Annotated in this window: 95 protein-coding genes, 5 tRNA genes and 3 pseudogenes (1 of these 103 cut by a window edge); 29 read left to right on the forward strand and 74 right to left on the reverse strand. The window is 34.9% G+C overall.

Annotated elements, in window-relative coordinates:
* The 23 genes and pseudogenes from flgK to fmt form a co-directional block, all read right to left on the reverse strand.
* A protein-coding gene (gene flgK / locus HCW_RS08410) for a flagellar hook-associated protein FlgK (RefSeq protein WP_014661787.1) crosses the window boundary here: on the reverse strand, window positions 1-1,673 show its 5' portion. 148 nt of this gene lie to the left of the window's left edge; only the first 1,673 of its 1,821 coding nucleotides appear in the window; the start codon lies at window positions 1,671-1,673; the stop codon falls past the left edge of the window.
* 1 nt (window position 1,674) lies between these two features.
* On the reverse strand, window positions 1,675-2,109 hold the full coding sequence (locus HCW_RS08415; protein ID WP_014661788.1) for a hypothetical protein: 435 nt from the start codon (window positions 2,107-2,109) through the stop codon (window positions 1,675-1,677).
* A 268-nt stretch (window positions 2,110-2,377) separates the two neighbouring features.
* Complete coding sequence (locus tag HCW_RS08425; RefSeq protein WP_014661790.1) at window positions 2,378-2,584, reverse strand: flagellar biosynthesis anti-sigma factor FlgM; 207 nt, start codon at window positions 2,582-2,584, stop codon at window positions 2,378-2,380.
* 62 nt (window positions 2,585-2,646) lie between these two features.
* Window positions 2,647-2,853 (reverse strand): hypothetical protein, encoded by a 207-nt coding sequence (locus tag HCW_RS08430; RefSeq protein ID WP_014661791.1) that lies wholly within the window; start codon window positions 2,851-2,853, stop codon window positions 2,647-2,649.
* Between the two features lie 41 nt (window positions 2,854-2,894).
* Window positions 2,895-3,452, reverse strand: coding sequence for an FKBP-type peptidyl-prolyl cis-trans isomerase (locus tag HCW_RS08435; protein WP_014661792.1), 558 nt, complete (start codon window positions 3,450-3,452; stop codon window positions 2,895-2,897).
* Window positions 3,439-3,969 (reverse strand): annotated as a pseudogene (locus tag HCW_RS10055) (tetratricopeptide repeat protein); the annotation flags it as partial. The gene HCW_RS08435 and the pseudogene HCW_RS10055, both read right to left, overlap by 14 nt.
* Before the next feature lie 159 nt (window positions 3,970-4,128).
* Window positions 4,129-4,614: pseudogene (locus HCW_RS10060) on the reverse strand (hypothetical protein); the annotation flags it as partial.
* A gap of 6 nt (window positions 4,615-4,620) precedes the next feature.
* On the reverse strand, window positions 4,621-5,220 hold the full coding sequence (locus HCW_RS08445) for an OmpA family protein (RefSeq protein ID WP_014661794.1): 600 nt from the start codon (window positions 5,218-5,220) through the stop codon (window positions 4,621-4,623).
* Window positions 5,221-5,285: 65 nt separating this feature from the next.
* The gene (tolB, locus tag HCW_RS08450) at window positions 5,286-6,542 is read right to left on the reverse strand and encodes a Tol-Pal system protein TolB (RefSeq protein WP_014661795.1); all 1,257 of its coding nucleotides are present in this window, start codon (window positions 6,540-6,542) and stop codon (window positions 5,286-5,288) included.
* Window positions 6,539-7,306 carry an energy transducer TonB gene (locus HCW_RS08455; protein WP_014661796.1) on the reverse strand — a complete coding sequence of 256 codons (768 nt, stop codon included), beginning with the start codon at window positions 7,304-7,306 and terminating at the stop codon, window positions 6,539-6,541. The genes tolB and HCW_RS08455 overlap by 4 nt, the downstream gene beginning before the upstream one ends.
* Window positions 7,307-7,336: 30 nt before the next feature.
* On the reverse strand, window positions 7,337-7,738 hold the full coding sequence (locus tag HCW_RS08460) for an ExbD/TolR family protein (protein WP_014661797.1): 402 nt from the start codon (window positions 7,736-7,738) through the stop codon (window positions 7,337-7,339).
* Window positions 7,739-7,773: 35 nt separating this feature from the next.
* A complete protein-coding gene (locus HCW_RS08465; RefSeq protein WP_014661798.1) occupies window positions 7,774-8,334 on the reverse strand; it encodes a MotA/TolQ/ExbB proton channel family protein in 561 nt (186 codons plus the stop codon).
* A gap of 25 nt (window positions 8,335-8,359) precedes the next feature.
* Window positions 8,360-8,731: an ATP synthase F1 subunit epsilon gene (gene atpC / locus HCW_RS08470; protein WP_014661799.1), complete on the reverse strand. Its 372-nt coding sequence runs from the start codon at window positions 8,729-8,731 to the stop codon at window positions 8,360-8,362.
* A gap of 13 nt (window positions 8,732-8,744) precedes the next feature.
* A complete protein-coding gene (gene atpD, locus HCW_RS08475) occupies window positions 8,745-10,145 on the reverse strand; it encodes a F0F1 ATP synthase subunit beta (RefSeq protein WP_014661800.1) in 1,401 nt (466 codons plus the stop codon).
* A gap of 37 nt (window positions 10,146-10,182) precedes the next feature.
* A complete protein-coding gene (gene atpG / locus HCW_RS08480) occupies window positions 10,183-11,088 on the reverse strand; it encodes an ATP synthase F1 subunit gamma (protein WP_014661801.1) in 906 nt (301 codons plus the stop codon).
* 14 nt (window positions 11,089-11,102) lie between these two features.
* Entirely contained in the window at window positions 11,103-12,614 is a 1,512-nt protein-coding gene (atpA, locus tag HCW_RS08485; protein WP_014661802.1) for a F0F1 ATP synthase subunit alpha, read from the reverse strand.
* Between the two features lie 19 nt (window positions 12,615-12,633).
* Window positions 12,634-13,188, reverse strand: a complete 555-nt coding sequence (locus HCW_RS08490; RefSeq protein ID WP_014661803.1) for a F0F1 ATP synthase subunit delta — start codon at window positions 13,186-13,188, stop codon at window positions 12,634-12,636.
* Between the two features lies 1 nt (window position 13,189).
* Window positions 13,190-13,705: a F0F1 ATP synthase subunit B gene (locus HCW_RS08495; RefSeq protein ID WP_014661804.1), complete on the reverse strand. Its 516-nt coding sequence runs from the start codon at window positions 13,703-13,705 to the stop codon at window positions 13,190-13,192.
* 14 nt (window positions 13,706-13,719) lie between these two features.
* Complete coding sequence (locus tag HCW_RS08500; protein ID WP_014661805.1) at window positions 13,720-14,142, reverse strand: F0F1 ATP synthase subunit B'; 423 nt, start codon at window positions 14,140-14,142, stop codon at window positions 13,720-13,722.
* A gap of 134 nt (window positions 14,143-14,276) precedes the next feature.
* Window positions 14,277-15,158 carry a ParB/RepB/Spo0J family partition protein gene (locus HCW_RS08505; protein WP_014661806.1) on the reverse strand — a complete coding sequence of 294 codons (882 nt, stop codon included), beginning with the start codon at window positions 15,156-15,158 and terminating at the stop codon, window positions 14,277-14,279.
* On the reverse strand, window positions 15,158-15,961 hold the full coding sequence (locus HCW_RS08510; RefSeq protein WP_014661807.1) for a ParA family protein: 804 nt from the start codon (window positions 15,959-15,961) through the stop codon (window positions 15,158-15,160). Before HCW_RS08510 ends, HCW_RS08505 begins: the two co-directional genes overlap by 1 nt.
* 5 nt (window positions 15,962-15,966) lie before the next feature.
* On the reverse strand, window positions 15,967-16,596 hold the full coding sequence (locus tag HCW_RS08515; RefSeq protein ID WP_014661808.1) for a biotin--[acetyl-CoA-carboxylase] ligase: 630 nt from the start codon (window positions 16,594-16,596) through the stop codon (window positions 15,967-15,969).
* Window positions 16,593-17,504, reverse strand: coding sequence for a methionyl-tRNA formyltransferase (fmt, locus tag HCW_RS08520; protein ID WP_014661809.1), 912 nt, complete (start codon window positions 17,502-17,504; stop codon window positions 16,593-16,595). Before fmt ends, HCW_RS08515 begins: the two co-directional genes overlap by 4 nt.
* A gap of 106 nt (window positions 17,505-17,610) precedes the next feature.
* Here fmt and HCW_RS08525 point away from each other — a divergent pair, with 106 nt between their 5' ends.
* Window positions 17,611-18,168 (forward strand): glycosyltransferase, encoded by a 558-nt coding sequence (locus tag HCW_RS08525; RefSeq protein ID WP_052306443.1) that lies wholly within the window; start codon window positions 17,611-17,613, stop codon window positions 18,166-18,168.
* A complete protein-coding gene (locus HCW_RS09800; protein WP_052306444.1) occupies window positions 18,165-18,407 on the forward strand; it encodes a galactosyltransferase-related protein in 243 nt (80 codons plus the stop codon). The genes HCW_RS08525 and HCW_RS09800 overlap by 4 nt, the downstream gene beginning before the upstream one ends.
* A 1-nt stretch (window position 18,408) precedes the next feature.
* Here the strand turns inward: HCW_RS09800 and HCW_RS08530 are convergent, their stop codons facing one another.
* Genes HCW_RS08530 through HCW_RS09175 form a run of 5 tightly spaced genes read right to left on the reverse strand, consistent with a single transcriptional unit; the run spans window position 18,409 to window position 24,986 of the window.
* Entirely contained in the window at window positions 18,409-21,348 is a 2,940-nt protein-coding gene (locus HCW_RS08530) for a type I restriction endonuclease subunit R (RefSeq protein WP_014661810.1), read from the reverse strand.
* A complete protein-coding gene (locus HCW_RS09315) occupies window positions 21,341-22,930 on the reverse strand; it encodes a restriction endonuclease subunit S (protein WP_014661811.1) in 1,590 nt (529 codons plus the stop codon). The genes HCW_RS08530 and HCW_RS09315 overlap by 8 nt, the downstream gene beginning before the upstream one ends.
* Complete coding sequence (locus HCW_RS08545; RefSeq protein ID WP_014661812.1) at window positions 22,927-23,328, reverse strand: hypothetical protein; 402 nt, start codon at window positions 23,326-23,328, stop codon at window positions 22,927-22,929. The genes HCW_RS09315 and HCW_RS08545 overlap by 4 nt, the downstream gene beginning before the upstream one ends.
* Before the next feature lie 3 nt (window positions 23,329-23,331).
* Complete coding sequence (locus HCW_RS09170; RefSeq protein WP_081478668.1) at window positions 23,332-24,411, reverse strand: type I restriction-modification system subunit M; 1,080 nt, start codon at window positions 24,409-24,411, stop codon at window positions 23,332-23,334.
* Between the two features lie 11 nt (window positions 24,412-24,422).
* The gene (locus HCW_RS09175) at window positions 24,423-24,986 is read right to left on the reverse strand and encodes a type I restriction-modification system subunit M N-terminal domain-containing protein (protein WP_014661814.1); all 564 of its coding nucleotides are present in this window, start codon (window positions 24,984-24,986) and stop codon (window positions 24,423-24,425) included.
* A 134-nt stretch (window positions 24,987-25,120) separates the two neighbouring features.
* On the opposite strand from HCW_RS09175, the gene HCW_RS08555 reads away from it, so the two are divergent.
* From HCW_RS08555 to HCW_RS08585, 7 genes are all read left to right on the forward strand, one after another.
* Window positions 25,121-25,780: an amino acid ABC transporter permease gene (locus HCW_RS08555; protein WP_014661815.1), complete on the forward strand. Its 660-nt coding sequence runs from the start codon at window positions 25,121-25,123 to the stop codon at window positions 25,778-25,780.
* 1 nt (window position 25,781) lies between these two features.
* Window positions 25,782-26,453, forward strand: coding sequence for an amino acid ABC transporter permease (locus tag HCW_RS08560; protein ID WP_014661816.1), 672 nt, complete (start codon window positions 25,782-25,784; stop codon window positions 26,451-26,453).
* Between the two features lies 1 nt (window position 26,454).
* Window positions 26,455-27,201, forward strand: coding sequence for an amino acid ABC transporter ATP-binding protein (locus HCW_RS08565; protein ID WP_014661817.1), 747 nt, complete (start codon window positions 26,455-26,457; stop codon window positions 27,199-27,201).
* 51 nt (window positions 27,202-27,252) lie between these two features.
* Window positions 27,253-28,077 (forward strand): cysteine ABC transporter substrate-binding protein, encoded by an 825-nt coding sequence (locus HCW_RS08570; protein ID WP_014661818.1) that lies wholly within the window; start codon window positions 27,253-27,255, stop codon window positions 28,075-28,077.
* 88 nt (window positions 28,078-28,165) lie between these two features.
* Entirely contained in the window at window positions 28,166-30,070 is a 1,905-nt protein-coding gene (locus tag HCW_RS08575) for a DUF262 domain-containing protein (protein WP_014661819.1), read from the forward strand.
* Window positions 30,060-32,318, forward strand: coding sequence for a DUF262 domain-containing protein (locus tag HCW_RS08580; protein ID WP_014661820.1), 2,259 nt, complete (start codon window positions 30,060-30,062; stop codon window positions 32,316-32,318). The genes HCW_RS08575 and HCW_RS08580 overlap by 11 nt, the downstream gene beginning before the upstream one ends.
* Window positions 32,319-32,443: 125 nt before the next feature.
* Window positions 32,444-33,211: a hypothetical protein gene (locus tag HCW_RS08585; protein WP_014661821.1), complete on the forward strand. Its 768-nt coding sequence runs from the start codon at window positions 32,444-32,446 to the stop codon at window positions 33,209-33,211.
* A 326-nt stretch (window positions 33,212-33,537) separates the two neighbouring features.
* On the opposite strand, the gene HCW_RS08590 is transcribed toward HCW_RS08585, so the two are convergent.
* The 18 genes from HCW_RS08590 to HCW_RS08675 all read right to left on the reverse strand — a co-directional run bounded on the left by HCW_RS08590 (window position 33,538) and on the right by HCW_RS08675 (window position 51,685).
* Window positions 33,538-33,987 (reverse strand): hypothetical protein, encoded by a 450-nt coding sequence (locus HCW_RS08590; RefSeq protein WP_014661822.1) that lies wholly within the window; start codon window positions 33,985-33,987, stop codon window positions 33,538-33,540.
* A 610-nt stretch (window positions 33,988-34,597) separates the two neighbouring features.
* Window positions 34,598-36,676, reverse strand: coding sequence for an elongation factor G (gene fusA / locus HCW_RS08595; RefSeq protein WP_014661823.1), 2,079 nt, complete (start codon window positions 36,674-36,676; stop codon window positions 34,598-34,600).
* 11 nt (window positions 36,677-36,687) lie between these two features.
* Window positions 36,688-37,155, reverse strand: a complete 468-nt coding sequence (gene rpsG / locus HCW_RS08600) for a 30S ribosomal protein S7 (protein ID WP_001254365.1) — start codon at window positions 37,153-37,155, stop codon at window positions 36,688-36,690.
* Window positions 37,156-37,167: 12 nt separating this feature from the next.
* Complete coding sequence (gene rpsL, locus HCW_RS08605) at window positions 37,168-37,557, reverse strand: 30S ribosomal protein S12 (protein ID WP_014661824.1); 390 nt, start codon at window positions 37,555-37,557, stop codon at window positions 37,168-37,170.
* 94 nt (window positions 37,558-37,651) lie between these two features.
* A complete protein-coding gene (locus HCW_RS08610) occupies window positions 37,652-46,327 on the reverse strand; it encodes a DNA-directed RNA polymerase subunit beta/beta' (RefSeq protein ID WP_014661825.1) in 8,676 nt (2,891 codons plus the stop codon).
* A gap of 249 nt (window positions 46,328-46,576) precedes the next feature.
* Complete coding sequence (gene rplL / locus HCW_RS08615; protein WP_014661826.1) at window positions 46,577-46,954, reverse strand: 50S ribosomal protein L7/L12; 378 nt, start codon at window positions 46,952-46,954, stop codon at window positions 46,577-46,579.
* A gap of 43 nt (window positions 46,955-46,997) precedes the next feature.
* A complete protein-coding gene (rplJ, locus tag HCW_RS08620; protein WP_014661827.1) occupies window positions 46,998-47,483 on the reverse strand; it encodes a 50S ribosomal protein L10 in 486 nt (161 codons plus the stop codon).
* A 109-nt stretch (window positions 47,484-47,592) separates the two neighbouring features.
* Entirely contained in the window at window positions 47,593-48,297 is a 705-nt protein-coding gene (gene rplA, locus HCW_RS08625; protein WP_014661828.1) for a 50S ribosomal protein L1, read from the reverse strand.
* Window positions 48,298-48,349: 52 nt separating this feature from the next.
* A complete protein-coding gene (rplK, locus tag HCW_RS08630; protein ID WP_014661829.1) occupies window positions 48,350-48,775 on the reverse strand; it encodes a 50S ribosomal protein L11 in 426 nt (141 codons plus the stop codon).
* Window positions 48,776-48,792: 17 nt separating this feature from the next.
* On the reverse strand, window positions 48,793-49,320 hold the full coding sequence (nusG, locus tag HCW_RS08635; RefSeq protein WP_014661830.1) for a transcription termination/antitermination protein NusG: 528 nt from the start codon (window positions 49,318-49,320) through the stop codon (window positions 48,793-48,795).
* Window positions 49,321-49,352: 32 nt separating this feature from the next.
* Window positions 49,353-49,532, reverse strand: a complete 180-nt coding sequence (gene secE, locus HCW_RS08640) for a preprotein translocase subunit SecE (protein ID WP_014661831.1) — start codon at window positions 49,530-49,532, stop codon at window positions 49,353-49,355.
* Between the two features lie 134 nt (window positions 49,533-49,666).
* A tRNA-Trp gene (locus tag HCW_RS08645) sits at window positions 49,667-49,742 on the reverse strand.
* A gap of 37 nt (window positions 49,743-49,779) precedes the next feature.
* Window positions 49,780-49,938 (reverse strand): 50S ribosomal protein L33, encoded by a 159-nt coding sequence (rpmG, locus tag HCW_RS08650; protein WP_000865160.1) that lies wholly within the window; start codon window positions 49,936-49,938, stop codon window positions 49,780-49,782.
* A 38-nt stretch (window positions 49,939-49,976) separates the two neighbouring features.
* Window positions 49,977-51,176, reverse strand: a complete 1,200-nt coding sequence (gene tuf / locus HCW_RS08655; protein ID WP_014661832.1) for an elongation factor Tu — start codon at window positions 51,174-51,176, stop codon at window positions 49,977-49,979.
* Window positions 51,177-51,302: 126 nt separating this feature from the next.
* A tRNA-Thr gene (locus HCW_RS08660) sits at window positions 51,303-51,377 on the reverse strand.
* Between the two features lie 26 nt (window positions 51,378-51,403).
* A tRNA-Gly gene (locus HCW_RS08665) sits at window positions 51,404-51,480 on the reverse strand.
* Between the two features lie 14 nt (window positions 51,481-51,494).
* Window positions 51,495-51,579: transfer RNA gene (locus HCW_RS08670), tRNA-Tyr, on the reverse strand.
* A gap of 30 nt (window positions 51,580-51,609) precedes the next feature.
* Window positions 51,610-51,685 (reverse strand) — tRNA-Thr (locus tag HCW_RS08675).
* Between the two features lie 334 nt (window positions 51,686-52,019).
* Here HCW_RS08675 and HCW_RS08680 point away from each other — a divergent pair.
* A complete protein-coding gene (locus HCW_RS08680) occupies window positions 52,020-53,735 on the forward strand; it encodes an ABC transporter ATP-binding protein (protein ID WP_014661833.1) in 1,716 nt (571 codons plus the stop codon).
* A 150-nt stretch (window positions 53,736-53,885) separates the two neighbouring features.
* On the opposite strand, the gene HCW_RS08685 is transcribed toward HCW_RS08680, so the two are convergent.
* The 4 genes from HCW_RS08685 to HCW_RS08700 form a co-directional block, all read right to left on the reverse strand.
* Window positions 53,886-54,545 carry an HAD family hydrolase gene (locus HCW_RS08685; protein WP_043902858.1) on the reverse strand — a complete coding sequence of 220 codons (660 nt, stop codon included), beginning with the start codon at window positions 54,543-54,545 and terminating at the stop codon, window positions 53,886-53,888.
* 93 nt (window positions 54,546-54,638) lie between these two features.
* A complete protein-coding gene (locus HCW_RS08690; RefSeq protein ID WP_014661835.1) occupies window positions 54,639-57,026 on the reverse strand; it encodes a membrane protein in 2,388 nt (795 codons plus the stop codon).
* A gap of 379 nt (window positions 57,027-57,405) precedes the next feature.
* Window positions 57,406-59,658 (reverse strand): ATP-binding protein, encoded by a 2,253-nt coding sequence (locus HCW_RS08695; RefSeq protein ID WP_014661836.1) that lies wholly within the window; start codon window positions 59,656-59,658, stop codon window positions 57,406-57,408.
* 60 nt (window positions 59,659-59,718) lie between these two features.
* Window positions 59,719-61,002 carry a DUF2130 domain-containing protein gene (locus HCW_RS08700; RefSeq protein ID WP_014661837.1) on the reverse strand — a complete coding sequence of 428 codons (1,284 nt, stop codon included), beginning with the start codon at window positions 61,000-61,002 and terminating at the stop codon, window positions 59,719-59,721.
* A gap of 69 nt (window positions 61,003-61,071) precedes the next feature.
* On the opposite strand from HCW_RS08700, the gene HCW_RS08705 reads away from it, so the two are divergent.
* On the forward strand, window positions 61,072-62,034 hold the full coding sequence (locus HCW_RS08705) for a type II restriction endonuclease (protein WP_014661838.1): 963 nt from the start codon (window positions 61,072-61,074) through the stop codon (window positions 62,032-62,034).
* A gap of 1 nt (window position 62,035) precedes the next feature.
* Window positions 62,036-62,584 carry a hypothetical protein gene (locus tag HCW_RS08710; protein WP_014661839.1) on the forward strand — a complete coding sequence of 183 codons (549 nt, stop codon included), beginning with the start codon at window positions 62,036-62,038 and terminating at the stop codon, window positions 62,582-62,584.
* On the opposite strand, the gene uvrB is transcribed toward HCW_RS08710, so the two are convergent.
* Window positions 62,581-64,563 carry an excinuclease ABC subunit UvrB gene (gene uvrB / locus HCW_RS08715; protein ID WP_014661840.1) on the reverse strand — a complete coding sequence of 661 codons (1,983 nt, stop codon included), beginning with the start codon at window positions 64,561-64,563 and terminating at the stop codon, window positions 62,581-62,583. The genes HCW_RS08710 and uvrB overlap by 4 nt on opposite strands.
* A gap of 69 nt (window positions 64,564-64,632) precedes the next feature.
* On the opposite strand from uvrB, the gene HCW_RS08720 reads away from it, so the two are divergent.
* Genes HCW_RS08720 through HCW_RS08730 form a run of 3 tightly spaced genes read left to right on the forward strand, consistent with a single transcriptional unit; the run spans window position 64,633 to window position 66,999 of the window.
* Window positions 64,633-64,887 carry a hypothetical protein gene (locus HCW_RS08720; RefSeq protein WP_014661841.1) on the forward strand — a complete coding sequence of 85 codons (255 nt, stop codon included), beginning with the start codon at window positions 64,633-64,635 and terminating at the stop codon, window positions 64,885-64,887.
* Window positions 64,880-65,140: a hypothetical protein gene (locus HCW_RS08725; RefSeq protein ID WP_014661842.1), complete on the forward strand. Its 261-nt coding sequence runs from the start codon at window positions 64,880-64,882 to the stop codon at window positions 65,138-65,140. Before HCW_RS08720 ends, HCW_RS08725 begins: the two co-directional genes overlap by 8 nt.
* Window positions 65,140-66,999 (forward strand): primosomal protein N', encoded by a 1,860-nt coding sequence (locus HCW_RS08730; RefSeq protein WP_014661843.1) that lies wholly within the window; start codon window positions 65,140-65,142, stop codon window positions 66,997-66,999. Before HCW_RS08725 ends, HCW_RS08730 begins: the two co-directional genes overlap by 1 nt.
* Window positions 67,000-67,002: 3 nt before the next feature.
* Here the strand turns inward: HCW_RS08730 and HCW_RS08735 are convergent, their stop codons facing one another.
* Window positions 67,003-67,626, reverse strand: a complete 624-nt coding sequence (locus HCW_RS08735; RefSeq protein WP_014661844.1) for a nitrate reductase cytochrome c-type subunit — start codon at window positions 67,624-67,626, stop codon at window positions 67,003-67,005.
* Window positions 67,627-67,793: 167 nt separating this feature from the next.
* Here HCW_RS08735 and HCW_RS08740 point away from each other — a divergent pair, with 167 nt between their 5' ends.
* Together HCW_RS08740 and HCW_RS08745 are read left to right on the forward strand one after the other, a co-directional pair.
* A complete protein-coding gene (locus HCW_RS08740; protein ID WP_014661845.1) occupies window positions 67,794-68,846 on the forward strand; it encodes an NAD(P)-dependent alcohol dehydrogenase in 1,053 nt (350 codons plus the stop codon).
* Window positions 68,847-69,088: 242 nt separating this feature from the next.
* Window positions 69,089-70,378, forward strand: a complete 1,290-nt coding sequence (locus HCW_RS08745; protein WP_014661846.1) for a hypothetical protein — start codon at window positions 69,089-69,091, stop codon at window positions 70,376-70,378.
* A gap of 39 nt (window positions 70,379-70,417) precedes the next feature.
* Here the strand turns inward: HCW_RS08745 and HCW_RS08750 are convergent, their stop codons facing one another.
* Window positions 70,418-71,086 (reverse strand): outer membrane protein, encoded by a 669-nt coding sequence (locus HCW_RS08750; protein WP_043902699.1) that lies wholly within the window; start codon window positions 71,084-71,086, stop codon window positions 70,418-70,420.
* A gap of 500 nt (window positions 71,087-71,586) precedes the next feature.
* Between HCW_RS08750 and HCW_RS08755 the strand changes: the two genes are divergently transcribed.
* The 5 genes from HCW_RS08755 (at window position 71,587) to purB (ending at window position 76,188) form a co-directional block, all read left to right on the forward strand.
* A complete protein-coding gene (locus HCW_RS08755; RefSeq protein ID WP_014661848.1) occupies window positions 71,587-72,147 on the forward strand; it encodes a pyruvate flavodoxin oxidoreductase subunit gamma in 561 nt (186 codons plus the stop codon).
* Window positions 72,148-72,163: 16 nt separating this feature from the next.
* Window positions 72,164-72,553 carry a 4Fe-4S dicluster-binding protein gene (locus HCW_RS08760; protein ID WP_014661849.1) on the forward strand — a complete coding sequence of 130 codons (390 nt, stop codon included), beginning with the start codon at window positions 72,164-72,166 and terminating at the stop codon, window positions 72,551-72,553.
* Between the two features lie 9 nt (window positions 72,554-72,562).
* Window positions 72,563-73,786: a 2-oxoacid:ferredoxin oxidoreductase subunit alpha gene (locus HCW_RS08765; RefSeq protein WP_014661850.1), complete on the forward strand. Its 1,224-nt coding sequence runs from the start codon at window positions 72,563-72,565 to the stop codon at window positions 73,784-73,786.
* 12 nt (window positions 73,787-73,798) lie between these two features.
* A complete protein-coding gene (locus HCW_RS08770; RefSeq protein ID WP_014661851.1) occupies window positions 73,799-74,743 on the forward strand; it encodes a thiamine pyrophosphate-dependent enzyme in 945 nt (314 codons plus the stop codon).
* 122 nt (window positions 74,744-74,865) lie between these two features.
* Window positions 74,866-76,188 (forward strand): adenylosuccinate lyase, encoded by a 1,323-nt coding sequence (purB, locus tag HCW_RS08775; protein WP_014661852.1) that lies wholly within the window; start codon window positions 74,866-74,868, stop codon window positions 76,186-76,188.
* Between the two features lie 25 nt (window positions 76,189-76,213).
* Here the strand turns inward: purB and HCW_RS08780 are convergent, their stop codons facing one another.
* The 15 genes from HCW_RS08780 to ccoN form a co-directional block, all read right to left on the reverse strand.
* Window positions 76,214-76,603 carry a hypothetical protein gene (locus HCW_RS08780; protein WP_014661853.1) on the reverse strand — a complete coding sequence of 130 codons (390 nt, stop codon included), beginning with the start codon at window positions 76,601-76,603 and terminating at the stop codon, window positions 76,214-76,216.
* Window positions 76,604-76,682: 79 nt separating this feature from the next.
* Window positions 76,683-79,208 carry an AAA family ATPase gene (locus tag HCW_RS08785; RefSeq protein WP_014661854.1) on the reverse strand — a complete coding sequence of 842 codons (2,526 nt, stop codon included), beginning with the start codon at window positions 79,206-79,208 and terminating at the stop codon, window positions 76,683-76,685.
* 50 nt (window positions 79,209-79,258) lie between these two features.
* Window positions 79,259-79,531 carry a YkgJ family cysteine cluster protein gene (locus HCW_RS08790; RefSeq protein WP_014661855.1) on the reverse strand — a complete coding sequence of 91 codons (273 nt, stop codon included), beginning with the start codon at window positions 79,529-79,531 and terminating at the stop codon, window positions 79,259-79,261.
* Window positions 79,524-80,171: a hypothetical protein gene (locus tag HCW_RS09180; RefSeq protein ID WP_014661856.1), complete on the reverse strand. Its 648-nt coding sequence runs from the start codon at window positions 80,169-80,171 to the stop codon at window positions 79,524-79,526. The genes HCW_RS08790 and HCW_RS09180 overlap by 8 nt, the downstream gene beginning before the upstream one ends.
* A 16-nt stretch (window positions 80,172-80,187) precedes the next feature.
* A complete protein-coding gene (locus HCW_RS08800; RefSeq protein WP_014661857.1) occupies window positions 80,188-81,750 on the reverse strand; it encodes a hypothetical protein in 1,563 nt (520 codons plus the stop codon).
* A 71-nt stretch (window positions 81,751-81,821) separates the two neighbouring features.
* Window positions 81,822-82,142: a hypothetical protein gene (locus HCW_RS08805; protein WP_014661858.1), complete on the reverse strand. Its 321-nt coding sequence runs from the start codon at window positions 82,140-82,142 to the stop codon at window positions 81,822-81,824.
* 18 nt (window positions 82,143-82,160) lie between these two features.
* Window positions 82,161-83,342, reverse strand: coding sequence for a hypothetical protein (locus HCW_RS08810; RefSeq protein WP_014661859.1), 1,182 nt, complete (start codon window positions 83,340-83,342; stop codon window positions 82,161-82,163).
* A 70-nt stretch (window positions 83,343-83,412) separates the two neighbouring features.
* Window positions 83,413-83,799 (reverse strand): TerB family tellurite resistance protein, encoded by a 387-nt coding sequence (locus HCW_RS08815; RefSeq protein WP_014661860.1) that lies wholly within the window; start codon window positions 83,797-83,799, stop codon window positions 83,413-83,415.
* A 232-nt stretch (window positions 83,800-84,031) separates the two neighbouring features.
* Window positions 84,032-84,625, reverse strand: coding sequence for a hypothetical protein (locus HCW_RS08820; RefSeq protein ID WP_014661861.1), 594 nt, complete (start codon window positions 84,623-84,625; stop codon window positions 84,032-84,034).
* A 14-nt stretch (window positions 84,626-84,639) separates the two neighbouring features.
* On the reverse strand, window positions 84,640-85,221 hold the full coding sequence (locus tag HCW_RS08825) for a hypothetical protein (RefSeq protein WP_155802269.1): 582 nt from the start codon (window positions 85,219-85,221) through the stop codon (window positions 84,640-84,642).
* 167 nt (window positions 85,222-85,388) lie between these two features.
* Window positions 85,389-85,580, reverse strand: a complete 192-nt coding sequence (locus HCW_RS08830) for a DUF4006 family protein (RefSeq protein WP_014661864.1) — start codon at window positions 85,578-85,580, stop codon at window positions 85,389-85,391.
* A gap of 15 nt (window positions 85,581-85,595) precedes the next feature.
* Window positions 85,596-86,474, reverse strand: coding sequence for a cytochrome-c oxidase, cbb3-type subunit III (gene ccoP, locus HCW_RS08835; RefSeq protein WP_014661865.1), 879 nt, complete (start codon window positions 86,472-86,474; stop codon window positions 85,596-85,598).
* 1 nt (window position 86,475) lies between these two features.
* Window positions 86,476-86,685, reverse strand: coding sequence for a cytochrome c oxidase, cbb3-type, CcoQ subunit (locus HCW_RS08840; RefSeq protein ID WP_014661866.1), 210 nt, complete (start codon window positions 86,683-86,685; stop codon window positions 86,476-86,478).
* Between the two features lie 10 nt (window positions 86,686-86,695).
* The gene (gene ccoO, locus HCW_RS08845) at window positions 86,696-87,385 is read right to left on the reverse strand and encodes a cytochrome-c oxidase, cbb3-type subunit II (protein WP_014661867.1); all 690 of its coding nucleotides are present in this window, start codon (window positions 87,383-87,385) and stop codon (window positions 86,696-86,698) included.
* Window positions 87,386-87,396: 11 nt separating this feature from the next.
* Window positions 87,397-88,863, reverse strand: coding sequence for a cytochrome-c oxidase, cbb3-type subunit I (gene ccoN, locus HCW_RS08850; RefSeq protein ID WP_014661868.1), 1,467 nt, complete (start codon window positions 88,861-88,863; stop codon window positions 87,397-87,399).
* A 173-nt stretch (window positions 88,864-89,036) separates the two neighbouring features.
* Here ccoN and HCW_RS08855 point away from each other — a divergent pair.
* Both HCW_RS08855 and HCW_RS08860 read left to right on the forward strand, forming a co-directional pair.
* A pseudogene (locus tag HCW_RS08855) lies at window positions 89,037-90,483 on the forward strand (DASS family sodium-coupled anion symporter).
* Window positions 90,484-91,470, forward strand: a complete 987-nt coding sequence (locus tag HCW_RS08860; protein WP_043902700.1) for an adenine-specific DNA glycosylase — start codon at window positions 90,484-90,486, stop codon at window positions 91,468-91,470. It begins immediately after the preceding pseudogene.
* A 101-nt stretch (window positions 91,471-91,571) separates the two neighbouring features.
* On the opposite strand, the gene HCW_RS08865 is transcribed toward HCW_RS08860, so the two are convergent.
* Window positions 91,572-93,242: an L-lactate permease gene (locus HCW_RS08865; protein WP_014661870.1), complete on the reverse strand. Its 1,671-nt coding sequence runs from the start codon at window positions 93,240-93,242 to the stop codon at window positions 91,572-91,574.
* Between the two features lie 495 nt (window positions 93,243-93,737).
* On the opposite strand from HCW_RS08865, the gene HCW_RS08870 reads away from it, so the two are divergent.
* The 4 genes from HCW_RS08870 to HCW_RS08885 are packed head-to-tail and all read left to right on the forward strand — an operon-like array spanning window position 93,738 to window position 97,027.
* Entirely contained in the window at window positions 93,738-94,466 is a 729-nt protein-coding gene (locus tag HCW_RS08870) for a (Fe-S)-binding protein (RefSeq protein WP_014661871.1), read from the forward strand.
* A 17-nt stretch (window positions 94,467-94,483) separates the two neighbouring features.
* Window positions 94,484-95,929, forward strand: a complete 1,446-nt coding sequence (locus HCW_RS08875; RefSeq protein WP_014661872.1) for a LutB/LldF family L-lactate oxidation iron-sulfur protein — start codon at window positions 94,484-94,486, stop codon at window positions 95,927-95,929.
* Entirely contained in the window at window positions 95,922-96,557 is a 636-nt protein-coding gene (locus HCW_RS08880) for a LutC/YkgG family protein (protein ID WP_014661873.1), read from the forward strand. Before HCW_RS08875 ends, HCW_RS08880 begins: the two co-directional genes overlap by 8 nt.
* Window positions 96,558-96,568: 11 nt before the next feature.
* Window positions 96,569-97,027: a peroxiredoxin gene (locus tag HCW_RS08885; RefSeq protein ID WP_014661874.1), complete on the forward strand. Its 459-nt coding sequence runs from the start codon at window positions 96,569-96,571 to the stop codon at window positions 97,025-97,027.
* A gap of 631 nt (window positions 97,028-97,658) precedes the next feature.
* Here HCW_RS08885 and HCW_RS08890 read toward each other — a convergent pair.
* The 3 genes from HCW_RS08890 to HCW_RS08900 form a co-directional block, all read right to left on the reverse strand.
* Window positions 97,659-98,402 carry an outer membrane beta-barrel protein gene (locus tag HCW_RS08890; RefSeq protein ID WP_014661875.1) on the reverse strand — a complete coding sequence of 248 codons (744 nt, stop codon included), beginning with the start codon at window positions 98,400-98,402 and terminating at the stop codon, window positions 97,659-97,661.
* A gap of 251 nt (window positions 98,403-98,653) precedes the next feature.
* Window positions 98,654-99,418 carry a glycosyltransferase family 2 protein gene (locus HCW_RS08895; protein ID WP_014661876.1) on the reverse strand — a complete coding sequence of 255 codons (765 nt, stop codon included), beginning with the start codon at window positions 99,416-99,418 and terminating at the stop codon, window positions 98,654-98,656.
* A 42-nt stretch (window positions 99,419-99,460) separates the two neighbouring features.
* Window positions 99,461-101,143, reverse strand: a complete 1,683-nt coding sequence (locus HCW_RS08900; protein WP_014661877.1) for a methyl-accepting chemotaxis protein — start codon at window positions 101,141-101,143, stop codon at window positions 99,461-99,463.
* A gap of 272 nt (window positions 101,144-101,415) precedes the next feature.
* Between HCW_RS08900 and flgG the strand changes: the two genes are divergently transcribed.
* Entirely contained in the window at window positions 101,416-102,204 is a 789-nt protein-coding gene (gene flgG / locus HCW_RS08905) for a flagellar basal-body rod protein FlgG (RefSeq protein WP_014661878.1), read from the forward strand.
* Window positions 102,205-102,515: 311 nt separating this feature from the next.
* On the opposite strand, the gene HCW_RS09900 is transcribed toward flgG, so the two are convergent.
* The gene (locus HCW_RS09900; RefSeq protein WP_014661879.1) at window positions 102,516-102,650 is read right to left on the reverse strand and encodes a hypothetical protein; all 135 of its coding nucleotides are present in this window, start codon (window positions 102,648-102,650) and stop codon (window positions 102,516-102,518) included.
* Window positions 102,651-102,752: 102 nt separating this feature from the next.
* A complete protein-coding gene (locus HCW_RS08910) occupies window positions 102,753-103,496 on the reverse strand; it encodes a DUF3944 domain-containing protein (RefSeq protein WP_014661880.1) in 744 nt (247 codons plus the stop codon).
* Between the last annotated feature and the right edge of the window lie 305 nt (window positions 103,497-103,801).

Consider the following 103,801-nt stretch of genomic DNA (forward strand, 5'->3'; position numbering starts at 1 on the left):
ATGGTCTCTAGCACGCTTTTTTTAGTGTCTAAAATGCGCCCTGATTTTTCAGCATCGGTATTAACTTTACCGGTTAGAAACTGATAAAACTCGCTAATTTTCATCTGCTTAATATCAAATTTATTATTGTAGAAATCCACATTATCATATTGTAATTGTTGCATCATGTTTGCCACATCAAAATTCCCGTTAATGGGAGTAAGCCAAGGTCTAATAGCGGTTGGCTCTTTTTTGTATTGCTTATTTAAGCTAATATTAGAAGCATCATCGCCTTGAAAGAAAGGGTTTAACTTGAGCGCACCGGTAAAATTCGTGCCATTATCTTTTAGAGAAACAAACAAGCCTTGTGAGGCGTTTTTAGGCTGGATAATAAATCGTTTTGTTTGATTGTTAAAGCTTGCTGTAAAATAATCGTCAAAATCATTTTCTGTATTGTTATCATGGTTGTCATCAGTGTTGGCATTGATAGCTTGGATAATGTCTTTCATGGTTGTAATAGGTGTGATTTTAATCGTTTTTCTAGCAATCTCTTTGCCATCGGTATTATATGCCACTAAGTCAAATGAGCCGTCTTTAATATTATAGTTTGTATCTTTAAATGCCTCATTGTCATTAAATTCTAATGGCTCACTTTCAATATTGTGGCTCGCACTTTGCGCATAAATCGCATTGCTAGATTCAATCAAACCTTTAGCAAAAGAATCTAACAAATCAATATAATTTTGCAATTTACCCTTTAAAGTGCCATTAGAGCCGTCATTATATACGCCTAGTAATGCGCCTGCTTTTCCTTGATTAAGCCTATCAGTAATATTAACTTCCTTAAAATCATCGCCTTGAAAATAGACTTGATTCAAGCTCCCTTTATTTTCTGATTCCCTAATCACAAGAGGGTGGAAAATCGTTCCATCAATGATATTAAAACCACGCCCAACATTAAGTGTATAACCCTCATCAAAATCGGCTGAATTTTTATCCACTAATGAGCTTGTTCTAATGCTACTTTTAAAAACATTCCCCCCTAAAAGCTCTCGCAAATGAAATTCTAATTCATCACGCTTATCCCTTAATTCATTAGCATGCTTTAGGCTTCTGTTGTTTTCTACTTCTTTCATGCGCTTATTAATATCTGCGATTTGAGAGCCTAAGTTATTCACTTCTTTAATCACGCTTTTTAATTCTTCGCTTGCTTTATGCTGTAAGGTCGTCAAACGCTCTCTGGTATCTTTAATGCTATTGGTGAGTGCCTCTGTTTTTTGTGCTAGAGCTTGCTTTTGGGCAGAATCTTTAGCATTTTTAGATAATTCTTTCCACGAATTAAAATAATCTTGCAAATCGGTGAAAATACTCGCCTCATCAATATCAGGAAAATATGCGCTTGCCTCTTGCAAGTGCGAAAATTCTGTATCATAATAGGTATTTTCATAATTAGCTTTAGTGTAGCGAGAGAATACAAATTCATCATGCACCCTTTCAATCGCTTGCACATCAACACCCATGTTGGCATTTTGACCACCATATATATAGGCATTTTGAGGCTTAGCAATAACTCGCTGACGGCTATAAAATTCATCGCTTGCATTAGAGATATTATTCCCGGTTACATCTACCATACTTTGATGAGCTTGTAAGCCGGTATAAGAAGTGTTAAGTGAAGATAAAATTCCGCCCATTTTACGCCTGCACTCTTAAAAAATGACTCCCCACATGTCTAGCCCCCTTATAATCGCAAGTATCATGGGGAATGATTTGTTGCATAAGTGAAGAGTAAAACTCAGAGACTGCAAACGCCATGCGTGAATAAGCGGTATTTTTTTCTTTCAAAGTTAAAAGTGTCTCTCTCATTTGTGAAAGCAAATTATTTGCATGCTCATCTAGTAATTCACTCATTTCTTTATGGGGGAATTGGTTTTTTAAATTAATCATTTGTGAATCAATGCCGACTTTTTCTTTTTCAAAAGCTTGAATAAAAACTTGTTTTTGAGAATTACGCTCAAAAATCTCTGTATGCTTAGCTAATTTAATATCCTCAATATCGCACTCGGTTAATTCAATTAGCTGTTGTAGTTGCTTTAATGCCATTTCTAAATGAGAATGTAAAACTTTCATAACAAATCCTTTTGTTCTTGTTTCATTCTTTTATCAAGCAAATTCTATGCCATTTTATACTTTCTTATTCTTAAGGGCAATCTTTTATTTGGAATTTTAACTCTAAATTGATTAATAAAATTATTTACAAAGTCTATAAAAAGCCTTTGCTTAAAAACTAAGCATTTTTTAAAACCAAGGAATAATAAAAAGAGAGGGATAAAAATTTGTTGTAATAAGAGAGTGTGAAACATCTGCAAGATTTCAAAAAAGCACTCTAAGCAAAAGCTTAGAACTGCCCTAATAAATCTTGCGCCATTTTTTGGGAGGTCTTGCTCAAGTTAAGCTTATATTGGTCATTTTCATAAGCTTGCTTGATTTCAGCCACCCTATTAGGTATGGCAACATCATTTTCTTGAACCTTTTCGCTCTTTTCCAAACGCTTGTAATTTCCCACAGACTGCACTGGAGCAAAAGAAGAAACTGCGTTAATCATTATAAGTCCTTATTTTAATATTCACCCTTGTAATTACCAAAATCGGCTAAAGCAAAAAAAAATCAATGGATTTTTGAAATTTGTTTTTGCAATTCTTTACCAAATTTCTTGGTTGTAGTTACTTGCTTTTTCCCTGTTTCTGCGATAGAGCCAAAAGATTGTGATTGCAAGTTTCTAAACACAAAAAACATGATAAAAATTAAAATGTAGCAAAACAAGAAAAAACAAATCGTGGGAAACAACCAATTTTTGAGATTTGTATTATCCATTTTGACTCACATTCTTTATATTTTTAAAAAGCGTGATTGCATTACCCATGCGAGCATGAGCAACCACAACCTCCACCACCTTTTTTATGGCCTCCGCCACCACCACAACAACCTCCGCCGTGATTATGGTGATGAGCCTCTAAAATTTCTTCCTCGCTCACTTCTCTAAAGCCTAAAACCTTAAAGCGAAATGCTAGGGTTTTTCCAGCTAAGGGGTGGTTATAGTCTATCATAACATGAGTAGCACTAAAATCTTTAACAAGCGCTTGCACAGTTTGATTATCTTCAGTTTGTCCAAAAACGGTCATGCCCTTTTCTAGCTCAATGCCTTCAAATTGCTCTCTAGGAACTTCTTGCAAATAACTGCTCTCATAAGCGCCATAAGCCTCTTCTGGGGCAATTACTACTTCTTCGTATTCGCCAATTTTAGCTTTCAAAACCGCCTTTTCTAATCCCATAATCACTTGATTAGCCCCAATAATAAACTCTAAAGGCTCTTTAGCGATATTGCTATCTAATACCTCGTTAGAACCCTGCTCTTTAACTTCATATTCAATTAATGCCGCTTGTTTAGTATTTTCTAAATCATGGTTTTGCATGATGATTATTATCCTTATCTTCTAAGATTTTCTTTGCCATTCTAGCTTGTTCACTTAAAGGAAACAAGCGTTGCAAAGTGTTTAAAAATTTATAATAGTTTTCATGGCTATCTAAACGCTTGAAAGACCATGCCGTATGCCATAACAAGATAGGCATATAAGTCGCCTTTTTATCCAAAAGAGCGCTTTCTTTATAATAGCCAATCGCTTGCTTATATTTTTTCTCTCTATAAGCAACCTCTCCAAGAGCATAACGCACATAAGCAAGCTTATAACTATTAGCCTCTAGCCATAGCAAACGCTCCTTAGCTTGCGCATAGGCTTTATCTTTTAAAAAAGTCAATGCCTCCTCAAAAATTTCATTTTGCCTTGCCACATCTTTGTGAAACTTAGGGGGCGCTTTTTTAGGATTTTTTATCTCTTGATTTTCCTTATTGACAGAATTAGAACTCTCTTTTTCTTTTTTAAGCTCTTGCTTTTTCTCTTGTTGTAGCTCACTTTTTAGCTCTTCTTGGCGCAATGCTTTCTTATGACTTTCTTTCTCTTCATTGTCTAGTTTATTAGTCTCATCTTGTGTATCCAAAGATAATCCATAGGTTTTAGAAGTCTCATCTATAGCGGGTGAGTCTATTGACTCTGCAGGTTTTGCTTGTGTGCCTTGATCTTGATTGTATTCTTGCTTTTCTTGCTCTTGCAAGCTTTTTTGAATCAAAGCAATTTTTGATGCCAAATCTTGACTTAATTTAGTAAGCAACTCGTTCATCTGTTTAGTTTGCTTGTCTAATTGCTTAATGGCCCGTTGGTTAGCACGCACATCATTTTTAAGGCTTTCTAAAATTTCTGCTTGCTGTTTAAGCGTATTAGCATGCACTTCTTGAAGGGATTTAAGAGAGCGTAACGACTCATCTTGAGAGAGAATAGACTCATTGATATTTTTTATCTTATTAGCTTGCCCCTCATAAATATCCTTTAATCCCTCTTGAGATTGCGTATTAGAATCTACTTGAGCTTGGAGTTTTGCTAAAACATTAGAAAAGTTTTTGCTATTAGTTTGTAATTGGTGGAGCTCCTTTTTGGTAGCTCCACTTTGCATATCAAACGCTGAAGGCTCCCCTACCAACAGCAAAGGAATAAAAAAAGAGAGTAAAGAAGTTTTCTTCATTCAAACTTACTTCACTAGCTTGATATCTACCCTTCTGTTCTCTTTGTAGCACTCTTTAGTTTTCTCTTGGCACTTAGGCTTAGTCTCACCAAAACTAATGGTTTTGATTTCATCTTTATCCAAACCTTTTACTGCCATAGCACTCTTCACGCTTAAAGCTCTCTTAACACCTAAAGCTTGGTTGTATTCACTAGAACCAAATTCATCAGTATTACCCTCTAAAAGCACTTGCATATGATTTTCTTTAGCTTTTTGAATGCTGTCATCTAAGATGTTTTGCTCATCTTCTTTTACTTCGTATTTGTCAAAATCAAAGTAAATAGAGCCTATAACAGTCCCACTCTCAATCGCTGGTGCTGCTGGCTCTTGAACCGCTGGCTCTGGAGCTGGAGCTGGCTCTTCATGTTTTTCTTCAACTGGAGCTGGAGCTGGCTCTTCTTTAGGCACTTCCTTCTCTTGAACTGTTTCAGTAGAAACAGGAGCATTTTGAACTGCACGAGCACCAGCACCTACATCACCAGCCACACCTTTATTGTCAATCTTGTGTGAACAACCCGCAACCAATAAAAAAGCTAGTAAAGAACTAACTACGGAAACCTTTTTCATAAAAACCCCTTAATTTAAGTTTATTAAAGGCGAAAATACTACCATATTATTTCTTAATTAATGCTTTACCAATCAAAAGCTTGAATTTTTACATCTTTCAAAGGGAATAAAAAGCTTTGATTGTAGTCTAATAAAATTAAGCCCACAGATTCCTCTTCTGGAGTCTTTTTCAAATACATTACATTGCTCCCATCAATAGAAAAACGAGGCATTTGATTGGAACCATTTACGGTAAGTCTGCGGATATAATTACTTCCAGCACTAATCATATTTAGATTAAAAACGGTTTTTCCAAATTCATTAGGATTTTCACGGCTTACATAGACAATATTACCCTTGTGTGCATCAATAGATTCATTGCTCTTGCCCTCATAAAGAAGTTGCTCTGCGCTATCCTTTAAACCCAATTTTTTAAGATAGATATTAGGATAACCCGCTCTATCTGAAACAAAAACCATAGATTTTTCATTTTCAAAAAACACACCCAAAACATCAATTCCCCTATAACGAGTTAGCTTAGTTTTAGTCTTTTTGTGCGTATCATACAAATAAACATCAGGCTGTCCTTCAGGGGATAAAGACATAAGCACCTTAGAGCCATCGGCATTAACGCTAGATACGACTGCCATGCCTTGACTTTCAGCAATAAACTCATTAGTGCCCTTTTGAATATTATATTTCAAAATCATAGGCGTTTTCTCACCATACTGAGTGTAATAAAATTCGGTTTGCTTGGCATCTGCCCACTTTGGAAAAACATTCAAGCGCCCATTTTTAATAATTTCTTTTTGATAGCGCATGGTGTAATCACCTAATGCAATCGTAGTAACTCCAGATTGGACATATTTAGAAAATACCACTAAACGATCCATCCATGCAATAGAGGGAGCTTTTATATAGTCATTAATGGTAATTGCCATTTTATGTGCAGCAAAAGGATACAAATCTTGGTGTGTGATAGGATAATCAAAAGTCTTTTTCAAAGTGGAGGCATTCACATCATAAAGTTTTAACTGCGCCACTTTATTACCATTATCAACAACCACACTTAGTAGTGCCACCAAACGAATATTCTTGCCTTTCAATGTCGCATAATCCAAGCTACCTTTTTGCTCCCCCGCATCAAAGACCTCAAAATGCTGACTAACTTTTAAGTCATTCATTAACACTTCATGGAGTTGGAACACATAAGTCGCATCATTTTCCTTAGAATAGCGTATCTCAACCTTAGGAAGCTTTTGAATCGTCTTAACAACATCTAGCGTTTTATCTGCCGCCAAAAGCCCCATACAAAACATTAACAAAACCCATATTTGCTTCACTGCTCTTCCTTTGTTGTAAAATTAACCTTTATAGAAATCATATGCCCTCCGGGATAAGGAGGAAAATCTTGTTCTTTCAAATGATTTAAAAGCGCTACAATACTATCATTATAGTCCTTAAAATTTGAATAGCTAAGGATAGTATAATCAAACTTCCCATTTTTAGCAATAACAACAACTACGCCTACAGAGGCGCTTTTATAAAAAGAGTCTTTCCAGCCCTTATATAAAATTTTATATACTTGGGCATACCATTCTTGGTAAGCCTTATTGTCAATACCATCTTGTTTAGGAATTTGCAAGTCTAAAGTCTTATGCTTAATAGTTTGAAGCTTTTCTGTAATTTGACTTAAATTTTGCTGAAGTCCTTTAAGCACCTCTTGATTCTTGAGATTTTTCTTCAATCGTTGCTGTTTTTCCAAACGCCTTTCTAAATTATGGTCTTCTACTTCTTTTTTGGCATCACTTGTTGTTTTTTCCCTAAGATTGTCAAAAGAAGAAAACATATCTTCAAGACTCTCTTCGCTCTCTTCTTGTTCTGTTGTATTTTGAGAATTTTCTTGCTCTGCTTGATGTTTATTTGTCTCATTTTCAAAAAAATCTTGCAAATCTAAATCAATCGTTTGCTCACTTTTTTTCCCCAAATCTAAAAGAATTTTTTGCGCCTCTTGATTTTGTGTGTCCAAAAGCAAAGTATAGAGCAAACCTGCATACAAGAAAAATGCTAAAAAACCTGAAAGAACTACAAGCATGCCCTTACTCATTCACCTAAACCCCACACCACTATTTTTAAGCTATGAACTCGTAATTAAAGAAACTTTCAAAAAACCCGCCTCTTTAATGGTCTTTAACAAATAAATGACTTTTTCATAAGTCAAATGCTTATCAGCCCTAATATTTACCTTAGTGTTCTTATCATATTTTTTAGAAAGTAAGTTAAAAGTATCTGGAAATGCCTTATATTCATAAGTTTGCTTATCAATATAAATTTTAGCATGCTTATCCATGCGAATTTCTATAACCTTATCTTGCACTGCCCTAAAAGTCTTAGAGCCAGAGGGCAAAGCAATCTCTTCTTGATAGGTCAAAGTTGGTGTTGTAACCATAAGGATTGCCAACAATACCAACATCACATCTACTAAAGGCGTAATGTTTAATTCTGGCTTATCTTCGTCCCAATAATTATTATAATCCATAAAAATCTCTTGCTCTAATTTCTAAGTCTTAAATGCTAATGAGCCTCTCGTGCCGATAAAATATCTGTTTGCATATGCACATAAACAGATACATCATAAACCTTACGCTTTAAAACCAAATAGAACGAATAAGCTGGAATGGCTGTCAAAATGCCTCCAGCAGTTGCGATAAGGGCTTTAGAAATAATGGGGGCAATCACTCCAAAAGAGGCTTGACCTAATGCGCCCAAACTATTAAAAGCACTTAAAATTTCAACTACCGTTCCAAAAAGTCCTATAAAAGGTGCTGTAGAGGCAATAATACTCAAAATCACCAAGCCTGTTGTGCTTTGCTTAAGTATTTGATGTTTCCAAGCTTGCAACAATTCTTTAGATGCCTCCTTAGAAACTTCAAACATAGGGTGTTCTGGCATATCTTGCTTGCCATTAAGAATTTTAGAAAGCGATTGTGTTTCACGCTCCAAATAAATCCTTAGCATCACAGATTTATAGACAAAAACCCACAAAGTTGCCACCAAATAAAACGAAAGCCACGCCATAACAAGAAGTGTAATAAAACCACTTTCATGCACAAAATATGCCAATGAATCTAACATTACCAATCCCTTTTACTTGATTATTTCAAAGGGACTCAAGCTTGGCAAGCACGCTTGAAATCGCCAATCTATCAGAGCTTGCATCTTCTAAAAGCTTTTTAGCCCTAGAAATTTCATCTTCCTTGCTCCCATGTTTTTCGCCAATAAAAACAGCTCCATCAGCTAAAACTTCCACCCCCTCTTGAGTGATTTCTGCATAGCCCCAATCAATCGCAATAAAATCCTTTTTTTGCTCCGTTTCAATCTCAATAATACCGGCTTTGAGTAAAGAAACCATGTTGCTATGCCCACTAAGCACTCCAAATTCCCCTACATTTCCGGGCAATACTACACTCTTAGCTTTTCCTAGATAAACCTCCCCTTGAGGAACTACCACGCTGATATTTAATAAAGCCATGCAAAAATCCTTTTTAAGAGTTTTTCATGTTCTTAGCTTTTTCTAAAACTTCTTGAATGCCACCTACCATATAAAAGGCATTTTCAGGAATATGGTCATACTTGCCCTCTAAGATTCCCTCAAAGCCCTCCAAAGTCTCTTGCAAGGTTACATATTTTCCGGGACTCCCCGTAAAGACTTCTGCCACAAAGAAAGGCTGAGATAAAAACTTCTCAATTTTTCTAGCTCTTTCTACAATTTTTTTATCTTCCTCGCTCAATTCATCTAAACCTAAAATAGCGATAATATCTTGCAAGTCTTTATATTTTTGCAAAACTTGCTGGATACCTGTGGCAATCTTATAATGCCTTTCGCCTATCATTTGAGGGCTTAAAATCCTTGAAGTAGAATCTAGGGGGTCTACTGCTGGATAAATCCCTTTTTCAGCAATTTTTCTATTCAACACCGTAGTAGCATCTAAATGCGCAAACACTGATGCAGGAGCTGGGTCAGTCAAATCATCTGCTGGCACATATACCGCTTGAACTGAAGTGATAGAGCCATTTTTAGTGGAAGCAATTCTTTCTTGAAGTTTCCCCATTTCGCCAGCTAGTGTAGGCTGATACCCCACCGCTGAAGGAATACGCCCTAATAACGCACTCATCTCTGCACCACTTTGAGCGTATCTAAAGATGTTGTCAATAAACATCAAAACATCTAAGCCTTTTTCATCTCTGAAATACTCCGCCATAGTCAAACCGGTAAAGGCAATGCGATTTCTCGCTCCCGGTGGCTCATTCATTTGCCCATAGCATAGGGCGACTTTGTCTAAAACGCCTCCTTCTTTCATTTCATGATAAAGGTCATTCCCCTCCCTAGTGCGTTCCCCCACACCAGCAAATACAGAATACCCATTATGCTTATAAGCCACATTATGAATAAGCTCCATAATAATAACAGTCTTTCCTACACCAGCCCCCCCAAACAAGCCTACTTTACCACCCTTAGAATAAGGCGCTAATAAGTCAATGACTTTAATACCGGTTTCAAACATCTCTGTTTTGGTGCTTTGTTGCTCAAAAGTAGGTGCACTCCTATGAATAGGCCACATAGTAGCAGGCTTAAGAGGTTCTAGGTTGTCAATAGTCTCGCCTACAACATTAAAAATACGCCCTAAAACTTCTTCACCTACAGGCACTTCAATCATCTTGCCACGAGCTTTTACTACTTGATTACGCACTAAGCCTTCTGTCATATCCATCGCAATCGTTCTTACACGATTGCCTCCTAAATGGGCGGCTACCTCTAATACTAAGGATTTTTCTTCCCCATCTACACCAAAACGCACATCTAAGGCTTCATGAATTGCTGGAAGATATGCCTCAAACTCAACATCTACAACAGGACCTAGGACTTGAATAATTTTCCCTTCCATCTCTTTTGTTGCTCCTTGATTAATTTAAATTTATTTTTTAATTAAGCGCTTCCACGCCAGCATTAATCTCTACTAACTCAGTCGTAATAGCTTCTTGCCTAGCTTTGTTATAAGCAATGCTTAAATTCTTAACCAAATCTTTAGCATTATTAGTCGCTGTATCCATAGCCTGCATTCTAGCGCTATGTTCTGCTGCTAAAGAGTCAATTAAAGCGTAATACAAACTATATTCTACAAATTTCTTTGCTAAAGAATCTAAAATCTCATCTTCATTATCATTAGGTTCACATGTGATAGTATCTTGTGGACGAATTTTTACATCTTTTTGATGAGTAATTTCATGCCCTACAGGTAACAAAACCTTTATTTTTAATTCTTGACTAATCATGTTCTTAAAGCCATTATAAACAAGGATTACTTTATCGGTTTCTCCCTCTAAATAGTCTTCAACAACCTCTTTCATAAAATCTTGTGCTCGTTCATAATTAGGTGCAGAGCTTAAATCATTCACTTTATCTAAAACTTCAATCCCATTAAAGTTAAAGTATTCATTACCTTTTTTGCCAATACCCCTTAAACGCACTTTTATGCCTTGTTCTTTATATGAACTCGCACATGCTAAGACTTTTTTAATCGTATTGGTGTTAAAGCCCCCACAAAGTCCCTTATCGGCTGTGATAAAAATAATATCCACCTTTTTAATCTCAAGTCTTTCTAAGGCGCTAAAATATTTGCTTTGAATGTTTTCAAGCCCTTGATTTCGCATTTTTGACAAAATATCATTAAATACTTTTTCTAATTTTAACGCATACACCCTAGAGCGCCTTGCCACTTCTTCGGCCTTTCTAAGTTTGGAAGTAGAGACAAGTTTCATAGCATGGGTAATCTTTTGCGTATTTTTAACGCTTCCAATTTTCTTTCTAATATCTCTTAAGTTTGCCATAATCTAGCGCTCTCCTACTCACTATAAGTAAGCTTGAATTCCTCCAAAACTTTCTTTAACATCGCCTCTAAATCCTTATCTAAAGCCTTTTTAGTGCGAATTTCTTCTAAAACTTGAGGATATTTAGCCTCCAAGAATGGGTGTAATTGCTCTTCAAAGTCTACAACTTTTTTCACACTGATATTATCCAAAAAGCCTTTAGCTCCCGCATAAATAATTACCACTTGCTTTTCAATAGGTAAGGGCGAATAAGGAGCTTGTTTTAAAACCTCCACCATGCGTTGCCCACGCTCTAATTGTTTTTTGCTTGCCTCATCTAAATCAGAGGCAAACTGAGCGAATGCTTGCAACTCTCTATATTGAGCTAAGTCTAAGCGCAAAGTTCCAGAAACTTGTTTGGTCGCTTTAATTTGAGCCGCTCCTCCAACTCTTGAAACTGACAGACCCACATTGATAGCAGGACGAATCCCAGAATAAAACAAATCGGTCTCTAGGAAAATTTGTCCATCGGTAATAGAAATAATATTAGTAGGAATATAGGCAGATACATCGCCCGCTTGAGTCTCTATAATAGGTAGTGCAGTTAAAGAACCAGCACCCTTTTCATCAGAAACTTTAGCTGCTCTTTCTAAAAGTCTTGAATGAATATAGAACACATCTCCGGGATATGCCTCTCTACCTGGTGGTCTTCTTAAGATTAAAGAAATCTCTCTATAAGCTACAGCATGCTTACTCAAATCATCATAAATGATTAAAGCGTGGCGAGCGTGGTCTCTAAAGTATTCTCCCATCGTTACGCCCGTATAGGGAGCTAAATACTGCATAGCGGCAGAATCAGAGGCTGAGGCATTTATCACTACGGTATATTCCATAGCTCCATATTCTTCTAGCTTACGCACCACTTGCGCCACAGTAGATTCTTTTTGCCCAATAGCTACATAGATACAAACAACATTTTGACCTTTTTGATTGATGATTGTATCAATAGCAACGGTGGTTTTACCGGTTTGCTTATCTCCAATAATCAACTCTCTTTGTCCACGCCCAATAGGCACGAGCGCATCAATAGCTTTAATTCCGGTTTGAAGAGGCTCATGCACAGATTTTCTATCCATAATGCCCGGAGCTTTTTGCTCGATAAATCCAAATTCGCTTGTCTCTATCTCACCCTTAGCATCAATAGGCTCTCCAAGTGCATTGACTACACGCCCTACCACTGCATCACCCACAGGAACTTTCATTAAGCTTTTGGTGCGCTTAACACTCACTCCCTCCTTAATCGCATGTCCAGTGCCTAAAACAATGATACCTACGCAGTCTTCCTCCAAATTAGATGCCAAGCCCTTATCACCGGTTTCAAACTCTACCACTTCATAAGACATGACATTTTTTAAGCCATAGACTTTTGCCACACCATCAGCATAGGAAACTACCTTGCCGACTTCAGCCATATCAAAATCAAATTCAAAATTCTTAATTTTTTCTTCAATAATTGAGCTGATTTCTTCTAATTTTATTTTAGACATTAACTCTCCTTAGATTAACTTAAATAGATTGAATAACTTGCTTTTCTAAAAACTCTAAAACACTTCTTTTAGAAAACCCCATTTCTACCCCCAAACTTGGCAAGCTCAAGCGCACACCATTTTCACCCAATAATTCTTGGTTGATTTGTATAGAGGACTGAAAACGCTCTTCAAGTTTTTGTTGCATAGTCGTTAGCTTATCTTGTGAAAGCTTTTCTTGCACAAATAAAACAGCCTCCAAAGTTTTAGGTCTATCCAAATGAGGCAATAACTTTTTAATAATTAAATCTATAGCTTTAAGCCTATTATGCTTAAGCATAAGCTCTAATAAAGGCTTTAGCACTGAAAATGCCTTTTCAGATACCATCTTTTCTACTAATGCTATCAAAACACTTTGCTTCATGGATAAAGGAATATGTGTTTCAAAAATAATCTTTGCCAATTTTAAATCTTGCAACGCCTCTTGCAAATCTTTTAGGGCATAAAAAATCTCTTCTAATAACCCCAAGTCATCTTTAGTGCAATTTATTAGCGCTTTAGCATAGTGCCTAGATATTGTTTTTAATTCTTGCATATTAGAGCCTTTGCTGTAAGATATTCACATAATCTTTGGCATTGAATGCTACCTTCTTACTCTCTTTTAGGTCTGCGAATACCCCCTCAATAAGCTCTTTTTTAACCTTTCGCACTTCCACATCCATTAAAACCTTAGAATTTTTTATCAAATTTTCTACATCAGTTTTAGTCTGCAATTCGTATTTTTGCGTGATAGTATAAGCCTCTTTATGAGCATCTGAAATAATACTTTCAGCCTGCTCTTTAGCCTTTTCTAACTCTTTGAGAAACTTTCTTTTGTTTTCTTTGCTAGTTTTTAATTGAATTTGAAGTTCTTCTAAACGCTCAGAAACTTGAGAACGCCTTACTTGAAAAAATTCTTTCAACTTGCCCGCAAAAAAAATCCATAAAATCCCTATAAACAATAAAAAATTTAAAAAACGCTCTAAAATGTCCGTATGAGAAATATCAAACTCTGCTCCCAACAAAGGACTTAATGTCAAAAGCCCTACTAAAATCACTTTTTTATTCATCATTCTAAACCTACTTGCTATACAACCATGCGTTTATTAAGCTCAGTTTCAAAGACTTCTAATTTTCCTTTTAACTGCTCTTTTAAGACTTGTTTTTCACTCTTTAATTGACTAGAAAAATCTTCAAATTCTTGCTCTAACTCACTCTCTTTTTGCGCTATGATTGCATCATAAGCCTCTATAGCTTGTTTTGTAGCTTGAGCAATAATAGCTCTGCGTTGCTCGTTAGCATCTTTAAGCAAATCTTCAATCTGGCTTTGAATTTGAGTGCTCTGCTTATTATCAGATTCAATCTTAGATAAGCTATCATTAATTTCAGCCTCTCTATTATCCATAAAAGCCAACAAAGGCTTATAAACCCACGCATTCATTGCCCATAGCAACAAAACAAACACCACAAAAACAAGCGCCATCAAGTAAGGGTTAATTGTTATATTCATTTGATACTTCTTTCCTAATTAAAGTCCTATTTACTTGCTTTTAAAAAATGGAGCTTTTAAGCTCCATAACAAAGGTCATTACATCGCAAGTATCTTAACAAAAATTAACTTAAAACTTAAAATTTTATGCCAATTTAAAGTGCCAATCTTTCTATGAGGGCTTTCAAATCGGATTTTTCACAACAATGCAAAATAATCTTATCCCCCTTTAAAGAAAGTTTTAGCCCGTATTTATCCATAAGCTCCTTTTCAAAATGCCCCCATTGCTCTTTAGCAATACTATTAAATAAGGTATTTTTTTGAGAAGAAGAGCCTTTGTTCTTGGGCGCTATAATAGGATTTTTCATATTGCGCACCAAATCTTCAGTATCTCGCACATTGAGCTTTTGACCCAAAATGGAATTAAGGGCTAACTCTTGCTTATCTTCATCTAAACCAACTAAAATCTTGGCATGACCAAAAGTAATTTTTTCCTCTAAAAGTGTGTCTTGCACTTGCTTAGAGAGGGTTAATAAGCGCATGGTATTAGCCACATGCGCTCGAGATTTTTTCACAATATGGGCTAGTTCATCTTGGGTCATTTGGTAACTTTCTAACAACTCTTTATAAGACTTGGCTAACTCTAAAGGATTTAAATCTTCTCGTTGGATATTTTCAATCAATGCCACTTCACGCATTTTTTCTTGCTCAATATCCACAATAATGGCTTTTATGGTGGGCATTTTAGCTAATTTGCTTGCCCTTAAACGCCTCTCACCTGCGATTAAAATATAGCGACCATTTTCACTCACCACTAACACCGGTTGCAACAAACCATGCTCTTTAATAGATTGCGCTAACTCTTCTAAAGATTCTTTAGTAAAAACCTTTCTAGGTTGGTAAGGATTAGGGATTACCTCATCAATTTGTAATTCCACAATCCTAGTTGCCCTACTATATAGGCTTTGCTCCATAGCTTCTGAAACTTCAGGTAAAATCTCTCCAAGTCCTCTGCCTAAACCTTTACTTTTTGCCATTAATCTCCCTCTAATATGCTTTGGGCTAATTTTCTATAGGCAATACTGCCATTAGATTTAATATCATAAAGCAAAATAGGCTTTCCAAAACTAGGCGCTTCGGCCAACCTTACACTTCGTGGAATTGTAATATATTCTTTTGTATTTAAATCTCTAAAAAGCTGTTCATCAAAATGTTGCGACAAGTCAGCTAATACTTGCTTTGAAAGATTAAGCTGTGGGGCATACATCACGGGTAAAAAACCCCTTATTTTAAGTCCCGGATTGGTATTTTCTTTTAACATTTTAATAGTGCTAAGCAGTTGTGCTAAACCCTCAAGCGCATAAAATTCACATTGAATAGGAATAATCACTGAATGAGCCGCTGAAAGCGAATTGATTGTCAAAGGTCCTAAGGCGGGCGGAGAGTCAATCACAATATAATCATACAAATCAATCACATCTTTTAAAACCCCTTTAAGCATAAGCTCTCTGCGATTATTTTGGTTGTCATCATTTGAATAATCATAAAATGCTTTTTCAATCCCAGCTAGACCTAGATTTGAAGGAATTAAATCCAAAAAAGGCATTTGCGTTTTTAAAATTACTTGAGAAATTTTTTTGAGTCCAATCAATACATGATAAATATCATAATCAATCTTATTGCGTCTAAATCCCAAACTTGTGGTTGCATTAGACTGAGGGTCAAAATCAATCAATAAAATCTTTTTTTCTGCTAAGGCTAAAGAAGCAGCCAAATTAACAGCGGTAGTCGTCTTGCCTACACCGCCCTTTTGGTTTGCTACTGCAATGATTTCACCCATAATATTCATATCCTAACATGCGTTTTTCCTTTGATAGCTATCCTACCATCTTCTAACAATAATGCATCTTTTAGACTCATAATCGTGCCTGATTGCGTATGAAAGTTAAAAGAGTAGTTTTTGTGAAATTCTAACGCATACTTACTTAAAACTTGCCCCCATGAGATTTTTTCTTTTACTTTTTTAAAAAAACACTCTAAAATCGTCGTATCATTCTCATTAATGTCTAAAACGGCTCTATTTGTTGCCATTCTATTAATGCCAATCCCACACACTCTAATCCCCCTAAATACTTGCACTAATACCCCTCCAATTTTTTGTTTCTCAATATAAAGGTCATTAGGCCATTTGAGCCACACGCTTGAGCCTAGCTCTTTTAACACCTCTTTAAATAAAAACCCTAAGTATAAGGCACTTGCTTGCATGGGCAAATCCTTAGGCAAATTGCTATCATTTAAAGCAAAAGAAAAAGTCAAAGCCTTTTCTACGCTCTCCCAAGTATTTCCCCTACTCCCAATGCCCGCACTTTGTTTGCAAGCTAATACAGCGATAGGGGCTTGGTATTGTTTAGATTTTAATTGCTCTAAAAGATAAGTTTGCGTAGAGGGCAAACTCTCAAAAACCATGATTTTCATGCGAGTTTATCGCCCATTTTCAAACGCTTGCCATTGAGATAATCCTTAGCCTTTAAGGGTTGCTTGCCAACTGCTTGCAATCTAGCAATTTTGACACTTCCTTTTAAGCACCCTATGATAACGCCTTGCTCGCTAATATTTAAAATCTCCCCTTCTACATGCGCTTTTATTTCTTCTATAAGCTCTATTTCTAAAAGCTTTAAACCACTTTCTAAAAACACTTGAGGCCAACTTTTAAAGGCAAGTGATTTTAAAAATAAATTCTTAGCGTCTTTAAAAGTTACTAGACCATCATTTTTAGTAATCTTTTTGCAAAAAGTTGCCAAAGCATGCTCTTGTGTTTTAGGGGTTATAGAAGTAAAATTTTTAAGCGTATGAATGAGTAATTCTGCACCCTTATAAGCTAACTCTAAACTTAAGGTTTCTAAATCCAAATAACGCTTTCTTTTAAAAGAAAAGGTTTCTAAAATATCCCCACTATCCATTTCTAAATCCATAAGCATAGTGCTTATCCCATAAATTTCATCATCATTTAAAAGCATTTCATGAATTGGTGATGCCCCCCTATATTTAGGCAGTAATGATGCATGCAAATTAATGCAAGGTGCAATTTCTAAAACACCCTTAGGGAGTAACTTCCCATAAGCGACCACCACAATAAAATCAGGCTTTAAATTTTTAAGAATATCTATTTCTTCTATGCCTAATTTTTCAGGCTGAAAAATAGGGATATTAAAATGATTTTCTATAAGATAGGCCTTAGTTTCTGGCATTTTAAGCTCTTTTTTACGCCCAAAAGGCTTGTCTATTTGAGTGAATAGCCCTACTATCTCAAACTCTTTAGTTTTTAATAACGCCTCTAATGCCACTTTTGCAAAAAAAGGCGTTCCCATAAACACAATACGCATGCATAACCTTATTATTCTAATTTTTAAGGATTATAAAATATTTGTTCTCTAATTGGTATAAAAAATTCTATAATGCTTTTTTAATCCATAAAACTAAGAGCAAAATATGACAATTAGTCTTATTATTACTACTTATAACAAAGAAAATTATCTTAAATTAGTGCTAGATTCCGCACTTAATCTAAGCTTACTTCCTAATGAAATTATTATTGCTGATGATGGGAGTAAAGAGCCTACAAGAATTTTAATTGAAAGCTATTGTGAGATTTTTAAAAAATTAGGGGTTACACTCAAACACGCTTATCAAGAAGATTTGGGTTTTAGAGCGGCAAAAAGTAGGAATAACGCCATAGCACTAAGTGAGAGTGAATATATTGTTATCACTGATACCGATATGATTTTACACAAAGATTTTATCAAAGACCATGCTTATTTTGCCAAAGAAAAAACCCTTTTGCAAGGCTCACGAATCATTTTAAATCAACAAGAAAGCGAACATATCTTAAACGCTAATGACTATAAACTAGCTTTTAATAAAAACACGCTTAAAAATTTACGCCTGCCTTTAATCTCTCATCTTATCTATACTCTATCACTCACTACACAAAAAGCTCTCCTTAAAACCCCCCCCCATTACTCTCTGGTATTAGAAGTGCGAATATGAGTTTTTTTAAAAAGGATTTTGAAGATATTCAAGGCTTTAATGAAAATTTTGTCGGTTGGGGGCGAGAAGATAGCGAATTTGTCGCACGCTTTTTATTCAATAAGGGGCATCTAAGACGCTTAAAATTTAGTGCTTTAGCCTATCATCTCTTCCACAAAGAAAATTCTCGCAATTTGCTTGATAAAAACCACCAACTCTATTTAGAAATTTTAAAAGCTAAAAGCCCCTTATGGCGTTAGCTTATTTTAAAAAGTCTTTAGTGTAAAATTCAAAATACTCTTCTAAAGCGTTTTTGACCTCTCTTTTAATGCGTGCGTAGTCCTTATTAAAATAATCAATCTTAAAAATAGCGCCAAATTTAGTCCCCACAAAAGAAATCGCATGATTATTAAAAGCCTGCATAATAAAATCTTTTGTCTCTTTGTCTTTTAAATCATATTTTTTAATAAGCTGTTCTAAATCTTTTTCTTTTTTTTCAATGATGAAATCTCTAAAAGCTTGAATAATATCACTAGGCTTATTTCTTTCATAACGCTTGAAAAACTCTTCTAACAAGTCTTTTATCTCTCTAGCACTAGGTGTCATTTTAATACATTTATCAATCTCAAGTTTAGGAGTATTTTTTTCATAAAGCTCTAAGATATATTTAACACCCACTTCAATAGCTTTTAAAAACTCTAAAACATAGTCTTGCTCTAATTGATTATTATCTAGGCTAGTTGGATTACCCCTATTATCTGTAGGCGTATCGCTCTCATTATTATTGTCATTGCTATTATCTTTCAACTCATCTTTAAAGTCATAATAATAGCTCCCATAATCTTGCAATTCCCTATCGCTGATTTGCTTATCTTTTTCAAATTGTGTGAAATACCTAAGCGCATTATCTAATTTCAATAATTGATTAAAAGCTTTCATAAACGCTCTTTTTTGCTCTTTATTTTCTAAATATTGCAAAGAATTGAGACTAAAATCTTGTTTTAAGCTTTTAGCGCATTCTAAATAAACTTCAAGGCTTTGCTTGTAATTAGTCATCACCACTTCTTTACTATTAGCCAAACCATACAGCCTTAAAGCATCATTAAGATTATTTTCTAAATTTCTAAAGCTCACAATATTACCATGCGCTTTTTTGGGGTTATAAATCCTATTAGTCCTACTAAAAGCTTGGATTAGCCCATGCTCTTTAAGATTTTTATCCACCCATAGCGTGTTAAGCCTAGGCGCATCAAAACCGGTCAAAAACATATTCACCACAATCAACAAATCAATTTCTGTATCTTTCATTTTTGAAGAAATATCTTTGTAATACTCAGCAAAATTATAATCTATATGATAATTTGTACCAAAGCTATTATTATAATCATTGATAGCTCTACTTAAAAATTCTTTGTCATTAAGCTCTAAACCTGTAACTTCTTCGTTGTTTTCCTCCTCTTCATCTCCCTTAGCACTAGCGCTATAAATCAAAGCGATTTTTAAGTCATGCGCATTGTTTTTAAAGCATTCATAATAGCTTTTAGCCATTTGAATGTTTTCAGTCGCTAGAATTGAATTAAACTCACGCTCGTTTGTCTTGGTGTTAAATTGAGTGATAATTTCTTTAGTAATAGTGTCAATGCGTTTAGGATTTAGACTTTCAAGCTTGTCTAATTTCTCATTATCTTTATAATAATCTATCATAAACTTTAGCACCGTGCCATTTCTAATCGCATCTACTATAGTATATCTATGCAAGCATTGATTAAAAACTAAATCCGTATAGTTTCCATAATTTCCTAGATTATCGTTTTCTCTAACTTCTATGCCATTCAACAAACTCTCTTTTTGAGATTGGCTAAAAATAGGCGTTCCGGTAAATCCATATAAATGATACTTTCTAAAACTACTAATAATGCTTTTATGCATAGTGCCAAATTGCGAGCGATGACACTCATCAAAGATAAAAACCACTTCTTTAGTATAGTAGCTCTCAGTCCCCTTATCCTTTTTAATCATATGGCTTAATTTTTGAATGGTGGTGATAATTATCTTATCTTTTTCTTCAGCACTTTCTAGCTTTTCTTTCAAATCAGCGCTATTTTTAGTGCCTTCTACACAGCCTTTTTGAAATTTATTGTATTCTTGCATGCTTTGATAGTCTAAATCTTTCCTATCCACCACAAAAAGAATTTTTTCAATCTTTTCAAAGTTTTTCAATAAAATCGCTGTTTTAAAACTAGTAAGCGTCTTACCACTCCCTGTAGAATGCCATATATAGCCCCTAGATTTACATCTTTCTTTATGGTCTAAATTCTTATAAATATTTTGCAAGATTTCTTCGCAAGCCCCCACTTGATAAGGGCGCATAATCAGTAGCTCGTTTTTGACATTAAACACACTATAAAAAAATAGCATTTCTAAAAGCGTAGTAGGGTGTAAAAACGATTGACCAAAATCTTCTAAATCTAACCATGCCTTGTTATCCTTGCTCGCCCAATGGATTTTAAACACGCTTTCTATTTTGGCGCTACTTTCTTGCTCTTTTTCTCTAAAAAACGCACTATTAGGGTAGTAATAGCTTGTTGTGCCATTAGAGACTACAAACATTTGGATAAACTCAAATAAATTCCCCTTTAACCCCTCCTCTTTATATCTCTCTAGTTGCTCTATAGCCTCTTTAACACGCACCCCCCTTTGCTTAAGCTCAATATGCACTAAAGGCAAGCCATTGATAAGAATTTGCACATCATAGCGATTAGTTTTGCTCTTGTATTGGTGCATAACTTGCAAGCAATTATTACTCAAATTAAACTTATCAAAAAGCTTAAGAGTTTTTTGTTCCTTATTGTCAAGCTCAAAAATAAATTCAAAATTTTCTTGCACTTGTCTAGTTTTTTCTATATAGTCCTTGCCATTAAGCTCATCATTAAGCAATCTTTTAAATTCTTTTTCACTCAAAGTGATGTTATTAAGCCTTTCAAGGCACATTTTCAAATTAGCTTTTAACTCTTGCTCATTTTTTGGGGCAATTTTTTGATACCCTAAAGAGATTAAATCTTTTAAAAGCTTGTTTTCTAAGCTATCAAGCCCCTTAGTCTCATATTGCTTTGAAGTGGTAGTCTCTCTTTTGGGCGGAGTAATAAAAGCGCTCATACAAGTTAAAGGACTTTCTAAAATGACTTTTTGTTGTTTAGGCATGTTCTTCCTTAATGTTAAAATCTAAGAGGGCGTCTCTATAGTGGGTGTATTGCTTTTCTCTTAATGCTAATTCTTTTTCTATTAAGAAAATAAGCCCTTTGGTGCTGTCATTAAAAGCGTCTAAAATCTCTACAATTCTTTCTTGCACTTTTAAGGGGGGTATAGGGATTTTTAGGTTTTTAAGCTGTGTCATATCAACAGATGCAAAATTACTAGAATTTGTAATTTTTAAACATTCTTTGTCAATAATAAAGAAATAATAAAATACAAAATAACTATTAAAATACTTTTTGTATTTTTCTTTAACTTCAAAATTTGTAAATCTCTGATTTGTTAATGCATCGCATTCTAAAATAGCATGTTCGCCTATGGTTGCTGAAGTTGCTAAAACAATAGAGTGCTTTTTAAATAACCCCTTACCCTTGATAGCTTTTGAAGTAATTTTAACTTCTGCCTCTTTTAAATACAAGCCATTTTCTCGTAAATCTTCCATTTTAAACCAAGAAATCGTGCCATTTTCCCAAAATTCTTTATTTTTTGTAGATGGTGTATAACCGCCCCTAATATCAAAAACTTCCCCAAGCGTTTTAAATTCTATAGCGTCATGCGACTCTAAAAGAGAGGATGGTAAGCACTCTTTAGGGGCGACTTCTCTTAGCTTAGTGGGGGCAAACCACGACACAATATTAAGGGGGGTTTTAGCGTTTTTAGATAGAATTTCATTGTGCCCCTTCTCGTTAAGATTAGGGGCATAACTTCTCAAAAAAGGACTTCTAATGGCAAAACCATCTAGGAAGTCTTGGCGTTCATTATACTTTAATTTTTCCTTTTTAGGATTTAAATTAGAGTTTAAAATTGAGCGTTGAGCCTTAGCCTCCTTTTTGGAGGCGTCCTTTTTGAGAGAAGTAACTATCAAATCCTTTAAATAATGCTTGTTAATATCGCTAAAATCACACAAGCTATCCCTGTAATAAGCGTATTGCTCGCCCCGCTTTTTAAGTTCTGTTTTAAGTTCTGTTTTAAGTTCTGTGAAAGCGTCTAAAATCTCTATAATTCTTTCTTGCACTTTTAAGGGGGGTATAGGGATTTTTAGGTTTGAAAAAGATTTTTTAGAGACATTATAACGAGTTGTGCCATTAGCCGTTTTGATAGCCAAATCCCTAAAATATGATGACCTAAAAAGATACTTTGTAAAATTTGGTAGCAATAAATTTTTTTCAAAAAATCTAAAACCAAAACAAAAACTATTAAAATAGATTGGCTCATCTAATTTTTTGGTAACAACGCTTGAGATAGCCACTTCATTAGGTGTTTCTGATGAAGTTGTAAATAAAACATCACCCAATTCTAAAGTTGTCTGTTTTTCATTCTCTCCCATTTTAACTAAAGGCAAGTCGTTAAAATCTATAGAGATATTTTGATACACATTGAGATATGAAATATACTTGGCATTACCATTCCTAAAATGTTCCTTATTTTTATTTCGTAACCCACTAATAAATGTGCCTATTTCCCCAAGCGTTTTAAATTCCACGCCATGCGCACAACATTCTTTTAAAAGGTGTTTTAAATAAGCTTTCATGCAAGCCCCCCATTATTTAAAAGGCTTAGCATGGGTTGTTTGGGATTAAAAACTTCTCGCACTCTTTTAAAGGTTTCATTTAGAAAAAGGGGGTTATTCTTTTTAAGGGTTTGAAAAAGCGTTATCAAAGGGGTTTTAGGGTTTTGTGATAGAATTGCACCATGCCCTAGTTTTTGACTAGGGCATACACCACTTAACAAAGGATTTGCTATGTCTAAACATAGTAAAAAACCTTTGCGTGAAGTATATCTTAAGTTTTCTTTTTGGGGACTTAAGTTTGAATTAAAACTTTCACGCTGAAAGGTTTCCCCCATTTTTTGGGGGTTCTTTGAAGTGGGATTTTGCCTTAAAACTCTTAAAAAGACCTCATTTTTTAACCCTTGATATTTCAAGCCCATGCTTTAATACCCCCTTTCAAGCTCGTTAATGAGATTGTCTAAAAAAGAGCGCTTTAAATTTTGGGTTTTAATAATTTCTTCTAATTCTAAATTCAAATCTTTGATATTGATTTTTTCTTGCTCTTCTATGCTACTAGGCACACTTAGGTTATAACCATTAGTTTGTAATTCTTCTTTGGTTTTGAGATAGCAAAAGTTCTCTATAGCTTGGCGCAAAGCATATGCCTCTAAAATCTTTGCAATATGTGTGTCATTGAGTTGGTTTTTGGTGTCTTTTCTCTCAAAAAGCTTGCTCGCATCAATAAGCAAAACATTGTTTTTTTCGCACTCTTTAAATTTATTTTTGCGTAAAATGATAATAGAGGCTGGAATTGTAGTGCCAAAAAACAAGTCATTAGGCAAGGCAATCACACAATCTACAAAGTCTCTTTTAATCAAATATTCTCTGATTTTTGCCTCACTATTGGCACGATATAGCGCTCCATTAGCAATGACACTCGCACACATGCCATAATGCGACAATAAATCGCACATATGCAGTATAAAGGCTAAATCCGCCTTAGAGCTTGGCGCTAATGCCCCAACCATTCTAAAACGCTCGTCTAATTCTAAAAGTTTCTTTTCTTTTTTATACCAACCACCTTTAATATCCTTGCCATAGCTAAAGGGCGGATTAGAAACGATAATATCAAACCCATGCCTAATAGCGCCCTCTTTAGCATGCTTTGGGTTTAAAAGGGTGTCTTCACATCTTATATTAAAATTTGAAAAATCAACGCCATGCAAGAACATATTCATGCGGGCTAAATCGTAATTTAAGGGGTTCTTTTCTTGTCCATAGAATTGATAAGAATAGTTGTTTCTAGCAAATTGCAAGAGCAATGAGCCAGAGCCACAACATGGGTCATAAACACTGATAGGATTTTTATCTAAAAAATAAGGGGTTTTTTCTAAATGAGCGTGCGTGATTTTATAAAGTAAATGCGACACGCTTTGAGGGGTAAAAAACTCGCCCCCACTCTGCCCTGCTTTTTGTGCGTAATAATTGATTAAGTATTCATAGGCATCACCTAGAATATCAATGCTAAGGGGATTTACCCCCCCCCCCCCTCATTAAAATCATCAATTTCTGCAATGATTTTAATGAGGCCTTCAATACTCTCATTTTGGCTTGCTAGATTGGCTTGTTGGTTACTAGCGTCATTAGTAATACCAATCTTATTTAAGGATACATTATTAAATAAGCCAAAAAAATGCCTTTCTACAAAGCCATCACTCTCTAATTCAAGCGTGTTTAGAGGGTTTTCAATCTGTTTGAAAATATTGTCCAAATACAGCCCTAAAGATGGCTCTTGATTTTTCTTAAAAGATTTTAAGACATTGCAAAATAGCTGGCTTGGATACATAAACAAGCCTTTTTCTTTGATGATTTCTACAATATTTTCCTTGCAAACAAGCGTATTAAATTCTTCATCGCTTAAATTTTCGTATTTCAAGCTTTCATTATTTATGCGTGTGTTAAAAAACACACTAAAATCTTGTGAAAGATAACGATATAAAACAAGCCCTAAAACATGCTCTTTTTGATAATCGCTCGCTCGTGTGGCGTTTAAAATTTTCCATAATTTAGCATGTAATTGCACTCGTTGTTCTAGCATTCTTAATCCTAACTATTTGGTTTTAAAATCATAACAAAAAAAGATTTTTTTAAGAAATTTAAGATTTTAAGATAGAATAGCAACATTTTAACTAAAAACAAATGGATATTTTATAAGGTATAACAATTAACAATATGACATTAGATTGGGATTTTATAGGGCGTTTTGTCCCCGCTTTTATAAAGGGGCTAGAACTCACGCTTTCTATCTCGCTTTTTGGTATTTTATTAGCTCTTGTTGTAGGGTTTTTGAGTGCTGTTATCTTATATTTTAAGCCACGCTTTCTAACTCCTCTAACCCATGCATATGTAGAAGTGGCTAGAAACACCCCATTACTCATACAACTCTTCTTTTTATACTACGGTTTGAATGAAATAGGCTTGAGATTAAGCGCTTTTTCTTGTGCTGTTATCGCCTTAGGGTTTTTAGGTGGAGGGTATATGGCTCAAAGCTTTTTATTAGGCTTTAAGAGTTTAAACCCCATTCAAACACAAAGTGCTTTAAGTTTGGGCTTTAGTCGGTTGCAACTTATGCGCTACATTATCTTGCCTCAAAGCTTAAGTGTTTCTATGCCCTCCTTAACAGCAAATGTGATTTTCTTACTCAAAGAAACTTCTGTTGTAGGGGCAATCGCCTTAACAGATATTATGTTTGTGGCTAAGGATTTAATTGGCATTTATTATAAAACAACCGAAAGCCTTTTAATGCTGACCTTAAGCTACTTAGTTATCTTGCTCCCTTTAAGCATTCTTGCAAGCTTTTTGGAAAATCATTTTAAAAAGAAGTTAGTTTAAAATGGGCGTATTATTAGAATTAGACAATCTTAAGCGTTTGTTAGAAGGTTTAGGCGTTACGCTTTTTATTGCTTTTAGCTCCATTATTATTTCTTTAATTTTAGGGGCGTTTATGGGAGCTTTAATGGCATTTGGCTCTAAAGCTATTCAAGTATTTTGTCGTGTGTATTTAGAAGTGGTGCGTATTATCCCGCTTCTAGCATGGCTTTTTATCGTGTATTTTGGCTTGGCAAATTTACTAGATTTACACATTAGCGCTATTTTGGCAAGCATTATTGTTTTTAGCGTATGGGGCATAGCTGAAATGATGGATTTAACTAGAGGAGCATTAATTTCTATCAATTCACACCAAATAGAAAGCGCTCTAGCTTTAGGTTTAGAAAAAAGAAGCATTGTTTTTAGAATCATTTTTCCCCAAGCTTTTTTATCTCTCTTGCCAGCTTGCTTGAACCTACTCACACGCATGATTAAAACCACTGCTTTAGTCTCTCTTATTGGAGCGATTGATTTATTAAAAGTAGGCCAGCAAATTATAGAAATCAATCTCTTACGCATGCCTAATGCGAGCTTTTTAGTTTATGGCGTGATTTTAATGATTTATTTTGCTTTGTGTTATAGCTTAAGTCTCTATAGCATTCATTTAGAGAAAAAATACCAACATATTAGAGGATAAGATGAGCGTATTATTAGAAACTAGAAATTTGCAAAAAACTTATCAAAATCTTTTAGTCTTAAATGGCATTAACTTCACTTTGAAAAAGGGTGAAGTAGCAGTTATCTTAGGGCCTAGTGGGTGCGGAAAAAGCACTTTTTTAAGGTGCTTAAACGGGCTTGAAAAAATTGATGGGGGCGAAATCATTTTTGAACAACAAAAAATTAATACCCCTACGACTAATTGGAGCAAGTTGCGCCAAAAAATTGGCATGGTGTTTCAAAACTATGAATTATTCCCGCATTTAAATGTTTTAGACAATATTTTACTCGCACCCCTAAAAGTGCAAAAACGCTCTCAAAGTGAAGTTACTATTCAAGCTATAGAGCTTTTAAGGCGTGTGGGCTTAGAGCATAAGCAAAAAGCCTATCCTAGCGAATTAAGCGGAGGGCAAAAACAACGAGTAGCGATTGTGCGCTCTTTATGCACCAAGCCAGAAGTCATGCTTTTAGATGAAATCACAGCCTCATTAGACCCTGAGATGATTAAAGAAGTGCTAGAAGTCGTTTTAGAGCTTGCAAATGAAGGCATGAGCATGGTTGTTGTTACGCATGAGATGAAATTCGCTCAAAAAATTGCAGATAAAATTATCTTTTTTGATAGCGGTAAAATTGCTGAAGAAAACACCGCTAAAGAGTTTTTCAATAACCCCAAATCTCAAAGAGCGCAAAAATTTTTAGAAACTTTTCATTTTTTAGGGAGCTGTTAAAAAAGTTTTGCTACAACTAGCCATTTTATTTCATAATAAAAAGGACTGATAATGACAAAGAATTTTTTAAAAACATGGGGATTTTTACTAGTTTTAGTAACACTCATATTTAATGCTTGCTCTGATAAGCCCAAACTAGACGCCCTAGATTCAATCAAACAAAAAGGCGTGGTGCGTATAGGTGTTTTTAGCGATAAACCCCCTTTTGGATTTGTAGATTCTAAAGGGGCGTATCAAGGCTTTGATGTCTATATCGCTAAACGCATGGCCAAAGACTTATTAGGCGATGAAAATAAGATAGAGTTTGTTCCTGTAGAGGCCTCTGCTAGAGTGGAATTTTTAAAAGCTAATAAAGTGGATATTATTATGGCTAATTTCACTCAAACAAATGAGCGCAAAGAAGTGGTAGATTTTGCCAAGCCTTATATGAAAGTAGCCCTAGGAGTAGTGTCAAAAAATGGCATGATTAAAGATATTGAAGAATTAAAAGATAAAACCCTCATTGTAAATAAAGGCACAACAGCGGATTTCTACTTCACTAAAAACTATCCTAATATCAAATTATTGAAATTTGAACAAAATACCGAAACCTTTCTAGCCCTTTTAAATAATAGAGGCGAGGCACTAGCCCACGATAATACCTTGCTCTTTGCATGGGCAAAGCAACACCCTGAATTTAAAGTCGCTATTACAAGTTTAGGCGATAAAGATGTGATTGCCCCAGCGATTAAAAAGGGTAATCCTAAGTTGTTAGAATGGCTTAATAACGAAGTGCAACAACTCATCAATGAAGGCTTTTTAAAAGAGGCTTATAAAGAGACTTTAGAGCCTGTTTATGGGAGTGATATCAAGTCAGAAGAAATTGTGTTTGAATAATTATTATTCCGTCTATACCTAATTTTTGCTAAAAACTCTATTTTTTAATTTGTGATAAAATTATCTCAAGTTAAATCAAGGAAACAATATGGCAAAAATTGAAATTAAAGGTATAGGCGAACTTCTTGGCAATATAAAGAAAAATAAGAAAGCCCTACAATTTATTATACCCTCTTATCAAAGAGGGTATCGTTGGGATAAGCAACAAGTAAAAGATTTATTAAAAGATATATGGGAATTTTCAAGCAGAGATGATAGAAAAAGGGGAGAATTTTATTGCCTACAACCTATAATTGTTAAAAAAGATGAACAAGGGCGTTATGTTTTAATTGATGGCCAACAGCGTCTGACAACGATTTTCATTATTTTAAAATACTTTAAAGATAAATTGCAAAAACGCAGTCTGGAAAGCTTTACCCTAGAATACGAAACAAGAAAAGATAGTAAGGAATTTTTAGATAATATTATAGAAAAAACCAAAGAAGAATCTAATATTAATATAGATTATCTTTTTATGTATCAAGCATATCAAGAAAGCGATGAATATTTATGTGAAATTGATGATGATAAAATTTATAGTGCACTTACATTTATAAATAGAGAAAATACAGAGAATGATATAGCCAACAATGTGCGTATCATTTGGTATGAATTGGATAATAATGATAAAGAGCAAGAGCTTTTTGTGCGTATTAATACCAATAAAATCCCCTTAACCAACGCCGAACTTATCAAAGCCTTATTTTTACATGCTAAAAACTTTAAAAATACAGATAGTCATGAGCGCCAAATTGAAATGGCAAAAGAATTTGATGAAATGTCTTATGCTTTAGAAGAAGAAAGTTTTTATTATTTTTTAAGTTCTAAAGAGAGAATCACAAAAATAGAGCTTTTATTTGAAATTCTTGCTTTTGTTAAGAATAAAAAGCTAGATTTGAACGATAAATACGCTTTATATCGTTATTTAGCAGAGTGTAAAGAAAAAGGAAATTTTTTAAATCTATGGAGCAATCAAGTTAGTAATACGCAAGAAAACCCTAAAGAATTGGAAGAAAAGGACAAAAAAGACACAAATATTAAAAAGATTTTTTTAACGTTTAAAAGTTGGCAAAAAGACAGAGAGCTTTATCATTTAATAGGTTTTTTAGTAGCTACTAGCAATAACAAGCAAGATGAGACATTAAAAAGTTTATATAAAAAATCTCTTCATTTTACAAAATCTGAGTTTAAAAAAGAGCTTTATGAAAGAATTAAAGAAGAGTTAGGTTTATCAGACATACAAGATAACACGAGCTTAAGAGATGAGTTACAAGAACTTAAATATAATAATGATGACAACAGATTAAAAAATACGCTTTTGTTTTTTAATATTGCTACCATTCTTAATGACGAGCAAAACAACCATTATTTTGATTTTAAGCGTTATAAAAATTCAACATGGTCTTTAGAACATATTTACCCACAAACTAATGACAATATCACACAAGAAAGCTTGAAAGAATGGCTCAAAGATTTTATTGAATATTCTAAAGAATTAGAGATTTTTGAAGCAAATGATGAAAGGTTTTTAAAGACTTTAAAATTACTTGAAGAACTTAAAAATAAAGGGATATATAATGAGAAAGATAGAACAAGACTTAGTAAAGATGACGAAGATAAAATCAATGAATTAATTAAAGAGACACAAGACTATAAGGAATTATTTATAGAAAAGTTTGATAGTGAAAAACTTCATGCTATAGGTAATCTTACGCTTTTAAGCAAAGAAGATAATAGTGCGTTTTCTAACCATGCGTTTATGATTAAAAGAGAAATATTAAAAGAAAAAGAACATAGTTTTATCCCCCTTTGTTCTAAAAATGTTTTTATGAAACACTACAGCAAAAATCTCTCTAATTTTTGGGAAAACGATGATGCAGAGAACTATTTTAAAGCCATTATCAACGCCATTAGCAAAGCTTTAAATTTAAAGGAAGAAGAACATGCAAAATAATAACCCCACTAAGCGCTCTAATTTTAAGGAATTAATTGAAAAATATTCTATTGAAATCCCTATTATCCAAAGAGATTATGCCCAAGGCAGACAAGATAGCGAAAGTAAAAGAATTTGTGAAGGTTTTTTACAAGCTTTATTTGAAAGTTTGACAAAATCTTCAAAATTGCATTTAGATTTTATTTATGGAAGTGTGAAAGACAATAAATTTATCCCCTTAGATGGTCAGCAAAGATTAACGACCTTATTTTTGCTTTCTTGGTATTTAGGCAAATTTTTAAAAGAAGATATTAGGTATTTAGAAAAATTTACTTACCAAACTAGAAGTAGCTCTAAGGAATTTTGTTGTGAATTAGTATATTGTGGTTATAAAGAAGATTTTCATAATGGTATGAATTTAAAAAAACAAATTATTGATAGTGCATGGTTTATGCCCTTTTATCAACAAGACCCTACGATAAGCTCTATGCTTAATGTGTTAAAAAAAATCCATGAAAAATTTAAAAATGTTGATTTAAAGACCTTACAGACTTGTTATGCAAATTTAGAAAACATTTCATTTGACATTTTGGAATTAGATACTTTCAAATTAGGTGAAGATTTGTATATCAAAATGAATGCAAGGGGCAAACCCTTAAGTGATTTTGAAAATTTTAAGGCTAAGTTTGAAAGTTTGCTTATCTCTTATGAGCAATTAGATTATAAGAAAAAATTTGCAAAAAGGTTTGATAAAGCATGGCAAGATACTATATGGGAGTTTAAAAATGAATTTGATAAAGAGCCTGAATTTGTAGGAGATATGTTTTTAAACTATATTGAATTTGTTAGTAAAATGCTCTATCTTAAAGATAATGAAAAATTGTCTGAAAATATCCAAGATATTATCTTTACAAAAGGGCTTTATGAAAAACAAGAAAATTTAGATTTTTTATACTATGCCTTAGAATATATAAAGGACATTAGAAAATTAGGGCGTGAAATTTTTAGCACACACCACACACAAGATAAAGTTAAAATTTTTAGTCGCAAAAAAGATGAGACAATAGATTTTGTTAGAGATATTTTAGTGGAGAGACATGAAAAACTAACTTTAAGCGAACAAACGCTTATTTTTATGCTTATTGCTTATGTAATAAAACATGAAAATAAAATCAATGAATCTTATTTAATGGATTTTATCCATGTGATACGCAATGTGATAGAAAGTCATGATAACTTTGACACAAGAGCGGTAACACTTAATCTAAATTTTGGAGAAAACAATATTTCTAAGGTTTTAGAATTTTTTATGCCTATAATAGCAGAGCAAAATATTTATGAAATTTTAGAGCACAAGCAAAGCAATATTAAAGGCTTTAAGCATGAAATTTTAAAATCTCAAATTCTAAAAGAACACCCTAATATCAAAGCAAAACTTAAAGAATTAGAAGATAAGCCTTATTTTAAAGGAAAGCTTGATATTATCTTGCCTAACAACGCTAAAGATTTTAATGAAAATCATTTCAATGAAAGCATTGAATTTTTATGCAACCTACTTGAAAAAGAAGACCAAAATACGATTTGCATTTGCCTAAAAGACATTATAAAAGAAGGTAAATTGACTGGGTCGTTTTATGGCAATAAAAAATACTTTTATGGTTATCAAGGGTGTTTTGAGTTTTTTTTAGTCTCAGAAGTTACAGAGAATAGAAAAAATGCGTTTAATCAACTGCTAAACGAATATAAGAATGAGGGAAAAAACATTCAAAAATTAGTAGCTCGTAAAAAAGAAGAAGTGATTAAGTGGCATGAAAACAAAAGAAAAGAATGGCGTTATTATTTCTTTAAATACGATGTTTTTAAAAAAATGTGGGATAAAGATGAAAATCTAGTGGTTTTTTATGATATGCAAAAAAATTATTTAGAGAAGATATATGTGCGAAGGCGCTCAGATGTGGCAAAACGCATTAATCCTTATTTAAAAGCGATTTGCGATAAATTCAATTTAGCCTATGAGCCTTATTCACAAAATGAAGTAAAACACCCTAGCATTCCTAATAAAATCAAAGCCTTTTATTTTGATGAAAAGGGTTTAGCATTAGAACTAGAAGAAAGTTTTGAGTTAAAAGAATCTATCATAGAGGATTACCAAATAGAAACATCAGAAACACCGATGAAATACTATTTACCCTATCCTAAAAAAGATGACTCTACAGACTTAATAGAAAAAGCCATAGAGTTACTAAAAGACATTAAAGAATCTGAGTAATACAAAATAATTAAAATCATAATATCTTGCCTAAAAAGATTAAGATATTATGATGATTAAACATAAAAGCTCCAAACTTTGATACCATACGCTTACGATAAGAGTGATAAAATGAGGAGTTAAACATGCAAATTATAAACACACAATACACTCTCAATAATACGACTTTTAGAGAAAATTGCAAGGGTATTTTACAGAAAGATGGCATTATGATTTTGCCTCATTTCATAGAACCCCAAGTTTTAGAACAAATCAAGCAAGAGGCACTTGCCAAAGAACATCTCGCCTACTACACACAGAACACACATAATATTTACTTGCAAAAAAAGGATAATAATTTTTCAGATTCACATATTCGCAACCTAGATTTGATGAGTGAAAAAGGTTGCATTACAGATAATTACATTAACTCTGACTCACCCTTAAGAGAGCTTTATAATAGCTCTGATTTAAAAGATTTTTTAGCCTTTGTTTTAGAAGAGGAAAATCTCTATCCTTATGCAGATAAACTCTCTAGTATCAATATCCATTATGCCAAGGATAATCAAGGGCTTAATTGGCATTTTGATAATTCGTCATTTGCTGTTACCTTACTCATTCAAAAACCACTAGGTGGAGGGGAATTTTGCTTTGTCAAAGATGTGCGTGATTCTAAGCATGATGATATGGGATATGATTTAGCGCACAAAATTGTTTCTAGCACTTGGTCTTATCAAAGCCTTGGTCAAGATGAAGGCACATTAGTGCTTTTTAGGGGGCGTGATAGTCTGCATAAGGTCAATAAAACAAAGGGCGAGGTGTGTCGTATTCTATGCGTGTTCGCATACAATAATGAGCCTAATATCTCATTGAGTCAAGAGGCTATGCAAACTTTTTATGGCAAAGTGGGTTAGACACATTTTCTCATATCCATTTTATCACATTGATTGCCTTTAATGTAGGGCTTGATTGCTACTTACTAGAAGTATTTTAGAGCCATTTCTATAACAATCAAACTTGCTCCTAGTGTTGAAATTTAAAATAACACTAAAACATTTCATTAAAACACTAAGCCAAGAAAATCATCTAAAGTATTTATTATGACCTTACAACTTATAGAAACAAAAAAGTATCATAATCTCTTAAATTATATATTTTAAAAAATGGTTTATCTTAAAGATATAGTCCTTAATGAGATTAAACAAAAAATATTAAATTTATTATCTGTAATAAAACGCTTTTATTTTTCAAAATCTATAAGCCCCTTAGGAGAAACACGAAAGATTTTAATACCCTTAACTTTATGAATAGATTTTGAGCTTTTAAGCTTTAAAATATCTTTACTCAAATTAAAATCATTAGTAATCAAGCACAATTTATATTTGAGTCTCAATTTTGTAAAAAGGGTTTGAAAATCATTGTCAGCAAAACTACTATCAAATTCCATGTCTATTTCTATTAAATCTGCTTTATCTAGTTCTACCAAAAACTTGTCTTTCAATTTGGGGTTTTTGTAATAGAGGTGCTTTGAAATCTCATTTTGGACAGATTTCAACATAATTATTTTTCTCTTGTAAGCAATCATTTTGGGAGCAATTTCCCCAAAAGTTTTTTCGCTATCTTTTTGTATAAAGCTACAAGTATCAACAAATATCATATAATCTTTTTCAATGACTTCTTCAAATTGCATACTACAACCCCTATTTAAGTTTGGCAATAATCAATATAAAACTCATTAATATTATACCTAAACTTACTTTTTTAAATATAATAAAAAGTTATCTCTTACAATACTTATTGATTATCTCAAGTTTTTTTAAAATGTTGTAAAACTCCCTATTATTAGCTAACGAAATGAGAGCTAGTAATCAATTTATTTTTTAAAAGTGCTTAGCTACTAGCTCTTTATCAACCTAATTGCATTAAGCAATCACAAATCACTTAAGTATAAATGTATTGCGTATTTCAATGCGTGCGCTACCTATAGACATCTAGCGTAGTTCTACTTTATTTTTTATCGCCCATCATTTTCAGCTCTAACTTTTCTATGTTATAACAATTTAATCCTTTTTGCCACCAAGAATACAAACTTAATTAAAAGGCTCTATCATTGCAAAGATTTTATAAAGCAAATAAGCACTAGAAACAAATGTTTTAAAAAACGCTTAGGCTTTTAAGCAACAACTCAATAATATATCAACTAAAAAAAGATTTAACAAGTTCAAAGAAAGTCTAATCAAAAGAAAAGATAACTACGCAAAAGTGTGTAGCAATATAAAAATCCCCCCTCCAAAAAAGAATTAACCCTTGCGCTTTTCTACAATTTCTTTAGCGATATTGCTAGGCACTTCGCCGTAATGGTCAAATTCCATAGAGTAAGTCCCACGCCCTTGAGTAGCTGAGCGTAAATCAGTAGAATAGCCAAACATCTCAACCAATGGCACAAACGCATTGATAATTTTCAAGCCCAATCTATCGTCCATAGAATTGATTTGACCTCTTCTTCTATTCAAATCACCAATCACATCACCCATATACTCTTCAGGAACTTCTACTTCCACCTTCATCATAGGCTCTAGTAAAACCGGATTAGCCGCACGACTTGCCTCTTTAAACGCCATAGAACCAGCGATTTTAAACGCCATTTCTGAAGAGTCCACATCATGGTAGCTACCATCATAAAGAGTAACTTTAAAATCCACTACCGGATAACCCGCTAAAACACCATTTTGCATAGCCTCTTGGATACCCTTATCAACAGCTGGAATATATTCTTTAGGAATCACACCGCCAGAAATTTCATTCACAAATTCATACCCACTGCCCGGCTCTTTAGGTTCAAGCTTAATGAATACATGCCCATATTGCCCACGACCACCGCTTTGTTTAGCGTATTTATGCTCTTTGCTTACGCTTGAGCGGATAGTCTCTCTAAAGGCAACTTGTGGTTGGCCGATTTCAGCCTCTACCTTAAACTCTCTTTTCAATCTGTCTACGATGATTTCTAAGTGCAACTCACCCATACCACCAATGAGAGTTTGTCCGGTCTCTTCTTGAGTCATCACTCTAAAGCTTGGGTCTTCTTCAGCAAGCTTTCCTAAAGCTACGCCCATTTTTTCTTGGTCAGCCTTAGTCTTAGGCTCTACAGCAATATGAATTACAGGCTCAGGGAATTCCATTCTTTCTAAAACAACTGGGCTTTTTTCATCACAAAGAGTATCACCTGTTAGTGTATCTTTTAATCCTACAAACGCACAAATCTCGCCCGCATAAACTTCCTTAATATCTTCTCTCTTGTTAGAGTGCATTTTAAGAAGTCTTCCCACACGCTCTTTCTTGTCTTTTGTAGAGTTATATACATAGCTACCAGACTCTAGCTTACCACGATACACACGCACAAAAGTGAGTTGTCCCACAAAAGGGTCAGTCATAATTTTAAATGCTAAGCCAGCAAAATCGCCATTATCACTAGATTTAACAAAGACTTCTTCTTCATTCTTAGGGTCAATTCCTTTAATATCAGCAACTTCTGTAGGAGCTGGCAAATAATCAACTACTGCATCTAGTAAAGTTTGCACACCTTTGTTTTTAAAAGAAGAACCACAAAGCATAGGAATAAGATTCATGCTTAGACAACCTGCTTTGATACCCTTTTTAATTTCCTCAATGCTTAATTCTTCACCGCCTAAGTATTTTTCCATTAAGGCTTCATCTTGCTCAGCAACAGATTCTACAAGCTTTTCTCTGTATTCCTTAGCTTTCTCTAATAAATCGCTAGGGATTTCTTCTATATCGTATTTTGCTCCCATTGCCTCGTTGTTCCAAACGATAGCTTTCATTTGCACTAAGTCAATAACACCCTTAAAGGTATCCTCAGCACCAATAGGAATATTGATAGGCACAGGATTAGCCTTTAAGCGTTGCTTAATTTGATTTTCTACATTATAGAAATTTGCCCCAATCCTATCCATTTTATTGACAAATACGATTCTGGGCACGCCATATTTATTTGCTTGACGCCATACGGTCTCACTTTGAGGTTGCACGCCTCCAACAGAACAGAACACTGAAACCGCACCATCTAACACACGCATAGAGCGTTCTACTTCAATGGTAAAATCCACGTGTCCCGGAGTGTCAATCAAGTTAATTTGATAATCTTTCCAAAAACAAGTTGTTGCTGCAGAGGTAATGGTAATCCCTCTTTCTTTTTCTTGCTCCATCCAGTCCATTGTCGCAGCACCATCATGCACCTCGCCAATCTTATGGCTCACACCTGTATAGAATAAAATTCTCTCAGATGTAGTGGTTTTTCCGGCATCAATGTGAGCGGCGATACCAATATTTCTAATTCTATTTAATGGGGTTTTTCTAGACATTCTAACTCCAATTACCAACGATAATGTGCGAATGCTTTATTGGCTTCTGCCATTTTATGCACATCTTCTTTTTTCTTAAAAGCCGCACCTTTATCACTTGCTGCATCCATAAGTTCATTAGCTAATCTATCTACCATCATTCTTTCATTGCGCTTTCTAGTAGCTTCCAAAATCCAACGGATTGATAGCGACTGCTGGCGGCTTGCTCTTACTTCTACAGGCACTTGATAAGTAGCCCCACCTACTCTTCTACTTCTAACTTCAACCAAAGGACGCACTCTCTCTAGGGCTTTTTCAAAAACTTCAATACCCTTTTCGCCACTTTTTTCTTCAATCTTGTTAAAAGCTTTATAGATAATCTTTTCAGCTACGCTCTTTTTGCCATCATACATCATTTTGTTGATGAACTTTGTAACTACCTTGTTCCCATAAACAGGGTCGCCTAATACTTCTCTAACGGGCGCTTTTCTTCTTCTCATATATGCTTTCCTTTATTTCTTATCAGCAGATGCTTTAGCTTTTTTAGTTCCATATTTAGAGCGTGAAACTGTTCTCTTGCTTACTCCAGCAGTATCTAGAGCACCACGCACAATATGATACTTCACACCGGGAAGGTCTTTAACCCTACCGCCACGCACTAGCACAATAGAGTGCTCTTGCAAATTGTGTCCCTCACCTGGGATATAACTAATCACCTCAAACTTGCTAGTTAGGCGAACTTTAGCAACCTTTCTTAAAGCCGAGTTAGGCTTTTTAGGGGTTGTAGTATAAACTCTAGTGCAAACGCCTCTTCTTTGAGGGCATTCCACTAACGCAGGTGATTTAGTTTTTTTAACCACCTTTTTCCTTTCTTTTCTAATCAACTGATTGATAGTAGGCACTATTTTTCCTTATTCTTAAAATTTCAAACTACGAGTTGTCTCATTCTACCCTAAAATTTCTTTTAGAAATCTTAGGTTAGCTAATTTTTTTTATTTAAGCCTCTTTAGGGCTACTTTCATGCACTTTAACCACGACTTTTTTATTTTTATAAAGTCCGGTTCCTACAGGAATCATTCTTCCTAAAACAACATTTTCTTTCAAATCTTCTAAGAAGTCTTTCTTCATAGCAATACTTGCCTCAGTTAAGACCTTTGTTGTCTCTTGGAAAGATGCAGCTGAAATAATACTATCACTTCCAATAGCTGCTCTAGTAATCCCTAAAAGCACCGGTTCAGCAATCGCTGGCTCACCACCTAAAAGCTGAACACGAGCATTCTCTTCTTTAAAGAGTTTCTTACTGATTAAATCACCCTCAATAAACTTGCTATCTCCACTATCCAAAATGCGCACTTGTCTTAACATTTGAGATACGATAATTTCAATATGCTTATCAGCGATACTCACCCCTTGTCGGCGATACACTTGTTGCACTTCGCTTACGATATATTTATGCAATTCTTTCTCGCCACTAATTCTTAAAATATCATGGCTTGAAATCACACCATCTGTCATAGCCTCCCCAGCATGGACAAACTCTTCAGCATGCACTAAAATCTGTTTGCCTTTATCCACAAAGTATTCCATGCTACGCCCATCTTTAGAGGTTACAATAATGCGTTCTTTGTTGCGAACCGGCTTGCCAAAGCTTACAATTCCATCAATCTCAGATAGGATTGCAACATCTTTGGGCTTAGGTTTTCTTGCCTCAAAGAGCTCAGAAACTCTTGGAAGACCACCGGTAATATCCTTAGACTTAACGGTTGCTTTAGGAATCTTAGCTAAAACTTCAGCCTGCTCTACATAAGCCCCCTCAGCTACTGCAATAGAGGTCTTTGGCTCTAAGAAATAGCGCACATCTTCGCCACTATCTCCCTCTAACAACAAGCTTGGTTTATAACCACTAGGAATATAGTCATTTACCACTAAGCTTGTTACACCGGTATTTTCGTCTTCTTTTTCAGCAACTGTAACGCCCGGAATAATATCCACAAACTTTACATGACCCTTAAAGTCAGCAATGATAGGTGTATTATAAGGATCCCATGTAGCAATAGTGCTTAAAGCATCTGTAGTAGGCTTAGAAATAATACTATCTGGACTTACTTCACTATCATCACTAATTAAAATCTCAGAGCCTCTAGCAATATAGTGGCGAGTTGCCTCCCTATTATTTTCATCAGCTACTACCGCAAACAAGCCCTTTTCACTAACAATATGACCCTTTTTGATTCCTTGAGTGCGTTCTAAGTGGTTAGCCTCTAAAACATAATACTTAATAGTGCCTTTTTCTTTGGCACGAATATTTTGTGCGATAGGGTCATTATCTTTAACCAATAATTCACTCGCATAAGGGATACGATTAGGCACATTCCAACCCTCTTTAATGATATCCGCAATACTTCCCCCATGCTTTACTTTATGTCCATTTGTATAAGGCAAATACACCTTACCTTCAATCTTACCACCAACTCCAGCAAGTTCGCTTGGTTTAACAATATCACTTCTTCTTAAGACAAATTTAGCCTCTTGGTCTTTGTTCTTAACGCTCATAATGACTTCTTCATACACTGTTTCAATGTGTAATTCACCATCAAAAGGAGCCTTGATTTTTGGCTCAACAACCAAAATAGAGGCGTTACGGCGATTTACAACAATATTCTTACCCTCTTTATTGGTGTAAGTTTTGAGATTATAGAAACGCACAAAACCTTCTTTATTGGCTACTACTTCACGCTCATCTTGACTCCTACTTGCTGTTCCACCCACGTGGAAAGTCCTTAGAGTTAATTGAGTTCCGGGCTCTCCAATAGATTGTGCAGCTACCACACCTACAGCTTCACCCGGATAGCTCATCTTGCCTTCACCCAAGTTCAAGCCATAGCACTTCGCACACACACCTTTTGGCGCTTTACAAGTGATTGGAGTGCGAATAGTAATTGCCTTGATTCCTGCTTCAACGACCTTTTTAGCCCCCTCTTCATCAATCAAGGTGTCTGCATAAAGCAAGATTTCATTAGTAATTGGGTCAATCACATCTTCTAGTAAAACACGCCCAAAAATACGCTCTTCTAAAGGCTCAATCATTTCACTACCCACAGTAATATCAGTGATTTCAACACCTTCATGTGTGCCACAATCATCAGCTACCACCTTAACATTTTGCGAAACATCAATGAGCTTTCTAGTTAAATACCCCGCATTTGCTGTTTTTAACGCCGTATCCGCCAAGCCCTTTCTAGCACCATGAGTAGAGTTAAAATACTCTAAAACATTCAAGCCCTCTTTAAAGTTAGAAATAATAGGCGTTTCAATAATCGTGCCATCAGGTTTAGTCATCAAACCACGCATAGCTGAAAGCTGGCGAATTTGAGCCGCACTTCCTCTTGCCCCACTATCTGCCATCATATAAATAGAGTTAAAGCCCTCTTTATCTTGCTCAATGGCCGCCATCATTTCTTTACTCATTTTGTCATTGACTTCAGTCCAAGTATCAATGATTTTGTTGTAACGCTCTTGGTCAGTGAGTAATCCTTGGTCGTATTGTTGCTGGATTTTCTTTACTTCAGCTTTAGCTTTCTCTACCATTTCTTGCTTATCTTTTGGAGTGATAATATCATCCATAGAAATAGAGATACCAGCCTTAGTTGCATATCTAAAGCCTAACATTTTTAAATTGTCCAAGAATGTGGCTGTAATTCCAATACCGCCGACTTTATGCACATAATCTACAAGCACACCAATATCTTTTTTCTTCATGGGTCTATTCCACAAATCAGTAGGAATAAAATCAGGCAACACTGATTTTAAAATCATGCGCCCTGCACTTGTAGAGATAATGCGCCCCTTATCTAGCACTCTTACCTTGGCATGGATATCTAATTCTTTGGTATCAATAGCTGTGATAATCTCATTCACGCTAGAGAATAGCTTATGCTCGCCTTTTACCCCACTCTTTTCTAATGAAAGATAATAAAGCCCTAAAACCATATCTTGGCTAGGAATAGCTACCGCCTTACCACTAGCTGGCAAAAGAATATTCATAGAACTTAACATAAGCACCTTACATTCAGCAATAGCCTCTTGACTTAAAGGCACATGCACTGCCATTTGGTCTCCGTCAAAGTCTGCATTAAACGCTGAACACACAAGCGGGTGTAACTGAATGGCTTTACCATCAATAAGCTTTGGATGGAACGCTTGAATAGATTGCTTATGCAAAGTAGGCGCACGATTTAATAGTATCGGATAACCCTCTGTAATTTCTTGTAAGCATTCCCACACTTCATTGCTCTTTTGCTCAATCATGCGTTTAGCTTGTTTAAGCGTAGTAGCATAACCTCTCTCTTCAAGCTTAGATAGCAAATGTGGTTTAAAGAGTTCTAATGCCATATTTTTAGGTAATCCGCACTCATCCATTTTGAGATTAGGCCCTACTACAATAACACTTCTGCCTGAGAAGTCTACACGCTTACCAAGTAGATTTTGTCTGAAACGCCCTTGCTTACCTTTAATAATCTCGCTAAGCGATTTTAATGGTCGCTTATTAGCTCCTTTAACCGCATTATTGTTGCGTCCATTATCAAAGAGAGCATCTACAGCTTCTTGTAGCATTCTCTTTTCGTTACGCACAATAATTTCTGGAGCACCTAATTCCATTAAGCGTTTTAAGCGTTGGTTACGATTGATAACACGACGATACAATTCGTTCACATCACTCACCGCAAACTTTCCGCCATCTAGCGCAACCAAAGGTCTTAAATCTGGTGGCAATACGGGTAAAACGGTTAGCATCATCCATTCAGGTCTATTACCAGAATTTAAGAAACTTTCTACTACTTTCAAACGCTTGATAAGTTTTTTCTTTCTAGCATCAGAATTAGTCTCTTTAACTTCTTCTTTCAAATCTTGCAACAAGACCATTAAATCCATTTCTTCTAGCAAATCTTTAATTGCCTCGCCACCCATTTGAGCCACAAAGCCCTTATCTTCATATCTTCGTGAGATATTTTGATATTGCTCTTCATTCAAAATATCATACTTCGCTACAAGTTTAGTGCCTTCGTTATCATAAGCGGCTTCACCTGGCTCTTTAACAATATAAGCTTCATAGTAAAGCACACGCTCTAAATCTTTCATTTTAACGCCTAAAAGCGTGCCGATACGACTGGGTAAAGAATTGACATACCAAATATGTGCTACAGGAGTTGCTAATTCAATATGCCCCATTCTAAAGCGTCTTACTTTTGAATGCGTAATAGCCACACCACATTTCTCACATGTGCCAATATCTTTAAAGCGGGGCTTTTTATATTTACCACACAAACACTCATAATCTTTGGTAGGACCAAAGATTTTCATACAAAACAAGCCATCACGCTCAGGTTTTAGGGTGCGATAATTGATAGTCTCTGGCTTTTTAACTTCCCCATAACTCCAAGAATAGATTTTTTCAGGACTTGCTAAAGTAAGTTGGAAAGAACTAAAGTCTTTAGGCCTATCATCTTCTTTAATCACAATGGCTTTAGGTGCTCCATCTTCATCAACATCATCTCCAAAGATATTGATATCTAAAGCGAGTGATTGTAATTCTTTTGTCAATACATAGAAAGTCTCAGGAATTTCACTCTCGCCTACTTGCTCGCCCCTAGCAATAGCTCTATAAGCGTTTTCTCTACCCTTAATATCATCAGATTTAATGGTAAGCATTTCTTTTAGAGTATGAGCCGCACCATAAGCCTCTAAAGCCCACACTTCCATTTCACCAAATCTTTGACCCCCAAAGAGTGCTTTACCACCAACAGGTTGGTGCGTTACCAAGCTATAAGGTCCTGTGCTTCTAGCATGGACTTTTTCATCAACCAAGTGGTGGAGCTTAAGCATATACATATAGCCCACATTCACACGCTCTCTCATCTTCTCGCCTGTGCGCCCGTCATACAAATCCATTTTGCCATCCATTGCAATCTTGGCTAACTCAAATAGCTTGTGGAATTTTTCTTGCGAGATACCTTCAAACACAGGAATAGCAAGCTTAACACCCTTGCTCCAGTCTCTAGCATATTCTAAAAGCTCTTCATCAGAACAACTTTCAAGAGTTTTAATCGTTAAGGGGTCTTTTTCATTGACGACATTAGCAATTTCTAACATTTTTGCACGCAATTCTTTAACAAAATCCTGAGTTTTATTTTCTAGCATGCAAGCGATTTGCTTTCCAAACTCTTTACCCACTAAGCCTAAGTGCATTTCTAAAATCTGTCCGATATTCATACGACTGGGAACACCTAAAGGATTTAGCACAATATCTACAGGCTCTCCATCAGCGGTATAAGGCATATCAGCAATAGGCACGATATTAGACACAATCCCCTTATTTCCATGTCTTCCTGCCATTTTATCGCCCACTTTAAGCTTACGCTTGGTAGCAATATAGAGCTTGACTTTCTTAATCACACCATTAGGCAAAATATCATCTTTTTCTAAAATAGAAAGCTTTTCTTCATGCTCTTCGCCAAGAACTTTCTTTTGCTCTAAGAAATTGTTTTTGGTTACTTCATACTGATTTTGCACTTCTTTAGAATACTTTTTCACCAAACTTGCTAAAGTGAAGCGATTAATAGAAGCGATTTCTTCTTTAGGAACTTGCTCGCCTTCTTTATAGTCTCTACCATTATGACTGAATGGCTCTTCTAAAATCGCTTGTGAAAGAAGCGAACTAATACGCAGTAGCTCTTCTCTATTAAGCATGGTCAAGCGGTCAAAATGCTCCATATCAAGCTTAGACTTTTCCTCTTCATACGCACTTAAGACTCGTGCATCTTTCTCATAGCCTTTTTTAGTAAACACTTTTACATCAATAACCGTGCCTTCTAAACTTGGGGGGCAATACAAGCTCTTATTGACCACATGCCCAGCTTTATCCCCAAAAATCGCTCTTAAAAGCCGCTCTTCTGGAGTGCTTTTAATCTCACCCTTAGGCGAAGTCTTACCCACTAAAATCATGCCCGCACTCACATAAGTGCCTACTTTAACAATCCCGCTTTCATCAAGATGAGCGACTTCTTCTTCTTTCACATCAGGAATATCTGCTGTAAATTCTTCCACGCCATGCTTAAGCTCTCTGGCATCAACTTCTTTTTCATAAATGTGTGTGGAAGTGAAAACATCATCTTTAGTAATGCGTTCACTCACCACAATCGCATCTTCAAAGTTATAGCCATTCCAAGGCATAAACGCTACACGCACATTTTTTCCTAATGCTAATTCGCCCCTATCCATACTAGGACCATCAGCGATGATTTGCCCTGCTTCCACTCTATCGCCCACTCTAACAATAGGCACTTGATTAAAGCTCGTATTTTGGTTGGTGCGTAAGTTTTTTTGTAAAGAATATGCATCAATATAAGCTTCTTCTTTACCTTCGCCTAAAATATAGATATTTTTAGCATCAATTTTTTCTACTATACCCGCACGACTTGCTTTAATCGCTCCCCAAGAATCCCTAGCGATAATCTTTTCAATCCCTGTTCCTACAATGGGAGCATCACTTCTTAATAATGGCACTGCTTGGCGTTGCATGTTTGTTCCCATTAAAGCACGGTTCGCATCATCATGCTCTAAGAAAGGAATAAGTGATGCGGCTACGCCTACAAGCATGCTAGAGCTTAAATCCATCAAGGTAACCTTACTCTTTTCGTTGAGAACAATCTCGCCTTCCACACGAGTCTCAATCAAATCGCCTAAAATATTACCTTCTTCATCAATGGGGGTACTTGCTGGGGCAATCACATGGCTGTCTTCTTGAATAGCGGTCAAATAGATAGTCTCGCCTACTACCTTGCCATCTACAACCTTCTTATAAGGGGCTTCAATAAAGCCTAAATCATTCACTCTTGTGAAAGTTGAAAGGGTGTTAATCAAACCGATATTTTGACCTTCTGGAGTCTCAATAGGACAAATTCTACCATAATGTGTAGGATGCACATCTCTAGCTTCAAACCCTACTCTATCTTTAACTAATCCGCCTTCACCCAGTGCTGAAAGGCGGCGTTTGTGCGTAACTTCACTCAAGGGGTTAGTTTGGTCCATAAATTGTGAAAGCTGACCACCCATGAAAAATTCCATAATGGTGCTAGTAATCATTTTAGAATTGACTAAATCATGGGGCATAAGCGAATCAAAGGCTCCGCTCATGGTAGTAAGCTTGTCTTTAATGGTCTTTTGCATTTTCACTAAGCCTGAATGCAATTCGTTTGCCAATAGCTCACCCACCGCTCTAATCCTACGATTGCCTAAGTGGTCTCTATCATCAATTTTACCCTGATTATTTTTAATCTTCATAAGATATTTAACGGTAGTAATGATATCTTCATGTGTTAAAGTCGTAATATAATCAGGCACATGCAAGCCTAATTTATGGTTCATCTTCATACGACCTACCATTGTCAAATCATAACGCTCTGGGTCAAAGAAGAGTTGCTTGACAAACTGCTTAGCCACTTCAGTCGTAACAGGCTCACCCGGTCGCATAACCTTATAAATACGAATAGCTGCCAGTGCGTTTTCATCATCAATTTTTTCAGTTTGCTTGAGTAATCTCAAAGACTCATAATCAGCCAAGAAAGAATGAATGATTGAGGCATCATGCCCTAGAGCCAAATCATTGATAATCACAAACTCTTGCACGCCTAAATCGTGGATTTTTTCTAACTTATTCTTATCCAGCTGGGTGAGCATATCTAACAAGACTTCTTCTCCTGCCATAATAGGCTCAGCTAAATAACGATTAAGTAAAATGTCCATAGGGTATTCAACCCATTCTAAATGATTCTCTTTAAGTTCTTTGATTTTTCTTGAAGTAAGTTTTTTACCTGCTAAAAGAAGAATATTTCCTTGAGAATCTTTTAAATCAAATTCCATTCTTTGACTCACATCAAGTGATTCAAAAGGAATATAATATTTATCATTTTCATAACGCACTTTTACAAGCGGATAGAACATCTTGATAATGTCTTGCTTTTGATAGTCCATAGCTCTAAAAAGAATAGTAACAGGCACTTTACGACGCTTATTAATACGAGCATATAAAACATCTTTTGCATCATATTCAAAATAGAGCCAAGAACCTCTATCTGGAATAATTTGCCCTGTATAAATCAATTTATTTAAAGAAGTGCTAGATTCTTCTTCTTTAAAAATAACACCAGGACTTCTATGAAGTTGATTGACTACCACACGCTCTACCCCATTGATAATGAATGAAGTGCGGTCTGTCATCAAAGGAATTTCACGAATAAAGATACTTTGCTCTTTAATATCTTTTACGCCAGCTTTTTCACCTGTTTTAGCGTCTTTTTCCCATAAGATAAGGCGCACCTTAATTTTTAGTGGCACAGAATAAGTAATGCCTCTTTCCATCGCCTCTCTTACGGTATATTTAGACTTACCAAATTCACAACCAGCATATTCCAAAGTAACACGATTTTGCGCGTCTTGAATAGGAAAAACCGATTTAAAAACCTTTTCAATCCCACTCTCTCTGCCGTCTTTTGAATATAAGAACGAATCATAACTATCGCGTTGCAATAACAATAGATTAGGAACTTCTAAATCAGTGGGGGTTTTTGTAAAATCAGCTCTTAGGCGGTTTCTAAGGGAAATTTTTGTTGCCATACTCTTATGCCTTTATCAAAAATCTTGAATTATATCTAATGCGTTTTAATTTAAATTAAGTAAGCATTGCAAAAGAATTTTATTTGAACTTTAATGATAGCTCTACAACGACGAAAATTAAAGACCAAAACCCGTCTGCAATACTAACCACTTAAGCCATATGCCCATAAAACAAAATTATGGAGCAAAATTACTTGCCATAAAGAGGCAAAGGAAAGACTCAATATAAGTCTCTCCAAAATATCTAGGTTACTTTACTTCAACCTTAGCGCCTACTTCTTCAAGTTTCTTCTTGATAGATTCAGCCTCTTCTTTATTTACGCCCTCTTTAAGAACATGAGGAGTCTTTTCTGTAGCCTCTTTAGCTTCTTTTAAGCCAAGACCAGTGATTTCACGCACTACTTTAATCACCTTAATCTTTTCAGCACCACTATCAGCTAAGATTACATTAAAGTCGGTTTTTTCTTCGCTCTCAGCACCAGCGCCACCAGCTACAGCACCACCAGCTACAACTGTTGGAGTTGCGCTTACGCCGAATTTTTCTTCAAACATTTTTACTAATTCAGAAAGCTCTAAAACACTTAATGAACCAATGTATTCTAACACTTCTTCTTTTGAAATTGCCATAATTTAATCCTTCAAATATTTTTAATCAAACCCTATAATAAGGTTATTGATTTTCTTCTTTAGCTTTACGCAAATTGTCTAACCCAGTAACAAAGTAGCGTGTTGGAGCTGTCCAAACAGAAAGTAACATTCCCATAAGCTCTTCTTTACTTGGAAGTTTTGAAACCGCTTCCACATGAGAAACACTAACACTCTCTTTGTCAAATAAACCAGCTTTTAAGGCAAAATAGTCTTTATGCTCTTTTTGGAAAGCGAATACCAATTTTGCAAGAGCGATTTGATCATCTCCCCACAAAAATACATTGGTTTCTTTCAAGTCCAAATGAACACAACCAGCTTCTTTCATGGCAATATGGGCAAGAGTATTTTTAATTACTTGCACCTTAATGCCTTGAACACGAGCTTTGTTTCTTAAAACTTCTAGCTTGCTAACACTTAAACCCTTATAATCGCATACTAAAAGAGCTTGTGCATTAGAAAACTCTGCTTTTAAACTGGCTACTAACTCTATTTTATGTTGTTTTTGCATTTTTCCTCCTTTCTAGACTAGACCTCTGCAAGGCTACCTCTAACAAGATAAATCAAGTTTTCTATAAAAACCCTTACGATCTTCAGCCTAAGATAAAGCAACCTCTAGGCTACTTAATATCCATTAATTCTTGAGCATCTAGCTTAATTGAAGGCGACATAGTGAGTGATAAAGCACCATTCCTAATATACTTACCCTTAGCACTGCTAGGCTTTAAGCGGTTAACCGTTCTCATCAACTCAAACATGTTTTCTCTAATCTTATCTTCTGAAAAACTCGCCTTACCAATAGGAGCATGAATATTGCCCTTTTTATCCACTCTAAAGTTTACTTGACCACTTTTAGCATTGCTTACAGCCTTAGCAATATCCATAGTAACAGTTCCGGTTTTTGGATTTGGCATCAAACCTTTAGGGCCTAAAATTCTACCGACTTTACCCACAACGGCCATCATATCAGGTGTTGCAATAACCATGTCAAAATCAATGCGACCATTTTTAATTTCTTCAGCTAAATCATCGCCACCAACTACATCAGCACCAGCATTTTTAGCCTCATCTTGCTTGATATCTTTTGCAAAAACAGCTACTCTTACTTTCTTTCCTGTTCCATGAGGAAGCACTACGGCACCACGAACCATTTGGTCAGCATGTCTTGGGTCTACACCTAGTCTCAATGCTACTTCTACGGTTTCATCAAACTTTGCTGAAGCAAGAGATTTCACTAAGCCAACACCTTGCTCTACATCATAAACTTTGTCATTTTCAATTTTAGAAAAAAGTTTCTCTAACCTCTTAAATACTTTCTTTGCCATCAAATTATCCTTAAAAATTTCTTACTCAATCACCAAATATAATTTTAGAGAATTAGTCTACAACCTCTACACCCATACTTCTAGCACTACCCATGACAATCTTCTTTGCTGCTTCCATTGTAGTAGTGTTTAAATCTTCCATTTTTAATTGAGCAATCTCTTCCACTTGCTTATGCGTGAGTTTTGCAATCTTGTTTTTGAGCGGATTGTCAGAACCCTTTTCAATTCCTGAAGCTTTTTTTATCAAATCAGTTACTGGGGGCTTTTTGGTAATAAATGTAAAGCTCTTATCTTGATAAACGGTTATAATAACTGGAATATTAAAACTTCCCATGTCCTTAGTCTTCTCATTAAATGCCTTACAAAATTCCATAATATTAACACCTCTTTGACCTAGAGCAGGACCAACTGGTGGTGATGGATTTGCCTTACCTGCAGGAATTTGAAGTTTGATTTCTCCGACTACTTTCTTAGCCATAATATCTCCTTAAAATGTTATATAATTTTTTCTACTTGCGAATGCAAAATCTCTATTGGGGTATTTCTACCAAAAATAGAAACATTTAACTTGAGCTTGCGATGTTCAATATCATATTCCTCAACCGTAGCGGTAAAGTTCGCAAAAGGCCCCTCAACAACACGAACCACTTCCCCTTGCTCAAAAAAGACTTTTGGCTTAGGCGCTGCACGATTGTGCATTTTTTCTAAAATATGCCCAATATCGGCATCGTTCAAGGGAGTAGGTTTTTTGTTTTCTCCAATGAAACGACTCACTCTTGGCAAAGATTGTATCTTGTGCCACAAAACAGTATCTAAATCTACTTTAATAAAAACATACCCCGGATAAAGACTGCGCTCTGTTACTTTGGTCTTACCTTTTTTAGAAGCTTCAATGATATCCTCAGTAGGCACGATAATCTCTTGGATTCTATCTTTCATGTTGTTATCGCTTACTAGATTTTCAATCGCTTTTTTGACAGCTTGCTCACTTCCTGAGTAAGTTTGTATGGCATACCAATCCATTGCAATTCTCCTTATCTAAAAGCCACCATCTTTTACAAGATGCTAGACACAAAAGCCCCTAGAGCAAAATCTAACAACGCTAAAAATAGCGTAATAATGCTCACTACCACTAATACAGAAATAAACGCATTGCGTATCTGTTCCTTAATAGGGAATATTACTTTAGAAAGCTCTTCCCTAGCTAATCTATATTGCATAAGCCATTTGCTCATGGGTTCTCTCGCCTTTATCTTGCATACTAATGAACTTTAAATTTTATCTTAAAAAACTTAAATTAAAATTAAACCAAAGGAATTTCGGTCAAAATTAGACCTAATAGTGCGGTAATTTAAAAGGTTGGTATCTATGGCAGGCCAGGAGGGACTCGAACCCCCAACAACCGGTTTTGGAGACCGACGCTCTACCATTGGAGCTACTGACCTAATAAAATCTAATTAAAACCCCCTCCTTAATAGAAAATTAGCTCTTTAACTTCACTTCTTTATGAAGAGTATGCTTATTTTCTCTAGGGCAGAATTTCTTAAGCTCCAGTTTTTCTGTATTAGTTTTAGCATTCTTAGTTGTGCTGTAATTAATATCTTCACAATCAGAACACTTCAACCCTATCTTAACTTTCATAGCGACTCTTTTCTAATTCGTATTCTTACAGAGCAAGATTACTCAATAATCTTGCTTACTACGCCAGCGCCAACAGTTCTTCCACCCTCACGAATTGCAAACTTTGTTCCCAACTCTAGAGCAATAGAACTAATCAATTCTACTGTGATTTTTACATTATCACCAGGCATAACCATTTCTACACCTTCAGGAAGTGTGATAGAGCCAGTTACATCAGTTGTGCGCACATAGAACTGAGGACGATAGTTTGTAAAGAAAGGAGTGTGTCTTCCACCTTCATCTTTAGAAAGAACATAAATCTCGCCTTCAAACTTCTTGTGTGGAGTGATAGAGCCCGGCTTACAAAGAACCATACCACGCTCTACTTCTTCTTTCTTTGTTCCTCTTAAAAGCACGCCGACATTATCGCCTGCCTCACCTTTGTCTAGCTCTTTCCTAAACATTTCTACACCTGTTACGGTAGTCTTTTGTGTGTCTCTAATACCAACGATTTCTACTTCATCGCCTACTTTTACCACACCTCTTTCAATTCTACCTGTAACAACAGTTCCTCTACCTGCGATTGAGAATACATCTTCAACAGGCATTAAGAAAGTTTTTTCAGTGTCTCTCTCTGGAGTAGGAATATAAGCATCTACTTCAGCCATAAGTTTAAGAACTTTTTCGCTCCACTCACCAACATTACCAGTCTTAGCTTCTTCTAAAGCTTTTAAAGCTGAACCAGCCACGATAGGTGTGTCATCGCCGGGGAATTCATAAGCGCTTAACAACTCACGCACTTCCATTTCTACAAGCTCTAGTAACTCTTGGTCATCAACCATATCCTGCTTGTTTAAGAAAACAACGATGTGAGGCACGCCAACTTGACGAGATAATAAGATATGCTCTCTAGTTTGAGGCATAGGACCATCTGCCGCAGAAACAACTAAGATTGCTCCGTCCATTTGTGCTGCACCTGTAATCATATTCTTTACATAGTCAGCGTGTCCGGGACAATCCACATGCGCATAGTGTCTATTCTCTGTCTCATACTCAATATGAGAGGTTGCAATTGTAATCCCTCTTTCTTTTTCTTCAGGGGCATTATCAATATTGTCGTAGTCTTTCATCTCTGCAAGACCTTTTAAAGAAAGCACTGCAGAAATAGCCGCACTCAAAGTGGTTTTGCCATGGTCAACATGCCCAATAGTTCCGATATTGACATGTGGCTTGGTTCTATTAAACTTCTCTTTTGCCATTTGTGTTTTTCTCCTTAAAATTTTAATGGACTTTGATAAATAGCTTTGCAAAATCCCTCATGCCCATACCATTTTCAATAAGGACATTTTAAATTGTTTTTATCACCATTCAAGAGATTATAAAACTGGAGCCTATAAGCGGAATTGAACCGCCGACCTCTTCCTTACCAAGGAAGTGCTCTACCCCTGAGCTATATAGGCGTCTCAAAAATACTTTCCCATAATTATGGAGCGGGAAACGGGGCTCGAACCCGCGACCCTCAGCTTGGAAGGCTGATGCTCTAGCCAACTGAGCTATTCCCGCATCATTTAAATAAATGGTGGTGAGACGTGGATTCGAACCACGGAAGACATAGTCAGCAGATTTACAGTCTGCCCTCGTTGGCCACTTGAGTATCTCACCAAAAATTTCAAAAAATCACTAATCATAAAATGGAGCTGGCTAAGGGACTTGAACCCCCGACCTGCTGCTTACAAGGCAGCTGCTCTACCAACTGAGCTAAGCCAGCACCTAAAAATTATGATTAAGACTTGGCATTATATCCACTTTGATTCATAAATGTCAAGATAAAGACAAGAAAAACAAAAATAATTTTATTAAATTACCCCTTACCACTGCCTAAACAATAAAAAATTCACAGCAAATTTAATATTGGATATGAGTTGAATATTTTAAAATTAAGCTTTGTTATTGTATTCTTTAGAAAAAGTGTTTTTGTATAAAAAACCTTGATTTATGCGTTAAGAGTTATAGCAAGTTAGGCATATTTACCTAAAATTATAACTCCTAATAAGACCCATATAACTTATTTTTAGTATAGTGAAGGAAAAATTCAATTAGCTATGGCAACAAAAAAAAATAATATTTTAAAATACTTTTTACGCTCCATTAAGCAAATTTCTATGCTCATTACAAAGCGAGATAAAAATATTTTTTTAGTGCTTACAATTATGTCTATAGCATTCTCCATTATTGAAGTCTTTTCTATTAGTATGATTATGCCTTTTATTACATTAGCGTCAAATCCAAACCTTATTATAGAAAATCATTATTCCAAAATTATTTATGATTTTTTCCACTTTGCCTCCCCTATTCATTTTATGTATTTTTTTAGCTTTGCTTTAGTGGGTCTTTATTTTTTTAGAATGTTTTTTGGCGTTTGTTTTACTTACCTTAAAAGTCGTTTTGCATACAAAAAAACTCACGCTTTTAAACAACAGCTATTTCTCCACCACATCAAAGCGCATTACCAAGAACATCTTAATTACAATATTGAATATCTAAGAGATGTGATTTATGGCAAGGTATATAGTCTAATCACAAGTTTTAATGCGTTCTTAGGTATTTTGACAGAATTATCTATTGTCTCATTTCTTTATGTAATGTTACTCATCACTAATTGGAAAATGACATTGGTTCTAACCCTAATTTTAGCCACACAAATTCTACTAATTACCAAAAATATTGCTACCCTCATTCAAAAAAAAGGTCAAATCGTATCCATATCAAAGGAAAATACTCTAAAAATTTTTTCTAAATTTTTTAATAATTTTAAGATGACCAAGCTCAAAGATAACCATGAAAAAGCTCACCACCTATTTGAAGAAAATAATCTAAAAGCCCATGAAAATGAAATTATTTACACTACTTTACAAGTAATTCCTAGATATATCTTGGAGACCATTGGCTTTAGCCTATTGATTTCAGCGGTTGCCTACATTTTATTTAAATATGGCGAAGCCCAAATGGTTCTACCTATCATATCTATGTATGCCCTAGCACTCTATCGCATGCTTCCTTCTGTTACCAAAATTTTAGGCTACTATAATGAAATAACTTACTGCCAACGCGCTGTTAATATAGTCTTTAAAAATCTCTCTAAGCCAACAACTAACGAAGACTCAATGCCTATCAATTTTTACGAAAAGATTGTACTTAAAAATATTTCTTTCAGCTACAAGGCTAAAAACCCTATCTTACAAGACTTTAATCTTACAATTTGCAAGGGACAAAAAGTTGCTTTTGTAGGACCAAGTGGGTGTGGGAAATCTACGCTAGTGGATATTATTATGGGAATTATTTATCCAAAGAGTGGTGAAGTCTTTATTGATGACACCCTTTTAACCCCAAAAAATATCCGCTCATGGCGCAAAAAAATTGGCTATATTCCTCAAAATATCTATCTTTTTAACGGCACAATAGCTGAAAATATCGTATGTGGGAGTGCGCTTGATGAAGAACGCGTTATTGAAGTCTGCAAAATGGCGCATATCTATGACTTCTTATGCGAACATGAGGGTATTAATACTCAAGTGGGCGAAGGAGGCGCAAAACTTAGTGGAGGTCAAAAACAACGCATTGGTATCGCAAGGGCTTTGTATGATAATCCTGAGATTTTAGTGCTAGATGAGGCCACTTCTGCACTAGATACTGAAACTGAAAGTAAGATTATGGACGAAATCTATCAAATCGCTAAAGACAAAACTTTGTTAGTGATTGCCCATCGCTTAAGCACTATTGAAAGATGTGAGATTAAGATTGATATGAGCAAACAATAATGCTATCTTTGATTTTAAAAACAGCTCAAATGGAGTTCTACAAAACACTCATAAAAGCTTGGTGTTTTTACCATCAAGTCTCATCTCAAACTTATTGATTGAATTTGATTTTTCTATTTAATGCTACCTTATGACTTCAATTAAAGTTTTTTATAATTCTCTCAAATCAAACCCCTTAAAGCTCTCCACATACTTCCCCTTATAGCCCTCTTGTCTTACTAAACTTTTCAAAACTTCGCTGTTATAGCCCAAAAATGCCACTTCATTAGCCATAGCGCTTTCATAGTCGTTCTTGCTATCGCCTATCATTAGCATATTGCTTGGTTGGTAAGAATATTTTTGAATGATATTGGCAATGATTTTGGGCTTACTTGGCGGACTCCCCTCAATGCTCTTAAAGTATTTTGTAATCCCTAAAAATTCGCATAACACTTGCAATTCGCTATGCAAAGCCGCTGAGGCAATATGAAAAGTATAATTTTGATAATTTTTATCAATAAATGCCATAACTTCGTTATTTAAATGCGCCCTGTCAAAAAGCTTTTGCTCCACAATAGCGCCAAACTCTAATGCTAGTTTGTCAATCTCTTCTTGAGTTATGGAAGTCCTTAAAATCTCATTATAAAAATACTTAATTTTTTCACTCCTTGAAATCCCCCCACTTTTATAATGATAAATCTCAAATTCTTTCAAAATCTCTTCATCATTATTTCCATGCGTTCTAAATAACGCCTTAAGCCCCTCACATTTCAAGTGCATGCTATCAAAAATCACGCCATCAAAATCCCACAGAACTACTTCAAGTGCCATATTTCTCTCTGTCATTTAATCTAGGTGCGTATTTTATCCTATAAAAAGCAATATTAGTTTATGTAGTTTTTTCTTAAGCTATTGCACTTAACATTAAAACACCCATCCATAATTCATAAACACATGCATGTTGTTATACCCCTCATTTAACACCACTTCACCCAAATAGTCTTGTGTTGTAATGGAGGCTTTAATATTTTGTTTTATGAGCGGGATACCAACACCTAAAGAGATTTTAGAATGTTTATAGCGATAATTAAAACCTGTAGTTGCATACACATTACCATTGTTTTTGCTTGTATTGATAGTGCCATTAAGCTTGTAGTAGTTATACAATCCTCTAGCCCCAATAAATACACCAAACGAAGATTTAAATGACTTGCCTGAATAAATATTAATAAAATCTATCAACAAGTCTAATCCTCCTCCAAATCCTAGCTGTTGTGTTTTATCAAGTAATCCTTGTTGTTTAGAGTAGTTATAGTTAAATATTGCATAATAAGAAATCCCTAAAATATTATTGAAATACTTTTGATAACCTATAGTAGCATTAAACCCTAGCATGGCATTTTTAAAAGTTTGTTGTTGGATATTTTGCACACTCTCTAGCATAGTAGAACTCATGGTATTTAGAGCATAGTTAAACATGCTTGCTTGAGAATCATCATTAAGATTCATAGCTCTTGAGGCGCAATTATACAAGCGTGGATTACAATCATCATAAGGGTCTCTGTGTGTAGGATACTGATAAGAAGGATAATTGCGTGGGTTACCCCCCACTTGATTATTTTGCAAATTATGAGCCACTTGCACATTACCATTAATATGGCTTACAACATTGTAAAATCCATTAGTTGGCGCGCCACCATAATTTTCAGGAAGTTCTTTATAATTAATGGGCAACTCATCATTTTTAGCCAAATCTAGCCAAGTTTTAGTGGTAATGCTTGCAAAGCCACCTCCTAAGTGCATGTATTCATTATAGGTTAAATTCCCATCATGCCCCCAACCTTTGGTATGCCCAAATTCATGGAAAAAAATATGGAGCATGTATTGATAAGTTTCATCAATATTTTCATTATCATAACCCCTAAGAATTTTATTAGCATCAGGATTAATAATATTAGCATTCACAGCCATAGCATTTGGATTAGCCCAACCATAAGCAGCCACATCATTAACAACCCTCACGCTTAAATCACGACTATCTTGTCTAAATTGGTCAACTAAAGATTGCTTATCAATATCTCTATGGTTAGTCTGTGAGCTATCTATCCCATGAAAATTAAAGTTAGCATTCAACATGGCTTGTTCCCACTCACTAGAATCCAATGTGCTAGCTAAATTAAGATACATATTCACATAATTTTGTGCCATATCAGCTGTTGGGGTTTCAAGACAAGCTTGATTGTTGCAATTCCAACTCACGCCATTTCTTGTTTCAAAAGTTCCATAAATATTAGTGGTGATTTTATCTAAAGCACCTAAAACTCGTTGGGTTTGTTGCTCTTGTTTGTCTGTTGGATTGTCATTTCCATTGTATCTAAATTCAAAACTCTGCGTATCAACATTTTGCAACGCCATATCATTGAAAGCAGAGATTTGACTTTGATTTAAAATAATGTGTGAGCTTTTAGGAATCTTATCAAAAATAGCTAATTCAACATCTCTATAACCTTGCGAATTATTGCTATCAGCAACTTTAATCACTAATTTGACATTGCTTAAATCATAGGGCAAATAATTTTCAATGATAATTTGATTGTTTTGACTATCAAAATGTGTGGCTATAGGATTAGTAGTGGAAAATTTTTTACCTACAACATTTTCGTTAGTAAAAAGGTCGGTTTGTTGGTATTGATTTGCTGTAATTTGAGGAATATCTGTAGGGGCTTTAATATCGCTTGGAGCAAAAATAGGCTTAGGGGATAAGCCATTAGTAAGTGGCGCACAAGTTTGATTGTTGTTTTGAGTTCTTTCTTCGCAAGCCTTAGCTTTTGAGAATATCTTGTCCTGATTATTTGGGCTTGGTGGCTTGGGTATGGGTGTTTCTATAGGGGCATTTTGTGGTGGTTTTGAGGGCTGTAAAGTTGCCTCTTGATTAGATGTATTTTCTACTTCTACTTTAGGATTGGTTTGGCTTGGTTTTGGCATTTTTTGCTCGTTTGTATTTGGCTTAGCGCTAATTTCAATTTGCGTAGGGTCTTTAAATTCTTTATTTTTGTTTGGATTAGATTCACTACTAGAACTCTGATTTGTTGGAACATTGGGTTTTTGGATATTTTGCGAATAGATAGGGTATTTTTGAATGCTTTCACTTACAGAAGACATACCACTTTCAAAACCCACACTAATAAAAAATCCATCTTTTGGGTGCGCCTCACATTCAGCAAATAATCCAACTAAAACTAAACAAGCATTTTTGCTCAATAACCTTAGATTTTTAATGGAAAGATTATGTGCCTTGTTATTATTTATCATGATTAAACCTTTTTGTTTAATGATTGTTTATCTTTATTGATAATTTTTTGTTAAATATCAAGATTATATCATTCGCATTCCTTAAAAAATATAAGTCTTTACGCAGTTTTCTTTACAATACAAACATGGATTTTGGAAATTACACAAAATTTAGATGGTTTGGTAGAGGACTAAAAAATAAGAAAATAAAAAATATTAAAAATTCGCCAACTTTGATTCGTGAAAAAAAGATAGTTTAAGGGTATATTAAAAATTTATTTTACTCCTTAATGGAATAACTTATAGCTCTTATTGGGATTAAGCTATTAAGATGATAGAATATTTTAACTTTGTTGTTCTTTATCTATGTTTAACTATGGCAATACAATTTTATCTATATTCAACCCATCATCATATTGTAATGAGCTTCATGGTTAGTTTCTTTAAATATCTTCTCAAAGACTTTTAAATATGTTTCAACACTTATATCTTGACTTTGCAAAAACAAGTCATCTGGAATCCCATGAGAGCCATCGTTTATCCATGAAAAGAAAGAATTCCACACTTGTTGCTCTTCAATATTTTTAAAACATTCGCTCAAACCTTTATTACTTTTACCACCTAAAATTTTAAAATAATACTCTATAATTCTTCGCATGGTATTTTGCAAAGATATACAAGAAGTATTGGCACCATTCTCTTTTGCTTGTTTTACTTCCTGCCATAGTAATTCATAGGAATTTTTGATGGGATTTTCTTTGTAGTTTTCAATTTTTGAAACATTGTCATTCTTTTTGATTATCCAAAAAGAATGCTTCCCTTTATAGTCCTTTAAGTTATGGTGCGATGCAATTTCCTTATAAAAATATGTGTTATGAGTTAGTATAATAACTTGCTTAACATTTCCACTATTACTTCCTATGTTATCTATAATGCCCCTAATTAAAACGCTCACAATAAACAATATATTGCTATCCAAGCTTGAAATGGGGTCATCAATGACTAAAACCTTATTTTTTGACACATCATTCTCATTCCAAGAGCCTTTTGCTAAATGATAATAATATAAAAATGTAATAAAAGTAACTTCACCTTCGCTCAATGTTTCTTCTACTAATGAGCCATCTTCTCTTTGAATACGATAGGATTTTTCATCTTCAGTGCATGCCAAACAAAAATTCGTGAACCCATACCCTTTTAAAAGTGTATTGATTTCATTAACAGTAGGCTTTATACTTACAATATCTTTTTCCAATTCTTTAATATCATTTTCTAAATTCTCTATCTCTTTTTTATGCTGACTAATTTGCGTATCTAACTTTTTTATCTCATCATTTAATTCATTACACCTTTCGTTATATGCTTGTATATTGCTTTCAAATTCATTAACTAGAAATTTCCAAGTTTGCTCCTTGCAATTTTCTTGTTGCGTTTTAGCATCTTGTATCATCTCGTTATGTTTGACTATTTGCTCATTAGCTTTTGCAATCAAGTCTTTAATTGCATCTATTTCTTGCTTGGTATTAACAAGCTCAAAACTTCTGCTCATTTCCTTATTTTTATCAAACATAATCTGCTTATTGTTACTAATTTTGCTTGTCAATGTTTCAATGATTCTTTTCAAACCCTCTGTATCTAGCTTGGTTTGTTGATTGTTCTGTTCTGTTTCTACAATCTTATGAAGTCGCTCTAATACCTTATTGGTTATTTCTGTATAGTTTTCTCTCATTTGCTTGATTGTGTCAATAGATTTTTGATAGCTTGTATCAAAATAGGATTCTAGTTGTTCCCTAAAATCTTCAGTAATAGTTTCTTTTTGACAGAAAGGGCATGTGTTATTATCTTTTGAAATATGCTTTCTGCCTTGAGCTACCCAATCCCCATTACCTAATTTGTTTATTAAATCTGCAATATTTACATCGTTACTCCCCACAATTTTTTGCCCCCAAATCAAATCGCTTTCAATAGAATCAAAATCTTTTAAATCCAATCCTAATGATGCCAATTCTGTCTTGTTTTTACCAAAAGCAATCTTAATTCTTTCTTTTAATTCTTGTAGCTCTACTATTTCGCTTTTATTGTTTTCAAATTCGCTAAGAATTTTATTTCTAAAGGTCTCTTTTTTTCCTATAAAACCTTTCAATGTTTCTCTAAGACTAAGCTGAAATCTTTTGTAAAGATTATTCCAACAACTCTCAGTAAAATTCTCTTCTTCCCTTTTCTTTTGCTGTTCTAATTTTTGTAAGCTTCTTTCAGTTTCTATTTTCTTTTCATTCTCTTTTTTTACTGATTCCTTCTTGCTCTCAATCTCCTCCAAGTTCTTGTTTGTTTTTTTACCAAGTGTAAAAATACCTTTAATATGAGAACTTCTAAAATGCTCGTCTTTAAATTGCTTGTTATAAACTTCAATTTCTAAATTCTCACTGCTATACCACTCTATATTGCTATCAACGAATCTATTGTCAGCTAGATTCTTTAAAAAGCTAGAAGTAGTTGTTTTACCACTTCCATTAGCCCCATAAATAAAGTTGATAAAATTTAAATCTTCAAAACTCTGTCCTTTTTCATCAAAAGTTGCCACATTTTTTAATGTAATTTTACGAATCCCACTGCTTATCTGTTGTTGCTTACCTTTATTGCCCTTACTATCCACACTCACTCCTAACTTATATTTTCATCTCAAAGTATATCACAAACACCATATCTAACCTTTTTAATCCTCCCCATCAAACCCCAACTCCAACGCCTTCACTTGCCCTATGGCATTACCAGCAATGCCCTTAATAGAGCCATACATGTTAATGGTGTTATCTAACACTTTTTCAATTTGTTTTTCCCTACTTTTCCAAATCCTAGCCATAGAGCGTTTTTCGCTTTCTAAATCCGCTTTCATTTGGCTAAACCCTTCCACAATCGCCTCCACTTGCATGACAAATTCAGAACTTGTGAGATAATGATAGAGTAAGCTCATTTTATCGCTTTTATTTTCTTGACTTCTCTTAGCTAAACTCACTTTAATAACCCCCTCTCTTAATACCGCACTTAACCCCTTAAACTCTTCAAAAGAACACACCCACACTCCTTGAACTAGCCCCATTCTCTCCATTTCTTTAGGCAACACTTCACTCACAATAACCCCCACATCAGCCCCAATCTCTCGCATATCGCTTTTAAGCTTTTCAATCCAAGTTTTTTGAAATTCTTTGGTGCGTTTGCTCTCATAATAGATTTTCCCACAATTTTGAAACTCATTAGTATGCACCACTTGGATACAATCGCCCCCCCTTTGCCCTTTTTTGACTTCTTCAATACAATCTAGGGGAAATTTTTCTTTTAGAAACTCTTCAATCGCTAATTCTTGCACTTCGCCTTGAAGTTGCTGTGAGCTTAGCTCAGCTTTTCTTTGAGCGTTTTTCAGCTCGTTTTTTAGTATTTCTAATTGCTCATCTTTTTGCTTGAATTTCAGCTCATTTTCTTCATGCAAGGCTTTTTGTATTCTTTCTCTCTCTAAAATTAACTTCTCATTCAATCTTTTTTCATTTTCAGCTTTTAATTTGCTTTCTACTTCATTATTTTCTCTCTTTAATCTCTCAATTTCGGCTTCTTTTTGGTGTAGTTCTTGGACTTGTTTAGACTTCTCATCTAATTCTTTTTTTAATAATTCTAAGCTCTTTTGTTGCTCTAAAAAAGCGTTTTTTCTAGCTTCTTCAATGATTTTAAGCCTTTCATCTTGTAAAGCTAAAGCACTCGCTCTTTTGACCTCATCAGCAAATCTTGTTTTTTGGTCTTGCTCTTGTTGTTTTAATGCCTGTTCTTTTTGTTCTAAAGCTTTCAAATGGTTTTTATATTGCTGTCTTTTCTCGTTTATCTCTTTTTCAAACTCTTTTTGCTGGGTTAAAAACTTGTTTTGATTTTCTAGCTCCACCTGTTTGTATAGCACTTCACTCACATTGATTAATGCTTGACACTTAGGACAGGTAATATGATTTTCTTGCATGATTTTTTCCTTAGAATGTTGTTTCTTGTATTGTATAAAATCAATATAAAATCTGTGTTAAAATACCCCATGCAAAATTTATTTAAAGAACTTACCACAAAACGCTATGTCAATGGCAATGCAATGAAAGCTAATTTTAACAATGTGTTAGATAAGTATTTCACTAAACCTAGCGTGGCTTTAAAATGCTTTCAAAAAGCTTGTGAAATCATCAAAAAATACGAAAATCTAGATGATTTTCTTTTTTTAGAACCCAGCGTGGGTAATGGAGTGTTTTATGATTTGTTTCCTAAAGATAGACGCATAGGTATAGATATTGAGCCTAAAAGAGATGAGTTTATTCAATGCGATTTTTTAAACTATGAACTAAAAAAAGACAAAAAAATCATTTGCTTAGGTAATCCCCCTTTTGGGCATCGGGGGGTTATGGCGTTAGAATTTATCAATCATGCTAGAAATTGTGATTTTGTGTGCTTTATTTTGCCCATGTTTTTTGAAAGTCAAGGAAAAGGCTCTATTAAGTATCGTGTGAAAGGCTTGAATTTACTTCATAGCGAACGCTTAGAAAAAAATGCGTTTATAGATTTTAAGAATAAAGAAGTAGATGTGCATTGCGTGTTTCAAATATGGAGCAAAAAGTATCAAAATAACATAAGCGAGTTTTCATGGTATCAAAACCGCCATAAAGAACCCTTTAATGAATACATTAAGGTTTTCACGGTCTCACTCGCTAAAAACAGAGAATGCGGTAAGGAATGGATTTTTGATAAAAAAGCGTCTTTTTATCTTTCATCAACTTTTTATAAAAGCACGCAAATTGTGGAGAGCTTTGAAGAAGTTAAGTATAAATCTGGCATTGCGGTCGTTTTTACTAGCACAAACAAGCCCCTAAACACTAAATTAAAAAAAATATTTAAAGAAATTGATTGGACAAAATATGCAAGTTTAGCGACTAATTCTTGCTATCATTTAGGCAAAAGCCATATTTTTCAAGCCTTGTGCGACAATTTGGATAAATTAAAAGGTCATTAACATGGATTTAGAACAAACTTTTTTAAAAATTATTGAAAGAAAACACAAAGAATTAAATTTAGGGCAGGATTACAACGCTATTTTTTCAAAAATTAGAGACTTTGAAGCGAATGCTATAGGACAAATTGGCGAAGAGTTTTTAAAAAGTGTGATTGATAGCATAGATGAAATCATCAATGATGGCATAATTCATGATGAATACGATATTAAAACTAAAAGTGGCGTATCCTTTGAAGTTAAAACAGCACGAAAGGGTAGGGCTAATAACACTTTTCAATTCAATGGCATAAACCCACGATATAACTATGATTTTTTAATTTGCTTGGGAGTGTGTGAAGATAAATTGCTTTATAGAATTTTTAAAAAAGATGAAATCAATTATATCCATAAAGAAAGAAAATATTTTATGGAACAAAATGAATTTAAAAAACAATTGGTGCAAATGAACCCTGATAATCAAGTCAATTATAAGCTTACCTTAAATATTAAAGAATTAAAAGAAATTACAGATTTAATCAACGAGTTAAAAGAGATTTTACTAACCCCCTAAAGCGTTTTTAATTTAGCGATTTCATCTCTCAAACGCATAGCTTCTTCAAAATCCAAATTCTTCGCACACTCTCGCATTTTTTTATCTAATTCCTTGATGATTTTTTCTCTTTCACTTCTTGGCATTTTGTCCTTTTTCAAAGCTTTAGCAAGGGCGATTTTAGTTTCATCATCTCTTAGTTTCAGCTCCGCTTCTAAAGTTCGGCTAACACTTTTTGGAGTGATATTGTGGAGTTTGTTAAACTCTTCTTGCTTAGTGCGTCTATAAGTGGTAATTTCAAAGGCTTTTTGCATACTTTGAGTAATTTTTTTAGCATATAATAAGACCTTACCATTAGCATTTCTTGCAGCTCGCCCCATGGTTTGAATGAGACTTGTTTCGCTTCTTAAAAACCCTTCTTTATCTGCGTCCATAATCGCCACTAAAGAAACTTCAGGTAAGTCTAGCCCTTCTCTTAAGAGATTAATCCCTATTAAAACATCAAATTCTTTAAGCCTTAAAGAGCGGATAATATGGTTTCTCTCAATCGCATCAATTTCACTATGCATATAACGCACCTTCAAGCCCCATTCAGCATAGTATTTACACAATTCTTCCGCCATTTTTTTAGTGAGCGTTGTAATAAGCACTCTTTCATCTCTCTCTATTACTAACTTGATTTCATCAAATAAATCTTGAACTTGTTTATCGCTATCTCGCACTTCAAAATTAGGGTCTAAAAGCCCTGTAGGGCGAATGATTTGCTCTGCCACATTGTTTTTAGAAAGCTCTAATTCTAGTTTATTAGGCGTAGCGGACACAAAGAGAAATTGACAATTTTTATTGATGAACTCATCGTATTTTAAAGGGCGATTATCCAAAGCAGATGGCAATCTAAAGCCATATTCTACTAAAACACTTTTTCTACTCATATCCCCTGCATACATGCCCCCAAATTGTGGCAAACTCACATGGCTTTCATCAACAATGACTAAAAACTCCCTATTAAAAATCCCTAAGTAATCAAACAAACAAAAAGGGGTTTCGCCAGGCAATTTACCGGTAAAATGGCGTGCATAATTTTCAATACCCTTACACACACCTGTCGCACTAATCATTTCTAAATCATGCTCTGTGCGTTGCTTAAGGCGGTTGTATTCAATCATTTTATCTTGCTCTTTAAAAAACTTCAATCTTAAAGCTAACTCATCTTCAATGCTTTTAATGGCTAAGTTTAATCTCTCACTCCCTACTGCAAACTGACTTGCCGCATAAAGCATGACAGAATCTAAACGCTTGATTTCATTCCTTTCTAATGCATCAAATACCGCAATTCTCTCTATCTCATCGCCAAAAAATTCAATCCTAATAAATTCTGCATCATTATAAGCCGGAAAAATATCCACGCATTCACCTGTCGCTCTAAAGCTCCCCCTATCAAACACCACTTCATTACGACTATAGCCCATTTCTACAAGCTTTAATAAAAAGGGTTTGTAGGCTCGTTTTTCGCCCACTTTGATTTTTTCCATAACTTTCAAATATTCTTCAGGGTTACCCAAACCATAATTAGCTGAAACACTAGCAATCACTATCACATCATCATAACCTAGAAGCGAAGTGGTTGCACTTAATCTTAAACGCTCTAAATCATCATTAATAGAGCTGTCTTTTTCAATGAATAAATCTCTTCTAGGAATGTAGCTCTCAGGCTGGTAGTAATCAAAGTGTGAGATAAAATACTCCACTCTATTATGTGGAAAAAACGCCTTAAACTCGCTATAGAGCTGTGCACACAAGGTTTTATTATGGCTCATTATCAAGGTGGGCTTATTGACTTTAGCGATGATATTTGCCATCGTGTAAGTCTTACCGCTTCCTGTAACGCCCACTAGAGTTTGGTATTGATTTTTAGCTTTTAGGCTTTTAGTAAGCTTTTCTATTGCTTGGGGCTGATCGCCCGCTGGTGCATAATGGCTTTTTAATTCAAATAATGACATGACAAATCTTTCTATGAGATAGGTTTTGTTATAATAATAGTTATTTTAAAATTATGAAAGGTTTAAATAATGGAATCCTTGAGCTTATTAGATAAATTGAATGCTAAAATTGATGAATTGATTAAAAAAACTAAACGCCAAGATGAAGAATTGCAAGAGTTACGCACTCAAATTACCACTCTTAACGCACAAAATGAGGAAAAGACTTTGCAAATCGCCATTTTATATGATGATTTGAACGCTAAAGATAACGAGCTAAACAACAAAGAAAAAGGCTTGCAAGATATTTATGACAAACTAGAAAAAATGATGTCTCATGAGTAACTCTCTTGACAAAGAATTTTCAAACAAAAATTCTCAAGATATACCCAATGACCTAGAAGTCAATTATCTAGGCAAACGCTATAAGATCTCTTTGAATGAGACTTTTAGTGTTGCTACAAGACTTGCCTTAAAAGAGCGTTTTCATAATAAGGAACTAAATACTTTAGAGCTTTTAAAAGATTATTTGCATGAAGTTTGTCAAAACGCCCATTTGCGTGATGAAATTCAAAAACTTTTAGAAAAAATCTCTTGATGTTCTATTACTTAGTCGCTCCTTTAAAAAATAAAACCCCCCCCTTAACCTACTCTTCTAAAGAGAGCTGTGAAAAAGGGGTGTTAGTCAATATTGCCTTAAGAAATAAATCTCTTGTAGGCGTCATTCTTAAAGAAGAGAAAAAGCCTTCTTTTGAATGCCTAGAATGTGAAAAAACGCCCTTTTTTTTACTCCCCCTTCAAATCAAACTCGCTGAATTTATCGCTCAATATTATTGTGCTAATCTCTCTTTAGTTTTAAGCCTTTTTACCCCTTTTAATGCATGCGATAATGCAAGATTAGAAGAAATTACGCCCACTCTAAATACTTTGAGTGAAACTCAAACAAAAGCCTTAAAAGAATTAGAAAAGCATTCTGTAAGCTTGCTCTTTGGCGATACCGGTAGTGGAAAAACTGAAATTTATATGCATTTAATCGCTAAAACTTTAGAGCAAAAAAAGAGTGCTTTATTACTTGTGCCAGAAATCGCTCTCACTCCCCAAATGCAACAACGCCTTAAAGTTGCTTTTAAAGACCATTTAGGTTTGTGGCATAGCAAACTCTCTAAAACTCAAAAAAAACAATTTTTAGAAAGGCTCTACTCTCAAAAAATAAGGCTCGTTGTAGGCACACGAAGTGCGTTATTCTTACCCCTTAAAAAGCTAGGCTTAGTTATTGTAGATGAAGAGCATGACTTTTCTTACAAATCTCAGCAAAGCCCTATGTATAACGCTAGAGATTTATGCTTGTATTTAGCGAGCAAATTTCCTATTCAAGTTGTCTTAGGCTCTGCTACGCCTAGTTTAAATAGCTACAAACGCTTTAAGGATAAAGCCTTAGTGCGTCTTAAAGGTCGCTACACTCCCACACAAAAAAACATCATTTTTGAGAAAACGCAAGATTTTGTTACCCCAAAACTCCTAGAGACTTTACAGCAAGTCATAGACAAAAACGAGCAAGCCATTATTTTTGTGCCTACTAGGGCGAATTTCAAAACCTTAGAGTGCCAAAATTGCCATAAAAGCATTCAATGCCCCTTTTGTAGCGTGAATATGAGCTTACACTTAAAAACTAATAAGCTCATGTGTCATTATTGCCATTTTGTAAGCCCTATCCCTAAGATTTGTAATGTGTGCCAAAATGAAGTCTTAGTGGGTAAAAGAATAGGCACTATGCAAGTGTTTAAGGAATTAGAGAGCCTTCTAAAAGGGGCAAGAATGGCGATTTTAGACAAAGACCACACCAGCACACAAAAAAAGCTCAACAACATTTTAAGTGATTTCAATCATCAAAAAACTAATATCTTAATTGGCACACAAATGATAAGTAAGGGGCATGATTATGCTAAAGTGAGTTTAGCGGTTATCTTAGGCATAGATAATATCATTAAATCTAGTAGCTATAGGGCTTTAGAAGAAGGCGTATCGCTACTCCATCAAATCGCTGGAAGAAGTGCAAGACAAATTTCTGGATTGGTATTCATTCAGAGCATAGAAGTGGGTTTGTTAAAAAATTTCTTAGATGACTATGAAGATTTTTTGCAATACGAATTAATAGAAAGGTGCGAACTCTACCCACCTTTTTTGCGGCTGTGTTTGTTAGAGTTTAAACATAAAAACGAGCAAAAAGCCGAGCTTTTAAGTATAGAGGCCTCAAAAATCCTTTCTTTGTGTTTAGAAAATGGCGTAACGCTCTCTCATATTAAAGCCCCTATTGAAAAAATCGCCTCGTCTTATCGCTATCTTATTTTATTGCGTTCTTCAAACCCTTTGAGCCTACTCAAAAGCGTGCATGCGTTTTTAAAAGCCACCCCCCATATCCCTTGTAGTGTGAATATGGACCCTATAGATATTTTTTAAAAACTATTTTTTCTCACTTGCTTTAGAGTTTGAATGCTTAGGGGCTTTTTTCTTAGTCTCATCTTTCACGCCATCATTAATTACTTTCATTAAATCAGAGCGATACTCTAAAGATTTTTTAGTGAAATCAGGCTTGAAAGAGTTTTTGACTAAAGGCTTAGCATTTGCTTGAGGGACATGGCATTGCGTGCAATTATATCTTGCATCACTTACACCATTATTTTTAATGGGCTTATTTTTACGCAAATCATATAGATGTGAATGCGGAACAGGAGTAGCCCCAACTGTGCTGGCCACATCAGGGCTATGACACCCTAAACACGCATTATTATTCTTAGTAATGTCTGCAAAATCGCTAATATCATGGGGGATTAAGGGGGGAGCGTTTTCATAAGAGCGTTCAATCCTTTGGCTAGAACCCGGAGCACTCTCACTATAATGATAGGGCGAGAGCCTAACCTTTTTTTCATCTTCTAAAGGGGCTTTTCTTAAGCCAAGATTTTCTTGACTAATTCTTGTGTCTTTTGAAATCTTTTCTTTATCGTTTGCATGGGTTTCTTGAACAACAAACCATACCAAACTAAAAGCCATTAAAGCAGAACCATAACGAAAAAAACTTTTTTTCATGAGTCTTCCTTTAAAATTCTAAATTCCATAGAATTATTTCTTTAAAAACTAAATTGCCAAAAATCTAACAACTACTATTCTATCACTAAATAAGAAACATAGAGATTAAACATAGCTAAAAAACGATATAATAAAGTTGATTTTATCGTATTGAATAAGGAGTTTTTATGAGAATCCAATCCAAAGGCTTTGCCATTTTTTCTAAAGATGGGCATTTCAAACCCCATGACTTTAGCCGTCATGCCATAGGGGCTAAAGATGTGTTAATTGATATTCATTATGCAGGGATTTGTCATAGCGATATTCATAGTGCTTATAGTGAATGGAAAGAGGGCATTTACCCTATGATTCCTGGGCATGAGATTGCTGGGGTTATTAAAGAGGTAGGCAAAGAAGTCAAAAAATTTAAAGTAGGCGATGTGGTAGGTGTGGGCTGTTTTGTTAATTCATGCAAAACTTGCAAACCATGTAAAGAGCATCAAGAGCAATTTTGTGCGAATAATAAAACGGTGTTTACTTATGATTGCTTGGATTATTTCCATGATAATGAACCCCATATGGGCGGGTATTCCAACAATATTGTTGTAGATGAAGATTATGTTATTAGCGTAGATAAAAACGCTCCCTTAGAAAAAGTAGCCCCCTTATTATGTGCAGGTATTACGACTTATTCGCCCTTAAAATTTTCTAAAGTTACTCAAGGCACAAAAGTCGGCGTAGCTGGATTTGGCGGTCTTGGCATGATGGCGTTAAAATACGCTGTAGCCATGGGGGCTGAGGTAAGTATTTTTGCAAGAAACGAAAATAAAAAGCAAGATGCCTTAAATATGGGAGCCAAACATTTCTATAGCAATCCTAAGGAGTGCAAAGAAGAGCTAGATTTTATCATTTCAACCATTCCTACTAACTATGATTTAAAAGATTATGTCAAGCTCTTAAGCTATAATGGCGAATTAGCCCTTGTGGGACTTCCTCCTAGAGAAGTTGCTCCAGCACTCAATGTCTTTGACTTCATCAATTTGGGTAATCGCAAGGTTTATGGTTCGCTTATTGGGGGCATTAAAGAAACTCAAGAAATGATGGATTTTTCTATTAAACACAATATCTATCCTGAAATAGAATTGATTTTAGGTAAGGATATTGAAACCGCTTATCATAACCTAACACACAGCAAGGCAAAATTCCGCTATGTGATTGATATGAAAAAATCGTTTGATTAATCTCTTATTTCTATAAAACATTTTTTAAGGATTTTTCCTTAAAAAGTGCCATTCTCTTTTTCTAACTTTTTTTGTTAAAGATTAAAAAATTTTTGCTAGTATTTTTAGTAATTGGATATTATTTAGATATTTAGATATTTAGATATTTAGATATTTAGATATTTAGATATTGTATAATATTTAATTGTATTTGAATTGTCAATAAAATATTTGGCTATGATGTCAATTTTTAAGGAGTGTTGATGAGAAAATCTCTTTGTGCCTTAGCGCTTTTAGGTTTTAGTTCTATAGGCTCTCTCAAAGCCACTAGTTTTGTCTATGATTTAAAATTTATGAGTTTTACTTACAATTTGGTATCTCCTAGAAACAACCCTTATTGGGGCAGTATGGTTAATATGAAAAACAGACTCTTCATTCAAACCGGTATTCAGTTTGATGACAAACGCCAATCAATTATGTTTGGAGCATGGTTTATCCAAAACTTGCATACCCACTATAGTTACTTTCCCTATTCATGGGGAGTTACCATGTATTATCAAGCTATTGGTAAGTATTTTAGAAGCTATGTAGGGATTGTGCCAAGGAGCTATCAACATATCTATCCTTTACAAGCCTTTAAAAAACTCTTTTGGTTTAAAGACCCCACCATTAGAGGAGGGCTCTTTCAATTTATGCCCGCCTATAATCCCAATCGTTGGTGGAATGGCTATGCGGAGTTTGTAATAGATTGGTTTGGAGGGCGTAATTGGAATAACCAACCGCATAAAAAGAATTACAATCTCAATAACATGCTTTATATGGCATCTACTGAATGGTCTTTCTTAAAGGGTTATTTGGGCTTTGGGGGCAATATTGTTGTTTTTCATAATACAAGCAATTATAGCATGGGCAATAAATACCCTTATGGCGGGCATTCACATCTTAATAAAGATGATGAGACCCCACAATGGCCTAATGGCTATCCTTATTTTAGCGGAGAGCCACAAGGGGGAAAACCGGGCGAATATTCCAACCCTACGATTTTAGATAGAGTGTATTACAACGCCTATATCAAAACCGATTTAAAGAGGCTTATGCCCTATATGGATAAAATCTTTTTTAAATTTGGAACCATGTCTAGCCAAACACGCTATTGTGTGCGTTCAGGTGTCAGCTGTGGGCCAAGCCATTTTTATAATAGCTTTGGCGGACAATTTGACTTTATGGCGCAATATAAAGGCTTTATTGTAGGAGATAAATACTACTTTTCAGACCACCCCCAAATGCACTTCTACCCCACTTACGGACAAGCACTCTATACAGGCTTGCCATGGTATAGCGCCCCTAATTTTGAGCGCTTTTATATGTCGTATGTGTATAAGAATAATTTTGTAGCCATTAGATTTGATGCGTTCTTTAACTTTGTAGGTGGAGGCAATGGCTATAGCTTACATGGGCATGGGCCATGGTATACTATGTATCAGCAATTTGTTACTTTCAATATAGATACAAGAAATTTGATTGATTTTGTCAAAACTAGGATTCATCATTAAGGCTTTAAAAATAAAAAGAGTGCTTTTAAAGGCACTCTTTTAAAAATTGTAAATGTAATTTATATACATTACCGGCAAACGATGCCACAAAGTCGTAGCGCTCAAGCCGTTGATAGTTTGGTTTTTTGTATTAGCAATAGTAGGGAATTTTAATCCCAAAGCGATTTCATTATGTCCAAGTCCAAAGCGTGCGCCCACATTTACAAGCAATTGAAAAAGCGAATTTTGCTGACCTAAATTTTTAGCAATAATTCCATGCAAGGCATTTCCGGGTAAATAAGACGCCCCAGCAATCCCTATGCCAACTTCTAGTCCAAAAAAGTGCTTAGGCGTGTTGGTAAAATCCCATAAACCACTCAATTCCATTCCATAAGTGGAGATATAGGAATGATAAGATGAGAAAGTTTGGTCATAGAATATTCCATAACGCAAGCCTACATGCTCTAAATTTTTCCTCTGGGTTAAAAACTTCCCCCCAAGCACCACACCAAAACCATTACCGACCATATAATAAGAATCAGCAATAGATTTTGTGCTATAAGAGGTGTTTATAGCGCTTAATTGATACCCAACCCCCAAATAAAAAGCGCTCTTATCGGCTAGCTTAACCTTTTGTTTGGCTACATCTTTAGAATCTTTGGCTTGACATTCCAATAATAACGCTAAGCTTATCAACCCCTTAGCAAATGTTTTTAGTTTTTTCAACATAAACCCCTTGATTTCAAATCGTTATTTCTAAACCCTATTTCACAATTATATAGAGTAAACCTAAAAGCACCAACTACTACAGCAATAATAACAAAGTTTAAACAAAGCTAGGTTAAATTTATTGTTATCATAGAGTTATTTGATAAGAATATTGATATTATTTGACACAATTAAAAAATGGAAAAAGTTTTTTATTGGTTTTATTTTTTTCAACCTTACTTGATTACATGTTTTTCAACCAATTAAAATGGGTTTTTGTTAAGAAATAAATACTCATAATCTTTAATTTTAATTTTTTAAAAAAAGCAAAAATAAAGATTAAAAAATAAAAAACAAATATTTGTTAAAAATAGCCCCAAATTTGTATGAAAATTCTTAAAAACCTACTATTGTAAGACAAATTAATAGTTTTTCTTGTATAATCCAAAGGTTATAACATTACACTTTTGGAAGAAAAGCTACCTTTTCTATCTCAATTAGTTACAAGGAGATTCAGTATTATGCTACAAATTAGATGGCATGCACGAGCTGGTCAAGGCGCAATCACGGGCGCTAAAGGACTAGCTGATGTAATTTCAAAAACAGGCAAAGAGGTGCAGGCATTTGCCTCTTATGGTTCAGCCAAAAGAGGTGCGGCTATGATGGCGTATAATCGCATTGACGATGAGCCTATTTTAAATCATGAGCGTTTTATGCAACCTGATTATGTTTTGGTGATTGACCCGGGATTGGTATTTATTGAAGATATCTTTGCTGATGAAAAAGAAGATACCACTTATATCATTACAAGCTATCTTTCAAGAGAAGAGTTATTTGCAAAGAAACCAGAACTTAAAACTCGCAAAGTCTTTACGCTAGATTGTTTAAAAATCTCTATGGAAACTTTAAAGCGTCCTATTCCTAATACTCCAATGCTAGGGGCTTTGATGAAAGTTTCTAATATGCTTGAAATTGAGGCGTTTAAAGAGGCGTTTAAAAAAGTTTTAGGCAAGAAATTGGCTCAAGAAGTCATTGATGCAAACATGCTCGCCATTCAAAGAGCTTATGAAGAAGTTCAATAACGCTTAAGGAAGAAAGATGAAAAATTGGAATGAATTTGAAATGGGAGCAGTGCTTTTCCCTTTTGAAAACAATGCACAAAGCGAAATAGAAAAACACAATACTGAGCGTAACTACACTAAAGAGAGTTATTTCACTACTTCAGTAGCTCATTGGCGTGTAGCAAAGCCTGTGCATAATGAAAACATCTGTATTAATTGCTTTAACTGCTGGGTTTATTGCCCTGATGCAGCTATTCTTTCAAGAGAGGGCAAATTAAAAGGCGTAGATTATACTCATTGTAAGGGTTGTGGAGTGTGTGTGAGTGTTTGCCCTACTAATCCTAAATCACTATGGATGTTTGAAGAGCAAGAAGAATTAGATACAGCGCTTACTAAATGGCCAACAAAGCAAGAAAAGAAAAAATAAGGAAATAGAATGGCAAAAAAGATTGAATTACAAGAAGTAGAGGTTTGGGATGGCAATATGGCCAGCTCAAACGCTCTAAGACAAGCTCAAATTGATGTAATTGCAGCTTACCCAATTACTCCATCAACTCCTATTGTGCAAAACTATGGTTCGTTTAAGGATAATGGCTATATTGATGGCGAATTTGTTTTAGTAGAATCAGAACATGCAGCTATGAGTGCGTGCGTAGGTGCAGCTGCAGCAGGTGGGAGAGTAAGCACAGCGACTAGTTCTCAAGGCTTAGCGCTTATGGTAGAAGTCTTATATCAAGCATCTGGTATGCGCTTACCTATCGTATTAAACTTAGTTAATCGTGCTCTAGCCGCTCCTTTAAATATCCATGGCGACCACTCTGATATGTATCTAGCTAGAGATGCAGGTTGGATAAATCTATCTACATGCAACCCTCAAGAAGCTTATGATTTTACCTTAATGGCGTTTAGAATTGCCGAACATCAAAATGTTCGTGTGCCAACCATTGTTAACCAAGATGGTTTCTTATGCTCACACACTGTGCAAAATGTGCGCCCATTAAGCGATGATATTGCATATAAATTTGTAGGTGAATACCAAACTAAGCACTCACTCTTAGACTTTGATAGACCTGTAAGCTATGGTGCACAAGCTGAAGAAGAATGGCATTATGAGCATAAAGCCCAACTCCACCATGCGATTATGAGTGCTGAAAAGATAATTGAAGAAGTGTTTAATGATTTTGCTAAACTCACAGGCAGACAATACCACTTAACAGAAACTTTCCAACTAGAAGATGCTGAAGTGGCTATTTTTGCGCTTGGAACCACTTATGAATCTGCTATTGTAGCGGCTAAAGAAATGCGTAAAAAAGGTATTAAAGCTGGAGTCGCCACCGTTCATTCTTTACGCCCTTTCCCTTATGAAAGATTAGGTCAAGATTTGAAAAACCTTAAAGCTTTAGCCATTTTAGACAAGAGTTCTCCTGCAGGTGCTATGGGTGCAATGTTTAATGAAGTTACTTCAGCAGTATATCAAACCAAAGATTCCAAGCACCCTGTTGTGTCTAACTATATTTATGGCTTAGGCGAAAGAGATATGACTATCGCACATCTATGTGAAATTTTTGAAGAAATCAAAGAAGATGCTCTTAAAGGCGCACTCACTCATCCTACCCAACAATTCGTAGGACTTAGAGGCCCTAAAATGAGCTTTTTTTAATAAGGAAATATTATGGTAAAAGAAGTAAAAACACTTAAAGGTTTTAGCCAAAGCGCTGAAAAATTTGAAGGCGCTCATCTACTATGTCCGGGTTGTGGGCATGGTATTATTGTGCGTGAAGTTCTAAACGCCGTAGATGGGCCTATCGTTCTAGGTAACTCTACAGGTTGTTTGGAAGTATGCACTGCTGTATATCCACACACTTCATGGGATGTGCCTTGGATTCATATTGGTTTTGAAAATGGTTCAACTGCCATTGCAGGCGTAGAATCTATGTATAAAGCCCTAGCCAACAAAGGCAAATACAAGGGTCAAAGACCTAAGTTTGTAGCTTTTGGGGGCGATGGCTCTAGCTATGATATTGGTTTTCAATTTATCAGTGGCTGTATGGAAAGAGGGCATGATATGACCTATATTTGCTTAGATAATGAAAACTACGCAAATACCGGTGGTCAAAGAAGTTCTTCTACACCCTTAGGGGCTAGCACTTCTACTACTCCGGGTGGTTCAGTAAGCTTTGGTAAAAAAGAAAAGAAAAAAGACATCGTAACTATTATGGCAAGCCATGGGATTCCTTATGTGGCGCAACTTTCACCTAATAAGTGGAAAGATATGAATAAAAAGATTAAGACTGCATTAGACACTGAAGGGCCTTGCTTTATCAACGCCCTTAGTCCTTGCACAACTGAGTGGAAGTTTGAATCCAATCAAACCATTGAATTAGCGGATATGGCAGTAGATAGCTTGATGTTTCCTTTATTTGAAATCTTTAATGGCAGAGAGTTGAAAATTACTTATCGCCCAAGAAACATCATCTCTGTGAGAGACTATTTGGGTGCCCAAAAGCGTTTCAAACACCTTTTCAAAAAAGAAAACGAGCATATCATTGAAGAATTGCAAAAAGATGTGAATGAGCGTTGGGAGTATTTACAACGCAGAGAAGAGGCTGGAGTATAACTCTAATTTATTCTTTTTTTAGCAAGGCACTTTTTAAAGTGCTTTGATTATTTTTTACCACTTGACTTTTTAATCCCCTTTTAAGTAACATAAATTCCATTTTGATTTTTTAAGGATTATTAATGCTAGAACGCTACGCACGAGAAGAAATGAAAGCCCTATGGAGCGAGCAGAGCAAATTTGAAGCCTATTTAGAAGTAGAAAAGGCTGTGGTTAGAGCGTGGAATAAACTTGGGCAAATTAGCGATGAAGATTGTGAAAAAATCTGTAAAAATGCGAAGTTTGATTTAGAGCGCATTAAAGAAATTGAAAAAATCACTAAGCATGATTTAATCGCTTTCACTACTTGTGTGAGTGAGAGTTTGGGAATAGAATCACGATTTTTTCATTATGGTATCACTTCTAGTGATTGTATTGATACGGCTATGGCATTATTGATGACAAAAAGTTTAAAGCTCATCCAACAAGGCGTTAAAAATCTTTATGAAACGCTTAAAAATAAAGCCTTAGAGCATAAAGACACTCTAATGGTAGGCAGAAGTCATGGGATTTTTGGCGAACCCATTACTTTTGGCTTAGTTTTAGCTCTTTGGGCTGACGAAATCAAACGCCATTTAAAAGCCCTAGATTTGACTATGGAGTTTATTAGTGTGGGAGCCATTAGTGGGGCTATGGGGAATTTTGCTCACGCTCCCTTAGAATTAGAAGAGTTAACTTGTGAATCTTTAGGTTTAAAAGTAGCAAACATTAGCAACCAAGTGATTCAAAGAGACCGCTACGCTAGATTAGCGTGTGATTTAGCCCTTTTAGCGAGCAGTTGTGAAAAAATCGCTGTGAATATCCGCCACTTACAACGAAGCGAAGTGCAAGAAGCTGAAGAATATTTTTCAACAGGGCAAAAAGGAAGCTCCGCCATGCCCCATAAAAGAAATCCGGTGCTAAGCGAGAATATCACAGGGCTTTGTAGGGTAATTCGCTCTTTTACTACCCCTATGCTAGAAAATGTCGCCCTTTGGCATGAAAGAGATATTAGCCATAGCTCAGTGGAGAGATTTGCTTTACCAGATATGTTTATCACAAGCGATTTTATGCTTAGTCGCTTGAGTAGTGTTATTGAAAACTTGGTCGTTTATCCAAAAAATATGCTTAAAAATTTAGCGTTAAGTGGGGGGCTAGTTTTTTCACAACGAGTGCTTTTAGAACTACCCAAAAAAGGTTTGAGCAGAGAAGAAAGCTATACAATCGTGCAAGAAAATGCGATGAAAGTATGGGAAAATTTACAGCAAGGCACTTCAAAAAACACTGATGAAAACTTGTTTTTAAACGCCTTATTAAATGATGAACGCTTGAAAAAATATTTGAGTGAAAGCGAGATTAAAGCGTGTTTTGATTATAGCTACTACACTAAGAATATCAATGCGATTTTTAAAAGGGTGTTTGACTAACCCCTTTAAAAAATCACCTTGAATTTTACTTGCTAAACTTGTGGTAATACTCCCCCTTGTCCGTAATGATTTTAACTTCCAATAATTGCGTAGGCTTACAATCTAAGCGATAAAAAATCTGTTGGGAATATTTTATTTTATGATTAAAAAGCTTTTCTTTCTTGAATTTATCGCCTAGCTTTGGCTCAACTTTTTTAGTGGCTTTGCATGAATTTCCCCTATTAACAATAAGATTTTTGATTACAACAGGTTCATCATTTAAAGAAGTGATACTCAAAAGACTAGAATCTGTCATTTTTCCTACGAGCTTGCCCCCAGTCGCATGATAATCTAGTTTGAAATTCAAGTCCTTTGCCCCCAATTGAGAACAAATTCCACTTATAGTTAGCAAACTCAAACACATTTTTTTTAACATTAAAATCCTTTCAACAAATAATCTTTGAGCGTATTATAGTCAAATTCCACCTATCAATTCTAAGTGCTTTTAATCATAATTAGTTTTTGACTGAGCTTAAATTGCATGCTATCCATTCAAACAAATATAGAAAATTGATTTCTGCTTGTTTGCTTACAACATCTTGGTTGTTAAGTGGGTATTGATAATGTTTGTTATTGAGCTTGTGGCTTACTATATAAAGCTCATTTTTAAAGGCTATTGCTAATGCCATGTCTTTGTCTTTTAATGAATATTTTTGTTGGTCTTCATCACTAAATAAATCTTCAATTTGTTTGAAATTTTCATCGCATTGTGAGAGCTGTAAAATTTTGATAGGACTACCCATTTTCTCATTAGTCTTTTTAAATTGTTCACTAGGCTTATCATCTTCTTCATCTTTTCTGTCATCATCTATTAAGACAATAGGGTTATTATCTAATTCACAAAGCTTATCAATAGTTGTTTCCATATTTTTCGCATTATTTTTAAGTCCAGAAATCGGCAAGAAAGTGAAAGGAATAGGATTATCCTTGTATTGTGGGTAACGCTCATTGAAATATAATTTAAAGGCACTTAAATAACAATAATCCGTAATCCCTTCCACAAAGATAATTCTATGTTTTCTAGGGTTATGAAAGATATGTTGCTCTACCCCTAAAGAGCGTTTGATTTTGTCTAAGGCATCGGAGTCATTACTCGCATTGTTTAGAGAATAGTTAAATTCATTATAAATTACCGAGCCGTTTGCTTGCCTTTCTACAATTCTTATTTCATCTAAATGGTCAGTATCTACTAAAAAGGGGTCATGAGTAGCTAGAACAAAGGTAATGCCCCATTTTTTGCTATATCGTCTCAAACGCTCTATAAATTCTTGTCTAGCTGGCACGCTTAGATGAGTGGCTGGTTCATCCATAACCACAATACTATTATAATTACGATAGGAGCTATTTTTTCCAAGCTCCCTATTTATTCCCTTTTTGTGGTATCTATAGGGGTATAAAAAATTAAAAAACAAGTTAAAAAACCATTGAAACCCTGTGCTTTGTTTAACAAGCTCTAAATACTCGTTGTCTCTTTTAATTCTTATATGTAAAAAATGCTGTTTTTTCAAACGGAATTCAAAAATATATCTGTGTTCATCATTAGGGTTAATACAATAGCTTTCATTAAATTCTTTGCTGATTTTTTCGCCCATTCTCTTTAATTCTTTTTCTAGTTCGTCTAAAAGGTTCGTTTTTTTATCAAACAAAAAGTTGTCTTCTAAATCATAGAATGTAAAAGTAGCGTTATATTTTTCATCTATTTTTGAAGACATTTGCAACACATATTCTAAGCCTTGAGTCTTACCTTTAGACTTTTCTAAAATACATGATGAATTACTTTTTCTTAGTATATCCATCGCATTTTCTGTAATTTCATTTTTTAATTCTATAAAGAATGGCCAATCTCCATCAATTTGTAATTTTCGCTCTTCCTTATCAATCTTAAAGTCATAATTGCTAAAGTTATTATTATTTTTCATATTGATAATTGTATTGGTAAATATCGGTGCTGTCTTGTACCATTCAAAACACATAGTCTCCCATATCCCATTACGAAGCGTCTCTTTTCTTATATCCAAGCGCAAATTTTCGTCTTTAAGCTCAAAAGGATTTTCGCAATTAATAATTTGGGGTAAGTGGTTAGCTAGAATCGCCTTTTGCGTGGGATTTGCTTTTAAGTTTTTTGGACTAGAAGCGTAGAATTGTTGTTGCAATATTGCTATTTTATTGATTTGTTCCTCAGATTTTTTTCTCATCTTTTCTAATGTTTCACAAACTTTAGTTTCATCAAAACATTCTATCAACTTTGACAAGCTATATTCCTTGAAAGTCAAGCAAATGTGTGATAAAAGGGCTTTTTTAAGATTCTCATACGCTGCTTTTGCCTTTCTTTTATCTTTTTTGCGTTCTATTGGCGTTATGTATTTTCCGAGACGAATCTCGTTTAATCTTAATGCTTTTGTGTATTGATTGGAAAAGTTATTCCAAGAGCTTTCAAGCTCTTTGCAATATTTACTATGGCTTAGACTATCATCAGCACAAGGCAATAATGTTTCTAGGGCTTCTCTAATAGATTGTATAAAATGATTATCAAACCAAGAAATCCGTGAGTAACTAGCATTGTCGTCAGAGCGTGTGCATTGTGCGGTTAGCATTTTCATATGATTTTCAAACGGATAAAAACTCATTTCAAATGCTTGCTTATTTGATTTATTTTCTTTGAGTTCTACCCAAGAAAGCGTTTCAAGTTGTTGGTTATTTTCAATTGTGCTGATAAGACTTAGCGTAGCTCTTTCTTTGGCTTGTTTTTCATAATCTTCTATAGCACATAGAAAATTAGTCTCATCATTGAAAGCTTTCAACCCTTCTAGCACATTGCTTTTACCCACATTATTTTCCCCCACTAAAATCACTAACCCCCCATGCTTAATCCCATCAAAATCTGTATTTGCAAAATCTGCATTTAAGAGTAATTCTGTAGGCAAGTCCTTACCCAAATTCCTAAAATGGTGTAATCTCAAAACACGCTTATGAAGTTTCATGTTTATTCCTTAAAGACTTTTAATTATCCTAACACAACAAACACTAATTTTTATTTTTTTAACTCTTTACAAACCTTTAAATTCAACGCACAAAATTCTTGCCAAGAATACTCCTTAGAGTAATACAAGCGATACATACTCTCTACTTGACAAATTAAGGGGCGAGTTTCATAAATGGCACAAAGTTTGGTCTCGCTATCATAGTGCTTACACACCCCATCGCCCCTATCTAATTCTTTAGTAAGTTCGCTTAAATGCACATGCTCACAGCATTTTCCACATTTGTCGCAAGCAAAGGGGGGATAAAGTTTAGAGTTATTCATAGTCCCATTTTGCACATTCTAAAAAATCATTTTGAGCAATATTAAACTTGTCTCTTAAAACATCACGCACTCCTTCTAACGACCATATTTGATGCTGGTTTAAATCTTTACCCAATATACAACTCGCACTAAAAGCATGGCAATTATGCGTATTAAATTCATCTCTCATTATCGCATAATCTAAAGCAATACCCTTGTAACGCTCTACAAAGTAGAGTGCGTTATCTGCGATTTTTTGAGAATGTAAGGGCTTTAAAATTTCATCATATTCATAACATAACATAAGAATATCGCTACTTGTTTTCATAAACCCTTTAACAAAGTCTTTGGGGCTAACAATCTTAAGCAACGCCTTATTATTTTCCCTAGTTAAATGAGCGATTTTATTATCGCCTAGATATACGCCTGAATGCTCCGCAAAATCAAAAAACAAATCATGCAATACAATAGAACCTACCTTTGGCACTACCCTTTGGCGTGCATTGTTACGCTCACAATATGCTTGTAAGCCCTTTCCTGCAATTTCTACAACTTTTTCAAAAGTTGTAGTGGGTCTTGGGATATATGGCGGTTGGGTTGTAAGGGGTGGTTTAGTAAATATAGTTGTTTTTGAAAATAAATTGAATAAGTCAAATAGCATAGCACACTACACTCTCTTATTTTTGATACAAGTTACTTAAAAAGGATTTTATGCTTTCAGTATTGCCACTTTCATAAGGCAATTTAATACCCCTTTTTTGCACCTCATTATCTAAAATAGCTCCTCGTTCAACTTCATTATTTGCTAAATTTAGGCTACTAGCTAACATTTGAACTTCGCTAGGATTAATATTAAATTCAATACGAGCTAATTCTAATAAATACCTATCCAACTTGGCATTCATCTCTTGCATATGCTCTAAGGCTAAATCAAACTTATTTTTTAAAAGACTGCCCCAGTTATCTACCAAGTAGCATAATCCGACAGAAATAAGTCCTGTAGCTAACGCACTCACAAAAGCCGCACATTCTGTCCCAAAAGGAAAGGTGAATAAATTCACGCAAGCTGAATAAATAATTGTGCCAATTAGAGTTGCCCCACACGCTAAAATGAGTTTGATAATTTCCTTAAAACTCGCCCCTTTAAAAAGTGCTTTTACTACTTGAACTAAGGTATTAAAAATTTCTCTAATGCCTTTTATAGCTTTTTTAGCTGTCGTAGTGAAGATATTGATTAAGGTTGTAGAAAGTGAGCTAAATATTCCTGTAACAAAGCCGTATCCAAAAGAAGTCCATATCTCTTTAAAGCGTTCTTTCACTCTTTCAAAAATACCTTTAAGGGTTTCTGTCATTTTTTCTAAGAATACGCCTAGTTTAAAGTTTTCTTTGACACTATGATAAATGATAGGAATTTGAGTTTTAATTTCAAAATATATTTCAGCTAACACTAATCCCAAAGCTTGTCTAGCCCCCATAGCTAAACCTGATTTTCCAACTGAAAAAGTGGTATTCTTAAAAAATTTAGAGCTAGTATAATACTCCCAATTGATTTCTGCATTCGTAACTTCTCTGGCTTTTTTATCCGCTTCAAGCATTTTTTCTTTATCAACGCTTTTAAGGGCTTTTACATTTTCTTTCTTTTTTGTAATGCTATCTTGCAACTTTTGTTTTTCAATATCAGAAGTGGTGTTTTGAAGCTTTATTTCAAGTTTGTTTATATCTTTCTCTCTATTTTCAATCATGCTAGGCAATTTGTCTATAAAATCTTGCGTGGTCATAGCCTTTTTAGATTTATTAATGCTTTCATGTGTGAAAGCAAAATTGCTATCTTTATTAGCTAAGTCTGCCCCCTCAATTTCAGCAAGCACTCTGCCTGGGTCATCATGCACTTCTTTAGCTGAGATAATATGGTCTAAATTCCTTTGTTCGTTTGATTTGAAGTTTTTATCTCTATAAACATCATTAAGATTACCTTGCAAAAACTGCTCTTTAGCTTCACGCCCTTTATTGATATAATTTTGGTGGCTATGGTAATCATGGCTATTATATTCCCCACGATTTTCGTATCTTTGTTTTTCCATATCACTTGCATAAACCCCTTGTCGGACATTATGAATGGTATTGACATCGCCCCCTTTTTTATCTTTGAATAATAAAAAATCTAAGCCAAAACTTGTGCTTAATGCCTTAATCACTTCTTGTTCTAAAACTTCTAAAACATTACTATGGATTATTTGCATAATCTCTCCTTTGATTTGTTAAAACTATTGCTTCTTGTATGTTTGGATTTTTCAAACATACAAAATACACTTTACCCCCAAATATTTCTTTTAAGCGTTTTAAAAAAACTTGTTGCTGGACTATCAAAAGATCGCTCCATACTAATAGAGCTTAGTTCAACAAGTTTTGAAGAACATGCCATATATCTTTTTGTCCATTCAAAAGAATTGTCTAATTCATTTAACTTATCCACTAAACTTCCTAAATCATCAAAAACTTCAAATGCCTTATTAAATAATTTTTCTACTTCTTCATCACTAAAAGCCGTTTTTGCATCTTCTACATATTGATTAAAAAGCGTTTCTCTTTTATTAAAGCGTTCTTTTAGTTCTTCTAAGCTTTCATAATACATGTATCCCCCTATACTGCTTTAAAATTTACTACTAATAAAGTCACTCAATTTTTGCTGTTTTGCACTCACCGCAATATCTTCAAAAACATTCTTTGCATTTTCTATGCCTTTGATATTAAGCACATTGCCCACTTCATCTGTTTGTATTTCTGGTTGATAATCTTTATCTATTGCAATAACCCTACTATAACTATCTAAATTGATTTTGTCATCTTCTTTGTATTTAAAAATAGGGGTTGTTACCATATCTGTGATAATAGATGCAAGTTTATAGCCATTATCCACGCAACCCAAAACATAATTTTGAGCTGTTTCTAAACTATCACTATCTTTAGCAAGGAACTCCATAGTATGGATTTGATTAACATCGCCTCCATTTTTTAAAAATTGATGCATAGCTCTAAGAATATTAAAATAATAGGTGCAAAACACACTCATAACGCCTTGCACCCCTTTATGTAGCTCTATAGCATAAGCACTGATTTCTTCTAGTCTCTTTATACTTTTTAGCATTTTATTGCATGCTCTATCTACTTCTCTGTCATATTCTCTTGCCTTTTTAAGGCATTCTGCCCCATGACTAGCGTATGCAAAACCTGCAATAGCAATGATAGGAGCTGCCACTACACCCCCTAATACAGCTGTGCCACCCGCTATACCAAAGCCTCCAGCTGCCAAACTCCCCCCACCAAGTGCTGCTAAAGTCGCATTGGTAGCTGCCACTCCATTTAAAGACGCAATCGCTGTGCCTGTGCTAGCCGCACCTAATGCCATAACCCCTCCATAAGTAGCAAATGCGGCAGCTGCACCAACAGCAGAAGAACCTGCTAATATGCCTAGCACCCCAACGGCTGTGTAACTAAAATCACGCATGCTAGTAAGCTTAGCTTGTGGGATAGAAGTTTTAAAATCTAAACCTCCCCTTTGTTTATGGGCATTAAATTTTTTAATAAGCTTTTGTGCTAGAGTGTCAAACTCATTCAAAATTTTGCCGACTTCTAAATAGCTCCTTCCTAAATTTTCTAGGCTCTCATTAGTGATTTTTTGTGTGTCGTTTTGCCATAGTTTTCTACATTCATAATATCTTTGCGCTTGTTTTTGAATATTTTCTGCTGTTTTTCTATCCTCATACCCATCATAAGCTTTTCTAGCTCCAACTCCAATCACCGCTGCAATCCCACCTAAAGCAAGTGGTAACATGTTGTATTCTCCTTACTGATTATTTTTCGCTTAATATTTTTAATTTGTCCTAAATACCCCATAAGTAGCATTAATCCAAAAGACTGATAGCTTGTGAATAAAGCTCCATTTGTTTTAAAACCCAATTTTTAAGCTCTTCTACTTTTTGCTCGCTCACACCCATTTTGTGTGCGTATTTTTCAATGAGAGCTTTTTCATTTTCATGCCATCTGCTATCAGCTAGGGCAACACCAATTAGCTCTAAAAGTAAGCTATGCTTAGCTTTATTTTCTGTAAAAATAGGGCTTAGTTCTTCTAGGCTGATTTTTCTTTCTTCAACACCATTTTCACATTGCTTGCTTAAAATCTCAATTTGTGCTAGTTGCAGTTCGTGGTCTCTCCCATCACTATGCATGACTTCCTTAGTCAAATAGAGCAACACTCCCTGCTGTTCTTGATTTAAAAAATGTAAAAACATACAAAAACTCCTTAATACCAAATAATTGTTTTGCGGATTTTATCGTTTTTTTTTTTTTGTATGTCAATGGGAAGTTATGAAGAAATTTAAATAATAAAAAATATATTTTATCGTTTATAGAACATAGAGATTATTTTAAAGAATAGCTCTCATAGCCTATCCTTAAAGATAACCTAGATAATGCCTTAGAGGAGTTTAATCTAAATCTAAGAGCAATTAAAGGAATTTTAACCTACCGATAATACGCTCGTTGCTCTAAGACTAGCGATTCATCTTCTGGGTGTTGCCAAGTGAGTTTGAAGAGTAATTTATAGCGTCCTTTTTGCTCATCATCTTGCAAATCAAAGCTCAGAGGCTCGCATATGCCATCACAATAAAATTCCCCTAGTAAGCGGGGGGGCTCTTTGCTTGGATAAGGCATTAAATAAACTTCGGTTTTTATCAATGGGGTATTTTGACCTTGCTTTTCTAATTTTAAATACAAGGTATTATTAGTCTTAAGCTCCAAAGAATCCGCTAAAAGCTTTTCTTGAGTTTTTTTATTCCCATGTGTGCCTAAAGAATAGTAGGGAAAAATGGGCGTTTTAGCGAGCGAGTCAATGGGACTCATCTCCACTAAAAGGCGATAATCCTTTTGGAATTGCTTATAAGCTTTAAGCATATGGTTGAAACTCAAATCCACATCATTATGGTTAGCAAAATAAACCATATCATTCTTAGGAGAATTTTTAAGCGCAAAAACCACTAATGCAACTACAATCCCCATGCCCCCAATTAACACACTCAAAATCCCTAAAGGCCAAAAATTCTTACTCTGTTTATCCATTATCTTATCCTAAATTATGATTTTTTGAAGAAATAAATACCAAAAAATACGCCAAGAAGTGTGAGTAATAATATATATATTGCAACCTTAGAAAAGGTCGCTCCCGTATCAGCGCTAAAATTATCGGCTATTTTAACATGATATTTTTCAGCCAAATTATCTATTGCAACTGAATAGCCATTCAACAACATGGCTGAAATCCTAGAGCTAGTGTATTCTTTAGCATTGGTAGGTAGTAGTGGCACTATTTTTTCAAAAAAGATTTTTTCAGTATCAAGCAAATCTTTAGGCTTAGCTACTAGCTCTATTTTCTTTGCATCGTGGTAGAAAAATAATGCTACATAAGGGGGCTTAAGTTTGTTTAAAAAAGCTTGTTGGTAAGCTTGACGCTCACTTTTAGCGCTAAGATTTATAGGATTTTCTTTAAAATCAGTCATATCTATAACAAAAGAAACCCCCGTTTTAGCATAGAGCTCACTAGAAATAGCCTCTATGAGTTGAGCGCTTTTTTCTACTAAACGCCCTTTGGAGTTATTGAAGATATAAGATGTTCCTATAGCCTGGCTTGCACTAGCATAGTTAGCCAAAAATAGCATGCCAAAAAGCATGCTTAGTGGTTTAAAAAACCTTTTAAAAAGCTGTCTTATCAAAGGCTGAATAAGAATAAATTAGGCACAAAAGAAATAACGATTGTCATTGCAATTGTTGCAACTATCATTAAAGCTAATAACTTTTCTAAAGCAGTAAATTTCATAGTATCTCCTTACTTCACTAGCTCATAGTTCTCGTAATTTTTAGAGCTTTTCATCTCTAAAGCATTCGCATCTTTATAGCGATAAAAGTTTGTAGCCTGCTCTTTTTGAACTTGGATTGCCTTGCAAGCAAAAAATGCCACTATACACAAAAGCACTGCTACTAAAATCAAATTTCCTAATAATCCATTCAAAAACTTCATTTTTAACCCTTTTTCTTAATCTTCTAAAGGTTGCAATGATTTGATAAATTCAGCTAATGCCTTAACTTGCAAATCATTGAAATTCTTATATTTAAACGACGGCATATGCCCAATATTGCCTCTCTTGCCATGTGTTAGAACATTTCTTAAAAAGCCCTCTGCGCCATAAGTAGTCAAGTTAGCCGCAAAAACTTGATTATCTTGTAATCCCTTGCCATCACTTCCATGACAACCCGCACAGCCTGCACTCTCAAATAATTCCTTGCCCTTATCAATAAGTTGAGGGTTTTTAGTCTTTTTGACGCTAGAAATTTCAGCCATAACATAACTTGCAATGGCTTTAGCATCTTTTTCGTCCATATCCATAGCTGGCATTTCCCCAGCTAAATAGTCCATGCCTTTAGAACCATGCTTAATCGTATCCATAATGCCCTCTTCCTTGCCCCAATGCACCAAGTTTTGAGCGCTATTATGTAAGCCTTCAGCTGTTACACCATGACATTGCGAACAATGCACCAAGAAGATTCCTTGACCCATATCTACAAGCTCTTTTTGACCCAAGTTTTTCCATTTTTCTTCAAACTTTTTGTTGTATTGCTTGACTTCTTCATTATATTGCCCAATTTGAGAAAAGCTATTGAGCGGATACCCAAAAAAGAAATACCAAAAAGCATATACAATCACACACATAAAGCTTACTACCCAACCTACAGGAATGTTGTTAGCAAACTCCCCTATTCCATCAAATAAATGCCCATTATCCATAAGCTCACCTTGAGACTTACTATCACGCATTTCTTTAATGAGTGAGCTTGATTCATAAATAGTTAGCACCAAAATCACAAGGGCGGCAACTAAGCCAAAAACATTGATATTATCGCTTAAAAATTCCATCTTAGCTTTCCTTTGTTACTACGCTCTTATGGCGTGGTTCAATCAATTCATCTTCTAAGGTATCATTAAGCACTAAATACCCATAGCGCTCATAATCCACTACACCCTTTCTTTGTTGTCTATACATGTTAATAATGTAAGCATAAAGAAAAAGCGTGAAAAGAATGGTAAAAAACACATAAGCAAAAGCTCTCACACTCTCTAAATCCATTCTTAACCCCCTATTTCTTTGTGGTAATTCTAGCATTACCCAAACTATTCAAATAAGCAATCAAGGCTACAATCTCTGGCACTTCGCCCTTTGAAATTGCCTCTAATACCCGCTTATCTTTCATGTCTTCTGTAATTTTCTTAGCCTCTTCTAAATACGCTTTTTTAGCCTCTTCTAAAGTGCCTAATTTGACACCATTTTCTGCATCATAAGGCACGCCAAAGACTTTCTTTTGGGTTAAAGCATCAGCATAGGCGGTCTCAAAATCACTTTTTTTCTTAAATAGATGTTGATAAGCCGGCATAATGCTATGAGGCACAACGCTTTGTGGGTCAAGCATATGCTTTTCATGCCAATCAGTTGTGCGATAATCCCCTACCCTATGCAAATCAGGGCCAATTCTTTTTGAACCCCATAAGAAAGGTCTATCATAGGCATATTCTCCGCTCAAGCTATACGCACCATATCTATCTACTTCAGCTTGGAAAGGGCGAATAAGTTGCGAATGGCAATTATAACAACCCTCTTTCATATAGATTTGTCTTCCAGCTATCTCTAAAACGCTATAAGGGCGTAAGCCCTCAATGGGGCGAGCCGATTTAAAGAAGTTAGGCAAAATCTCAACTAATCCAGCAATAGAAAACACAAACAAAAACGCCAAAGTAAAGAAGAATGGGTTCTTTTCTAAAAAGCTAAACATCTCTAACCTCCTTACTTAGCCATAGGTGTAGCATAATTAGGCTCACGCTCTAATTTTCTGCCCGCTGTAATGGTCATAAATACATTGTAAGCAAAGATAATAAATCCAATCAAATACATAATGCCTCCAACGCCCCTAATATTATAATAAGGAATCAAAACTCTAACGGTATCAATGAATTGATAAGTGAGATTTCCATATTGATCCACATCTCTCCACATCATACCTTGCGTGATTCCTGCAATCCACATAGAAGAGAAATAAAGCACAATCCCTAAAGTCATAATCCAAAATTGGAAATCCATAAGTTTTGCTGAATAAATCTCTCTTTTAAACATTCTAGGCACCATATGATACATACTTGCAATTAGGGTGAATCCTACCCAACCAAGCACACCATCATGCACATGCCCTACAATCCAATCGGTAAAGTGTGCTAAAGCATTCACGCTCTTAATAGCTTGGATAGACCCCTCTAAAGTAGAAAGCATATAGAATGTTGATGCAAGCACTAAGAATTTAATTAAAGGGCTTTCTTTTAATTGATGCCATTGACCACGCATGGTTAATAGCATATTAATGGCTGTTCCCCAAGAAGGCAAAATCAATACCACTGAAAATACACTAGAGAGAGTTTGCACCCAATCAGGAACGGTAGAATAAATCAAGTGGTGTCCGCCTGCCCAAATATAAACAAACATCAAGCTCCAAAAGGAAAATAAAGTGAGTTTATAAGAGAAAATAGGCTGACCACTCTCTTTGGGCAAGAAATAATAAATAGTGCCAATCAATCCGCTAGTAAAAACAAAGGCTACTGCATTATGTCCCCACCACCATTGCACAAGCGCATCATTACTGCCTGAATACATAGAGATAGAATGCCAAATACTTCCCACATCAGCCACAAAATAAGTAGGAATAGAAAGATTATTGAAAATATACATCACAGCAATGCCTACATAAGTAGCAATGTAATACCATAAGGATACATAAATAGTATTCTCTCTTCTTACCCCCATACTCCCAAACATGCTAATCCCCCATAGCACCCAAACAATGACTACTAAAATGTCCAAAGGCCACATAAGTTCTGCATATTCTTTGGTTTGATTAACACCGGCAAAAAGACTAATAACTGCTAAAACTAGCAATACAATCCATAGCCAAAAATGTAATAATCCTATGAATTTTAAAAATGGATGCTGATGATAAGTGATTTTAAGCACCCTTTGACCGATATAATACCAGCTCGCCCAAATACCACCAAGCGTGAAACCATAAATCACAGCATTAGTGTGCAAAGGACGCAAACGACCAAACAAACCATATTCCCCAGCAATATAGTTAAGCCCCGGAAAAGACAGCTCAAAAGCTAGAACAATTCCTATCAACATTCCCACTATCCCAAAAGCAATCATCGCATAGAGAAATAACTTACTTATGGAATAATCATAGCTTAAAGGCGTGCTCTCTTGCATGCATACTCCTAAATTCTTAGTAATTTTGATAAAGCAATGTATATTATAAGACTTTTTGTTTCTAAAAATGATTAATTCATGCAATTTTTTTGTAATATTCTTAGTAGTTTTATTAATATTGACATTAGTTGAGTCAAATATACCAAACCAAGTAACATAAGGGTCAATGCTAAATGAAACGATTCGCACTCATTCTTATTCCAATTTTAAGTTCACTATTTTTGTATCTCTTGGCTAAACCTAGCGCAATCAACCCCCATGCGTGGCTGTATTTTTGTATCTTTATGGGCATGATTATAGGTTTGATTTTAGAGCCTATGCCCGCAGGACTCATTGCATTAAGCGCATTGATTATTTGTGTGTTACTAGGCATTGGCGCTAGTAGTGAAACAATAAAAGGAAGTCAAGCTATTTCTTGGGGGTTAAGTGGTTATAGCAATAAAACCGTGTGGCTTGTATTTGTTGCCTTTATTCTAGGATTAGGTTATGAAAAAAGCTTGTTAGGAAAACGCATTGCGTTATTTCTTGTTAGTTTTTTAGGCAAGACAACTTTAGGATTAGGCTATGCAATTATGATAACAGATTTATTTCTATCGCCCTTTATCCCTAGCAATTCTGCTAGAAGTGGTGGCATACTCTATCCTATTGTTTCTTCTATCCCACCTTTAATGGGTTCAACTCCAAGTAATAATCCTAAAAAAAATCGGTGCTTACTTAATGTGGGTGGCTCTAGCTTCAACTTGTATTACTTCATCAATGTTTTTAACTTCTGCTGCCTTTAACCCTTTAGCTATGGAAATAGCTCATAAAATGGGGGCAAGCGAAATTTCATGGACTTCTTGGTTTTTAGGCTTTTTGCCTTGCGGAGCAATCTTGCTCTTGCTTGTGCCTTTACTAGCTTATAAAACTTGTGCCCCCACCCTAAAAGGCTCTAAGGAGGTGAGTTTATGGGCTAAAGAAGAATTAAAGATAATGGGAGCGCTCTCTTTAAAAGAAATTTTAATGCTTAGTCTCACCCTACTAGCCTTACTTGGCTGGATTTTTGGCAAATATTTGGGTTTACATGCAAGCACAACCGCACTTATTGCAATGATTTTAATGGTCTTTTTAAGAATCATTAGTTATGAAGATATTATCAATAATAAAAGCGCTTTTAATATTTTCTTATTGCTTGGAGCGCTCTTAACCATGGCTAGCGGACTTAAAAATGTGGGCTTTCTAACTTATATAGGTAATCTTTCCAAAGAAATTTTAGAACATTCTCATTTAAACCCTTTAATCACCATGCTTATTGTTGTAGCACTTTTTTATTTATTGCACTATTTTTTTGCAAGCATTACAGCCCATGTGAGCGCTTTAATGGCACTTTTTTTGGGGATTGTTTCAAATATTTATGGAATTAGCTTAAATGAAGTTGCACTATTTTTAATGTTTTCTTTAGGGATTATGGGTATTCTTACGCCTTATGGAACTGGTCCATCAACTATTTATTATGGGAGTGGGTATATTAAAAGTAAGGATTTTTGGAAATTGGGGTTGATTTTTGGAATGATATATTTAATAGTGTTTTTAAGCGTATGTGTGCCGTGGGTCAAATATGTAGCATTTAGGTGGTTATGATTGCAAGTTTTACACAATGCCCTTTTAAAATGGTATGAAAAACATGGGCGAAAATCCTTGCCCTTTAGGAATCTAAAAGGAATAAATGCTCCTTATGAAATCTATATTAGTGAAGTAATGAGCCAACAAACCCAAATTAACACCGTAGTTGAACGCTTTTATTCTCCTTTTTTGCACGCTTTTCCTACCTTAAAAGACTTAGCTAATGCCCCATTAGAGGAAGTTTTATTGCTCTGGCGTGGTTTAGGCTATTACTCAAGGGCAAAAAATTTAAAAAAAAGCGCTGAAATCTGTGTGAAAGCTTATCATTCACAATTACCTAATGACTATCAAAGCCTAATTAAACTCCCCGGAATTGGCGCATACACCGCTAATGCGATTTTATGCTTTGGCTTTAGAGAAAAAGTCGCATGTGTAGATGCCAATATCAAAAGAGTGCTTTTAAGGCTTTTTTCTTTAGATTTAGATATAAGCACCAAAGCCTTACAAACAAAGGCTAATGAGTTTCTTAATATTCAAGAGAGTTTTAATCACAACCAAGCCCTTATTGATATAGGCGCTCTAATTTGCACGCCTAAACCAAAATGTGAAATTTGCCCCTTTAACAATCATTGCTTGGGTAAAAACAACCTAGACAAACACACTATTAAGAAAAAACAAGAAATTATTCAAGAAGAACGCTATCTAGGAATCGTCATTCAAAATAATCAAATTGCCTTGCAAAAAGTAGAACAAAAGCTTTATTTTGGCATGCACCATTTCCCTAGCTTAAAAGAAAACTTGCAATTTAAACTCCCTTTTTTAGGAGCTCTAAAACATAGCCATACCAAGTTTAAACTCAATTTAAAACTCTACTTAGCTAGTGATGAAGACTTAGAATTTCCCTTTAGTTTCTATAGCGCTAAAGATTTAGAAACCTTGCCTATAAGCTCTATGACGCTTAAGATTTTGAACTTTTTAAAAGAAAAGAATTTGTTTATGGCTTAAAAATATATTGATAAAAGTTTTTAGGGCTATTCATAGCCAATGTGAAACCCCTAAAATAACACAGACATTTTAGAGCTATTAAAATAGCTCTAAAACTTTAATTAAAGATGTGGAGCAACAGGCACTGCATCGGGAATCAAATACGCAATCGCACTAATTACTACACCCATAAGAATCACAAAGATAATAGAGTATTTCACTGTGAATTTGAATAAATCACTCTCTTTACCAGCTAATCCTACCGCTGCACATGCAATGGCAATACTTTGTGGGCTAATCATCTTGCCTAGAGTGCCACCAACCGTATTTGCTGTTAAAGTTAGAACTTCAGGGATACCCAATCTCTCAGCAGTAAGTTGTTGTAAAGCACCAAAGAGCAAGTTAGAGCTTGTATCACTTCCGGTTAAAAATACTCCTACCCAACCAATAATGGGCGAGAAGAAAGTGAAAGCCTGACCCGTATGAGTAAGCGCTAGAGCCAAAGTAGCAGAAATTCCGCTGTAATTAGACACAAAGGCAAAGCTTAATACCAAACCAATGGTAAGAATAGGAAAGCGCATTTCTTTTAAGGTCTCTCCAAATACTCCAATCGCCTCACTAGCTTTTACCCTTAAAACAAGCATGCTAACTAGAGCTGCTAAGAAAATTGAAGTTCCCACGGTGTTAATTAAAGGGAATTTAAAAATCACTGCATCGCTTGGGTCTTTACCCTCTACTAAGAATGGTGCGCTTTTAAAGATTTTTCTACTAATGGTTTCAAACTCAAAATAGAAGTTAGAAAATGCTAATGCCCCACCCTCTTTAAACAAGGCTTTAAACCAAGGTTGCGTCCATAATACAATCGTTACAATTAGAATCACAAACGGAGCCCATGCAACAAAAATTTTGCACACATGATGATTGTGCTTAGCTAATTCTACTTCCTTGCCATCACTTCTAAAGATATGCTTTGGTTGCCAAAATCTCAAAAATACCGCTGTGCAAACCAATGAAACAATTGCTGAAATAATGCCCGGTAATTCTGGCCCTAGATAATTAGAGCTTAAAAACTGCGTGATAGCAAAAGTTCCTGCCGCAATAAAGACCGCTGGGAAAGTCTCTTTAATACCCCTAAAGCCATCCATTAAAAACACAATAAAAAATGGCACAATCAAGCTTACAAAAAAGAGGATTTTACCTGTCATTGCTGAAATCATAATCGCTGGCACGCCTACTGCTCCTGCCATAGCTGTTATAGGAATACCTACTGCTCCAAAAGCTACAGGGGCGGTATTTGCAATCAAACATAATCCAGCGGCATATAAGGGGCTTAGTCCTAATCCCACTAAAATAGCTGCTGTAATAGCAATAGGCCCACCAAAACCAATAGCCCCTTCTAAAAATGAGCCAAAACAAAAACCAATTAAAATCACTAAAATTCTATGGTCTAAGGTAATGGATTGCACGCTTTCTTTTAAGATTTCAAAATAGCCTGATTTTACGCTCAACTTGTATAAGAAAATTGCCGCAATAATAATCCAAGCAATTGGCCACAAACCATATAAAAACCCATAAACAAAACTAGAGCCAACCATACTTACGGGCATTTTATACACCAACACTGCAATAATGGCTGAAAGCAACACGCTTAAAAACGCTGCGCTATAGCCCTTTAGTTTAAATACAATCAATGATAAGAAAAATAACACAATGGGTAACACCGCTACTAAAGCGCTCAACCATATATTACCCAAAGGGTCATAGACTTGATGAAATTCAACAACAGATTGCACTAAAGTCTCCTTTATTATACTCTTCACACTTATCTAAAACTCTCTCAAGCCAACCTAAAAAAGGCTTTTAGTAAAATAATCATAAACCAAAGAGAGCATAAACAACAAAAGTAAAGAAAATCCTAATAATAATTGCCAAAAGCAATAGGGTATTTTACATTAAATCTAAATAATTCGCTCACATTACCCATAAACTCCCACCATACAACCAACAAACAAGTCCTTACAATGAACAATATTATCCCAAAAAGCCTTACTGAAAATAACCACAAACTTAATCCTAAAGAAAGCGTTATATAGGCGCATATCTTTACTTAATGCATGCTTGTTTTAAGCTATCTTGTTACTAAACTTCACAAGCAATAAAAATCATTCAATATCATTGCAATCTTGCCGAAAACAAAATTTTAATTCTTTATCACAATCTCACTAATTTTGAGTATTATTGCATACAGATACTCACAACGCTAAGTTGAAAAATTTAAGGAGCATTACTTGAAAGTCAATTTCTTTGCCACATGTCTAGGGTCTGCTATCTATAGCAACGCCTCGCTTAATGCTATCAAATTACTTCGTAAGGAAAATTTGGAAGTGATTTTTAAAAAAGACCAAACATGTTGTGGTCAGCCAAGCTACAACTCAGGATATTATGAAGAAACCAAAAAAGTTGCTTTGCATAATATCAAGCTTTATTCTAATAACGACTACCCCATTATTTTACCTAGTGGTTCATGCACGGGTATGATGAAACATGATTATTTGGAATTGTTTGAAGGGCATGCTGAATTTAATATGGTTAAAGATTTTTGTGCTAGGGTGTATGAGTTAAGCGAATTTTTAGATAACAAATTGCAAGTCAAGTATGAAGACAAGGGCCAACCCATTAAAATCACATGGCATTCAAATTGCCATGCTCTAAGAGTAGCCAAGGTTATAACTAGCGCTAAGAACCTTATTAGACAGCTTAAAAATGTAGAGCTAATTGAATTAGAGAGAGAAGAAGAATGCTGTGGGTTTGGGGGAACCTTTTCAGTCAAAGAGCCTGAAATTTCAGCGGCTATGGTAAAAGAAAAGATTAAAGACATAGAAAGCCGTCAAGTAGATATGATTGTTTCAGCAGATGCAGGGTGTTTGATGAATATTAGCACCGCTATGCAAAAAATGGGTTCTCAAACCAAACCCATGCATTTTTATGACTTCTTAGCCTTAAGACTCGGACTTTAACATTTAAGGAATTTAATATGGAAAAACATCATAGCGACCAAGAATACGAAGAGATAATCACTGACCAATTAGGCGATAAGCAATTAAGAGAAAATTTACGCTCTGCTATGGATACCTTACGCACTAATCGTAAGAATCTCATCAAAAATCGTTACAGCGAATGGGAAAATTTAAGGGATTTGGGTAAGGAAGTCAAGCTTAAAATTCTCTCTAGGCTTGATGAGTATTTAGAAATTTTTGAAAAAAACGCTACCAAAAACGGCTTTAAAATCCATTACGCAAAAGATGGCGATGAAGCCAATGAAATCATTTATAATCTCGCTAAAGAAAAGAATATTAATCGCATTTTAAAGCAAAAATCTATGGCGAGTGAAGAAATCGGTTTGAATCATTATCTAAAAGAAAAGGGCATTCAAGCGAAAGAAACGGATTTGGGCGAATTGATTATCCAGCTCATTGATGAACACCCTGTGCATATTGTGGTGCCCGCAGTGCATAAAAACCGCAAACAAATCGGTAAGATTTTTGAAGAGAAGCTTAACTCCACCTATGAAGAAGAGCCTGAAAAGCTTAATGCTATTGCTAGAAAACATATGCGTAAGGAATTTGAAAGCTTTAAAATGGGGATTAGTGGGGTTAATTTTGCCATTGCCAATGAAGGGGCGATTTGGCTAGTTGAAAATGAAGGCAATGGCAGAATGAGCACCACTGCTTGTGATGTGCATGTCGCCATTTGTGGGATTGAAAAATTAGTAGAAAGCTTTGATGATGTGGCGATTTTAAATAATTTGCTCGCTCCAAGTGCAGTAGGTGTGCCTATCACTTGCTATCAAAACATTATTACAGGCCCTAGAAAAGAAGGCGATTTAGATGGCCCTGAAGAAGCACACATTATTTTACTAGACAATAACCGCTCTAATATTCTAGCTGATGAAAAATATTATCGTGCTTTGTCATGCATTCGCTGTGGCACTTGCTTAAACCACTGCCCTGTATATGATAAAATCGGTGGGCATGCCTACCTTTCTACTTATCCAGGTCCTATAGGAGTGGTGGTATCACCCCAGCTCTTTGGTTTGAATAATTATGGGCATATTCCTAATCTTTGCAGTCTTTGTGGGCGTTGTTCTGAAGTGTGTCCTGTAGAAATTCCACTAGCTGAACTCATTAGAGATTTACGCTCTGATAAAGTGGGCGAAGGTAGGGGCGTAGTCAAGGGGGCAAAAAAGATGCAACATAGTGGTATGGAAAAATTCTCTATGGAAATGTTTGCTAAAATGGCGAGCAATGGGGCTAAATGGCGTTTTCAATTGAAAATGGCTCAATTTTTCTCGCCTTTAGGCAAGCTTTTTGCTCCCCTGCTACCCTTAGTCAAAGAGTGGGCAAGATTTAGAACCTTACCCAATATGGATACGAGCTTGCATGCAAAAGTTCAACATTTAGAAGGGGTTATTTATGAGTAGAGAACTTATTTTAAATCGCATTAAAGAGGCTAGAGCTAAACACGCCATTAAGGGAGCAAACCCTACTTATAGAAATATCATTAAAGTAGAGTTTGAAGATTTAGTAGAAGAATACAAGCATTTTCAATTGCTGAATAAAGCCGAAGTTATTGAAAGCACCAAAGAAAATTTAGAACAAGACATTCTAAAGGTTTTAGAAAGCTTCAAAAGCGAAAAAATCTTACACTCTACGGATTTAGATTTGAATTTTGAAGTTTTTAAGGATTTTTCTTTACAACCCTATGATAAAAAGATTGAAGAAATGCGAGAGGCGTTATTTAATATTGATACCGCTTTGTTGCATGGGGTTTGTGGGATTTCAAGTTTAGGGATTAGTGGGACGACTTCTTCACACGCAAGTCCGAGATTGCTCTCACTCATTACGACTAATTGCATTATTTTGTTAAAAAAAGAATCTATTGTGCGTAATTTAAGCGAAGGCATACAAGCTTTAAAAAATCAAGGTAAAAACGGCGTGCTACCCACAAACATGCTCTTTATTGGTGGGCCAAGTAGGACAGCTGATATTGAACTAAAAACCGTTTTTGGAGTGCATGGGCCACAAAAAGTCGCTGTCATTCTTTATTAAAAAGGATAGAAATGCAAAAATTAGAAGTAGGACAAGTCGCTCCAAACTTTAGATTAAAAAATAGCGATGGCATAGAGATTTCTTTAAAAGATTTGCTCCATAAAAAAGTGGTGCTGTATTTCTATCCTAAGGATAACACACCCGGTTGCACTTTAGAAGCGCAAGATTTTAGCGCTTTATTTAGCGAATTTGAAAAGAAAAATGCTATCGTGGTAGGCGTAAGCCCTGATAGTGCAAAATCACATCAAGATTTTATCAGCCAATGTTCTTTAAATGTGATTTTGCTCTGTGATGAGAATAAAGAAGTAGCCAATCTCTATAAAGCTTATGGCAAACGCATGCTTTATGGGAAGGAGCATTTAGGGATTATCCGCTCCACTTTCATTATTAACCAAGAAGGTGTTTTAGAAAAATGCTTCTACAATGTCAAAGCTAAAAACCACGCTCAAAAAGTCTTAGAGAGTTTATAAGCTCTCTTTAGCTTTTATCTGCTTGTTCTTCGTTTTATTTTTTAGTTATCAAAAGCTTGTTTTAAAACAATATCTTTCTTTCAAAATTGAAAATAATATTGATTAGGAAAAATTTCTATATTCCAAGACTTAAAAGATACAAAAGAATAGTTTTAATATGGATTTTAAAAAATGTATAAAAATATCTGTTTAAATTGTAATTAAAAACATACTTTTAATGACTATAAGTATCTTGGCTATAAATTTTAGGCTCTATTTTAACAAAGTATTGATACCTAAAATAATTTAAATTTTAAGATTATAAAATAAACCTTAAGTCTAAAAAATAGTTATTAAGAGAGGAACTACACCCCCCCTACCTTATTAAAAAAACTTTTTTAAAAAATTTAATCACTAAATAAAGAAAATAATCTATCAATACAATGTTTAACAGAGCTAAACACTAAAAACACACGCTTTGGATACCATTAAGCATAAGAATGACAAATAAAAATAGCTAAAGAATTAAGCTACTACCCCACCCCCAACACAAAAAGATAAACTCAATGTGCCTTGCTAAATTATTTGTTAAACCATAGCGTTTAAAAACCTTGATAAGGGGCTTTTCAAATTACATATATAGGGCAAAAAACTAAAAATAAATTACCATACTTGCATAAAACGACCATGCTCTTTTTAGAGTTTCTTTATAACTAATGGTTCGTCCATTGTCATCACCAGCCATAATAGAATGCACATAAGGCGTTGTCATCATAGGCACTTTGACTCCCGCCTCAATACCTAAGTATTTAGCAATCATAGAGCGTAATCCTACATTAAAAAGCCATTGAAACTGCGTGTCTTTATATTTAAGTCGTGCATTTTCGCCTTGTAAAAGCAATAAGCTTTTATGTTTATTAGACTGCCACCAAGTATTACCCCCTATTGCAATCCCACCAAAAATCCCTAAACTAAACATCTTAAAATTTACAAAATTTACAAGTAAGTCTAAGCCCACGCCATAAGCGCTCAATTTTGTTTTAGCGCCATTCAAACAAGTTTCTGAAAGCCCCTTAACCAAGCAATTAGTGCCAAAATTTGTAACTCCAAAATCATAAAACCCATAATAACGCAAGCCAAACCACCCTCTAGCAAGCATTTGCTTATAGCCCGCATGCACACCAAAGCCTTGAGTCATTGCGGTATTTTTATAAGGCACATCTAATTGAGTTACATTAAGCTTACCTTGAGCGTCAGTTGTTTTAAATTCTGGGTGTAAAAATTGAGCATTTAAATTTGAAAGCCCCACTTCATACATTCCCTCTACATAAAAGGCGCTAGATTCTCCTGCTAAACACATGCTACTTAATAACAATAAAGACCAATATTTTTTCATAATCATTCCTTGATAGTTTCTTTAAAAACTGAATGCTACTACAAATCGGATTAAAAAATGATTTTTTGATATTTTTTTAAGATAAAAAGCAAACAAAAGATAAACAAATATAATATTTCTTTTTAAAAAGTCTTAAGAATTTATATCAAGGAAAATAATGGTTGATAAAATGTTGCGCTATCTTTGAATGAATATGACTTTTTGTCAGCTCTCACTTAGCTTTAGTGTTTTAATAAGCCTTTTAATCTCAACTACTTAGCTCTTTTAAATAGTCCTAAAATCTTCCTAGGGTATTTTAAGAGCATAGAAAACCAATTCGCTTGGATGCCATTTTCTTTGCATGCTCTAATATTTTCTTGATTTCTTAAAATAAGACTCTTTAAGCCATTGGTGCTAGCCCCACCGGTGCGCATTTTTACAATCACTTCCTTTAAATAGGCAAAGCTCATTTGCTCTTTAACAAATAAGCGAATAATCATTTCAAAATCAGCTGAAATTTTATAATCAGTCTTATACAAACCATAGCGCTCATAAATTTCTTTTTTAATAAAAAGCGTAGGGTGCGCTGGCACAACCCCATAAAGCAAGCTTTTAGGCTTAAATTCTCCACTTTCATAATAGCGCACCACTTTTTCTAAATTATTAGGATTGACAAATACCAAATCAGCATATACACTATCACAGCATTGATTCTCAAAAATATGCACAATTTTTTCTACTACATCACTATGCGTATAAAAATCATCGCTATTAAGCAACGCTACAATATCCCCACTAGCTAGTTTTATGCCCTTATTCATCGCATCATAAATACCCCTATCAGGCTCGCTTACTATGCGAGTGATTTTATTGCCATATTCTTGTATGATTTTTAAGGTATTATCCGTGCTTTTTCCATCTATGATAATATATTCAATATTTTCATAGCTTTGATTAAGCACAGATTCAATGGTATCTCTAATAGTCTTTTCACTATTAAAGCTTGCTGTAATAATAGATACTTTTAAAGGGGACACTATTTTTCACTCTCTTTTTATGATAAGTTCCCCTTATTGTAGCTAAGTTTTAAATAAATTTACTTGCTTATCTAAGCTCATAGTTGTTTTATTCACATCAGTGGCAATGTCTAAGATTTCTGATGAATGTACTAAAGTATTAGAGGCTACTTTTTCTACCTCAACAAAATCTTGCACTATGGTTTCAATTTGCCTGCCAGATTGTGCGTAATCATCCATGCTTTTATTGCTATCTAAAACTACAGCACTAAGATTATCACTCATTTTTTCATAAGTCTCTTGCACATCTTTACTAACATTGCTTAATTCCTCCATTTTTTGCGAATTAAGATTCATTTGCGAGCTTACATCACTAATTTCTTGCACAATTAAGCCTATAGTAGAGTTAATTTCACTTAAGGATTTTTGCGTTCTTTGAGCTAGATTTCTCACTTCATCAGCCACTACTGCAAAGCCTCTTCCATGCTCACCTGCTCTTGCTGCCTCAATAGCAGCATTTAGGGCTAATAAATTGGTTTGGTCAGCAATATCATTGATAATATGCAAGACTGATTTTACATCATCAGCATTCTTGCTTAATTGCTCTACTTTATTGGCTAACTCTTCTTCAGTATGAGCACTTTCTGCAATTTGAGCAAATAAATCTTCAATAGCATCCTTACTTTCTTTAACCAAACCTTGAGTTTCAACCAATCGCTTACGCAAGCCTTGAGACTGCTCTATAGAAGAACTTACCGCACTAGCTATATCTGTAGCCTTTTCTTTAATAGAATTCATCGTAACCGAAGAATTTTGCATGCTCTTTTGAGAAATAGTTGTAATTTGAGTGAGTTTATCCATAGCGCTTTTATTGGTTGCTGAGATTGCTTTGATTTCTTCTACAATTAAGCGCACATTTTCTACAAACAAATTAACACCATTACCCACTTGTGAAATTTCATCATTGCGCTTATCTACATGAATTTTTGCTGTTAAATCCTTATCCCCATGACTAAAATCATTGATTTTAGCTACCAATTCATCAATGCGCCTAACAATCCCAACACGAGTATAGAACAAAGCAAGAATGCCTAAAACAATCGTAATCCCTACCAACCAAATAAATAATTTTGTCGCATTATGTCTAAAAAGATCCTCTATTACTCCCACTATTGCCCTATTTTCAGCATTCACATCAGTATAATATGAAGTAGAAACAATAACCATTTGAGAGATTTCATCATAATGCGAATAAGCAAATTTCTTTTCTGGGATACCTCCATCAACTTTTGGCATTTCATAATAAGTATAGCCCCCACCTTTTTTGGCAGCCTCCAAATACCCTCTCACATAATACACGCCATCAGCACTTTTAGCATTAAGCCCTGAATGACCTATGGTTTGGGGATTCACAGGGTCAAAAAGCACCACCCCATTTTTATCTACCACCACCATATAAATCATGCCTTTATCATCATTAATGCGCTTAAAATAATCTAAGGCCATTTTTCTAGCAACCACTTTATCAAAGCTTTCATAATATTTATGAATACCTTGCTCAATCAATTTAGTCGTATAAGCAAGCTCTTTTTCATGCTTTTTATAACCACTCTTTTGCAGATTATCCATAAGCTGAGATAAGACTTCTTTTTGCATGGTTTGAATAATGCCTATTGAAAACCCGCCAAGTAAAATTAAGGCTATAAATATCACCATAAAAATTCGCATTCCAAGTGAATAAAACATTAATCTATTCTCCTAATGATAATTCAATGTGCCATTAACTCGTATTTTACAAAACTTTTATTTTTTGCATCATTTAATGCCCCCCCCCCCGAAAAATTGATTTTTAGATAAATTTTTGTGAAGAAAAGAAACACTTTGTCATTAAACGCACAATTTTTTAAAAATTTCTTAAATATTGACCTTATTTTGTATAGTGGATAGAAAAAGCCTATATTAATTTTATTTTGTTAAAATAAGGAGCTAATTTTAATCAAGTTTTTAAGGGGAATTTTATGCTACGCTCTCTCTATAGTGCCACTTCTGGAATGCTTGCCCAACAAACCCATATTGATACCACCTCCAATAATATTGCCAATGTCAATACCTCAGGCTTTAAAAAACAGCGAGCAGATTTTAATGACTTGTTTTATCAAGCCTTACAATACGCTGGCACTAATACTAGCAACACCACTTTATCGCCAAATGGTATGGAAGTAGGTTTAGGCGTGCGCCCTAGCGCAATCACTAAGATGTTCTCTCAAGGTAGCCCCAAAGAAACTGAAAATAACCTAGATATTGCTATTACAGGCAAAGGCTTTTTCCAAATCCAAATGCCAGATGGCACAATAGCTTACACTAGAAGTGGGAATTTCAAGCTAGATGACCAAGGCAATATTGTTACAAGCGAGGGTTATTTGCTAATCCCTCAAATCACACTACCTCAAGACACCACGCAAGTAAATATCGGTGTAGATGGCACAGTGAGTGTTACACAAGGCTTACAAACTAATTCTGCAGTTATTGGGCAAATCACACTAGCTAATTTTGTTAATCCGGCGGGACTTCACTCTATGGGGGATAATCTCTATGCGATTACCAATGCAAGTGGCGATGCGATTGTAGGTGCGCCAGATTCTCAAGGTTTAGGGCGATTAAGACAAGGCTTTTTGGAGCTTAGCAATGTGAGATTAGTAGAAGAAATGACTGATTTAATCACTGCTCAAAGAGCTTATGAGGCCAATTCTAAAAGCATTCAAACCGCCGATGCTATGCTTCAAACGGTTAATTCACTTAAACGCTAAAAGCTTTTAGCTTTTTAGCCTACTTATCATAATTCTTTTTTAAATTCTCATAAACAACGCTTTAAAAACGCTTATTTTTATAAAATGAAACTAAATTTTTATGCGAGATTTCTCAATAAAAAGATACAACCAAAATATTCATCACACCTAGTTAAAAAGCTTAGGGGTTTTTATTTTTCAAAAACAAAAATACTTTTATCCTTATGATTTTATCTCATAATATTAATATTTTTTAAGAATGCCAAAGAGATAAATAACTTGCAAGCACAACAGCTCATCATAAAATTTACCCCCTCCTTTTTCTTTAACCCTTACTTATCTTTATTGCCCTTATATTCAGAGTGATTAGGGTTAAGTTGGTTAGAGCGATTGTTGTGATTATGTTTATAATCCTTGTTGTTAGAATTTTTAACATCACTTCGTTGGTCGTTGCTTGTCCTACTCATTTTACTCTCCTTTCATCAAAATAAAAACTAGACGCTTTTAGCGTCTAGTTCAGTGTATTGTATTTTTTTTTTTTTTGAAAAAGAGCTTAAAAAGGCTTTATTTTAGAGCAAATTCTTAACTGCATTAGTTTGTGCTTTTAATCGTAAAGTAGCAACTAAGATGCAAGCAGGTATGGTTACCCTATAGGCAGGTCCTGCAATATCAATAGCTGTCCATACGCCTGTAATTATCCAGCCAACAGGTCCGGTTAAAATGCTTAACCCTCTTGTAAGAGTGGCGTTAGCCCCCAAAGATAGTCCTCGTTGAAAAATGGCTTTCATCACCGCATTGGCAACAATCAAAGCTAATTGATAGGATTTAAAGCCACCCATTTTGAATAAGGTCAAAGCAGCGGTGCTTAGGGCTTGTTTGCCTAATTTATTGGTGTTTTTCACTCCTAAATCATCGCAAAGCTCTCTAATCTCTTCATCGCTCATTTTTTCTAAGCTCTTTTGTAAAATGCTAGAAAGCATGTTTTCTTCAATGAGATTTGTATCAGATTTCTTATTATAATTGACTTTTAATTTATCACAGACTTCGCATAGAATTTCTCTATATAAAACTCCTGTTCCTCTCAATGCGCTCACAAAACTATTAGCTCCATAATGTTGCAACTCTTCAGCGATTTTCTCTACATATTTAATGTAATCATTGCCATGCTTTTTGCATTCTTCTGACAAACTCAATCCCTCAGTAAGCCTTTTTTCTCCGTCCTTATCATAAACAAGCACCTCAAACAAATCTTTCAAATCATTAGAAGTTAATTCTCTTAAAAATTCCAAATCACTATCATACCTATATGCCATACTACTCCCTTTTAATTTTATTTCTAATCATTCGCTAAATAACTACCAAAACCGCAAAAATTGCTATCTCAAAATCAGATTAGCGATTAGCGATTAGCGATTAGCGATTAGCGATTAGCGATTAGCGATTAGCGATTAGCGATTAGCGATTAGCGATTAGCGATTAGCGATTAGCGATTAGCGATTAGCGATTAGCGATTAGCGATTAGCGATTTTAGAACTATTTGCCTAAATTTCTGCTTAAATATCTACAGAAATTATGGGTTAAAATTGATTAGTTTTTGAAGTATTTTCTATAATTTATA

The sequence above is a fragment of the Helicobacter cetorum MIT 00-7128 genome (genome assembly GCF_000259255.1).
Taxonomy (GTDB): domain Bacteria; phylum Campylobacterota; class Campylobacteria; order Campylobacterales; family Helicobacteraceae; genus Helicobacter; species Helicobacter cetorum_B.

Bases quoted from the DNA above. Each gene is read 5' to 3' on its own strand.
- HCW_RS08415 (WP_014661788.1), bottom strand. From the start codon at position 2,109: ATGAAAGTTTTACATTCTCATTTAGAAATGGCATTAAAGCAACTACAA.
- HCW_RS08425 (WP_014661790.1), bottom strand. From the start codon at position 2,584: ATGATTAACGCAGTTTCTTCTTTTGCTCCAGTGCAGTCTGTGGGAAAT.
- HCW_RS08430 (WP_014661791.1), bottom strand. From the start codon at position 2,853: ATGGATAATACAAATCTCAAAAATTGGTTGTTTCCCACGATTTGTTTT.
- HCW_RS08435 (WP_014661792.1), bottom strand. From the start codon at position 3,452: ATGCAAAACCATGATTTAGAAAATACTAAACAAGCGGCATTAATTGAA.
- HCW_RS08445 (WP_014661794.1), bottom strand. From the start codon at position 5,220: ATGAAAAAGGTTTCCGTAGTTAGTTCTTTACTAGCTTTTTTATTGGTT.
- HCW_RS08455 (WP_014661796.1), bottom strand. From the start codon at position 7,306: ATGAGTAAGGGCATGCTTGTAGTTCTTTCAGGTTTTTTAGCATTTTTC.
- HCW_RS08460 (WP_014661797.1), bottom strand. From the start codon at position 7,738: ATGGATTATAATAATTATTGGGACGAAGATAAGCCAGAATTAAACATT.
- HCW_RS08465 (WP_014661798.1), bottom strand. From the start codon at position 8,334: ATGTTAGATTCATTGGCATATTTTGTGCATGAAAGTGGTTTTATTACA.
- atpC (WP_014661799.1), bottom strand. From the start codon at position 8,731: ATGGCTTTATTAAATATCAGCGTGGTAGTTCCTCAAGGGGAGGTTTAT.
- atpD (WP_014661800.1), bottom strand. From the start codon at position 10,145: ATGGAAGGGAAAATTATTCAAGTCCTAGGTCCTGTTGTAGATGTTGAG.
- atpG (WP_014661801.1), bottom strand. From the start codon at position 11,088: ATGGCAAACTTAAGAGATATTAGAAAGAAAATTGGAAGCGTTAAAAAT.
- atpA (WP_014661802.1), bottom strand. From the start codon at position 12,614: ATGTCTAAAATAAAATTAGAAGAAATCAGCTCAATTATTGAAGAAAAA.
- HCW_RS08490 (WP_014661803.1), bottom strand. From the start codon at position 13,188: ATGCAAGAATTAAAAACAATATCTAGGCACTATGCTAAAGCGCTAATA.
- HCW_RS08495 (WP_014661804.1), bottom strand. From the start codon at position 13,705: ATGATGAATAAAAAAGTGATTTTAGTAGGGCTTTTGACATTAAGTCCT.
- HCW_RS08500 (WP_014661805.1), bottom strand. From the start codon at position 14,142: ATGAATATAACAATTAACCCTTACTTGATGGCGCTTGTTTTTGTGGTG.
- HCW_RS08505 (WP_014661806.1), bottom strand. From the start codon at position 15,158: ATGGCAAAAAGTAAAGGTTTAGGCAGAGGACTTGGAGAGATTTTACCT.
- HCW_RS08510 (WP_014661807.1), bottom strand. From the start codon at position 15,961: ATGGGTGAAATCATTGCAGTAGCAAACCAAAAGGGCGGTGTAGGCAAG.
- HCW_RS08515 (WP_014661808.1), bottom strand. From the start codon at position 16,596: ATGAAAATCATGGTTTTTGAGAGTTTGCCCTCTACGCAAACTTATCTT.
- fmt (WP_014661809.1), bottom strand. From the start codon at position 17,504: ATGCGTATTGTGTTTATGGGAACGCCTTTTTTTGCAAAAGTGGCATTA.
- HCW_RS08525 (WP_052306443.1), top strand. From the start codon at position 17,611: ATGACAATTAGTCTTATTATTACTACTTATAACAAAGAAAATTATCTT.
- HCW_RS09800 (WP_052306444.1), top strand. From the start codon at position 18,165: ATGAGTTTTTTTAAAAAGGATTTTGAAGATATTCAAGGCTTTAATGAA.
- HCW_RS08530 (WP_014661810.1), bottom strand. From the start codon at position 21,348: ATGCCTAAACAACAAAAAGTCATTTTAGAAAGTCCTTTAACTTGTATG.
- HCW_RS09315 (WP_014661811.1), bottom strand. From the start codon at position 22,930: ATGAAAGCTTATTTAAAACACCTTTTAAAAGAATGTTGTGCGCATGGC.
- HCW_RS08545 (WP_014661812.1), bottom strand. From the start codon at position 23,328: ATGGGCTTGAAATATCAAGGGTTAAAAAATGAGGTCTTTTTAAGAGTT.
- HCW_RS09175 (WP_014661814.1), bottom strand. From the start codon at position 24,986: ATGCTAGAACAACGAGTGCAATTACATGCTAAATTATGGAAAATTTTA.
- HCW_RS08555 (WP_014661815.1), top strand. From the start codon at position 25,121: ATGACATTAGATTGGGATTTTATAGGGCGTTTTGTCCCCGCTTTTATA.
- HCW_RS08560 (WP_014661816.1), top strand. From the start codon at position 25,782: ATGGGCGTATTATTAGAATTAGACAATCTTAAGCGTTTGTTAGAAGGT.
- HCW_RS08565 (WP_014661817.1), top strand. From the start codon at position 26,455: ATGAGCGTATTATTAGAAACTAGAAATTTGCAAAAAACTTATCAAAAT.
- HCW_RS08570 (WP_014661818.1), top strand. From the start codon at position 27,253: ATGACAAAGAATTTTTTAAAAACATGGGGATTTTTACTAGTTTTAGTA.
- HCW_RS08575 (WP_014661819.1), top strand. From the start codon at position 28,166: ATGGCAAAAATTGAAATTAAAGGTATAGGCGAACTTCTTGGCAATATA.
- HCW_RS08580 (WP_014661820.1), top strand. From the start codon at position 30,060: ATGCAAAATAATAACCCCACTAAGCGCTCTAATTTTAAGGAATTAATT.
- HCW_RS08585 (WP_014661821.1), top strand. From the start codon at position 32,444: ATGCAAATTATAAACACACAATACACTCTCAATAATACGACTTTTAGA.
- HCW_RS08590 (WP_014661822.1), bottom strand. From the start codon at position 33,987: ATGCAATTTGAAGAAGTCATTGAAAAAGATTATATGATATTTGTTGAT.
- fusA (WP_014661823.1), bottom strand. From the start codon at position 36,676: ATGTCTAGAAAAACCCCATTAAATAGAATTAGAAATATTGGTATCGCC.
- rpsG (WP_001254365.1), bottom strand. From the start codon at position 37,155: ATGAGAAGAAGAAAAGCGCCCGTTAGAGAAGTATTAGGCGACCCTGTT.
- HCW_RS08610 (WP_014661825.1), bottom strand. From the start codon at position 46,327: ATGGCAACAAAAATTTCCCTTAGAAACCGCCTAAGAGCTGATTTTACA.
- rplL (WP_014661826.1), bottom strand. From the start codon at position 46,954: ATGGCAATTTCAAAAGAAGAAGTGTTAGAATACATTGGTTCATTAAGT.
- rplJ (WP_014661827.1), bottom strand. From the start codon at position 47,483: ATGCAAAAACAACATAAAATAGAGTTAGTAGCCAGTTTAAAAGCAGAG.
- rplA (WP_014661828.1), bottom strand. From the start codon at position 48,297: ATGGCAAAGAAAGTATTTAAGAGGTTAGAGAAACTTTTTTCTAAAATT.
- rplK (WP_014661829.1), bottom strand. From the start codon at position 48,775: ATGGCTAAGAAAGTAGTCGGAGAAATCAAACTTCAAATTCCTGCAGGT.
- nusG (WP_014661830.1), bottom strand. From the start codon at position 49,320: ATGGATTGGTATGCCATACAAACTTACTCAGGAAGTGAGCAAGCTGTC.
- secE (WP_014661831.1), bottom strand. From the start codon at position 49,532: ATGAGCAAATGGCTTATGCAATATAGATTAGCTAGGGAAGAGCTTTCT.
- rpmG (WP_000865160.1), bottom strand. From the start codon at position 49,938: ATGAAAGTTAAGATAGGGTTGAAGTGTTCTGATTGTGAAGATATTAAT.
- tuf (WP_014661832.1), bottom strand. From the start codon at position 51,176: ATGGCAAAAGAGAAGTTTAATAGAACCAAGCCACATGTCAATATCGGA.
- HCW_RS08680 (WP_014661833.1), top strand. From the start codon at position 52,020: ATGGCAACAAAAAAAAATAATATTTTAAAATACTTTTTACGCTCCATT.
- HCW_RS08685 (WP_043902858.1), bottom strand. From the start codon at position 54,545: ATGGCACTTGAAGTAGTTCTGTGGGATTTTGATGGCGTGATTTTTGAT.
- HCW_RS08690 (WP_014661835.1), bottom strand. From the start codon at position 57,026: ATGATAAATAATAACAAGGCACATAATCTTTCCATTAAAAATCTAAGG.
- HCW_RS08700 (WP_014661837.1), bottom strand. From the start codon at position 61,002: ATGCAAGAAAATCATATTACCTGTCCTAAGTGTCAAGCATTAATCAAT.
- HCW_RS08705 (WP_014661838.1), top strand. From the start codon at position 61,072: ATGCAAAATTTATTTAAAGAACTTACCACAAAACGCTATGTCAATGGC.
- HCW_RS08710 (WP_014661839.1), top strand. From the start codon at position 62,036: ATGGATTTAGAACAAACTTTTTTAAAAATTATTGAAAGAAAACACAAA.
- uvrB (WP_014661840.1), bottom strand. From the start codon at position 64,563: ATGTCATTATTTGAATTAAAAAGCCATTATGCACCAGCGGGCGATCAG.
- HCW_RS08720 (WP_014661841.1), top strand. From the start codon at position 64,633: ATGGAATCCTTGAGCTTATTAGATAAATTGAATGCTAAAATTGATGAA.
- HCW_RS08725 (WP_014661842.1), top strand. From the start codon at position 64,880: ATGAGTAACTCTCTTGACAAAGAATTTTCAAACAAAAATTCTCAAGAT.
- HCW_RS08730 (WP_014661843.1), top strand. From the start codon at position 65,140: ATGTTCTATTACTTAGTCGCTCCTTTAAAAAATAAAACCCCCCCCTTA.
- HCW_RS08735 (WP_014661844.1), bottom strand. From the start codon at position 67,626: ATGAAAAAAAGTTTTTTTCGTTATGGTTCTGCTTTAATGGCTTTTAGT.
- HCW_RS08740 (WP_014661845.1), top strand. From the start codon at position 67,794: ATGAGAATCCAATCCAAAGGCTTTGCCATTTTTTCTAAAGATGGGCAT.
- HCW_RS08745 (WP_014661846.1), top strand. From the start codon at position 69,089: ATGAGAAAATCTCTTTGTGCCTTAGCGCTTTTAGGTTTTAGTTCTATA.
- HCW_RS08750 (WP_043902699.1), bottom strand. From the start codon at position 71,086: ATGTTGAAAAAACTAAAAACATTTGCTAAGGGGTTGATAAGCTTAGCG.
- HCW_RS08755 (WP_014661848.1), top strand. From the start codon at position 71,587: ATGCTACAAATTAGATGGCATGCACGAGCTGGTCAAGGCGCAATCACG.
- HCW_RS08760 (WP_014661849.1), top strand. From the start codon at position 72,164: ATGAAAAATTGGAATGAATTTGAAATGGGAGCAGTGCTTTTCCCTTTT.
- HCW_RS08765 (WP_014661850.1), top strand. From the start codon at position 72,563: ATGGCAAAAAAGATTGAATTACAAGAAGTAGAGGTTTGGGATGGCAAT.
- HCW_RS08770 (WP_014661851.1), top strand. From the start codon at position 73,799: ATGGTAAAAGAAGTAAAAACACTTAAAGGTTTTAGCCAAAGCGCTGAA.
- purB (WP_014661852.1), top strand. From the start codon at position 74,866: ATGCTAGAACGCTACGCACGAGAAGAAATGAAAGCCCTATGGAGCGAG.
- HCW_RS08780 (WP_014661853.1), bottom strand. From the start codon at position 76,603: ATGTTAAAAAAAATGTGTTTGAGTTTGCTAACTATAAGTGGAATTTGT.
- HCW_RS08785 (WP_014661854.1), bottom strand. From the start codon at position 79,208: ATGAAACTTCATAAGCGTGTTTTGAGATTACACCATTTTAGGAATTTG.
- HCW_RS08790 (WP_014661855.1), bottom strand. From the start codon at position 79,531: ATGAATAACTCTAAACTTTATCCCCCCTTTGCTTGCGACAAATGTGGA.
- HCW_RS09180 (WP_014661856.1), bottom strand. From the start codon at position 80,171: ATGCTATTTGACTTATTCAATTTATTTTCAAAAACAACTATATTTACT.
- HCW_RS08800 (WP_014661857.1), bottom strand. From the start codon at position 81,750: ATGCAAATAATCCATAGTAATGTTTTAGAAGTTTTAGAACAAGAAGTG.
- HCW_RS08805 (WP_014661858.1), bottom strand. From the start codon at position 82,142: ATGTATTATGAAAGCTTAGAAGAACTAAAAGAACGCTTTAATAAAAGA.
- HCW_RS08810 (WP_014661859.1), bottom strand. From the start codon at position 83,342: ATGTTACCACTTGCTTTAGGTGGGATTGCAGCGGTGATTGGAGTTGGA.
- HCW_RS08815 (WP_014661860.1), bottom strand. From the start codon at position 83,799: ATGTTTTTACATTTTTTAAATCAAGAACAGCAGGGAGTGTTGCTCTAT.
- HCW_RS08820 (WP_014661861.1), bottom strand. From the start codon at position 84,625: ATGGATAAACAGAGTAAGAATTTTTGGCCTTTAGGGATTTTGAGTGTG.
- HCW_RS08825 (WP_155802269.1), bottom strand. From the start codon at position 85,221: ATGCTATTTTTGGCTAACTATGCTAGTGCAAGCCAGGCTATAGGAACA.
- HCW_RS08830 (WP_014661864.1), bottom strand. From the start codon at position 85,580: ATGAAGTTTTTGAATGGATTATTAGGAAATTTGATTTTAGTAGCAGTG.
- ccoP (WP_014661865.1), bottom strand. From the start codon at position 86,474: ATGGAATTTTTAAGCGATAATATCAATGTTTTTGGCTTAGTTGCCGCC.
- HCW_RS08840 (WP_014661866.1), bottom strand. From the start codon at position 86,685: ATGGATTTAGAGAGTGTGAGAGCTTTTGCTTATGTGTTTTTTACCATT.
- ccoO (WP_014661867.1), bottom strand. From the start codon at position 87,385: ATGTTTAGCTTTTTAGAAAAGAACCCATTCTTCTTTACTTTGGCGTTT.
- ccoN (WP_014661868.1), bottom strand. From the start codon at position 88,863: ATGCAAGAGAGCACGCCTTTAAGCTATGATTATTCCATAAGTAAGTTA.
- HCW_RS08875 (WP_014661872.1), top strand. From the start codon at position 94,484: ATGGAAAAACATCATAGCGACCAAGAATACGAAGAGATAATCACTGAC.
- HCW_RS08880 (WP_014661873.1), top strand. From the start codon at position 95,922: ATGAGTAGAGAACTTATTTTAAATCGCATTAAAGAGGCTAGAGCTAAA.
- HCW_RS08885 (WP_014661874.1), top strand. From the start codon at position 96,569: ATGCAAAAATTAGAAGTAGGACAAGTCGCTCCAAACTTTAGATTAAAA.
- HCW_RS08890 (WP_014661875.1), bottom strand. From the start codon at position 98,402: ATGAAAAAATATTGGTCTTTATTGTTATTAAGTAGCATGTGTTTAGCA.
- HCW_RS08900 (WP_014661877.1), bottom strand. From the start codon at position 101,143: ATGTTTTATTCACTTGGAATGCGAATTTTTATGGTGATATTTATAGCC.
- flgG (WP_014661878.1), top strand. From the start codon at position 101,416: ATGCTACGCTCTCTCTATAGTGCCACTTCTGGAATGCTTGCCCAACAA.
- HCW_RS09900 (WP_014661879.1), bottom strand. From the start codon at position 102,650: ATGAGTAGGACAAGCAACGACCAACGAAGTGATGTTAAAAATTCTAAC.
- HCW_RS08910 (WP_014661880.1), bottom strand. From the start codon at position 103,496: ATGGCATATAGGTATGATAGTGATTTGGAATTTTTAAGAGAATTAACT.